This window comes from Kribbella sp. NBC_01484 (assembly GCF_036227145.1).
In the GTDB taxonomy this organism is placed as follows: domain Bacteria; phylum Actinomycetota; class Actinomycetes; order Propionibacteriales; family Kribbellaceae; genus Kribbella.
In genome coordinates this window covers 7,537,917-7,651,974 of sequence record NZ_CP109437.1, presented here as the reverse complement: position 1 = coordinate 7,651,974, position 114,058 = coordinate 7,537,917, and the positions used below count along the sequence as shown (strand labels likewise).

Here is a 114,058-nt window from a genome sequence, read left to right as displayed (position 1 = left end):
CGTCACTTCTGGTGACGTACGGGCGGCATCTGTTGGGGATCGTCGGCGACGTCGTGGACGAAGGCGTCGCCGAGCGGCTGAAGGCACTGTGGGAGCGGGTCCGCAGCCGGTTCGCGGGTGACCAGCAGGCCGAGGGGGCGCTGCAGCGGCTGGCCGAGCAGCCCGACAATGAACGCCGCCAGGCCGCGGTCGAGGACCACCTGGACGAGTTCATGCGGGCGGACCCGGAGTTCATGGCAGCGCTGACCGAGCTGGTGGCGAAGCTCGCGCCGCAGCGGGAGGGCGCCGTCGAGGTGAACGACGCGGGGGTTGTCGCGCTCGGCGGAACGGTGAACATCAGGGGACGCTTCGCCGCCGGCCGGGACATCATCACCGGCGACCAGCGCGGGAAACGACCGAGGTGATGACATGTCCCGCGGTCGTACAGCCCTGCTGATCCTGTCCGGAGTCCTCTTGGCAGCGAATCTCGCCGGGTGTGGAAACGAGACACGCAACAACGCACCCGACGACACCAGCATCACCACCCCGACGCTCCTCGGCGAAACCGAGACATCAGACGCGACCACCTCACCGTCGACGCCACCGAACTCCGGGACAACCGGCCCGGATGGGTCGACCACGCCGAACGATCCGTCCTGGACCCAGTCGACAACTGGTCCCGGCACCGCGACAGGAACCACTGGCGGGACGACGACGAGTGGGACGCTCCCACCGACATACCGACCACCCACGAAAGGCGAGACCACCGGGAGCACGACGCGGCCGCCTACGAAAGGTACGACGAGCGCGCCGCCGACCAAGTCGACAACAGCGGTGAACAGCTGCGGTACGCCGCCCAGCGGGCAGTCGCCCGACGGCAAACTGCCGCAACGGATCGTGTTCCCGAGTCCCGGCAACCACCAATGGCCGGACACGAAGGTGACGCTGCGAGCCTGCGCCACGTCCGGGCTGAAAGTCGTTTATCAGCTCCACGGCGAGGCCTCAGGCGGCGGCTGCTACGTCGTCGATCCGACTTCGACGACATTGCAGTTCCAAGGCCCGGTCGGCAGTTGCGCCATCACAGCCACGCAACCGGGCAACAGCACGTACGCGCCCGCAGCCTCGGTCACCAACACCTGGAAAGTCAGCCCGCTGGTGATGACGTCCGCCTTCGTCGGAGCGTCCGACGTACTGCTGTACGACGCGAGATCTCCGACGGTGACGCTGCACGCGAGGGTCAGCGCGATCCACCCGCTGCCGCAGCTGTCGGCCAGCGTGGGGATCGTCGGCTCCTCACCGATGAGCTGCGAGCCGCCAGGGGTGCGTACAACGATCGGCGGCGACGGAAGCACCGACGTACGGTTCGACGTCCCAGTCAAGCTCATCGCGCCGACCGCGGACGTGAAGAACTGCTACTTGTACGTCAGCGTCCAGGTCAACCAGACGGTGAGTGGAGGACAGCACAGCCGCAACTTCACTGTGCGCGCCAAATGAGCCGGCCCGAGGCTGAAGGCCCGATCGACGACGTGGGGGTTGTTGCGCGCGGCGATGTGACGATGACGGGGGAGTTTGTCGCCGCGCGGGACATCTACTTCAACAACGTCACGTTCGTTTCGCCGGACGGTTCGCCGACCTCGCGGGAACTGGAGCCGGAAGGCCCCGCGGGTCCGTGTCCGTATGCGGGTCTCGATCCGTACGACGAACACACCGCCGAGTTCTTCTACGGCCGTGAACCCGACATCACCGCGGTACTGCGACTCGTCGAGCGCACCTCGCTCGTCGCACTTGTCGGCTCCTCGGGCAGCGGCAAGTCGTCGATCCTGTCCGCCGGCGTCCTACCTGCACTCGCGCAAGGCGTCGTCGCCGGCTCAGCGCAATGGGATGTACTGCGCCTCCGCCCCGGCCAGCAGCCGCTCGATCAACTCGCCGAGCGGATCACCGCCAAACTCCCCGGCACCGACCTGAACGACGTCGCCGCATCCATCCGCGCCGACCCGAAGCAGTTCACCGCGCTCAGCAGCCAACTCAAGTCAGCCACCGGCGTCTTGTGGGTGATCGACCAACTCGAGGAGATCTTCCAACCCGCGGTCGACGCCGACACCCGCGCCGCGTTCCTCGCAGCACTGTCCGCAGCGCAGTCGAGTCCCGGTCTCAAGGTGATCATCGCCCTGCGCTCGGACTTCTACCCGCACCTGGACCAATCACCCGAGTTAGCGATGGCGATCGCGGCAGCGCAGTACCGCCTGGTCAGGCTCGGCGAACACGCGATCCGCGAGGTCGTCGAACGGCCGGCCGAGAAGGTCGGGATGACTGTCGAGCCCGAGCTCGTCGAGCAGATCCTGAAGGACGTCGGCGACGTGGAGAGCGCGCTCCCGCTCCTGTCGTATGCCCTCCAGCAAACGTGGCGCCGCAGTCACGGCCGTCGCCTGACGCTCGCGGCGTACTCGCGCTCCGGCGCCCTCGACGGTGCCATCGACAGAGCCGCCGAGAAGGTGTGGAACTCACTCAGCGCCCAGCAGCAGGCGACCACCCACCGCGTGATGTTGCGCCTGTCGTACCTCGGCGAGGCCGCAGTTCCGGTACGTCGCCAAGCGCATCTCGACGACCTGGTCACTGATATCGACGACCACGCCACCGTGATCGAGGTCGTGAACCAATTGGCGGCCGCGCGCATCCTGACCGTGGATCGCGATCAGGTCGGCGGCTCCACGACCGTCGACATCACCCATGAAGCAGTACTGCGAGCGTGGCGGCTCCTCGCGCGATGGCTCACGGATGATCGCGACACGAAGCGGGCGCAGGAAGATCTCACCGATGGCGCGTTGGCCTGGCAGGAACATGAGAAGGACGCCGGCTACTTGCTGAGCGGTGCGCGGTTGGTTGCGGTGGAGGCGGGTCGGCGTACCGAGGATCTGACGTTCAACGAGTTGGAACTGAGGTATCTGGGGGAGAGCCGGCGCGTGGATCGGCGGCGGAAGTTGCGGTCGCAGTTGTCCGCCGTACTCGCGGTCGGTCTGGTGATCGCGTTGGCTGTCACGTTCGTTGTCGTGCGGCAGCAGCGGCAGATCGCTCGTGAGAAGGTCGTTGCCGATGCGCTGCAATTGGCGGCGCAGTCGCGGTCGGTGGTGGAGCGCCAGCGAGATCTCGGTGCGTTGCTGGCCGTGGCGGCGACCCGGACGAACGACAACACCGTGACGCGCGAAGCGGTGATGGATTCGGTTGCTTCACGCAACGGGCCGGTGGCGTCTCTACTCCCGGCCCCGGTGCAGGCGACGGCACTGGCCCCGGCCTTGACGTCCGGCGGTTCGGCTCTTGTCGGAGCTGTCGACGGCACGATCCACGTGGTCGACCCGGGTGATGGCAGGCAGACGGCTGCGACCATGACCGGCCACCAGAGCAATGTCACCGCGATCGCCTTCGACGGCGATCTCGTGGCGTCCGGCGATGCGACCGGCGTGGTGCTCGTGCACGGCCTCGGTACGACGGAACCGCTTGTGCCCGGCGTCTCAACGTCGGCGGAGGGCGCACGGATTCCTGCAATCGCCGTCGACGAGCGGACCGATCAAGTGTTCGCCGCGACGACCTTCGGGGCGGTCGAACGATGGCAGCGCCGCGACCACTTGTCTCCGATGAGCGCGTTGCCGGGCAGCTCGAACATCATCTCGCTCGCGGTGGACGACGCGTCTGGGCAGATCGCCGCGATCAACAACGAAGGAACGCTACTGCGCTGGCGTCTGAGCGACGGCGTACCGCTGCCTGCCTTGACCGCGCCGGGTGATCTCACCGCCGGCCTGGACATGCGCCTCGCGGTCCTCCGCGGCAGCCGACTGGTTGCCATCGCCAACGGATTCATCGGCGTCTGGGATCTCAAGACCGCGCGCCGACTGGGCTGGACGGCCGCACCTGGTACGACGGCGGTCAGTGCGACCGGCGACCCGGACCTGGTCATGGTGGGCGATTCCAGCGGGGCGATCACGCCATGGCGGCTCGGTACGTCGCTGTCGGCCGTCGGACCGGTCCGTTACGGGTTGACTGGCACTGTCATCTCAGTGGCCGCGAACACCGGACATCTCGTCGGCGTGGACGAGTCCGGCCGGGCTCTGTCTTGGGACCTCTCCGGACGTGGATCGCCGGCCGCGGCGCTGATGGCTGCGCTGGACGGAAACGCCCGAACTGCCGCCGTCAGTGCGGCCGGTGACGTGGCGATCGGCGGCGTCGACGGTACTGTCCGGGTCTTCCGCAACCACCTCGCGATCGCACGGATTCCGCTGTCCTCACAGGTGAATCAGCTCCTCTGGACGCCGCAGTCGTCGATCATCGCCGGTATGGACGACGGTCGCGTGGTGCAGGTCGACCCGAAGTCCCGACGTACCACCATCCTCGCCGCCGATCAAGGGAGACCGGTGGTCGGGCTGAGCGCCAACGCGCACGGGACGGTCGCGGTTGTGTTCGAGGACGGGAAGGTGTGGATGTCCAACCGTTCGGGTCCGCCGGTGTCGGTCGCCGCGTCGGGGACGGCGATCGCGATGGGGCCTGGGGGAGACGTCTTCGCCGTCGCGTCCGGTGGCAGGCAGACGGGGCAGCCGCCGGTGATCACGGTGCGGTCGACCGGCGAGGGTTTCGCGAGCCAACGGGTGCTGAGCGGTCACACGCTCGAGGTGAGCAGCCTCGCATTCAGCCGGGATGGGAAGTACCTGGCGAGCGGCAGCGACGACACGACCATTCGCCTGTGGTTGCTCGAAAAGGGGATCACGACCGCGACGCTGGAGGGGCACACCGACATGGTGCTCGGACTTGCGTTCACGCCCGACGGAAGCGTGCTCGCCTCGGGCAGCCAGGACGGAACGATCCGCCTCTGGGACACCAGCCTGCGGCGCCAGATAGGACAGCCACTCCGGTACGCCGACAACGTGCAATGGCTGTCGCTCGCGCCGACCGCTGACGGCGGGCAGTTCGTGGCGGCCGATGGGGAGTCGGCGATCCTCTGGCCGTTCACGCCCCGAGCCTGGACGACGCGGGCGTGCCACTTCGCCGGGCGGGAGATCACCGCGCAGGAGTGGAGCCGGCTCGGGCATACGGACAAGCCGCCGCGGCTATGTTCCTGACAGTACGAGTTGCAGGTCGACGCCGGTGCCTATGCGGTAAGGATGGGTGGAGCGAGAGCGCCGGCGACGCGGCGGAGGCGGGAGATCGGCGTGGATCAGTCCCGGTGATCGCCTCTTGCGCGGCCTCTCCGGCAGCGAGCAACATCGTCTTCGCGACCGTTGGCGCCGCCTGATTGAGGCCGTCTGGTCGATGATCTCGTCGAGCGGCTGAAGCCTTGCCGGAGCGGAAGTACTCACGCACCGAGCCCGCACTCGTCTCGAGTGCGACGTCCGGAGGATTGCGGCCCGCAGACGCGTCCGAATCGGGACCACGGCGCACCAGCGCTCCCGGCCCCACCGGCCCCCGACCAGTTCGATGCGTTGCGTCTCGGGCGGGATGTAGCGGTCCTCACCGCCCCTGGTGTGGGACGGGAAGAACCGCGCCATGGAGGCGCGGACCCGATCGGCGTACGGGCACGCCATCCAGGCGATCGACCGGACCCGGGGTCGCGCGCGACCCGGACGAGAACACGATCGCCCGGCCGGCGGGCAGGGCGGCGCGGCGAGCTCGGCGAGCTCGGCGATGTCGAGGATCTGTTCACGCTGCAGCTGCCGGTTGACCGAGGTGCACTGTTTGCTGGTCGACGTCGACGAGCGCAGCGTCTCCTTCAGTAAGCCCCGGAGCTCGCCCACTAAGATCGAATGTCGAACAGAACGCGTTCGACGGTGACACCGCGGTCGGCGAGCCAGTCGGCCCTGTCCGCGTTCGTGGTGCGAAGTGGTGTCAACCCCTGCGGGAGATGTGGTCGTAGTGCGAACACAGCCAGCGCCAAGTTGATGGTGGAGACAGATGAGGCGTTGTCGTTCCTCCTCGTAATGAGAAGGTCGTCAGTCCGACGTCGACAGGTGGCCCAACCGGAAGCGCGTGGCGCGCAGGCAGCACCCGGCCGCCGACGCTCGCCGGCTTCACGCCTCGGTGTGGCCGGACACCGCCGGCTGTGATCCGCCAACTAATCCCGCAACGCTTGTCGGCTAACTGATGCGCGACAGGCTGGTGCGCCGACCACCTGACCCGCCGACAACGCAAGTAGCCGCGATCCGCGCTGTCATGCCGATGTTCGCGACCAGCTATTGGCTCGCGGCGGTCAATTGAGCAACCGTCCGCTCGACTTGAGGTGTGAGCAGGCGGCGAGCGATCCGACGTCGCCCATCCCTGCGATGGCCTGGTCGACCAGGGTGCCGTCGCCGGCCATGTCGTCCAGCGCGTCGAGGATGTCGAATGCGCACTTGAACAGTGTTGGAATGACCGCCGATTCGAGATTCGTCGGCCGGGTTGTCCGGCCACCATGGGCAATGGGTCCTCCCATGTACGTCATGCTGCGCTTTCGGAGATGAAGTAGTTCGCCAGAGGGGTGCCGGCGAACTTCTCGCCCAAGAGACGGGCGAACAACAGCAGCGAGCTGCGTGGTCGGTAGCTCGCGACGATGTGCTGGGTCTGTCCGGCGGCGTTGCGGGTCATCAGAGCGACACAGCCGATGGGCTTGCCGTCGACCTGAGCGATGTAGTCCTCAAGCCAGCCGTTGTCGCCGCACGGCCCGGCGAAATGAAACTCCTGGGAAGTGCCGTACAGCGTGCGGATGCCGACCACGATGGTCCGGGCGGCGTCCGCTCCTTGCACGGCGCCGTCCAGCATCGAACCCTCGACGGTGACGTCGTCAGCCAGGTTGTCCAGCCAGGCAGGATAGTAGTCGGCGAGGGCGGGATCGCCGCTCGCCAGGTACCTCGGCGAGCCTTGCTGAGCCAGTGCGTCGCTCTTGATGGACATGGGAGTTCCTCCTTCTTTCAGCGTGGCCGCACTCCGGCAATGGCGGTCGTAACCGGCTGCCGGCAGAGAACTCTCTGAGCGCCGGTCGGTGACCTGTGGAGTGCTGATCCAAACGATCCGCCCATCTGGCGGCCCGTCGCGCCCGTGTACTCCACTGGTCGGCTCAGTTGACCTGCGGGCCAAGGAGCTTGTCGCTCGGCCAGCGCAGGGTGCCGAACGCGCATCGCGACCACGGTGCGCGGATACGTCGCGCCGGTGGCCAACCAATCTTCGAGGCTGGTCGGCGACATCCCCCAACTGTCCGACGTGACCGGCCTCAGCGCCGCAGGGTCGAACGCGCCCTCGACCGCCTGACCCACGCCCGGGTGGTTGCCTTGAGCCACCGTTTTCAGCCTGGTCACCGGCGTCGACGTCGGCCTCCCGCGTCGAGGTGATGGCGACCTACGCGGGAGTGCGGCGGTTGCCGTCGTGAATGACTGCTCAGCTACTTCGTCGACAGATGCGCCCGGCCCGGGCGAGCGCGATCGGGGACGACCCCGTGGACGCCGACCTCGGCGGATGCTCGAGGGTGTCGAGGAGCGGCAGCGGGAGACCCTGACCCCGGATCAGCGCGCTCGACTTCGGCCCGAAGGCCGAGGTGGCGCAGGGGCGGTCGTCGGGCTCGACGCGGCGCCGTTGTCGTCACCGCTGTTGGTGAGTGCTCCAGGACGGCCGTGTCCCGGCAGCGGTGCGAGCTCGGCTATGTGATCATGGGCTCGTGGGCCAGAAGAAGTCGCGACAGTTCGATGAGATCAGCGCCCGTGGTGACGGTGATCCGGAATCCAGCGGCGGTTGGCTGACGTGGCCACGGCTGGTACATGACCGCGAGTGGGTCGACGTCGATGGGAGTGCCTGGCGGATGCGTGGCGGCCCGCTGGATGCCAAGCAGGCCAGACGGCTCATGAAGCGCCCAGACGTCCATATCGTGCGCGCCTACGAGCTCAATGTGGCCGAGGTGCGCGGCGCCGAGCGCGATGCCTTACTGGTACGCGTGGAAGAGTTCTTTGCCGGGAACGCGCCTCCATATAGCGAGTTCGAACTAGGCGACTTCCGCGATCAGAACCACCGGGTCACGCTCATGGTTCAGGAGAGCTGCTGACACCAACGTCCTCATCTGCCGGCGAGAGTGATTCGATGTCATACCGATGAGCGGAGATATGAACCATGGGCCTGAAACACTCCGACGGTGACTGACGAGCGACCGTCCTCCGCGGATCCGGGTTGGACCATCCGGCACTTCTCGCAGTCGAACCCGTCCGGAAGCGGCTCTGGTGACGTAGCAGCGCTGCTGCGCAGGGTCGCCGATACGGAATTTGTCAAGGTGGTTGAGGCCAGCGGGAGTTACGCGGCGGTCTGTTGAACCGTCTTGTTTTGTTGGGTTTCGTGGAGGGGTGGGTTGATCCAGGCTGCGTCGGGCAGGCTGAGAATGGCCGGTGTCGCGGTGGTGGTGAACAGTTCGGGGTTCGCGGTCCGGGCTGCGGCCAGGGCGTGGTGGCGGCGTTGGTCGGTGGCCGCGGCGAGGCCGTAGTGGACGTCGGCGGGGGTGTGCAGCCCGATGCCGGTGTGGTGGTGGTCATGGTTGTAGAACTGGGTGAACTCGTCGATGAAGGTCCGGGCGTGTTGCAGGGATCCGAACCGGTCGGGGAACACCGGCGCGTATTTCAGGGTCTTGAACCACGCCTCGGAGAACGGGTTGTCGTTGGACACGCGGGGTCGTGAGTGAGAGCGGGTGACGCCGAGGTCGGCGAGCAGGGCCGCGACGGTTTTGGAGGTCATTGAGGTGCCCCGGTCGGCGTGCACGACCTGCGGGATCCCGTGGATCGTGAACACCTCGCGCATCATTTCTTCTGCCAGGACAGCGGTTTCGGTGACATGGACGTGCGCGCCGACGATGTAGCGGGAGTAGATGTCGATCATGACGTAGGCGTCGTAGTAGATGCCCTTGGCCGGGCCGGGCAGCTTGGTGATGTCCCAGGTGAACACCTGCCCCGGGCCGGTCGCGATCAGCTCGGGACGGCCCCTGGCCGGATGGCGGGCAAGACGCCGGCGGTCCTTCACCTGCGCGTTCGCGGCGAGGATCCGGTACATCGTGGACACCGAGCACAGATACTGCCCGCGCTCGAGCAGCACGGCATACACCTGCACCGGGGTCCGGTCGATGAACTCGGCGCCGTTCAAAACGGCCAGAACGTGGGCCTGTTCGCCCGGGGTGAGCTGGTTGGCCGGCGCCACCCGGGCTGTCACCAGCCCTGCCGGCGGCGTGGGTCGCCCGGCGGTGGCCCGGGAGATGCCTGTCAGGCTCGCGGCGTCCCGGGTCGTGACGCCGGCCGCGGTCAGCTCCCGGAACGCGCCCATCAGCGCCGCCTGGACGACTGCTCGTCCGGCGCGCTCTCGGAGATGTCCTCCAAGAGCGCGTGTGCTTTTCCCATGATCTCCAACGCCACCTCGGTCCGAGCCAGCCGCCGCTCGGCCTTGGACAGCTGGGCCCGCAACCGAGCGATCTCGGCCTGCTCGGCGCTGAGCCGCCCGGCCCTCGCGCCGGGCTCGCGCTCTTCCAGCACGCCACCGTCGCGCAGCTTGCGCCACTCGGTGATCTGCGACGAGTACAGGCCCTCACGCCGCAGATACCCACCACCCTGGCCGTCTTGGCAGGCCACCTCATACGCCGCCAGATGCCGAAGCTTCTCCGCCGGGGTGAACGTCCGTCGAGGCCTCGGACCACCAGCCCTCGGACCCGATTCACTCATCACACCATCATCGACTACCGGTGCAAGAACAGAACCAGCCATATCTCTCGATCATCCTGAATCTCGCCCTGCAGGAGCGGACTTGCTACGAGCCGCCGGCCTCAACTCACCCTGACACGCAGGGGACCTCCGACGCGACCACCTGACAGGCTCGGGGTCGCTCGTCGTCTAACTGCCGTACATGCCCTTCGTAATTACCTGAGCCATGACGTCAGCGAGCACATCACGACCCACACCGGCAACGGCCTCTGCCCCACGTCGGAGCTTGCCCTTCTTCGCTTCGTCCGGCTCGTTGTCTGCAGCCTCGTTGAGAGCGGAGACGGTGAACCCGGGCAAGGGTCGCCAGGTGGTCCGTGCCCTCTCCGTGCCCCATGCCGTAGCCGTTGATGGTCATCCACGGTGCTGCGGGTTTAGGTTCAGGCGGAAGCCCAGTCTGCGCGGACGGTAAGCCGCACTTCCAAACTGGCAACTACCGAGCATGATCACCGCTTAGGACTGCAATAGCGACGCACGGTTTAGGAAAGCGTTGCTCATCTCATCGGCCGTCAACTTGCGTGTGCGCTGCCTGGTGATCTGCCATCACGAAGTGCCTCAGACAGCACTGGTTGGGGCAGTCTTCACATTCGACGCTGGCTACATCGTCGGGCAGTCCAGTGCGCTTGTGTCGCCTCGCGCACAAGCGATTGCATCCCTATGAAGGTTCGCCGGGGGTGGCCGGCACGTTTCTTGTCGGGGAGGAATTGGCGTGCGCGGAAGGATTTCGTTTTTGGGGGTAGGGTAAGCAAACGTTGGCTTTGCCAGGGTCGGTGATCACCTTTTGAGCGAACCATTGGCGGAGTTTGGCGGAGCACCTCCATTTCCGGCAGTTTCGTCGCTTTCCGCAGCAACATCGCCGGGCGTACGCTGGCACCGACAACATGACCAGGGGAGGGGCATCTCATGACGTCATCAGCGGCGCCACGTCGGATCACTCGAGGTGATGCCACCGCGGTTTTCGAAGCGTTCGGCAATGGGGGCAGAGCTGTTCTGCAGCACTCTCGAGTTGCGCAAGGTGCACCTGCCGATGACTTCGGCACTCGTGGGTCGATCCGCCCGTTCGGTGGATCGCCATGGGACGGTGCGGCCTTCTGCGCTGACGACTGGCACGTGATTCTCATCGCCGACTTCGAGGGAGGCGATCATTCCTTCAGCCACCAGGACGCTGAACGCATCATGCAGGGGCTCACCGTCAGTTTCAGCCTCGACGGCAATCCGCTGGAGACGAGACGCACGGCGATCCGGCGTTTCCTAGATCCAAGCGGATTCGACCTGGACGTCGCCTACTACTTCCAGCAAGGAAGGATCATGGCGCCGGCAGACCTGACCGTCGGTCCTCACCGACTGGAAGTGGACGTTAGCGACTCGGCAGGCCAACAAGACTTTCACGACGCGATCACCTTCACGATCGATGCCTCCGGAACTGGAGCGTGCACAGCTAGCTGATCGTCACGGTGTGAGAGACCGGCAGAGTGGCTGGGCCGCTGTGACCGCAAGGAGGAGGCGTCTCCAGGCAGGCTGGTGTCATCCGCTGGCATGACTACCTGTCTATCGGGGTGACGTCGGCGGTTGGCTGTAGGCCGTCCCAGCCCCATGTCCAGCTCGGCCGGACTACTCACGTCAGTTGCCTGCGGCGTGACTCGCCGCATGGTGAGGTATTCCGACGCCTCGGTTCGCGCGCGTCGCTGGATCGCTGTTCCGTCGCTGTTCCGTGAGACACCGGCAAGCGGTAGCAACTGGTGACAGATAGCGAGACACAAATCCGCAGGTCAGCGCAAGATTCCTACCTATCCGCGCGGAGTCCGTGCCAGCACGGAGCAGATCTACACCATCTTCGAAGGCACCTCCGAAATCCAGCGTCTGGTGATCGCCCGCGCGATCTCTGGGATGCGCATCAGGTAGGCGTTTGCGCAGGTCAGAGACTGATTCCGGGGTCGTCGAGAGACTGGCGAGCATGCAAGAAGCCCAGCCTGTGGAGGCGTTGAAGATGCTGCAGCTTGGCCAGCTCGCCGCGCAGGATGCGGGTGATCCAGCCGAAGTCGCCTGGCTGCACGCCAACGAAGCGTTGGCCTACGCGATGCTCGGTAAGCACGATCATGTCGTCTCGCTCGTGCAGAACACGAAATGGGCCGTGCAGACAAGCACCGTGTCTCCCCGTGGACGACGCTGTACTTCACTCCAGGCGACTACACCGGGCATCAGGCACTGGTGTACACCTCGCTGTCGGCCTACGCGAAGGATGATGCGCAAGCTCACGAGCACGCCGTACGCGCGGTCGCATTCGCGCAGCAAGCGATCGCTGAATCCGGCCCCGACAGATCGCGCCGAAGCCGGACCTTCGATCGGATCATCCTGTCGACGAACCTACTGCGCACGAACGAGCTGGACGTCGGCATCGGCGTGGCTCCTGATGTGATCAATAAAGCGCAGCATCTCCGTAGCGGCCGCGGGCTCAGCCGCCTGGCTGAGATCGGCACCGCAGCATCACAACACCCTGGCAACTCCGACGCAGTGGACTTGTTACACCAGCTCGAATCCGTCCGCACAACCGCGCCGAAGGCACTCACCGCATGACGAACCTGTCCCCAGAGCTCGACCAACGGCTCAAGCACGCGCTCAAGGGCATCTGCCAAGAGGCCGGTCTTCTGCCAGACGAAGCGGAGCTGATCAAGTACACGAACAACGCCGTCTACCGCCTTCCCAGCCAAGGCGTCGTTGTCAGATTCGGAGCCGGTGACCTGGCCAGTCAGCGAGCCGACCACGTCGCGCGAATCGCCGCCTGGCTGGAGCTCCACGACGCGCCGGCCGTGAGACTCGCGCCAGGTCTGATCCAGCCCGTCTTGTTCGAGAACTACTCGGCAACAATCTGGCAGCTCCTCGAAGGTGGCAACCCCGCATGGACCGGCGCCGAGTTGGCGGCGCCCTTGCTCGGCTGGCACAAACTCGAGCCCATGTCCGGCCTAAAGCCCTGGGACCCCTTCAGCAGCGCGCGCAGTCGTCTCGCCATGGCCGACGGCCTCACGGCAGACGACCACGCGTGGCTCACCGAGCAATGGCTCAACATCGAAGCCGACTACCGCGCCCTCGCGCCCGACCTCCAGATGGGCCTGCTCCACGGCGACGCCTACATCGGCAACGTCCTACGAGAATCGACCGGTCGCTTCGTCCTCTGCGACTTCGACGGCACCAGCGTCGGCCCCCTCGCCTACGACCTGGTCGTCGCCGCAGTCAGTGCCCTACGCTTCGGCGCGACCCAAGACCACGAAGCTCTGGCTACCAGCTACGGCCTCGACGTCACCACCCTTCCCTCCTGGCCAACCCTCAGCCGCATCCGAGAGTTGGTCCTCGTGACGAGCGTCATCACCGACCTCCGCAACCGCCCCGACATCGCCAAGGTCCACGCGCATCGGCTGGCCACACTCAGATCGGGCGCCAACGAACTGTGGCACCGATACAAGTAGCTGTCGGCACCGGTCTAGAAGAGAGTCGCGGCTGATCCGTAGCCTGTGCGTCCTTGGAGCGCTCCACTGACTCCTTCGCTGCGTCGCCAGGAGCCCGATGCGCCGACGCTCAGCGGTATCGGTCGAGGAACCTGCTGAGTTCCGCGATGTACCGAGGACGGTTGTCGCGACGCACCGAATGGCCGGTCCCGGCGATGTGCACCGCCCGGAACTCGCCGGCGGCCGCTCGGGCGCAGCGCACCGCGTACTCGGTGGAGATCAGCGAGCCGCGTTCAGTGTCCCCGTGGATCAGCAGTACCGGACACGTTATTGCGGCCAGCAGGTCGGTCAGCGGGGCCGCTTCCTGAAACGGCAGATCGAACAGATGCGGGTTGAGTTGCGCCTTCGACATGGCCCAGGGCTCGAGCTCGTCATCGGGCCAGGCGGGGTCCTCGGATCGGCCCCGCGCGATCCGTGACGGCAGGTCGAGGGCTCGTAGGTCCGCGAGCCAACGCGGCACGGACCACTGTTCGTCCTGTTGGCCAGCGGACGGCGCTCCAGTCGGCGGGTCCTCCAGCACAACCGCCCGGACCTGGTCCGGCCTTGACGCGGCCAGGTAGGCGGCCGACATCGCGCCCATCGAGTGGCCCACCACTACCATCCCGCCGTCACGGGGCTGGCTCGACAGCACGAGGGCAGCATCGTCGCGGTGTGCGGCATAGCGGATAGGTTCCTCTGGTAGCCCGGACTCGCCGTGCCCGCGCGCATCGATCGCGAGCGCCCGAATCCCGGGCATCGCGCGGATCAGTGGCTCCCAGCACTGCGCAGAATCGGAGAAGCCGTGCAGGAAGGCGACCTCGGCCGCCGCCTCATCGGTCCGGTACCACGCCAGGTGGGCCGTTCGGCCTCGCACGCCGAACATGGTTGCGGACAATAGCGCAACACGCGCGCGCCGGCCGATTGACTGAACTCTTCCGAGCGCCACTGCTGTCGCTGGTGGTGGGAGAGTCCTCACAAGAGGTCGGCATCACTATCAGGTGACTCTCAGCTTGTGGTGCCTATCCTCCGAGACCATGCAAACCCGAGTGTTCCGTGCCCCGAAGGTCCCCGCGGTCTTCCTCATGTTCTGGGTAGTCAAGCTGCTGACCACCGGAATCGGCGAGACCGCCTCGGACTACCTCGGCACCGTCAGCATTCCACTCGCCGCCGTCATCGGGATCGGTAGCTTCTTCGCCGCTCTCTACCTGCAACTGAAGGCCCAGACCTACCACCCGGCGCGCTACTGGGTCACGGTGCTCGGCGTCGCTCTCTTCGGCACGATGATCGCCGACGGACCGCACGTCGCGCTCGGCACGCCGTACTGGTTCGACTCCATCGTTTACCTCGTACTGCTTTGCGCCCTTCTGACGTGGTGGCAGCGAAGCGAGGGCACGATCTCGGTGCACTCGATCACCACCGCCCGGCGCGAGCGGTTCTACTGGGGCGTCGTCCTGATCACCTTCGGCCTCGGCACCGCCGTAGGCGACGCGACCGCCATCGACTTCGGCCTCGGCTTCACCTGGTCGATCCTCCTGTTCGCCGTGCTGATCGTAGTGCCGCTCGGCCTGTGGAAACTCGGCCTCAACGTCACTGTCGCCTTCTGGTCATCGTATGTACTGACCCGACCGCTCGGCGCCTCGATCGCCGACTGGCTCGGCAAAGGCACCCACGACGGCGGCGTCGGCTGGGGTATCGGGCCCGTCACCCTCGTCGGGCTGCTGCTCTTCGTAGTGTTCGTCGCCTACCTGACCGTGACCCACAGCGATGTCGACCATGCGGCCATCCACGCCCGTGACTCGACCGTTAGCGAACCCGATCCGGTCCTCGACTCACGGTCCTAGAAATCGTCTAATCGCGATCGCACGCACCAGGGGGAGTTCACCCGGGGGCCGAGGCGGCGCTGAACCTGCTGGGTGGGCTCGACGTGGTGGATCGACATCGGCCCCGCCCTCGCGGGAAGAGTGGCTGTCCAGGGTGGGCAGCCCGCCGGCGCCGTTGACGGCCATTGGCTAGTGGATCATCTGCCCGTCTTGACTCCATCAGTCACCGTCGTGGGCAGGTGGTCAGACGATGCCTACGGCGTCGTACGCGGCCTCGACGGCGGCTACCCGGTCGGCGATGTCGGGCAAGACCTGGTGTCGGTTCGTGATGCTTTCGACGAGCGTCTTCCGGGCGTCGGAGAAGGTCGCATTGTCTGTGAGCTGAAGCAGGATGTAGTAGTACATCTTGGCGATCTCGTCCGGGGGCAGTATCGGCGAACCGTCAGGCATGGTCGTGGTCAGCATCAGGAATGCCGCGCGGTTATGGATGCCGGAGTTGTAGTGGACGCCACCGTTGTCCTGGCCCGTGTACACGTAGTCGTTCATGTGTTGCGGTTGTGAGGGATCTCCAAGACTGGGGTTTGCCAGGTTGCGGAGTAGGCCACCCTTCTGTCCGAGTCCCGGGCCGATGTCCCAGGACCAGGTTGAGGTGTTCTGTCCTCGGTTGGTGCGATTCGCGACAATGACGCCGAGGATGTCGCTGATCGATTCGTTGAGGGCGCCGCTCTCGTCCCGGTAGCGCAGCTTGGCGGTGTGGTCGGTCAGTCCGTGGCACAGTTCGTGGGCGACGACCTCGAGGTGCCTGGCCGTGCTCACCAGCTGCCCGCCCGTGGAGCTTTGTCCATAGACCATCCGGTCGCCGTTCCAGTAGGCCTGGGGGAAATCTGTGGCACCGTTTGACCGGGCGCAGTTGACCACGCTGACCAGGGTCATCTGCCGGCCGTCGATGCTCTGGCGGTGGAGGAGGCTCTCCAGGAAGTCGTGGACGATCTGTGCGTTGACGGTCGCGGTGACCGCGGCTCGGTTCGTGGCGGCCCAGGCGGGTGTGGGGCTTGAAACGGGAGCGCCGAGGCCTGGTGGCGGCAGCCGGAGGTTGTACGGCTGGAGAGCGAAGTCGTGGGTGACGGTGTTTCGGCCCGGGTCCAGCATCTGGAAGTCCTGGCCGGTTTGCGATCCGTCGAAGCGGCAGTCGGATTGATCCTCGCTGTCGCCGGTGCAGACGACGGGCTGGACGAAAGCCGGCGCGACTGCCCTGGACTGCGAGAGCTGCAGCACGATTTCGCCGGCGATCGCGTCGACGTACGCGTCGAACCGTGCGGGCCGATACAGCGGGGACTCCCAGCCGCCGGCGTGCTCGTCGATGGTGTCGGGTCGCCTCGAAATCTCCACGTCAGTGACCCGCCAGCACAGGACGAACCCGCGATCAGGGACGTGGACGAACACCAGATCCGGGACAGTAGGTTGGAAGAGCCAGGGGAATGGAGCGTCGGTGCTATTGGCAACGATGTCGACCGCCAGCCCCGGGTGTACCCGCGGCGGGAACGGTGCGGACTCGGCGAGTTCGGCCTCATCGGCGACTTCGACGTTCAGATGGGCCAGGTCCTGATCTCCGGAAAGCTCCACCATCGCGCGGGCGCCGTGCACCGGCACGCCTCTGAACAGCTGGCGAAAGCGGACGACCGATCCCTCGTCGAAGGGCGACCTGAGTTCTTCCAACAGGGTGAGCGCCGGCACCCAGGCCGGCGAGTCAGAGGCACGGAGCGCGCGGAAGGCACGGCGCTCAGGCTCGGTCTCCAAGGCGCTGTCTAGATAGCGCCGCGCCACCAACTCGTTGTTCAGCCGTCCCGCGCCGGACTCAATTGCCCGGAGGTTCAGCTCGAGCATCCGCGGCCGTGCCTCGGCCAGATCCTCGGCGCCCCGCGACAGGTGGTGAAATCCGTCGGCCATAATTGCCCCCCGATGAGCTGAAGGGTAGTCCTGAGGTCCTTGGGTTGTCATCGGCCGGCTACGCCATTGTCCATCCGGGCGGTCAGGCTGATACTGAAATGCGCGATGCGCGATGCGCGGGGACCCGGGGGGTGTTGACCATGCCGGTCGACCAGGAACAGATCGATCAAGCAAAGCTCGAGCAGACGCTCGCGGAGGCCGCAAAGGCAAAAGCCGACGCGGAGAAGGCGAAAGCGGATGCGCAGAAGGCGGCCGTGGACGCCGCGAAGGCGCAACGCGAAGAAGCGGAGGCGTCCGGCGCTCTCGGCCGCGAGCAGCGGGAAGCCGCGGCCCACAAGGCGATCGCCGAGGCGCAGAAGTCCGACTTCGACACCCAGCAGGCTCGGGTGGCCGCATTGATCCCGGACCTGTCGAAAGCCACCGTGCCCGAGCTAAAGGTTTCCGGCGATCAGTCACTGTTCAGCTCCCGGGTCACCCATAAGGCGCTGGGAAATGCGGCGAAGGCACTCGCGGATGCGGTGGCCGCGTCGTTACCGGCTAAGGGCGCCGGCCGGGTCCTCCTCACCTCGGCCGATGATCTCGCTTCGCTCGACGGTGTCTATGTCGAGGTGGAGCAGGGCCTCAAGATGCTGCACGACGCCGCCGACGCCCTGCTGCCGAATCCGGACGGCATCGCCCCTGCCATTGTCGCAGGGGTGGTGGCGGCGATTCCCGGACTCATCTCGTTCTTCGCTCCGACCCGAAGTGTCTCCAGCCACGCCATGAGTCTGGACGACCCGGTGATCCTTGCCGACGTGGCCGGCCGGCTGGTGGGTGCCCGCGACATCATGCTGGCGGACTTCCGCACTGTGCCTCAAGACGGTGTGGTCAAGCTGGACAGGGAGTTGATGGACAAGCGCGGTCTGCTGCTCGACGAAAAGGCACGAGCGGACTCGGACCAGGCTGAGGCGGAAGCCGAGGCAGCCGTCAAGCAGTCGGCCCTGGACACCGTACTCAGCAAGCATCAACAGGACCCGGAAGAGCCGGCGGCACAGGAGGAGATCGACAACGCGACCAAGGCACGCGACCACGCAGCGGCCCTTCTGGTGCAGAAGACCCGGAACGCCGAGCAGGTGCTGGACGTGATCAAGGGGATTGATGATTTCCGGACCGCTATCCATGTTGTCCCGTCAGGAAGTGCCCGCTCGCCGCTGGTGACCGCGGCGTTGCACGAAGGGCTGCACGGGACCGCAGGCGCCGCGGACCGCTTCGCCGCGGTCCTGTTCGTGAAGGGAGCCGGCGGGTCGATCGACCAACTGACCGACGACCGCAAGGTCCGCAAGGATCGTTTCGACCTACTCGGGACCGCGACGATCGCGTACTGGGTGATAGACCCGCTCGACAGCCTCGTTAAGGCGTCGGGAACCGCGGTCGGGTCGGCCCGAATCCAGGGAACGATCGGCGACACGCTCACCGTGACCAACGACTGATGCTCGCCATCACCAGCGACAATGACAGCCGACCAGTTCGCGCCGACGAGGATACGAAGCCACCCGGCGGACGCAAGTGCTCGTTCACGAATCCATACCCGATAACCAGATCGACCGATCTCGTCAGCCGATTCCGATTCCAACTTTGTGTCCGCCATTTCCCCCACGCTTCGCGGTGATGCCCCTTTATCGCGAGTTGATCGACGGCGGTACATATATTCGCGATCTCCCTCGATAGCAGAGAGTCCAGATGGCTTCTGCCAGCAGAAGCGCGTGCGGCGAGTGCTCCCACCCGCCCCCGGCTGCCGCCGGGGACCTGCGGGCTGTCGCCCGCGAGGGGCTCGCTAGCGCTCGCGTGCGACTGCCCCGTGGTCGCGCCTGCCGGGATAATGAACAATCGCGCCCCCGGCTCGGCTGCCGAACTCGAATGTGCAGCCTGGCGAGTTGTGTCGCCAGCACTGGCTGGGCGTTCGGCACTCGTGTCGACGGCCCGCGAGTTGCTCTGGCAGCGAGGGTCACGCGCCGCTCCGTTCGGATGCGCTCGGTAGGCTGCGTGACGTGACTGGGGCTTTCGAGGGGTGGCCGAGGTCTGCGTTCGATGTGCTGCTGGAGCTTGACGGTGATCCTCCGGCGGATGTGAGGCGGCGATGCCGGCGGGACCGGGAAGACCTGGTTCGCCGACCGATGGTCGAGCTGATGAATGCGGTGGCTGACGCGGATCCGGAGTACGAGGACTTCGCGGTCTGGGGCTACGGCGATGTACTGGTGCAAGCCTGGCAGCGGCAGCACGCGATCGTCCGGCTGGCTCGGAACATCGAACTGGGAATCCGGTTCGATCTGGACGGCCTGGAGGTTGGGTTGGCGTGGTGGTACGGGCCGTCGGTGCAGATCGAGCGGTATCGCGCCGCGGTGGCGGATCCGGGTTCCGGGCCACGCCTGGTTGCCATCATCCGGAGTCTCGAGCGGGACGGTTTCGTGATCACGGGCGACCAGCTGAAGCGACCACTGCGCGGCCATCCCGCCGACCATCCGCGAGCGAAGCTACTGCGACACAGGTCGGTCATCGCAAGCCGACCGCTCGGCTGCGAGGAATGGATTCACACCCGCGCCGTGGCAGATCACGTAGTCGCCGCCTTCTCCCAGCTACGCCCGCTGGCACGCTGGCTCGTCAAGAATGTGTCCGGGCCGCGACTGTGACGCGTTGTGCCGGCTCGACGAAGGTCGCAGGTGACGTCGCGATGGTCCGCCACGCACCGCCCATGGAGCGTTTACGCTCCGGCCGGGCGGCGCCGTGCTGCGTCCTCCCAGACAGGCGCTGAGAGGACGCAGCTTCGGGGCGGGAACGCCGACTCGACGTGGTGAGGTATCGGGTAGCGCTCCCGGTGGAACGGACGCGGGGTGCAGGAGCGCCGCAAGCTCGCCGAGTCCGCTCTGGTCGCACGACGTCCCTACGGCTGCGGGCCACCCGGTACTACGAAGTCGCGGCGCGCTATCGGACCAGGCTCCACGTTGCCGGTATCAACGAATCGCCTTCGCCCGCCAGGAACCCTTTCCTGGTTGGTCGGCCTCGGATGTCATTGCGTCAACGAAGGGGAAGTAACGGTGGTCAACGCGTCGGCGAGCGAGCCGCGCCAGCAGGCGTAGTCGTGGCCGCCGTTGAACTCCGTGTACTTCACTTCGTAGCCCTTGCTGCGCAGGATGGTTCGAAGGTGGCGGTTTGCGACAAGGATGGATGGGCCGTGGTCGGGGGTTTGACCGCGTTCTTGCAGGCCGGCCTCGATGTAGAACCGCACGGGCTGTCGCTCGGACTCGGCATACTGGCGGGTCAGCCACTCGTGTTCGTGATCATCCTCGGGGCTCCACCAGAACGATCCCGACTGCGAGATCACGTTGCCGAAGATATCCGGGCGACTGAGCGCCGCGAACGCGGCGGCCTGACCGCCATGGCTCTGACCGGCGACGATCGTGCGCGCGGGATCGGTGGTGATCCGGTACTGCTCGCGCGCCCAGGGCAGCAGTTCGTCGGTCAGGTACTCCAGGAATGGTCTGCCGCAGGGGAGTTCTCGATTGCGGATTTCCTGGGTCAGGCTGTCGACGAGGACGGCCACCATCGGCGGGATGCGGCCGTCGTCGATGAGGTTGTCCAGGATCGTAGGGAACGGCATCGGGCCGCCTACGACGTCGCCGTCGAACAGCACGAGCAGCGGATACGGCTCGTCGTCGGGTCGGTAACCGAGCGGGGTGTAGACCCAGATGCGGCGCTCGTTGCCGAGGATCTCACTACGGTGCAGATGCTGGACGAGCTCGCCATGGTTGCCGTGGGCACGCGGAGTCAGCCACGGCTGCGCGGGCGCGGCCGGTAGCTCGACCAGTGACACGACAGTCTCGTCAGTGCCGAGGAATTCGTCCTCGGGATAGGAGAACGTTGCCGGGTTGAGTGGATCGGCGAACCAGTGCGCCGTACGTTCGTGCCAATCCTCGGCCTTGGCCGCCGAGCCGTCCACGTCATCGACCGCCAGGCGGTAGGTGCAGCGCAGATCGGCGCGGACCCGGCAGGCGAGGTACCAGACGTCGGTGCCGTCCAAGTGGTGCATCAAGTTGCCCGGTGCCTCCCATCCTGCTGGGCCGCCGAACACCGAGACGCTGCCATTCAACTCGCTCGACCGATAGAGAAAAGTCAGCCAGACATCGCGGTCGTCATCCAGCACGGGCTCCACCATTGGCGCACCCTGCTCGGCGACTTCGGCCCAGAATTCTTCGGTTCCGTCTGGATCAAGTTTCTGCAGACGCGGACTGTCGAGCAGGTCGGACATGCATCACCCCTTCGCCGTCGCCCTACAGTAGGACACCCTCGGGCCAACGACATGTCGAACCGGTGGCGTCACGCGTACCGGAACCGGTGGATTCACGGTCCCATCTGGAAGGGGCCGGGGGCAGCGCGTGGCGGGCAGAACAGACTCGGGCTCCCTACGTCTCGCGATCCGGCAAGCTCCACTTGTCGACCGCCGGGCGCATGCCCCTGTCGCTACGCGACAACGACACCCGGCGCGAAAGGCTCCTAGCCTGCACGCGGACGCACGGCGATTTGCAGATCACCCATGTATTCGTTGCCGGTGACAAGATCACCGGCGTCATCGACAGGTCCGAGGCGAGCCAGGGCGATGCGATGTTTGACCTCGCCAGCTTGACGCTCGGACACGAGGAGCGCCTTGCTGACCTCGTCGCCGGCTACGGCGCGGACGTCGACCTCGAGGTGATCCGCGCGTGGTGGTCGTTGCGAAGCCTGGGGCGGCCCGCTGGCTGGTCGAGCACGGCTTCGACCCAGACTCGCCAGGCTGCGAGTTCGACGTGCTGAGAGCCGCGATGTGAGGCTGCACCACCCGACGGCTCGGGTCAGTCCAGGGCGCCGAGCAGTTCCGCTGAGATCGCCTGTGCCTCGCTGATCAGCAGGGGGACTGCCGCCTTGCCGAGTTCCGGCGTCATCCGGAAGGCCGGCCCGGAGACCGAGATCGCCATCGAGACCGGTACGTCGGGGATCCGTACGGCGTAGCAGACGACACCGATCTCCTGTTCGCCGTTGTCCCTCGCGTAGCCCGTGCGGCGGATCCGGTTCAGTTCGGTGCGGAGCTTCGCCAGGTCGGTGATGCTGTGCTTGGTCGCGGCCGGCATCCCGACCCGACTCATGATGCGGGCAACCTGGTCGTTGGACAGTCCGGCGAGGATCGCCTTGCCGACCCCCGTCGAATGGGTGTGCGCGCGGTGACCGACCTCGGTGAACATCCGCATCGCGTGCGGGGAGGGGGACTGGGCGATGTAGACGACCATGTCGCCTTCCAGCACCGCCAGATTCGCCGACTCGCCGATCTCCCGGGCGAGCGTGTCCAGGTGCGGTTTCACGATCGAGCCGAAGTCGACCCGGCCCGCCAGTCTCGCCATCCTGAGCCCGAGCCCGTAATGGCGGTTCGGCAGCTTGCGGACGTATCCGAGCGCGACCAGCGTCTTCAGGAACCGGTGCGTGGTCGGCGCCGGCACATCGATGGCGGCCGAGAGATCGGTCAGCGACGAATCGCCGCTGTCCGCCAGTAGCTCGAGAAGGTGGAAGGCCCGTTCGACGGATTGGACAAGGTGGTGCTGTCCGAAACCTGGTTGGGGAGTGGAGATTTCCGGCTCCGCCTTGCAGCGGATGGAGCGAAGGGTGTCGTCCCTCTGACCCGTCCACGGCTCGCCAGGGGTTGGCAAGCGCTTGCCAAACTGGCATAGGGTGAGTGGCAGTCGAAGGTTCGTCGAGTCGGGAGGAATACGAGTGACTTCCACGCAGGCTGTCAGGTTCGCCGCGGTCGGGCTTGATCACGCGCACATCTTCGGTCAGATCGCGGGCCTGATCGGGGCTGGTGCGGAGTTCGTCGGGATGGCGACCGACGACCCGTCGGCTGCGATCGCGGCCCGGGTCCGGGAGCGGTATCCGGATGTTGCGGTGGTCGAGAGTCCGGACGAGTTGCTCGGCCGGGACGGGATCGACTTGATCGTGACCGCCGCCGTACCGGATCGGCGGGGACCGATCGCGGTGGCGGCGTTGCGGGCCGGCAAGGACGTGATGACCGACAAGCCTGGCTGTGTGAGTTTGGATCAGTTGGAGGAGATCGAGAAGGCGGTCGGCCAGACCGGGCGGTTCTGGTCGGTGACGTTCTCGGAGCGGTTCGAGGTGCCCAGCGTGATCAAGGCCGGTGAGCTGGTTCGTGAGGGCCGGATCGGGACGGTGGTGCAGACGCTGGGGATCGGGCCGCATCGTGTTGGGGATCGTGGTCACCTCGGTGGTGGGGCGGGTCGCCCGGACTGGTTCTACGACAACAACCGGTACGGCGGGATCCTGACCGACATCGCCTCCCACCAGATCGACCAGTTCCTGTGGTTCACCGGCGCACGGACGGCCGAGATCGTGGCGAGCACGGTGGGGAACTTCGCCAACCCCGACGAGCCTGGTCTGCAGGACTTCGGTGAGATCCTGCTGCGCAGTGACAACGCCCAGGGCTACATCCGGGTCGACTGGTACACGCCGGCCGGTCTGCCCACCTGGGGCGACGGCCGCCTGATGATCCTCGGCACGGACGGCTACATCGAGTTGCGTAAGTACGTCGATATCGCGGGCCGGGACGGTGGTGACCATCTGTTCTTGGTCAACCAGGAAGGCATGCAGTACGTCGACTGCTCGCAGGTGGAGACCACCTACTATGCGGACCTGGTTCGCGACGTACGGGATCGAACCGCCTCGGCCGCGCCGCAGGAGCACACCTTCGAAACCATGCGCCTGGCCCTGACGGCCCAGCAACAGGCGACCGTCCGCGGAGCGGCACGGGGATGAATCGTCGATGGTTCTCAGGAGTTAATCGATTGACGCTGGTGGAGGCGGGCTGATCTGCTGGAGGCGGTGTGCCGGATGAGCCGGCGCGGACCGGAAGGAGGGAAGCCGATGTCTGTCCTGTCCAGCAGCTTCGCTCTGAAAGGTTCTTCGGTTTGGTATTCGCACGTTCGTTCAGCTGTGAGCACTGCGGCGTAGAGGTTTCCCTCGACGCCCCTGGAACTACCCATCGCAACCATTGCCCGAGCTGTCTGTGGTCGCGCCATCTCGACCGCAACGTCCCGGGTGATCGCAAGGCCGATTGCGCCGGCGGCATGGAGCCGATCGCGGTCACGGTCCGTGGCGAGGGCCGTTGGGTCCTCATCCACAGGTGCACCAACTGTGGGCGCCTGCGTCTCAACAAGACTGCCGGTGACGACAACGTCCTACTCCTGATGCGGCTGGCGGCCCTGCCGTTGACCATGCCGTTCATCCCGTTCGCGGCCGAGCCCGAGACCGAGGGCAACGGCTCACATCCCGCCGCCCGCAAGCCGAGGGCCCGCAAAACCAAGGCCTGAGTGAAGCCGTCAGGCCCGTGGCGGCGGCTTGGACGCCGACCACGGGCCCGACGAACGCGGCCAGCCGAATAGTTGCGTTAGGCAATGACACCGACCGTCGCTCGGAGTCTCATCGCCTGCCTGCCTTAGGGGTTCTGCTGTGCAGTGCCTGGCGACGCTGCTATCAGGCTGGCAACCGGTACGGCGCTTTTGCCGGGTTCGACCAGTACGACCGTGCGGGCCGCGGCGTGGGTCAATGCGCTGGTAAAGCTGCCGTCGGCGAACTGGGCCACCGGCCCGCGCGGGGACCGGCCGACCGCGATCGTGCGCGCGTCGACGTCGTCAGCGTGCTGAGCGAGGACCCGACCAGCGGCGGCGTGGTCGCCGACGCTGGTGAGCACCTGACCGGTGGCGGCGATGCCTTGCGCGAACAGCCGGTCGAGGTGGTCCAGGACCGCGGCGTGTGCCTGCTCGGCGTCCTCGGCGTCGATGGCCAGTTCTTCGACAACGGCGGTCTCGAGGACGTGGACGACCTCCAGGGGGCGACCGGCGTCGCGGGCGATCATGGCGGCCGCGTCGACGATCTCGGCGGCGTCGTCGGTGGCGCCGACCGCGACGATGACCGGTCGGTACGCAGCAGTCGGTGTGTCGCCGACGGGATGCAGGCTCGGGCGTACGGTCTCGCCCTCGACCATGCCCTGCTCGGCTGCGGCGACCAGTTTGTGGCCGGAGGCGAGTACGACGATGGCCAGGATGAAGGCGACGCCGCCGAGGTAGAAGGGGACGCTGAGGTTGGTGGCGTCGGCGAGCTTGCCCGCGGCGAACGGCGCGAGGCCGCCGCCGATGAACCGGACGAAGCCGTACGCCGAGGAGGCGACCGGCCGCTCCACCGGCGAGACGAGCATGACCGCCTGGGTGGTCAACGTGTTGTTGATCCCGATGAACGCGCCACTGACGATGACCGCGACGATGACCGCCGCCGGAGTGTTCACGCCGATCGCGATCACGGCCATGACGATGCCGAGGCAGAACAGGTTGACGTAGAGCACCGGCGCGGTGCCGAAGCGCGCCTGCAGCCGCGGTGCGAAGAACACGCTGAAGGCGGCGACCAGTAGGCCCCAACCGGTGAAGACCAGGCCGAGCTTGTGGGCGTTGAGTTCCATGGGGTACGGCGCGTAGCCGAGCATGGTGAAGAATCCCCAGTTGTAGAGCAGCGCCATGATGCCCATGGTCAGCAGGCCGCGGTGCCGCAACGCCTTGAGTGGCGCGGCCAGCGATGTCTTGTGCTCTGGTTTCGGCAGGTTCGGGACGAACGCGACGGTCGCGACGAGGGCGATGAACATCAGCACCGCGACGCCGAAGAACGGCCCGCGCCAGCTGATGCTGCCGAGTTCGCCGCCGAGCAGTGGCCCGACCGCGATGCCGAGGCCGAGCGCGGTCTCGTACAGGATGATCGCCCCGGCGAAGCCGCCGCTGGCCGAGGCCACGATGACGGCGAGGCTGGTCGCGATGAACAGGGCGTTGCCCAGGCCCCAGCCGGCGCGGAACCCGACGATGCCGCCGATGGTGTTCGAGGTGCCGGCGAGCGCGGCGAACGCGACGATCAGGATCAGTCCGACGATCAGCGTGCGCTTGGCGCCGATGCGGCTGGATACCCAGCCGACTACCAGCATCGCGACCGCGGTCACGACCAGGTAGCTGGTGAACAGCAGCGACACCTGGCTCGGCGTGGCGTGCAAGCTGCCGGCCAGCGCGGGCAGGATCGGATCGACGAGCCCGATGCCCATGAACGAGACGACACAGGCGAACGCCACGGCCCAGACGGCACGCGGCTGCTTGAACGGGCTCGGAGCTGTCCCATGGGACGCGGTCATCTGCAGGTTCTCCTCACGGTGGGCGTGTTCAGTCAGTCGGACGCCCGCGACTCGACGAGTCGGGCGAGCGCGGGTAGCGCGGCGGCGATAGCGGCCTGATCCTGCGGATCGAGGCGGTTGAGCAGGTGCTGCAGCGCCTCGGCGCGCTCCGCACGCCGGCGCCTGAGGAGTTCGAGGCCGGCTTCGGTCGCCTCCACCAGCACGGTGCGGCGGTCGTCGCTCTTCGCGGTGCGGCGCACCAGGCCCTCGCGTTCCATCCGGGTGACCAACTGCGTCATCCCCGGCTGGGAGGCGCGCTGGGCGTGAGCCAGCTCCGTCAGCCCGAGTGGCCCGTCACGTCCAAGGCGGTGCAGGGCGGACGACGCTGCCGCGCTGAGGTCGCCGGCGGTCGAGACCTGGCGGATGAACGTCACCAGGTGTTCGAGCACCACGACCAACTCAGTGCCGGAGGCATCCGATTGCATAACCCCATTATGCATAACCTCCTTATGAAAATCACCGCCACCCTGAAAGAGAGACGGAGCTCACTTCCCAGGTCGCACGCCGGGCACTTCCAGCGGGCGACCGACTCAGCCGGGGGGGCGGCGCCAGTCGTTCGACTCGTCGAGGCATCCGGCGCTGTGCCTCACAGCTTCGGCGCTGAGGTTGCTGGAGGCAACTACTCGTTCCGCGGCCGCTCCGCATCGGCTGGGCGCTGGAGCACTGACGAAGGTGCCAACGACTGCCCGGGGCTAGCTTCGGCTGAGGTGCTTGGTGGAGTGCTTGCCGGCGTTCCAGTGCGGCAGGAGAAGCAGTTCGTCTTGCTGCGAGGCCTCATCGTCGCGGCTGCGGAGGTAGCGCCTCGCTCGGTCGGAGGCGACGCGAACCCGGGGGCCTCGACTGCCGTCGGTACGCCGGACAAATGCTCGGCCGTCGCCGTGGTCGAGCCACCGAATGAAGTCCGCTGCCGACGACTCTTCCGGATCGCGCCCGCCGGCGTCCCACCGCACGGCGAAGATGTTCTCGAGGTCCGGGGCCCCGGCCAGCCCGATCGCAGTCACGTACAGGGTCGTGTAGCTCGCCAGGCTGGACATCGAACCGGTCCTTCCGTCGGTCTCGATTGCATCATGTGCCGGAACGGGCGCTCACGGAAGGTCTCGGTGGCAAGTCCAGGGACGCTTGGCCAGTACGTCGTACGAGCGTCTCGGCGTTGATTACTTCGGTGACGAATTCGCGACGCACAGTGGCTGCCGGCAGCGGCGGCTGATCAGCCAACTATCCGTCGGGGGTGAGGCGGTAGGTCTGGCCGACGCACTAGAACGAGTATGTCGCAGTTGCGATTGGCCACCTATCGAGGGATTCCCATGGGAAACAAGATCGTTGTGTTGTCGATTTTCGGGGACGAGGCCGCGGCGGATTCCGCTGCGCAGTCACTCAAAGACTCCGGGCTCGCTAGCCATGATGCGATCGGGGTTCTGGTCCTGAACGAGAAGGGCGAGGTCAAGGCTGAAAAGGTCGGCAAACGCAGCACTGGCAAGGGAGCGGGGATCGGTCTGGCGCTGGCATTGTTCACACCCGTCGGCCTCGCTGTCGGAGTAGTCGGTGGTGGACTTGTCGGTGCGCTGCACCACAAGGGGCTCGGAATGGACAAGGCCGCCCGTGAACGCCTCGGAGCCGCGCTCAGCGATGGCAAGGCCGCCGTCGGAGTGCTGGCGCCGGTCAGTGAAGCGACCGCGGTGTCGGACAAGCTGACAGAGCTGGGCGGTACATCGGAGTCGCACACAGTCACCGACGAGGATCTCGACGAAGCCGACAAGGCCGCGCCTGTCGCGTCCTAGGTGCGCCGCTGGGGCCGGCCGGATAGTTGCGTTGGGCAACTGGGTCAGCGGAAGGCGGGGGACCGCCCTCGAGCGACCGGCGGGCTGCATCGTCGTCGGCGGAGAAGTTCGGCACTTTGCCTTCGGCGTCGTGGTAGCGGTGGAAGACGGGGGTCTGCGAGCCGGACATCGGCGGCACGATCCAGGTCCAGTCGGTAGGGCAGACTGCGGCCTGCCCGCTCCTGCCGCTCGAGGTGGATGAGAGGAATCTGCGGGCGCGGCAGGGCCTATGCCCACGCCGCCATCAGCGGGAGTTCGTCGCGCCAGAACGGGTCGCCGTGTGATCCGGGCCGTTCTGTGATGACGACGTCGGCGTCTGCGTCGCGGAGTGCGTCCGCCCAGCGGGTCGCGTTCTCTTGGAAGAACGGTTCCTCTGTGCCTGCGACGAGGTAGGTGCGCGGTAGCGTGCTCTGCATGTCGCCGGGGGGCTTGTAACCCCCACCGGGCGACGCGGAGAAGATCGCGCCGTAGACGTCCGGATGGCGAAGGCCAATAGCTAGCGCCAGTTCGCCACTCGCTGAGACACCGAACACCGCCGTACGTTCGGCCGGCAGTGCGACGTCGAAACGCGACTGCGTCCACCCGCGGACGTCCTCGACGAAGAACTTCTCATGGGCCGCGAAGCGTTGCGCGTCTACGGGCGGACTGTCGCGGATTCTTGGTGGGCTTGGGTGAGGGCGTTGACCAGCTCGTTGAGGACCTGGTTGCTTGAGCCGAAGGTGAGGCGGACGTGGGTGTCGGGGGCGTGCATGTCGGCGCCGCGGATCGTCGCGATGCCGTGGCGCAGAAGCGTGCGGTCGATGTCGGCCGGCGTCTTGCCGAGGCGAGAGCAGTCGGCGAGCAGGAAGGCGCCGGCGGCGGGTCGCACGGGATCGGGGAGGCCGCTCGCCGCGATGCCGTCGCAGACGAGGTCCCGCTTGGCCTGGTACGTCGAAAGCGCGCGGTCGAGCCAGTCGCGTGGCCCGGTCAGGGTGGCGACCGCGGCCCGTTGTGGAACCACGCCGCAACACACCGCCTCCCATTGGAGGCGGCGCTCGAGCGCGTCGATGATGGCCGGCGGCGCTACGACATAGCCGAGACGCCAGGTCGCGAGTGCGTAGTACTTGCTGAGACTGGTGATGGTGACGATGTGCGGCCAGCGGTCGGCGAAGGCCTCGACGGGTTGGTAGTGGCGACCGTCGTACGTGAAGTGCTGCCAGGAGTCGTCGGAGACGACGAGGAGCCGGTGGCGCGCCGCGATGTCGACCACCGCCGCGATGGTCGCGGCGTCGGGCAGGTAGCCCGTCGGGTTGTTCGGGTTGCACAGGAGGATCGCGCGGCTGCGTGGCGTGATGGCGGCCTCCAGCCTGGCGGGGTCGAGCGCCCAGCCGTCGCCCTCCAGGGACGGGACGTACGCCGGCGTCGCGCCGGATTCGCGGATGAGGCCGTCGAAGAAGAAGGTAGGCGTCGGGACGATGACCTCGTCGCCCGGAGCGAGCATCGTTCGCAGGACGAGGGAGAGGCCGTGCATCGCTCCGTGGGTGATGAGCAGGCGACGGTCGGGATCGACGCGGAGGCCGTGGTCGCGCCTGAGCTCGGCGGCGATCGCCATCCGCAACTCGGGGAGACCACGGCTGTTGCGTGGGTCGGGCTGGTTCATCGCGTCCGCGACCGCCTGCCGTACATGCGCCGGCATGGGAAGCACCGGGGCGCCCACGAGCGGGAGGACCCGCACGCCGTCGTGGGTGCTTCGTGCCGCGCGCTCGCGCGCGCTCATCGCACCCATGGTCGGGAGGTCGCGCACGGGGGGAGTCCAAGATCGCTGCACAAGCAGAGTTTATCCCCTTGAGATATCAAAAAGGAAGATAAACATCTTAGGACATGCCCATTCGCTAGTGCTGCTGTATCAATTCAGCTCGGTGGTACGCTGACGGAGTGCCAGATGCCCATTCTGTGATCCGGGGAACGCCTCACGTTCCCGCGCTCCTGCTGGTCGGTAGCGAAGCGAGCGGCCTCGACCGCACCAGCCAGGCCTATCGGGCGATCAGGCGCCAGATCATCGATCTGACCTTGCCGCCCGGGAGCAGCTTCACCGAAACGTCGCTCGCGCAGCAATGGCGCATCAGCAAGACGCCGGTCCGGGAGGCACTCGCGCGGCTGCGGCGGGACGGACTCGTGAACGCGCTTCCGCGCGCGGGGTACGTCGTCAGCCCGATCACACTCCAGGACACCGATGATCTGTGTGCGGTGCGGACACTGCTGTGCAGCGAGGCCGCCGCTGCCGCCGCAAGCCGAGGCGTCGAGGCGCCGGCGCTCAGGCGGCTCGAAGTCCTGTCCAAGGTGTCTTTCGAGCTCGCCGCGGGCGAAGTGGGACTCGAAGAGTCGCTGCAGGCCGGGATCGAGTTCGAGGCCATCATCGCCAACTACAGCGGCAACAACCGGCTGGCCAAGGCGATCGTGGACCTGCTCGACGAGCTGGAGCGGGTCCTGCGGATGGCCACCTTGATCTCGCCCGACATCGCGAGTCCGCCGGGGGAGCTGCAAGCCATCTTCGAGCGACTGCGCGACCGGGACGCCGACGCCACCCGGGCCGCCTCCCACAAGCGCTGCGAGCGCGTGCGTCAGGACGTCCTCCAGGTCCTGTCGAAGAGCGCCTCGGTCAGCAGGGCCAGCATCGAGATGCCGGTGCCGGCCCGCCCGAAGTAGCTCGCGCGGGCCGGCACCTGCGGCACCCGCGGGGGATCGGGTGCCGGGACGCGGCCTGGAGGGGTCAGACCGCGGTGGGGAAGTGGAGGTGCGGGCCGTCCGTCGTCTCCTCGGGCCAGCGAGTGGTGACGGCCTTCGCGCGGGTGTAGAACGCGATGCCCTCGGGGCCGTGGACGTGATGGTCGCCGAAGAGCGAGTCCTTCCAGCCGCCGAACGAGTAGAACGCCATCGGCACCGGGACCGGGACGTTGACGCCGATCATCCCGACCTGCACGGAGCGCTGGAAGGTGCGCGCCGCCTGGCCGCTCGCGGTGAAGATCGCCGTGCCGTTGGCCCAGGGGTTGCGGTTGACGAGGTCGATCGCCTCCTCGAGCGTGTCCACCCGTACGACGACCAGCACCGGACCGAAGATCTCGTTGCGGTAGACGTCCATCGTGGGTGTGACGTGGTCGAACACGGTCGGGCCGACGAAGAAACCGTTGCCCTGGACATCGAGTTTGCGCCCGTCCACGACGAGGTCGGCGCCCGCGTCGACGCCGAGGCCGATGTAGTCCCTGATCCGCTCGAGCGCCTCGGGTGACACGACCGGACCCATCTCGGCCCCGGCCTCCAGCCCTGGACCGACCTTGACGGCCTGTGCCTTCTTGCCCACCAACTCGACGAGCGGGTCGGCGATGTCGCCGACCGCGACGGCGACGGAGATCGCCATACAGCGCTGGCCCGCGGAGCCGTACGCGGCGGCGATCAGGTGGTCGGCGGCCTGGTCGAGATCGGCGTCCGGCAGTACGACGGCATGGTTCTTGGCGCCACCGAGTGCCTGCACCCGCTTGCCGTTCCGGGTCGCCCGCTCGTGCACGTACTGCGCGATCGGCGTCGAGCCGACGAACGACACCGCGGCGATGTCCGGGTGGTCGAGGATCGCGTCGACCGCGACCTTGTCGCCGTGGACGACGTTGAAGACGCCGTCGGGCAGGCCGGCGTCCACATACAGCTCGGCGAGGAAGTTGGATGCCGACGGATCGCGCTCGGAGGGCTTGAGGACGAACGTGTTGCCGGTCGCGATCGCGATCGGGTGCATCCACAGCGGGACCAGCGCGGGGAAGTTGAACGGCGTGATGCCGGCGCAGACGCCGAGTGGCTGGCGGAAGGAGAACAGGTCGACATCGGTCGAGACCTGGTCGGAGTACTCGCCCTTGAGCAACTGCGGGATCCCGCAGGCGAACTCGACCACCTCCATGCCGCGCAGGACCTCGGCCCGGGCGTCGTCGAGGACCTTGCCGTGCTCGGAGCAGACGATCCGGGCCAGGTCGTCGAGGTACTTCTCAACAAGGTTGCGGAAGGCGAACATCAGCCGCGAGCGGCGCATGACCGAGGTCTCGGCCCAGCCCGGCAGCGCGGCGCGGGCCGCCCGCACCGCGGCGTCGACGTCGGCGGCTTCGGCCAGGTAGACCTCGGCCTGGCGCTCACCGGTCGCGGGGTCCCACACCGGGGCGGTGCGGCTCGACTCGCCGACGGTCTTCCGGCCGCCGATGCGGTGATGAATGGTCTTGATGGTGCTCACTGGTGCTCGCCCTTCTGCTGAGTTCCCAAGGAGTTCTGCGGTTCGCCGTCGGTTCAGACGATGAGATCACCGCCGTTGATGTCGACGGCCGCGCCCGTGATGTAGGCGGCGCGGTCGGAGGCGAGGAAGGCGACGAGCTCGGCGACCTCCCAGGGCAGGCCGACCCGGGGCACCGGGTAGGACGCGGTCGCGCGCTCGAGCGACCCTTCGGGCAACAGGCCGCGCGCCATCGGTGTGTCGATCAGACCCGGGCACACGGCGTTCACCGTGACCCCGACCGGCCCGTAGGCCTTCGCCAGGTGCCGGGTGAGCCCGAGGACGCCGTGCTTCGCGGTGGTGTAGTGCGCGCCGCCGGCGGTGCTGATGGTCTTGCCGGCAGTGGAGGAGAAATTGACGATCCGCCCCCAGCCGCCGTCGCGCATCGCGGGAAGCGCCCGCTGGCAGCACAGGAACGTGCCGTTCACGTTGACCGCGAGCACGCGGCTCCACTCGTCCTCGGTGATGTCCTCGAACGGCGTCGGCGGTGCGATGCCTGCCGCGTTGACCAGGATGTCGAGCCGCGCCTGCTCCGCCAACACCGAGGCGACCGCACGGTCGACCTGGCCGCTGTCCGTGACGTCCACCGCGACCGACCGGACCCGGTCCACCCCCACATCCAGCATCGACGCCAGCTCGGTGCGGCCAGGCGCGGCGAGATCGAAGACTGCGACGGTCGCGCCGCGGCGCGCCAATGCGTGCACGGTCGCGAGGCCCATGCCGCTCGCACCGCCGGTTACGATCGCGACCCGGCCCTCCAGCTCCACACTGTCCGCGCTGGTGGGTGCGCGAAGCCCTTCGTCGGCGCTCATACGCCCGCCATGACGGCGTACGCGCGACCGAAGGCGGCCGCCGCGAGTTCGAGTTGGTTGGTGGTGTGTGACGCCGAGACCTGCACTCTGATCCGCTCCTCGCCCGCGGGCACGACTGGATGTGACAAGGCGAAGGCGAGGACACCATCTCGCCGGAGGGCGGCTGCTACGTCGCGGGCGAGCGAGCCGCCGCGGAGCATCACCGGGATGATGGGGTGCTCACCGGGCAGTACGTCGTACCCGAGATCCTGCAGTGCCGTCCGGAGCCAGGCCGTGTTGGCGGCCAGGCGTTCCCGAAGCTCGGGGTGTCCTCGCGCGATCCGGATCGCTGTCAGTGCCGCGGCGGCCAGGGGCGGTGACATCGCGTTGGTGAAGATGTACGGGCGTGAGACCTGGCGCAGTGTCTCCACGACAGCATGGGACCCGGCGACGAAGCCGCCGGCGCCACCGCCGAGCGCCTTGCCCAGCGTCCCTGTCAGTACGTCGATGCGGCCGTCCAGTCCGTAGTACTCGGCTGTGCCTGCACCGGTGGCGCCAAGTACACCCGTGGCGTGGGAGTCGTCGACCATGAGCGCCGCGTCGTAGTGCTGCGCGAGTTCGGCGAGCTGCGGCAAGGCGGCGATGTCGCCGTCCATGCTGAAGACTCCGTCAGTGACGATGAGCCGGTGGCGGGCATCCGCGCACGCGGCGAGGTTGCGTTCGAGCTCGTCGAGGTCGGCATGGCCGAAGACGTACCGGCGGGCCGACGTCAAGCGGATGCCGTCGATCAGACTGGCGTGGTTCAGCGCGTCACTGAAGACGGCGTCGTCCCGGCCGAGCAGAGCGTCGAAGGTGCCGAGGTTCGCATCGAAGCAGGAGCTGTACAGCACTGCGTCCTCCGCTCCGACCAGGTCCGCGATGGCCGCCTCGAGCTCGCCGTGGATCTCCCGCGTGCCGCACAGTACGCGTCCCGCGGTGACCCCGAGTCCCAGATCGCGCAGCGCCCGCTGCGCCGATTCGAGCACCTCCGGGTCGGCGGCGAGCCCGAGATAGTCGTTGGAGGCGAAGTTCACGAGGATCTCCCCGCCGACGCGCAGGGTCGGTCCTTGGATGCCTGAGGCAACGAGATCGCGGCGCAGCCCGGTGGACTCCCGGCGTACGTCGAGGTCTGTCCGGAGCCGATCCAGCAACGTGGCGTTCACGCGTCCAACCCGTTCCAGTCGGTGGAATCGACGACCTCGAATCCGCGGCTGGGGAAGACCGCGTCCATGAAGAAGTCGTGCATCGCCTGGTCGCCGTCGGCGCACCCGTCCCGCAGTACGGTCACCTGGTAGCCGCGGTCGGCGGCGTCGTAGCACGTCGCGGCCACCATCGCGCTGGTCGCGACGCCGGCGATCACGAGACTGTTGACACCAGCCGCGCGCAGCACCAGGTCAAGATCTGTGCCGGCGAAGGCGCTCGCGCGGCGCTTGAGTACGACGACGTCCCCGTCGGCGACCGGTAGGTCGACCTCGGTTCCGGGCGATCCCTCGTGGAAGGCGTCCCCGGCCTCGTAGAACGATCTCAGCAGGGCACTGTCCGGCGGCACGTCGGTCCCGTTCGCCCGGAAGGCGAAGTGCACGAACACCACGAGAAGGCCGGCCGCACGAGCGCGGGACAGCAGTTCGGTGACGGGTGGGACGACGTGCCGGGCGAACGGATAGTTGCCCGTGATCCCCTTCTGGAGATCGCCGATGATCAGTGCAGTGGTCAAGACCGGCTCCCGTCCAGCCGCTCGATCCGGCGCCCTGTGGTCAGCAGGACAGCCATGGCGGCGAGCATGATGATTGCGATGGTCAGTAGTGCGTAGGAGAAGCTACCGGTCGCATCCGCGATGGCCCCGGTGATGTAGGGACCGACGAATCCGCTGAGGTTGCTGACGGAGTTGATCAGCGCGATCCCGGAGGCGGCGGCCGCGCCGGTCAGACCGATCGCCGGGATCCGCCAGAACTGGGGCATCGCGGAGATGATCCCGGCGACACTCAGGCAGACCGCGAGGACGAACGGGACGCCGCTGCTGGTAAAGGTCGCCAGCACGAGCCCCGCCGCACCACAGGCCAACGGTACGGCCGTCGCCGTGACGGCGGTCTTGCGGCCGGCGAAGTGAGCCCAGGTGAGCAGGGCCACCACGGACACCGCCCACGGGATCGCGGACAGCAGCACGCTGCTGACATCGCCGGCCGGACCGATGCTGTGCGTGATGGACGCGATCATCGTGGGCAGGAAGTACGCCAGCGGATACAGTCCGAACGCGATCGCGAACCACGTCACGGCCATCGCCCAGACCCGGCCGCTGGTCAACGCCTCGCGCAGCCCGGTGAGCGCACCGTTGGCGCGGTGTTCGGCGGCCTCGGCGGCCAGCGTGTTCTCGATGCCGGCCTTCTCCCGGTCGTCGAGCCAGCGTGCGTCGCTCGGGCGGTCCGGCAGGAACGAGAAGATCAGGATGCTGACGACGACGGTCAGCGCGCCCTCGATGAGGAACAGCGCCCGCCAGCCGGTGATACCGAGCACCTGCTCTCCCCACTTGAGCACCGCGGCGGCCAGGGGGGAGCCGATGATCGCCGACGCCGGCGTCATCAGGATGAAGAGCGACAGGGCCCAGGAACGCTGGCGGCGCGGGAACCAGTACGTGATGTAGAGCAGGATTCCGGCGCCCAGGCCGGCTTCGGCGAACCCGAGCAGGAGCCGTGCGACGTACAGCGTGGCCTCCGAGTCGACGGTCGCCGTCGCGGCGGTGACGAGGCCCCAGGTGATCATGATCCGGGCGATCCAGATCCGTGCGCCGAACCGGCGCAGCAGCATGTTGCTCGGCACCTCGACGAGGACGTAGCCGATGAAGAACAGGCCGGCGGCGAGGCCGAGCTGCGACTTGGTGAGGTGCAGGTCCCGCGACATCGGTGCGGCGATGTAGCCGAGGTTCGCGCGGTCGGTGAAGCTCACCACGTACGCGAGGCCGATCAGCGGGGTGATCCGGAGGCTGACTTTGCGCCAGGTCTGAGGTGCGACGGAGGTCTGGGTGGTAGCTGCGGTCGAACTCATCGCAGGTCCAATCGGTGGAAAGGAAGGGTGGGGCTTCAGCGCACCCGGCCGCGCAACCTGGCCGTGGCGCTCGCATCGATGACGCCGTCTTGGCTGACGACGACGCCGTAGTCCCGGGCGGCCCCCGCGTGCGTGACCTTGCCGTCGAGGACGTCTTCGAGGACCCTTTCCGGGGCGCGCTCGAAGGCCGGACCGTGCCCACCGCCGCCGGCGGTCACATGCCGGTGACGGTCTTCTGCTGTCATCACGAAATGCGGTTTGGACGCCAGCACCCGTTCGTCCGGACCGTCAGGGTCGAGGATGTTGAGGGAAGGTGTCCCCGGCGCGCCGCCGGCCAGCCCGTAGGGCAGGAACATCCGCCGGTCCGACCTGATCTGCACGGTGGCCTCGGGTGCCAGCAGCGTCATGTCCCGGAACGTCGCCAGGCCGCCACGCCAGCGACCTGCTCCACCCGAGTCCGGGAGGTAGCCGTACCCGTCGATGCGGAGGTGACCTGAGCGTTCCAGTTCCTCGATCGGGGTGTTCGTCAGGTTGGAGCCCAGCGCGCTGATCCCGTCCACACCGTCCCGATCGGGCCGCGCGCCCCAGGCTCCGGCCAACGGATCCCACAGCACGGTGGAGTCGCCGTCAGCCTCGACGATGCCGATCGCGATCCCGTTGGGCCCACCGTCTCCGGCGGCGGGCACCCGGGTGGGGAAGACCGGGGCGAGCGCCCCGAGCACCGCGTCGACGATCCGGAAGCCCACGAGGCCACGGGCGGCGCGTGCGGCCGGCCGCTGTCCGTTCAGGATCGATGCTTCGGGGATGACGAACGTGAACGGCCGGTAGAAGCCGCTGTTGGCCGGGATGTCCGAGGAGAGGACACCCTGCAGGGCGGCATAGCCGGCGGAGCGGGTGAAGGACTCCGTCGCGTTGAGCGCGGAGTTGACCTGCGGCGCGGAACCAGTGAAGTCGAGCTCGATCCCGGCCTCGGACAGCGTGGCCACCACCCGGATCGGGATCGGGTCCGAACCGAGGCCGTCGTCGTCGATGTGGTCGGTGAACTCGTAGGTGCCCGGGACCGCCTCGGCCAGCGCGGCTCGCAGCAACGTCTCGGAGTAGTCGAGCAACTCGTCGATGAGGGAGACGAGTCGTTCGGTACCGTGGCGTGCCGCGAGCGCGCGCAGGCCTTCGGCCCCGGTGTGGCAGGCCGCCAGTTGCGACTCGAGGTCCCCGCGCAATAGTTCGGGTTCGCGGACGTTGCGCAGGATCAGTTGCAGGAAGGTCTCGTTCAGGACGCCGGCATCGATCAGCCGCGACGGCGGGATCTGCACACCTTCGGCGAAGATGCTGGTCGACTGCACGGCCATCGAACCGGCCGCCCACCCGCCGACGTCGGTGTGGTTGACGACCGTGACCGAGAAGCCCAGCAGGACTTCGCCGGCGAAGACCGGGGCGACCGCGAAGATGTCCGGCAGGTGCATGCCGCCCAGGGACGGGTCGTTCAGCAGGTAGAGATCTCCTGGCCGTATGGCGCCGCCGAACGCGTCGAAGATCGCCTCCATCGCGCCCGGAATCGAACCGAGGTGGAGCGGCAGGGTGTTGGCCTGGGCGATCACCCGGCCCTGGGCGTCGCACAGTGCGGCGGAGAAATCCATGCTGGAGGCAACAAGCTGCGAGTGCGCCGTCCGCAGGATCGTGATCGCCATCTCGTCGGCGAGTCCGGTGACGGCATTGCGGAAGACCTCGAAGGTCACGGCGTCGCGGATCATTCGGGACTCCAGGTGATGACGATGTTGTTGAACCGGTCACGGTGTACTCGCGTACCTGGCGGGACGAGGGTGGTGGCGTCCATGTCCTCGATGATCATCGGACCGTCCACGGGCTCGGTGCCGAGATCGGAGCGCGACACCACCGGCGTACGCACGGTCTCGGCGAACCGGCAGTCGCGGGTCGTGGGCTCGTGAGTCCGGACGACGGGGGAGTCCAGCACGTCGGCGATCGACACATCGGTCAGGAGCCGGCCGCGGACCCGGAGATTGACCAGCTCGACCAGTTCGTCCGAGCCGGCCCTGCCGTACGTGCGTTTGTGCTCGGCATGGAACCGGGCCCGTACCTCGGCGAGCAGGTCGTCGGTGAGGTCGCCGTCGGGCACCCGGATGCGGAGCTCGAAGCGCTGGCCGTGGTAACGCATGTCCAGCAGCCGATCCACGACGGCGCCGGGTCCCAGGTCTGCGCTCACCTTCGTTGCCAGCAGCCCGAACTCCGTGGCGAGTGCGCTCACCTCGGCGAACTCCTCCCGGTACGGCGTGAGCTCGTGGCGTTCGGTGTCGGCGACGAGCAGGCCGAGGCTGCTGAACAGGCCCGGATACACGGGCACGATGACGGTCGAGATCCCCAGCTCCTTGGCCAGGGCGGCGGCATAGAGCGGGCCGGCGCCACCGAAGGCGACCATGGTCGCCTCGCGAGGATCACGGCCACGTTCGCTGGTCACTGCCTTGACCGCGGTCGTCATGCTCGACACAGCCACCTGGTACGCCCCGCGCGCCGTGCCGGGTACGTCGCCACCGAGCTGCTCGGCGACCGGCGACAGCGACTTCACTGCCAGTTCCGGATGAATCGCCACCCGGCCACCGGCGAGGTCGTGCGGGCTGAGATAGCCCAGCGTCACGTTGGCGTCGGTCAGAGTCGGCAGCTCACCGCCCTGGCCATAGCAGGCCGGGCCGGGCCGCGACCCGGCGCTGGCCGGTCCGACATGGAGCGCGCCGGCGGCGTCGACGGAGATGATGCTGCCGCCGCCGGAGCCGACCTCGGCGATGTCGATCGATGGCGCCCGCACCGGATACCCGGCGCCGGAACTGATGCCACGGGCAATATTCATCCCGCCGCCGACCTCGTAGTCGGCCGACACGAACGGTTCACCGTGCTCGATCAGGGACGCCTTCGCCGTGGTCCCGCCCATGTCGAACGCGACCACTGTCGACAATCCGATCAGCTGCGCGAGCTTCTGTACGGCGGTGACCCCGGCCGCCGGCCCGGACTCGATGATCTGCACCGGCCGGTGAGCGACGGACGCCGCATCGAGCAGTCCTCCGCTGGACTGCATCACCATCAGCGGGGCGCTCACCTTCACGGCTCGCAGCCCCTCCTCCAGCCGGGTGAGGTAACCGTGCACCGCGGGACCGACGTACGCGTTGACCGTCGCGGTGCTCGTGCGCTCGAATTCGTGCGGCTGCGGGGACACATCGACCGATGCTGTGACATAGACACCGGGCAGCTCGGCCCGCAGCAGTTCGGCGACTCGACGCTCCTCGTCCGGGCGGACGTAGGAGTTGATCAGGCAGAGGGCGACTGCTTCGATGCCGTCCGCTCGCAACCGCGCGGCCAACGTACGGACCTCCTCGTCATCGGCCGGTGGCTCGAGACGCCCGTCGGCCGTGATGCGCTGGTCGAGTTCGTACCGATGCCGGCGTCGTGCGAGCGGTACGGGCTTGGACCACGACAGGTCGTACAGCACCGGCCGTCGCAGGCGCCCGATCTCCAGTACGTCGCGGAAACCGCGCGTCGTCACCACCGCGGTGCGGACACCGTTCATCGCCAGGATCGCATTGGTGGCCACGGTTGTCCCGTGCAGCATGCCGACCACGGACTCCGGCTCGGCGGAGGCCGACGAGAGTACGCCGATGGTCGCCGCCACGACGCCGGAGCCGAAGTCGGGAGGGGTGGACGGGACCTTGATCGGCACCACCTCGCCCGCTGGGCCCAGTGCGATGACATCGGTGAACGTGCCGCCGATGTCGGCGCCGACTCGCCAGCCGGGCGTGCGCGGATCGGGACTGGGAGGCACTGGGATCTCCTTCGCTCGGCGACCGGTTGAAATCACAGTAGGAGCGAGTTGAGATATCAGCAAGACCTAGTTGCTGTTTTTCTTCAGACGTGTGATAGACGCTGCACGCCCTGGTCCGATCGCGGCTCTTGCGGGAACCGTTGCGTACCACCATAGTGTATCTGCATACATCAGTGCGCCGATGCGGGCACTGCGCACCACCGGATCACCGAAGACGAAGCTAGATGGTCACCGACGCGGAGGTGCACAGTGGCTGGCGGACGATGGCTTGCGCGGGGTGCGATGGCGATGGCCGCCGTCGTCGCACTGGCCGGATGTGGACTCACCCATCTCGACGACCTGGACTTCCGCGTCGACGACCGGCTCGACTTCGTGAGCCCCGGAGCCCGGTCCACCGTGCAGGCCCCGGTCACCGTCGCGTGGACGATGAAGGACTTCCGGATCGCGGCGCCGGACAGCGAGCCACCGTCGCGCGACGCCGGCTACTTCGCGGTCTTCGTCGATCAGTCGCCGATCGAGCCCCGCCACACGCTGGCCGACGTCGCCGACGGCGACACCCTGTGCGAAGGGCGGCCGGGCTGCCCGGACAAGGCCTACCTCGTCGATCACGACGTCTACCCGACGACGGCGACGTCACTCGAGCTCCCGGTGATCTCCGACATCCCCGGCAGCGAGGAGGAGTTGCAATTGCACACCATCACGATCGTGCTCATGGACACCTCGGGCCATCGCATCGGCGAATCGGCCTGGCAACTCGACCTCCGGGCGCGGAAGGTCGGTGCCTGAATGGCCGACTCGAGGAACTCGCGGGCGGCCGAGGAGGCCGTGCTCGCGGAAGTCGAGCAGACCAGTACGGCGTTGCGCGACAAGGCCCGCGCCACGCTGGGCGTCACCGGCGACACGGACACCGAGAGCTTCCGGACCCTGGTGCGGGAGCATGGCCTGAGCTACTACCCGGTCATCGCACTCGGACTGTTGCTGGCGGCGGTCTCCTTCCAGAGCTATGCGTTCACGGTCCTGACGCCGGAGATCAGCGGCTCGCTGGGCATCTCGATCGCCGCCCTCGCTGGTGCGCGGGCGCTGTACCAACTCGCGATCGCGATCGCGCCGCTGCCGATCGCGGGCCTGTCGCAGGCGCGCGCCTGGCGGGCGATGATCTGCGTCGGCACCGGGATCGTGTGGAGCGTCATCACGTTGACGACCGGCTTCGTGACCTCGTTGGTCAGCCTCATCGCCATCCTGTGTCTCGACGGCCTTGCCACCGGGTCGGCGTACGCGCTGCATGCGCCGCTGATCGTCGACAGTTACCCGCCGTCGACGCGGGTCCGCGCGTTGTCGGCGTACAGCGCGATCGGGACCTTCGGCCAGGCGCTCGTGCCGCTGCTGGTAGGTCTGCTCGCCTCGATCTTCGGCCTGACCTGGCGTGGTGTCTTCCTGGCGCTGGGGTGTGCGTCGATCGCGATGGCCCTGGCTGCCATCGGGTTGCGCGACCCGGGCTTCGGGAAGTGGGACACTGAGCGGTTGCGCGCCGAGGTGCGTGAAGAACACGATGAGGCGGCAACGACCGGGCTGTCCGCCGACGACGTCGCGCTCGGCTTCTGGGAGATCTGCCGCCGGGTCCTGCTCATCCCGACGAACCGGCGGGTGTATGCCGGATTCGCCGTGTACGGCGTACTCACGGTCCCGCTCGGGACCTTCATCTCGGTGTTCCTGGACTACCGGTGGAACCTCGGTCCGGGGCAGCGCGGTCTGTTCTTCTCAGCCTTCTTCGGGATCGGTGTCGTCGCGCTGGTCGTCTACGGCGGCCGCGGCGAGAAGCAGTTCCGGCAGTCGCCGGCGCGGGTACTGCGGTCCGCCGGTCTGCTCCTGGCCGTGGCGGTGGTCTTCATCGCGTTGGGCGGGGTGATGCCGGTGCTGGTCCTGATGCTGATCTGCTTCGGCATCGCCGGTGGCTGTATCGGGCTGCTGCACCCGATGCTCGGCATCTCGATGCTGTCGATCGTGCCGGCGCAGATGCGGCCGCACGCACAGGCGCTCGCCGGGATCTTCGTCGCGATCGGCGGCTCGGTCGGCGCCCTGCTGCTCGGTGGCGTCCAGGACCAGTACGGCGTCGGCGGCACGATGGTCGCCATCGCGATCCCCGGGGTGATCGGTGCGTTCATCATCGCCAGTGCGGGACGGTTCATCGAGGCCGACCTCGACCGGATGATCGACGAGGTGGTCGAGGAGGAGGAGATCCGCCGGATCAGGCGCAGCGGTGGGCGCTTGCCGATGCTGGCCTGTCGCGGCGTCGACTTCTCCTACGGCCAGTTGCAGGTCCTCTTCGACACGAACTTCACCATCGACGACGGGGAGATGGTCGCTCTGCTCGGTGTCAACGGTGCCGGCAAGTCGACGCTGCTCAAGGTGATCTCCGGCGTCTGCCTGCCGAGCGCGGGCAGCGTGCGGTACCGCGGGCAGGAGATCACGTATCTCGACGCGGAGCGGCGGATGCGGCTGGGTATCACCCAGATCCCCGGTGGCCGCGCGGTCTTCGGGCCGATGACGGTCGTCGAGAACCTCCGCAGCTACGGCTACACGATGGCCAAGGAGCGGGGATCGGCCGGGCGCGCGATCGAGTCCTGCTTCGAGGCGTTCCCGCGGCTCTACGAACGCCGCAACTCGCTCGCATCGACGTTGTCGGGTGGTGAGCAACAGATGCTCGGGCTGTCCAAGGCGTTGATGCTGCGTCCGAAGCTGCTGCTGATCGACGAACTCTCGCTCGGCCTGGCGCCGGTGATCGTCGGTCAGCTCCTGGAGATGGTTCGCCGGATCAACGCCGACGGTACGGCGGTGGTGCTGGTCGAGCAGTCCGTGAACATTGCGCTGAACCTCGTTGACCACGCCTATTTCATGGAGAAGGGCGAGATGCGTTTCGACGGCCGTGCCGATGACCTGCTGGCTCGTGACGACCTGCTGCGCGCGGTCTTCCTCCAGGGTGCGGGAGCGGCGCGATGAAGGCGCGGAAGCCGCTCCTCCACCTCGCGGCCTTCGTGGTCGCGGTCGTCGTGGCGAAGATCGTCTCCGCGATCCTGGCCGGCCACGACATCATCAAGGCCGAGACACCGATGCCGGTCATCCTGCTCGGCACGATCGTCGGCATGACGTACGGTCTGCTGGCGGTCGGCATCGTGCTGGTCTTCCGGAGCAACCGCATCATCAACTTCGCGCACGGCCAGATCGGCGCGTTCGGGGCGGCGTTCTTCGGTGTCGCCGCGGTGAAGTGGCACATCCCGTACTGGATCGCGTTCGTGCTGGCGGCGATCGTGTCCGCGGTGACGGCGGCCGGCGCCGAGGCCGGCGTCGTACGACGGCTCCGTAACGCGCCGCGGATCGTGTCCATCGTCGCGACACTGGGCGTCGGCCAGTTCCTGGTCGTCTTCGCGTCGCTGATCAACTCCACCGCGTCCGGGCCGTTGTATCCGCAGCCGACGTGGCTGCCGGTCTTCAACGTCGGCCAGTTGCGCGTGACGCCGGCGTACTCCGGGATGCTGTTCCTGTCGCCGTTGTTCGTTCTCGCGATCGCGTTGTTCCTCAAGCGATCGCGGTTCGGCCTGGCGATCCGCGCGGCGGCGGCCAACCCGGAAGCCGCGCGGATGTCCGGCATCTTCGCGAGCCGGATGTCGACGCTGGCGTGGGCGATCGCCGGTGCGCTCGCGGCGTTCACCGCGATCCTCACCGCGCCGACCCAGGGCTTCGTCGGCGCGGACAGCTTCGGTCCCGCGTTGCTGCTGCGCGCGTTGACAGCCGCTGTCATCGGCCGGATGCAGAGCCTGCCGATCGCACTGGTCAGCGGCATCGGTCTGGGCATCCTCGAGCAGATCCTGTTGTGGAACTATCCGCAGTCGGGCCTGGTCGAGGTGGCGATGTTCGTGATCATCCTGGTGGCCCTGCTGGTGCAGCGCCGGCGTACCGGCCGCGACGAGGAGAAGGGCAGTTGGGCCGCGGTGCAGGGCCTGCGCCCGATCCCGGACCGGCTGCAGAGGCTGTGGACAGTGCGTGCGCTGGGCCCGGTCTTCGCCGTCGTGACGATCGCGGTACTCGCGCTGATGCCAGTGTTCATCTCCAACGGTCAGTCGGTGACGCTGACCGGCATCATCGCCTTCGCGATCGTCGGCCTGTCGATCAGTGTCCTGACCGGCCTCGGTGGACAGTTGACGCTCGGCCAGTTCGCCGTCGCCGCGATCGGCGCCGTCGTCTCCTACAAGGTGGCGACCAGCGCCGGTGGTTTCCCGCTCGCACTGCTGCTGGCCGGTCTGGCGGCCGGGCTCGTCTCGGTCGTCATCGGCCTGCCCGCGTTGCGCATCCGCGGTCTGATGCTCACCGTGACGACCCTCGGCTTCGCGCTCGCCACTCCCATCTGGCTGCTCGCGCAGCCGTGGATGCTCGGCGATGGCAAGGATCCCGGCAAGCCGGTCGGCTGGCCGCTCAAGGGTCCGCTCGACACCGGCCGCGAGTACTACTACTGCGCGCTGGTGCTGTTCACGGTGGCCCTGGTGCTGGTGTGGAACATCCGGCGCAGTGGCTTCAGCCGCCTGCTCGTCGCGATCCGCGACAACGAGGACAACGCACGCGCGTTCGCCGTACGGGCGAGTCTCGTCAAGCTCCAGGGTTACATGGTCGCCGGGTTCATCGCGGGCATCGGCGGCGCGACGTACGGTCATTCGCTGTCCACCATCAGCGCCGGATCCTTCCCGGCGTCCGCCAGTATCGACGTGGTCGTCATGACGGTGCTCGGTGGCGTGTCCACGCTCGGTGGTCCGCTGCTCGGTGCGGCCTGGGTCCTCGGCCTGCCACTGCTGGACATCGGCAACATCGGGCTGGCGGCAACGAAGTTCGGGGCGCTGCTCCTGGTGCTGTGGAAGCCCGGCGGTCTGATCCAGGTCGTCGCGCCGATCCGGGACTGGATCGTGAAGTTCATCGCCCGCCGGCACGGCATCGATCCCGACCCGCTGTACGCCGGCGAGGATGCGGGGGAGACCGGCGCGACCGCTCAGGGGGTCCGGATCAGCGACCTGCGCGTCAGCGAACCGGACACCGCTGCCTCGAAGCGGGCGGTTGTCCCGGCGGGCACGCCACTGCTCGAAGCGCGCGACCTGCGCAAGAGCTTCGGCGGCGTGCATGCCGTGCGCGGTGTGTCGTTCGAGGTCGCTGCCGGCGAGACGGTCGGACTGATCGGGCCGAACGGGGCCGGCAAGACGACGACGTTCGAGTTGCTCGGCGGCTTCACGAAACCGGAGACCGGCCAGGTGTTCTTCAACGGTGAGGACATCAGCAACGCAGGCCCGGAGGGACGCGCGCGGCGCGGTCTGATCCGGTCGTTCCAGGATGCCGCGCTGTTCCCGACGATGACCGTGAAACAGACCGTGATGCTGTCACTCGAGCGAGTCCGGCCGACCAGCTTCGTGATGTCGACGCTCGGGGTGACCCTGGGCGAGCGGACGAAGGAGCGCCAGGCCCGCGCACTCATCTCCGCGATGGGCCTCGACCACTACCGGGACAAGGCGATCCAGGAACTGTCGACCGGCACCCGCCGGATCACCGAGATCGCCTGCCTGGTGGCGTTGCAGCCCTTGTGCCTGTTGCTCGACGAACCGTCCAGCGGTGTCGCCCAGCGCGAGACCGAGGCGCTGGGTCACCTGCTCGCCGAGCTGAAGAGCGAGCTCGACCTGACGCTCGTGATCATCGAGCACGACATCCCTTTGATCATGGGGATCTCGGACCGGATCATCGCGATGGCCGACGGCAACATCATCGCCGAAGGTACGCCGGATGTGGTGCGGACCGACCCGCAGGTCGTCGACGCCTATCTCGGCGGCAGCATCACCGCGATCGAACGTTCGGACGTGCGACTGGCCGCGGCCGACCGATGAGGGTGCGCGGGTCTACTCGGTCGGTACGGCGTCCAGCAACGCTTCCATCCGGGCCCGGATCGGGGCGGCGTTGTCCGCGGCCGTGAGGATGTACGGGCGGTCGCGAAGGATCGCGTCGACGACGAGCTCGCCCACGACGGACGGCTGGACGCCCTGATCGCGCACGATGTCCTGGGCCTGGTCCAGGATCGCCGCGATCTTGGCCGAGTGTGCCGGCGCATCCGCCGGACGCAGGCGTCTGGCGTTCTCCACACCGTCGGTGGCGACCGGTCCGGGGCACAGCACACTCACCCCGACGTCGTGCGGAGCCAACTCCACGCGCAACGATTCGCTCAGGCCGACGACCGCGAACTTCGAAGCATGGTAGAGAAATCCCGACCGGTACAGGAACGAGTGACTGTCGACGAAGAGACCGGCCGCCGAGGCGGTGTTGACGATGTGGCCGCCGAGCCTGCGCCGGATCATCCGCGGCACGAAGGCCTGGACGCCGTTGTAGACGCCGTTCGCGTTCACGCCCATCACGTAGTCCCACATCGTGTGGTCCATCCGCGACGGCGTGACCGAATCGAGGACGCCGGCGTTGTTGACGACGATGCTCACCGGGCCGAGCTCCGCCTCCACGGTGTCGGCGATCTCGCCGTACCGCTGCCGATCGCGGACGTCGAGCCGGTAGCAGCGCGCGCTCGTCACCGCCGACAACTCGGCCTCGGCCTGTTCGAGGGCCGGACCGTCGAGGTCGGCCACCGCCACCGCGACCCCGCGGTCGGCGAGCGAGCGCGCGACGGCCAGCCCGATGCCGCGTGCTCCGCCGGTGATGAAGGCCGTGCGCCCTGCGAGGGAATCCATGGTCTCCTCCTGATTCGCAGCTTCTCGCGGCGCGGATTGCTCGCGAGGCCTTGCGTTCACCCCAGGCGTATCAGCATAGTGTATGTACGTACGACATCGCGTACACCGACCTGAAGGAGTTGCGCCCATGCGGATCCGTAGCGGTCTCCCCGGGGCTCTCCTCGTCCTCGCACTCGTGCTTTCAGGGTGTGGAGGCAACGATTCGGCCGGGGCCACGAAGGCCACCCCTTCCGCCTCGGCCGGCGGCAAGAGCGAGGGCGCCTGCACGCTGCTGACGCCGGCCGAGCTGGAGGCGAAGTTCGGCACCGCCTTCGGCGACGGCGTGCCGACCCACCAGGAGACCGGTGCCGACCTGTGCGTCTGGACGAGCACGAATGCCTCGCCGGCCAAGACGTTCTCGATCACCGTGCTGCGCCAGGACAGCCTCGGCGGCGCGCTCAAATCCAGCGGCCAGACCGTGGCGCAACTGTTCGAGCAGACCAAGGCGGCGTACCCGAAGTCCGTGTCCGTCAACCTCGGCGACCAGGCGTACGCGTCGCCCAGCGAGGTGCAGGTGCTGGACGGCGACACCTGGTACTCGTTCTCCGCGTTCCTCGGCACCGGAAGCGGCGCGATCGACATTCTGAAGGACCTGGCCGCCCGAGTGGTCGGCTGACCCCGCCGTGCGCGAGTCCGGCGTTGAGATGAAGGAGTCAGGATCCATGATGCGTATTCGGAACGCCGCGCTCGCGGTGTGCGGCGTTGTCCTCCTCGCCGCGTGTGGCGGGGTGCAAGGCAGCAGTGCAGGTCCGCAGGGCGGGGGCTCCGGCTTCACGCCGACGACCTCCGGACCGATCCAGGTCGGGGTGCTGATCACCGACACCCGGGCCGAGACCGCACGGAACGGGGTCGGGATCGTGAGCCCGTACCGCGATGCGGCCCACGCCATGATCGATGCGATCAACGCCCGCGGCGGTGTCAAGGACCGGAAGCTGGAGATCGTCGACGAAGCCATCGACTTCAGCAGTCCCAACCACGACACGGCGTTCGAGGCGATCTGCCAGCGGTTCACCAAGGACAAGAACGTGCAGGCCGTGGTCTACGACGGCCTGATCTACAACGACAGCTTCAACGGCTGCCTGTCGAAGGCGGGCGTGCCGATCGTGTTCATGGGCCAGACGGGGTCGCCGGTGGGTGACGAGACCGACCTCAAGAACTACCCGGGCGTGATCGCCGCCAACGCCGTGAGCGTCGACGACCGGGTCAAGAGCATCATGAACAAGGCCATCGCGGCCAAGTACCTGCCGTCGGGCAGCAAGATCGGCGTGGTCATCGAGGACTGCCCCTACAACGATCGCGTGTACGACGCGACCCTCAAGCCGATCGCTGACAAGGCCGGCATCGAGCTCGTCAAGGCCGGCGTCAAGTGCGCGCACGGGTACGCCGACAACGGGCCGACCCTCGCCTTGATCCAGTCGCTCGCCCTGAAGTTCAAGTCCGAGGACATCGACAGCGTCATGTTCCTGACGATGTACGAGAACGGACTGGTCTACTACTTCGCCCAAGGGGCCCACACGCAGAAGTGGTCACCGCAGTACCTGCTCTTCCACTCGCAGGGCGGCGCCGGGAGCATGAAGATCTACCCGGTCGACCAGCTGACCAACATGCGCGGTTTCGGCGGCTTCCCCGATCTCGACGTGACCCAGCCGCCGGCGCCGTCCGCGGCCCAGGCCAAGGTGCGCAACGACTGCCTGACGGACGCCCGCACGGCTGGCCTGGCCGTGCAGAAGATCACCGATCAGATCACCGTCTTCCAGGCCTGCGACGCGGTCCGGCTGCTGGAGCAGGGCCTGATCAACAGCGGTGGCCTGGGCGGGACCGAGAAGCTCGTACCCGGGATCGAGAAGATCGGCACGAGCTTCGTCAGCGCCCTCACTCTGAACGGTGCCACCAAGTTCGGGCCCGGCCACCACACCGGCATGGAACTCACGGCCGTCTCCAGCTACGACCCGGGCTGCAAGTGCTTCACCTACGCGACTCCGCCGGCGCCGATCGGGTGACGCCCACGACGACCGGACTGCCGGCACAACTCTCGAAAGGCGGAGTACCACGATGACCACGACGAGCGACGTAGCAATGCACGGACACGTCGAGGAGGGCTGGGGGAAGGTCGCGGACGAGTTCCGGGCGAACTTCGAGGGAACCCCCGGCGAGGTGGGCGCAGCCTGCTGCGTCTATGTGGGCGGCCGCCCGGTCGTCGACGTCTGGGGCGGCCTGGCCGACAGTGCGACGAACCGGCCGTGGAGCGAGGACACCATCGCGATCGTCGCGTCGACGACGAAGGGCGCCACCGCGATCTGTGCGCACATGCTGGCGCAACGCGGTGAGCTCGACCTGGACGCGCCGGTGGTCGACTACTGGCCCGAGTTCGGTGCTAACGGCAAGGATCAGATCCCGGTGCGGTGGCTGCTGTCGCACCAAGCCGGCCTGCCGGTGATCGATACGCCGTTGACGCTGGAGGAGGCGTACGCCTGGGATCCCGTGATTCGTGCGCTCGAGGCGCAGAAGCCGCTGTGGGAGCCGGGGACAGAGCACGTCTACCACAGCATCACGTTCGGCTACCTGGTCGGCGAGCTCGTACGCCGGATCTCCCGCAAGTCACCCGGCACGTTCTTCGCCGACGAGGTGGCCGGCCCGCTCGGGCTGAATGCCTGGATCGGGTTGCCCGAGGAGCAGGAGGAGAAGGCGGCCCGGATCGAGTACACCGGACCGGTGACCCTGGAGGACCTGACCGCCGGGTTGATCGAGCACACCGGGCTCGACGCCGACACGGTCACCAGGTGGATCCAGGCCGTCTGGGGCGAGGGCTCGGTCCAGGCTCGCGCCGGCGTGCTCGGCGGCGCGTTCGAGTACAAGGACGACCTCAACGCTCAGCGTGCCTACCGAGCGGCGGAGATCCCGGCCGGGAACATGCTCACGGACGCCCGGTCGATGGCACGGATGTACGCCGCCACGGTGGGCGACGTCGACGGCGTACGACTGCTTGATCCGGCCACTCTCGGGCGGGCGATCGAGGTCCAGACCGACAAGACCCGGATGCACTCGCTACCGGCGGATCTGGACGTGCCGGCCAACCGCTCCTTCTACATGTCGCACGGGTTCTGGCGCTCTTGCCCGCCGCTGCCGATGGCCGGGCCGAACTCGTTCGGCCACCCGGGCTCCGGCGGATCGGTCGCCTTCGGCGACCCCGATGCCGAGCTCGGCTTCGGCTATGTCATGAACCTCTGGTCCTACCAGGCCGGCGAACGGCGGGCACGCAACCTGACCGATGCCGTCCGGGCGTGCCTCGGATGACGGGAGACCTCGCATGACGGAACTTCAGGAGACGGTGCAAGAACTGGTCGTACGGCACGGGATCCCGGGCGCTGTGGTGGGTGTCCTCGAAGGCGGCCGGATCGAGGCGGCGGCCGCCGGCATCGCGAATCTGAACAGCGGCGTGGAGATGACGCCGGACACGCTGTTCCTGACCGGCTCGATCACCAAGGTCTGGACCACGACGCTGCTCATGTCGCTCGTCGACCAGGGGCTGGTCGACCTCGAGGCACCGGTCAAGCGCTACCTGCCGGGCTTCGCGCTCGGCGAGCCCGGCGTCGCGGATGCCCTGCTCGTGCGTCACCTCGTCACGCACTCGTCCGGCATCGATGCGGCGATCTTCCTCGCCGACGTGGGCGACGGCGACGAAGCGATCGCGAACTTCGTCGACCTGCTGAGCGACAAGGGCCAGTTGTTCGAGCCGGGGGAGTACTTCTCCTACAACAACGCCGGCTTCGTGCTGGCCGGCCGGATCATCGAGGTCGTCACCGGCGAGGGCTTCTCGGACGCGATGCGGCACCGCTTGTTCGCGCCACTGGGTCTGGAACGCAGCATGTTCACGGCCAAGGAGGCGATCCTGCACCGGATGGCGATCGGGCACTATCCAGGTGAAGGCGGCTATGTGCCGACGAAGCGGTTCCTCCTGCCCGAGTGCCTCGGCCCGGCGGGTACGACGTTCATCACCACGGTCCAGGACACGCTGACGTTCGTCCAGACCCATCTGCCGAAGGGGCCGCGCTTCCTCACCGACGAATCGGTCGACCGGATGGCCGCGCATCACCTCGACTTCCCGGTCCCCGCCACCGGCTCGTGCGGGCTCAGTTGGCTACGCAAGCGGCACGGGTCGCGCGTCGTACTCACGCACGGCGGCGGTTCGTACGGCGGCGTCGCGATGGTCGCCGTCGTTCCCGACCAGGGCACCGCGTACATCGCGTTCGCGAACGGCGGAGCCGGTTCGATGCCGTTCCATCAGGAGCTCGCCGAGGCGATCCTGGAGAAGCGGTTCGGCCTGCCGCCGCAGGACTCGCCCGACCTGTCCGGACCTGCTGCCGACCCGTCCCGGTACCACGGCGTGTACCGGAGCTGGGGTGGCGAGATCCGGATCACCGACGACGGTGACGCGCTGTCCTGCCTGCCGAGGTGGACCGAGGAGATTCTGCAGCGAGACCGGCCCGGGTTCCCCGTCGTCCGGCTCCGGCCGGCCGGCCCACAGGCCCTGGTCCTGGCCGATCACGCCGGCCAACCGCCGTTCGCCTACGGCATCGGCGACGACGGTGCGGGTCACCCGAAGTACCTGTTCGTGATGGACCAACTCACCCGCCGCATCGGCGACAGCTGAGATCACTACTGCACACGAGGCTCTGGAGGATATTGATGACGGAACAGTTCGGCACGTTCGACTTCGGGTTGGACGAGGCCCAGGAGGAGCGTGCCGCGCGGCTGCACCGCGAGTGCGTCATCGTCGACGTCCTGTTCCAGGGCCCGGTCGGGTACCGGGTGTTCGACGACGAGATGAACAAGGAGCTGCAAGCACGGCTGAAGGAGACCCACGACACCCTGGGGACTTTCTCCTATGGTCTCGAGGCGCCGATCCGGCGTGCGTTCGCGGGCCGGATGGACGAGGTGAAGGACCACTGGGATGCCAGCGGCATCACCTGTGGGAACCGGCAGGTCGAGATGTCGGACGTCCGCCACATCCGCGAGCGCAGCTTCGCGTTCGTGCAGAAGCAGTTCGACTACTTTCCCTGGCTGACCAAGGCCCTGACCGCCGGTGACATCCGTCGTGCGCACGAGACCGGCACTCATGCCGGTCTGATGAGTTCACAGGTCATGCTGGGTCCGTGGCGCGATCTCGACGCGCTGGCCTGGGCACATGACTCCGGGCTGCGGATGTGCCAGCTCACCTACAACAACATGACGGCGGTCGGCGTCGGCTCCACCGAGCGCACGGACGCGGGGCTGTCGGCGTTCGGCGTGGACAGCGTCAAGGCGATGAATGAGCTCGGCATCATCGTCGACACCGGTCACGTCGGCCGGATGACCACGCTCGACGCCTGCGAGGTGTCCGAGGCGCCGGTCGTCGCCTCTCACACCGCGGCGCAAGGTGTGTTCAACCACGCGCGTGGCAAGAGCGACGAAGAGTTGCGGGCCCTCGCCGCCACCGGAGGTCTGATCGGCATCGTGACCGTCCCGTTCTTCCTGGGCGCCGGACCCTCCGTCACCATCAACGCGATGCTCGACCATGTCGAGTACGTCGCCGACGTCGCCGGCGTGGACCACGTCGCCATCGGTACCGACTGGCCGATGCAGCTGCCCCAGTGGATGCTCAGCGATCTCCTCCAGCCGATTTTCGCCGAGACCGGCTTCCGGCCGGAGGACAAGCTGGTCGCGACGCAGCAGCTGGCCGGGTTCGACGACTACCGGGACTTCCCGAACATCACCCGCGGCCTGGTCGGACGTGGCTGGTCGGACGAGGACATCGCCAAGGTGCTCGGCGAGAACTTCGTGCGCGTGATGGGGGCGGTCTGCGGCTGAATGACCAAGCGACTGCTCGCCTACGCGACCTACCTGCCCCACTACCGACTCACCCGCAGCGCTGTCAACGCTGCCCTCACAGGCACCCCTCGCGGCTCCGGGGCACGGACAGTGGCCGGATACGACGAGGATGCGGTGTCCATGTCCGTGGCGGCCATCCGTGCACTCGGCGCAGGGGTCGGCGAGGCCGATCACCTGTACTTCGCGACCACCAACTCGCCGCTGCTGGACAAGTCCTGCTCGCTCATCGTGCACGCCGCGAGTGGGATGCACGGTCGAGCCTTCGCGCTGGACCTGACCGGGCTGCGGTCGGGCCTCGGCGCTCTCAAGGCTGCCTCCGAGTCCGGGGGCGTGGCGGCAGCCGCGGATCTGCGGACCGGCAGGCCGGGATCCGCTGAGGAGGCCGACGGCGGTGACGGAGCCGCCGCCTTCCTCTTCGGTGACAGTGACGGTGACGACGCGATCGCCGAGGTCCTCGGATCGGCGTCCGTGCCGAAAGAGGTCATGGATGCGTGGCGGACGCCCGGCACCAGCTACGCGCTGATCGGCGAGGACCGCTTTGTCGACCACGTGCTGGCACAGGCCGTTCAGGAGGTCGTGACAGAGATCGGCACACGCTCTGGGCGTACCGAGACGCCGACCACGTCCGTGGTGTCCACGCTGAACCGGCGTCACGCGAGCTCGCTGAGGGCTTCGATCGGTTCCGAAGGTGGCTCAGAGGCGCAGGATGCCCACCGCGAGAACACGGGGTACTGCGGAGCGGCGGACCTAGGTCTGCTGCTGGCGAGCGCTCTCGACACGGCCAAGGCCGGCGACACGATCCTGGTGGTTTCGGCCGGCGGGGGAGCCGATGCGCTGCTCCTCCGGGTGCTGAAGGACGGCCCGTTCGCCGGTGATCGGAGGCCGGACAGTGCGGGAAGAGAGATCGGGTATCACCAGTACCTCACGTGGCGAGGCCTGGTCGCGCGAGAACCTGCTCGTCGTCCCGAACGGCCCTCGGTCGCTCCGCCACCGGCGTACCGCAACAGCGGATGGAAGTTCGGCCTGACGGGCTCGCAGTGTCTGGAGTGCGGGAAGGTCTACCTGCCGCCCGCGCGGGTGTGCGCCTGCGGAGCGGTTGATCAGACCAAGCCGTTCAGCATCGCTGATCTCACCGGGACGATCGTGACGCAGACGACCGACGGGGTGTCCGACAGCCCAGCGCCCCCGGCACTGGCAGCGCTGATCGACTTCGGTACGACCGGACGTCTCCTGCTCGAGCTCACCGACGCGTCACCGGCCGATGTCGCGGACGGCGCCGAGGTCGAGATGACCTTCCGGCGTACGTACGCCGTTGACGACGTACCCAACTACTTCTGGAAGGCCCGGCCCAAGGACAGGAGCCCGCAGTGACCGGAAGCATGCGCGACCGCATCGCGATCGTCGGGATGGGGTGCACCAGGTTCGGTGAACTCTGGGACAAGTCGGCCGACGACCTGCTGATCGAGGCCGCGCTCGATGCGATCGCGTCCGTCCCCGGCCTGCGCAAGAACGACGTCGAGGCCTACTGGTACTCGACCGTGGCCTCGGGCCACGCCGGACTCCCGCTGGCCAAGGCGCTGAAGGTCGAGCGCCCGGTGACGCGAGTGGAGAACTTCTGCGCGAGTGGCTCCGACGCCTTCCGCAACGCCGCCTTCGCGGTGGCGGCAGGGGTGTACGACGTGGCGATGGCCATCGGCGTGGAGAAGATCAAGGACAGCGGGTACTCCGGCCTGACGCTGAACGTGCCACCAAGCGACAACACCGCCACCGAGGTCAGCAACCCGGCCGCCTATGCGATGCTGCCGGCGGCGTACAGCCGGGCGTACGGCGTGGACCCGGGTGACGTCCGCCGGGCGCTCACTCACATCGCGTGGCGCAATCACGCCAACGGAGCCAGGAACCCGGAGCGCGCTCAGTACACCTCTGTCGTGCCGAAGGAGAAGATCGAGAAGGCACCCAGGATCGCCGGCGACCTCAGCGTGTTCGACTGCTCGGGGGTCTCCGACGGCGCCGCCGCGGCGATCATCGTGCGTGCCGAGGATGCGCTCCAGTACACCGACAAGCCGATCTACCTCAAGGGCATGTCCCTGCATGCCGGGATGAGCAATGGCGCCGCGACCGCGGGCGTGCAGCACGCGTCCTTCCCGGAGGTGGTGCAGTGCGCGGCCTCGGCGTACGCCGACGCCGGGATCACCGATCCCCGCGAGCAGATCTCGCTGGCGGAGGTGCACGACTGCTTCACCCCGACCGAGATGATCCTGATGGAGGACCTCGGCTTCTCGGAGCGTGGCCGGGCCTGGCGGGACGTCCTCGACGGCGACTTCGATCTCGACGGTGCGCTGGCGGTGAATCCCGACGGCGGCCTCAAGTCGTTCGGCCATCCGGTCGGCGCGAGTGGCCTGCGGATGATCTTCGAGCTGTGGCTGCAGTTGCGCGGCGAGGCCGGCCTGCGGCAGGTGGCGTCGCCACGGCTCGGCCTCGCGCACAACATGGGTGGACTTCCCGGCGAGTTCATCTCGTTCGTCGGTATCTTCGGCAACGAGCCGGGCTGAGCCCGCCGGCCGGCGGGCTCAGCCTCAGGCTGCTCGTTCGTCCTTCGCGACCACGCCGTTCTGCAGCACGAGGACGACACTGTCCGGATCGGCGAACAGCTTCGGGTCGTCCAGCGGGTTCCCTGCGAACGCGACGATGTCCGCCCGCTTCCCGACCTCGAGGGTGCCGATCTCGCTGTCGAGTCCGAGCAGGCCGGCGTTGACCCGGGTGGCCGCGATCAACGCCTCCATGGGCGATTCGGCCGCGGCGCGCAGGGTGAGCTCCGCACCCCGACCGGTCTGGTCGGGGCCGATGACGTCGGACCCGAGTCCGACCCGGACGCCGGCGGCCTTGGCCGCGAGGAGTCCGTCGACCATGGCCGCGCGCACCCGCACCGCTCGCTCGGCGAAATGGCTGGGCAGGCCGAGCCCGTCGACATTCGTGATCAGCGCCTCGACGGCGGCGAGCGTGGGCACGAGGGAGACCTGGCGCTCGGCCATCAGCGCGGCGGTCTCCTCGTCGATGCCGGTGCCGTGCTCGACGCACCGCACGCCGGCCAGGACGGCGTTGCGGATGCCCTCGACGTTGTGGGCGTGGACAGTCACGTAGGTGCCCCGGGCCGAGGCCTCGGCGACGGCTACCGCGATCTCCGCGGAGCTGAACTGGGTGTCGGTGAGGTTGTCGTGGTTGGAGATCACGCCGCCGGTTACGCAGAGCTTGAGGAACTGAGCGCCGCGCCGGAACGACTCGCGCGCGTTCCTGCGCATCTCGTCCGGCCCGTCCGAGAGCATCGCCATCGTCCGCAGACCGGGAATCTCCTGGCCCCGCCAGACTTCGGTGGGCTCCCATTCGGGAGCGTAGTGGCCATGTCCGCCCGTCTGGCAGTGGATCGGGCCGCACTGCACGATCCTGGGTCCCGGGATCTTGCCTGAGGCAACGACATTGGCGATGCCGGCGTCGATGCCGCCGCAGTCCCGGACCGAGGTGAAACCCGCGCGCAGCGTCTGGGCACAGTTGGCGAACATGTCGGCGGCGAGCTCCGCCACGGACATGCCGTACCCGATGCTCTGCAGCAGCGGGCTGGACAGGCCGAGGTGCACGTGTGCATCGATCAGGCCCGGGGTCAGCGTGAGGCCGGTGCAGTCGACGACTTCGGCCTCGCGCGGTGCGGACCCGCCGATCTGGGCGATCCTCCCGTCGTCGACCAGGATTCCCGCCGGTTCGGGGTCGTGTCCGGTCGCTGTGATGACGGTGGCGCCGTGGAGCCAGTGAGTGGATGTCATGGGCAGGGTGCTCCTTCGGCGGTGCGGCGTACGGATTCCTGACGGTCGAACCATTCGCTTACGTACACACATACACTATGCTGATACGCAAAGAGCGGTGCAAGAGGTATCCAGGCAGGACCGGACAGGAGGAAGGCCGTGGCGACACAGCCCAAGGTGCAGAAGTCAGCGCGGTTGGCGCGCGGGGCGCTCGACCGGGAGACGGTGGTCGCCGCAGCGCTCGAGATCGCGGACCGCGACGGTCTCAGCGGCGTCACGATGGCCCGGGTGGCGGAGGCGCTGGGCGGCAGCCCGATGTCGCTCTACCGGCACTTGAGCGACAAGCAGGAGCTGCTCGACGCCGTGGCCGATCTCGCGGTGTCCGAGATCCCGGCCATTCCCCAGGACGGGCGGTCCTGGCGGGTGCGCCTCGAAGAGTTCGCGCTCGACTCGCGGACGTGCGCGTTGCGCCATCCGGCGCTGATCGAGATCGTCCTCGAGACCTACGTCCGCGGTCCGAGCGCGGCCGCCGTCGGGCTCGACATGATCGCGATGCTGCACGAGGCCGGGTTCGACGAGGACTCGTCGATCCGCGGGTTCATGGCCCTGCGGAACCACATCATCGGCGCCATGGCCTGGGAGGTCTCGCGCTTCCGCCGCGGCAGCGAGGAGTTCGCCCGCGAGGTGGACGTCAACTTCGTGCACGAGGACACGCCGGAGGACTCGCCGATGCGGCGGCTGAGCGAAGTGGTCTCCGAGGACCCGGAGGCGCAATACATGTTCGGGGTCAGGGCCATCCTCGACGGTTTCGAGGCGGAGCTGCGGCGGATCCGGCGACGGGCCGGGCAGCGGTGATCGCGGAGACGAGTGACCTCTACCGCCGGCCGACCTTCGTCGACCTGGTCTCGCGCTCGCTCCAGCGGTATCCGGACCGGATCGCCTTCGTCACGCCGAGCGGTGAGACGTCGTACGACGAGTTGCGACGGATGATCGCCCGGATCGCGGCCGCCCTGCAGGACGGCGGGGTGGAGTCCGGAGACGGCCTGGCCCTGCTCTCGCCGAACCGGCCCGAGGCCTTTGCCGCGCTGATCGCCGCTCAGTCGCTGGGTGCGCACTACACACCGCTGCATCCGATGGGATCGATGGCGGACCACGTCACGGTGTGCGCCGACGCGGGCATCACCGCGATCATCGCCGACGAGCCGCAGTACGCCGAGCATGCGGCGGCTCTTGCGGCACAGTTGGAGACACGCCCGCAGGTCTTCCTGCTCGGCGGGGATTCGCCGTCCGACGTCCTGGTGGCCCGTGGCTCCGACGGGGACATTCCCACGCTGGCACGCGAATCCGACCTCGCCCTGCTCGGGTACACCGGCGGGACGACCGGGCGGCCCAAGGGAGTGATGCTCTCCCATCGTTCGCTGGTCACCCACCTCTTTCTCACCATCGCGCATTGGCAACTGCCGACCGACCTACGGTTCCTTGGCTCGACGCCGTTGACCCATGCGCTCCTCGGCATGGTGCCACCGGTGTTCCATCAGGGCGGCACCGTCGTCCTCACCAGGGGCTTCGATCCGGCCGAGTTCTGCGAGCTCGTGCAGACCCACCGGATCACTGCGACCTTCCTCGTTCCGAGCATGATCTACGTGCTGCTCGACTACGTCGCCGAGCACTCGGTCGACCTGTCCAGCCTGCAGACGATCCTGTACGGCGCGGCGCCGATGGCACCCGACCGGCTCGAGCAGGCCCTCGACGTGTTCGGGCCCGTGTTCGTCCAGTTCTACGGTCAGAGCGAGGCGCCGAACACGGTCACCACGCTCTCGAAAGAAGACCATGACCTGGCCCGACCCGAGCGGCTCGCCTCCTGCGGCAAACCGCACCCGGCGTTGGACGTCGCCGTGCTGGACGACGACGACCAGCCCTGCGCCGGCGGTGAACTGGGGGAGGTCTGCGTCCGCGGGCCGCTCCTCATGGACGGATACTGGCAGCAGCCGGAGGTGACCGCGGAGACGCTGCGCAACGGGTGGCTGCACACCGGTGACGTCGGCCGCTTCGACGAGGACAACTTCCTGTATCTCACCGACCGCAAGAAGGACATGCTGATCACCGGCGGGTTCAACGTCTACCCGCGCGATGTCGAGGACGCGCTGGTGACGCATCCGGAGGTCGCGGCCGCGGCCGTGATCGGTGTCCCCGATCCGAAGTGGGGCGAGGCGGTGACGGCCTTCGTGGTCAGAACCCCCGATGCGACCGCGACGCCGGCCGAGCTCATCGCTCTCGTCCGTGAGCTCAAGGGACCGGTGCACGCCCCGAAGCGGCTGGAGTTCGTGGACGCCGTACCGCTCACCCCGCTGGGCAAGGTCGACAAGAAGCAACTGCGGGCACGGTTCTGGGCCGAGCACGACCGGGCCGTGAACTGAACCCCCTTTCCCTGAAGGAGAACCGATGAGCACCGAAACCGCCGGGCGGCCCGTCGATGCCGGCACCCCGCCCGAGCACGAGGGACGGCCGCGCTGGATGGACGACGAGGCCGTCGCGCTGGGCGCGGTCGCCCGCCGCTTCTTCTCCGACGAGGTGGTCCCGCACTTCGAGCGCTTCGACCAGCAGAAGCATGTGGACCGCGAGGTGTGGCGGAAGGCCGGTGCGCTGGGCCTGATGTGCTGCGAAGTCCCCGCGGAGTTCGGTGGGGGCGGCGGTACGTTCGCCCACGATGCCGTCGTGTTCAGCGAGCAGGCGCGCTGCGGCGACACCGGGTTCGGCAACATGGTGCACAGCGGGGTGGTCGCTCACTTCCTGGCGGCGTACGGCACCGACGAGCAACGAGCGCGCTGGCTGCCGGGGATGGCGACCGGTGAAGTGATCGGCTCCGTCGCGATGAGCGAACCCGACGCCGGCAGCGACCTCAAGAACATCAAGTCCCGGGCCGTCCGCACCGGTGACCACTACGTGCTCAACGGGTCCAAGACGTTCATCAGCAACGGCGGGCAGTGCGATCTCGTCATCGTCGTCGCCAAGACCGATCCCGCGGCCGGACGCGACGGGATCTCCCTGCTCGTCCTGGAGACGGCCGACGCACCGGGGTTCCGGCGGGGACGTGTCCTGGACAAGCTCGGCCAGCGCGCCCTGGACACTGCGGAGCTGTTCTTCGACGACGTGGCGGTGCCGGCCGGGAACCTGCTCGGGGACGAAGGTGCGGGCTTCCGCATCCTGATGAGCGAGCTGCCCCGCGAGCGGCTCGTCATCGGCGTCGCAGCAGTAGCGGCCATGGAGCGCGCGCTGGAAGAGACGATCGCGTACACCAAGACCCGCCACGTCTACGGTGCGCCCTTGTTCGCCATGCAGCACGTCAAGCTCGAGCTCGCCGAGCTGGCCACCGTGGTCCGGACCTCGCGTGTCTTCCTGGACGACTGCATCGAGCGGTTCATCGCCGGCACCCGCGATCGCACGACCGCGTCGATGGCGAAATGGTGGCTGACCCAGAACCAGTGCGACGTCATGGACCGCTGCCTGCAGCTGTTCGGTGGCTACGGCTACATGCGCGAGTACCTCATCTCCCGTCTGTATGCCGACGCACGGGCCCAGAAGATCTACGGCGGAACCAACGAGGTCATGAAGGACCTCATCTCCCGATCGCTTTGAGCAGGAGTTGCGTATGACAGATCCGCACTGGCTGCACGACGACGCCGTGGTCGTCGACACGCACAACGACCTGATCGTCCTGGTGGACCATTTCGACCGCAGGGACCAGCCTGATCACTTCGCCCGGTTCTGGCTGCCGGAGCTGCGGGCCGGCGGCGTCGACGTACAGGTCCTGCCCATCTGTATCGAAGAGCAGTTCCAGTCCGAAGGAGCGCTGCGCCGGACGCTGCTGCTCGTCGAACGGATCCACCAGCTCGCCGCGGAGCACAGCGACGACGTGGCGTTGTGCCTGACCGGCGCGGACATCGACGCCGCCACCTCGTCCGGACGGATCGCCCTGGTGATCGCGCTCGAGGGGGCCCATGGTGTCGGGCAGGACCCGGAGCTGGTGCGCACCATGGCGCGGGTCGGCGTCCGGGTGGTCTCGATGGCGCACTTCGGCCGGACCTTCCTGGCCGACGGAAGCGGGCTCGACGAGACCTCGCGCGGCCGCCTGACTCCGGAGGGCATCACCGCGCTCCGCGAGATGGAGGAGCTCGGCATCGTCTTCGACATCAGCCATCTCGGGATCGCCGGTGTCGAGGACGTCCTCTCGCTGGCGACCCGGCCGTTCCTGGCGACGCACTCGGCCTGTCTCGGCATCACCGACATCCACCGCAATCTCGGCGACGAACAGCTCAAGGCCATCGCCGAGCTCGGCGGAGTCGTCGGAGTCGCGGCGGCCATCCCGTTCTTCATCGATGCCGACGCTCCGACGGCCGATCGCGTCGTCGACCACATCGAGCACATCATCGGGGTCGCCGGCATCGATCACGTCGGCCTGGGACCGGACTTCATCGACGACTACTACCAGAACGTGTACGGCGGCTGGCTCGGCGAGTGGGCGCTGCCGACCGGCGACCTGGCCTACCGGCCCGCCGAGATCTCCCGCCCGTCGGACCTGCCGAAGATCACCGAGGCGATGGTGCGCCGCGGGTTCGAGGAGCAAGACATTCGCAAGGTACTCGGCGAGAACGTGCTGCGCGTTCTCCGTGACGTGATGGGACGCCCGGCCAGATGACCGTGTCAGCTGATCTCCAGTTCGCGTTGCGGAGCAAGGACGTCCGGACGCCGGCCGAGTTCGCCGTGACCGACATCCGGCTCGAAACGGTGCAGGTGCCGATGCGGGACGGCATCCGGCTCGCCACCGATCTCTACCTGCCCCCGCGGCTGCCCGCTCCGGTGATCGCGGTGCGTACGCCGTACGGACGCGACGGCGACGCTCTCGTGGCCCCCTTCATCTCGTTCGCACGCCGGGGCTATGTCGTGGCAGTACAGGACCTTCGCGGTACGGGTGACAGTGAACCCGACGACCACGACTTCTACATGTTCGAGCCGCAGGACGGCTACGACTTCGTCGAGTGGGTCAGCGCGCAGGACTGGTGCGACGGGTTCATCGGCTCCCTCGGTGGCTCCTACGTCGGTCAGGTGCAGTGGCCGATGGCACGGCATCCGAAGATGACCACGATCGTTCCCGAGGTCAGCGGGATCGGGGTCGGTACCAAGACCGCGTCCCTCCACATGGTGGTCAATGCGCTCGCGCACACGATCGGCCACGGCGAGGAGAAGACCGAGGTGCCGCACTGGCAGCTCGAGCCGATGATGCTGGACGAGACCTTGTCGACGGGCTTCTTCAACGAGCCTTTCGTCAGTCCGATGCCGACCGAGCTGGCGGAGTCGTTCCCCGCGATCAAGGACCTTTCTCCGGTCGAGGCGCAGGCCTGGTTGTGGGCGCACTACTGCTCGCTGACCTGTGCGGAACGGGCCGAGTTCGTCCGTGGTATCACGGGGTCGGCCCACGTCACCATCGTCGATGCCGAGAACATCGGGCCGCTCTTCGGTCAGGGCATCTCGCTCGACCGGCATACGTTGCCTTCGGTGGACCCCTCGCGGCAGGTCGCCGAGTTCCAGGCGATCCCGCTGCTGCGCACCGGTTGGTACGACTGGTTCATCAACGACGCGCTGGCCACCTTCGAGCTGCTGCGCAAGCACGCCCCCGAACCGCTGCGCTCCAAAGCCCGGATCATCATCACTCCCTCCTCCCACAACTCGATGGGCTACAAGGAGCGGATGGGGGAGCACCCGGAGCTGCAGCACAACCACTGGTCCAACGTCGACTTCACGCTGCGCTGGTACCAAACCGTGCGGGACGACGCGGTCGACGAGTGGCCGCGCGTCATCTACTACCTGATGGGCGCGAACGAGTGGCGGAGCGCGGACGACTGGCCGCTGCCCGAAGCCGTCGACACCCCTTTCTATCTCGGGGCCGACGGGATGCTCAGCAACACGCCTCCGCCGGAGCAGCAGGCAGCGGACGAGTACGTCTACGACCCGCTCGACCCGACCCCGACCGTGGGCGGCAGCATCGTCTCCTGGGTCTATCCGCCCGGGAGCGTGGATGTGAGCGCGGTCCAGCAGCGCGGCGACGTCCTCACGTACTCGACGGAGCCGCTGGAGCACGACGTCGATGTCGTGGGCAAACTTCGCGCGGTGCTCTACGCGAGCTCGTCCGCGGTGGACACCGACTTCGCCGTACGGCTGAGTGACGTCGGGCCGGACGGGCGGGCGGTCCAGCTGCAGAACGGTCTGCTGCGGGCGAGGTACCGCGACCTCGATCGAGGTGCCGAGCCGCTCGTGCCCGGTGTGATCTACCCGCTGGAGATCGACATGTGGGTGGTTGCGAACCGGTTCAAGGCCGGCCATCGGATCCGGATCGACGTCAGTTCCGCGGACTTCCCGCGGTTCGACCGGAACACCAACCTGGGCGGCGCGCCGGGCGATCCAGTGCCTGCGACCCAGACCATCTACCGGGATGCGTCACATCCCTCCCACGTCATCCTGCCCGTCTGCCCGGCCAGCTGATCGGAGCAGTAGATGTCCTACGAGTTTCTGTGCACCGAAGACCGTGGCGCGACCACCGTCGTGACACTCAACCGGCCACCCGTCAACGCGGTGAACCTCAGCATGTACGAGGAGATCCGCGACCTCTTCGGCCGGTTCGACGAGACGCTGCCCGGTGCGAAGGCGGTGGTGATCACCAGCGCCGGCAAGCACTTCTGCGCGGGGAACGAGCTCGAGGAGTTCCTCACTCTGACCGAGCTCAACTCCGCGGGGCGGATGCGGCTGGTCCGCGATGCCTTCGCCTCGATCTACGACTGTCCGGTACCGGTGGTCGGCGCCGTCCGTGGAGTGGCGCTCGGGACCGGTCTGGCGATCGCCGCGTCGTGCGACGTCGTCGTGGCTGGTGAGAGCGCCCGGTTCGGTACGCCGGAAGTGAGCGTTGGTGTGATGGGTGGAGCTGCGCACCTGGCCCGCCTGATTCCCCAACCGATCGTGCGAGCCATGTACTTCACGGCCGAGCCGTGGCCGGCGGCGGATCTCGTCGGGTTCGGGTCCGTGCTGCGGGTCGTGGCGGACGACGACGTACTCGACAGCGCGCTCGAACTGACCGAGAAGATGACGCGGCACAGCCTGGCCGCGCTTCGCCATGCCAAGGAGGCCTTGAACACGGTCGAGTTCATGGACCTGAAGGCCGGCTACGAGTTCGAGCAACGGATGACCGGGCGACTCGCCGCCGAGGCCGACGCCAAGGAGGCGATCGCCGCGGTCCGCGAGAACCGGGCGCCGGTCTACAGCGACCGGTTGGGACGGTCGTGAGTACGGCGACCGGACTCATCGACTCGTTGTGGGTGTACCCGGTCAAGGGTGCTGTGGGCGTGGCGGTCGACGAGGTCGACGTCCTACCTGGCACCGGCGTGCTGCACGACCGTTCACTGGCGATCGCGCGCGGCGATCAGCCGGTGCCGCCCCGGACGAAGTGGCTGGCACGATCGGCCTTCAAGCAAGTGGCACGCGATCCCGACATGACACAGGTGACGGTGACGATGCTCGGGTCCGGCGCGGTCGAGCTCTGCCACCGTGCTCACTCAGCCGGGCCGTCGGTGCGTTCGGATCACTCCCAAGAGGACCAGGAAGCCGTCCTGCGCCGCTGGTTCGGCGAACCAGGGCTGCGCCTTGTCCGCGCGGATGCGGCGGCCTTGTGGGACCTGTCCGATGCCGAACTCTCGCTGATCAACCTTGCCTCGGTCCGCGCCCTCGAGCGGCTCACCGGATGCACGCTCGATCCCCGGCGATTCCGCGCCAACGTCTACCTCGACGGCCTGCCCGCATTCGCCGAGCTGTCGTGGGTCGGCCGACGCGTCCGGCTCGGCGACTGCGAGGTCGAGGTGATCCGGCCCACCGCCCGCTGCCGCGCGACGTCCGCGAACCCGGCCACCGGAGCGCGGGACCTCGAGTTCCCCTCCCTGCTCGCCCGAGCCGTCGGCCACCCGAACCTCGGCGTGTACGCGCGTGTTGTGAAGCCCGCTCGGCTTCGCGCCGGCGCGACGGTGGTCACCGGTAGCCGGCCGGATCCGGCTCGGCTCGTCGACGGGCTGCGGGAACGCCGCGAGGTGCCGCAGGCGTGGCCGCGGGAGGCGCAGGTTCTCGAGACGGTTCGCGAGGACGCCCGGACGATCAGCTTGTGGCTCCGCGACCCCTTCGGTCTGCCGGTGGCGGCCGGCCAGCACATCCGCGTGCATCTGCCCACCGCGAACGACGGCCTGACCTGGCGCGCCTACAGCGTCTCCGGACGGCAGGACGACCGGATTCGGATCTCGGTGCGGCTGCGCGGCGAGGTCTCGAAGCGCCTCGCGTTGCTGTCCGGCGGAGACCGCCTGCTCGTCTCAGGTCCGTTCGGAGTCCCGGCGCTCTCCCGAGAGCAGCGGCCGTTGTACCTGGTCAGTGCCGGCATCGGCATCACGCCCGTGGCTGCGGCGTTGCAGCAGCTGGTGGCGGCTGCCGACCGGCGCCCGGTCTCCGTGCTGCACGTCGACGCCAGTCAGCCGAGTGCGACGCTGTGGCCCGAGGTGGTCGAGCACGCTCGGCTGTCCGGCGGGACGGCCGCGCTCTTCGAGACCCGTCCCTCGAACGCAGCCGCACGACGTCCCACCGCGCGCGACCTCCTCGAGCACCTGCCCAACGAAGGCCATGTCGACGCAGAGGCACTGGTGTGCGGCTCGACCGAGTTCGTGACCATGGCGTCCACAGCCCTCCAAGCAGCGGGAGTGGACCGGGATCAGATCCATGCCGACCCATTCGTCTCGCCGGCGACCGATCCGCCGGTCCGACGGCCCGCACCGGGTCCCGGCCCGTACTCGGTGACCTACCTGCCCGAGGGCACCGCGGCGACGTGGACGGACGCTGATGGCACGCTGCTCGAGCTGGCCGAGCAACATGGGGTGCCCGTGCTCTCCGCCTGCCGGTCCGGCGCCTGCGGCAGCTGCACGCTCGACCTCGTGCGCGGCGAAGTCTTGTACCTGATCGAGCCGGCACTCCCACCGGGTTCGCGGGCGGTTCTGGCCTGCTCCGCGGTGCCGACCGGGAGTGTGGTGCTACGGCGGCGAACGCTCGCCGACGACGTGTCGTAGGTCAGTCCACGACTACGGAGCCGCCCAGGTAAGGACGGCTCAGGCGGGTCAGGACGTCGTGGAAGGCGTCCATGAACGCCGTACGGACGTTGTTCCGTTCGAGGGCGGCGACCCCACGGACCGTCGACTCACCCGGCGTGCCGACCTCTCGGCGTACGGCGAGAGTGTCGCCGTCCCGCTTGATCAGGAGCTCGGCCGTGCCGGCCATCGTCTCGAGAAACATGTCTCTCGCGGTTTCGAAGTCAAGACCGTGGCAGACCGCGGCATCGATCGCTGCCTCGGCAAGGACGGCGATGAGCGCGGGCATCACCCCGGCCGTCGCCGTGGCGAGATCCATCTGGCGCTCGGGCAGAACCACGACCGTTCCGAGCCTGGAGAGAAGGTCGACGGCGGGCTCACCGCCTTCGGCCACGGCCACCACGCCTCTGCGGACCTCGACCGGCGTGTTGGGCATCGTCCGTACGACGGTGGCGCCGGGGTAGGCGTCCTGGAGTTGAGCGATGGTGGTCGGGCCCATCATCGAGATGACCAGCTTTCCCGTGGCGTCGATACCTTCGGCGATCGCCGCCAGTTGGTCGGGACGATGCCCCAGGAAGATGGTGTCCGAACGCCGGAAGAGGTCGGCGTTGGAGGGCATGACCTCTCCGCCCAACTCGGCCACCAGGGCCGCCGCTCGCCCGGAACCGTTGTCTGTCGCGTAGATCGGCTCACCGAGCCCGCGCGCGATCGCACCGGCCATGTTTCCTGCACCAACGAAGCCGAGCATGGGGAATCCTCTGTCAGGCGGAACGAATCGGTCACTGGAACCATAGGTCGCCCGAGCCGCTGTCGACTCCGACAGATGCCGAGCAAGCGGCCGCACACTTGCGACCGCTGTCGTTGGCATTCGTGGGTCGGGATGTCGATGATCGATGCAGGGACGACGCTGCTGCGAGGGTCGTCCGTCACGCGACCCAGATCGCCGTACGACGATCGTGAGGAAGGCCGCCCAGATGTCGAGAAGTGATGCGATTGCGGGGCCCGCGAGTCCGCGGGTCCGGGTTCGGCGCCGTCCCGCCCGAGCCTCCTACGACCTCGACAGGGTCCACGAGATCCTGGACGAATCTCTCATGTGTCATGTCGGCGTCGTCGTCGACGACCAGCCGTACGTGTTGCCCACGCTTCATGTGAGGGTCGGCGATTCGCTGCTCATCCACGGCTCACGCCGGAACCGGATGTTCAACCTCATCGCCGACGGCGCGCCGGTCTGTGTGGAGGCCACGGTTCTCGACGGCCTTGCGATGGGGCGCTCTGTTCTGCAGAACTCGGTGAACTATCGGTCGGTCGTAGTCCTGGGTACAGGTACGGCGGTGGAGGATCCCGAGGCCAAGCTGGAGCGAATGCTGGCGCTCGTCGAGAAGTTCATCCCGGGCCGGTTGCCGGACCTGCGACCCTTGACGGACGCCGAGCTGGCCAGTGTCCTGCTGGTGTCCATCCCACTCGACGAATGCTCCGTCAAGGTGCGCACCGGCGACGGCGACGACGCCGTAGCGGATCGCGCCCTGCCGGTCTGGGCGGGTGAGCTCCCGCTGCGCGTCGTACCTGGTCAGGCGGTCCCGGACGAGCACGTGCCGGCCGGAACGGCCGTCCCCGAGTACCTGCGGTCGTGGGGCCTGGGGCGAACGGGCGTGTGACACGCCGCCACGGTTGACGGCGGGGAGTCCGATGCGACGCCGCCCCGCGGACGATATCGTCAGCGGTATGACGTCAGAGCTCCAACGGTTGGTTGATGCTCTCGGCCACAAGATTCAGCGCAACGTGACGATCGACGATGCCCGGATGCGCCAGCTGGCCTTCTCCTCTCATGAGTACGGTCCGGTCGACCGGCTCCGCCGGCAGTCGATCTTCCAGCAACGCGATGTGCGCCCCGAGGTCCTGGCCTGGACGCAGGCGGCCGGGGCACGGACCGCGGTGAAACCGTTCCGGCCCCCGCTCGATCCGCAAATCGGTTGCACCGAGCAACGACTGGTGGTCCCCATCCGGCGGCAGGGCGCGCTGCTCGGGTACGTCTGGATCGTCGAGGGCGGGACCGGGCTCACCGATACCGAGCTCGAGACGGTTCTGAAGACGATCGACCCGTTGGCCGTCGCCTTGTATCGAGACCAACTGGAAGAGGAGTTCAGCAGGAGCAAGGCCCGCGAACTCGCCCAGGAGCTGATGGTGGCCGGTGACGCGGCCGCCCGTCGGCACGCCGCCGGCGAGCTCGTGGACGCCGGCTACTTCGTGGCGTCCGAGCCGGTGTGCGTCGTGCTGGTCACGCTCGATGCCGACGGTCGTGGACTGTCGGACAGTGAGCGAGACGTGCTGGGTGGTTGGCTCGATCGCACGGGGCGCCGACTGAGCGATCGCCGGCACGTCTGCCTGGTTCGGCGCGAGCATGGGCTCCTGCTGCTGTCGGACAAGGATCCGATGTTCGGCGGCAAGGAGAAGGTCTCGCTGGCGCGCGATCTGGTGTCGAGCATCCTGGCGGATCTGCCCGACAGAGATCCGTACGCCGGAATCGGTAGCGTGGCCGCCGATCTGGCCGACGCGCACAGCTCGTACGAGATGGCACAACGAGCAGTGCGCGTGGCGCGCAGCATGGGCGGCCCGGATCGCGTGGTGTCCCACGAAGAGCTCGGCGTCTATGGACTGCTCACCAGGATCCCGGATCGTGAACTCGACGAGACATGCCTGCCGCCCGGCCTCCTCCGGTTGATCCGATCAGGTCCGAAAGGGGCCCAACTGGTCGACACCCTCGAGGCGTTCCTGGAGAACGCGGGAGACGTACAAACGACGGCGGAGCAACTGTTCGTGCATCGCACCACCCTGTACTACCGACTCCAACGCATCGAGGAACTGACCGGCGCGCGACTCTCGGACGGGGAAGACCGCCTCATGTACCACCTGGGCCTGAAGATCGCGCGGCTGATCGGTGTCAGACATCCTCGTGGCGATGATCCAGAGGCTTGATTACACCATCTCGACAACGCCGCTGAGCACGATGTTCAGCCCGTCGGTCGTGCTGTCGGCTCCCACCGCGATCGAGTGCGCCTCGAAGGAATAGCCGAAGGGACTTTCGTGCACGAGGTGCGATCCCGGACTGACGTCGCCGTCTTCGACGGCGAGGACGTAGCGAACGCAGGTCCCGGTTCCACAAGGACCACGGTTGAGCACCGAGTCACCCCAGATGACGGCGCTGCGGGTCGACGATCCGGCCACCGGTTCGGTGATGAGCAGCATGTCCGGCGCTTGCTGCTCGCTCGACGTACTGGCGCGCCGACGGAGCCGGCGCAATAGGTCGCTCCCTGTCACTGTGAGCTCATCGAGCGAGGGCTGATCGAACCGGATACCGAGGTCGTCGGCGCTGACGGCCGCGAAGCGGTTGCCGCCGGCCGTGACTGACCTGATCCGAAGGAACTCGTCCTCGTATTCGACCTGCTGAACCACCGATGCGGGCGCCACTGCCGGCATCTGGATCGCGATCCGCCCGGACCCGAGGTTGCTCCCCACGATCTGACCGCCCGACGTCTCGAACGTGACGGAGGGGTACACGTCCGGATTGGTGCACGCGTACGTCGCGAACAGCGTCGCCTCGCCACATCCACCGAGCGGCCCTGCCGCGGCGACGAATCGCAGCCCGTAGTCGACGATGCTCGTCGATGGCGCGACCACCACCGCGACAATCGCTGACGGGTCACTTCCTCGCGTCTCGAAGTAGTCGACGCGGATCAGTTCCAGCCACCCTGCGAGCTCGGCGGTGTCATCATTCTCCGGGAGAGTCAAGTCGTAGCAGGCGACGGGCTGTCCCTCGCTGGTGCCCTCGGCAACGAATTTGGCACTGGTCAACTCGGTCACGCACCGAGTCTGGGCCGGTGCAACCTGACCCGCGACCTACAGAACGAGGAGAGCGGGTCGCCGGCTTGCGACGAATGGAGAATGCTTCACCGCGGGCGGACGAATAGCGTGGTCAGCTGGGCAACCGCCGGTTCCCGTGTTCGGTGGCGATTCGAGATGGAGACGTCGGGATGCTGGTACTGACCGCCGCGGACGTACGCAGGGCGTTTCCCCTGAGCGACGCCGTCGACTTGATGCGCTCGACGATGGTGGCGCATGGCAGGGGAGAGGTGTTTCAGCCTGCTCGGGTCGTGCTTCAGCCGCCGGCCCTCGAAGGGTCCGTGTGGCTCAAGCCCGCATCGGTTCAGGGGGATGCGGGCGGTCTCGGGGTCAAGGTGCTCACCATCTTTCCTGGGAACCAGCACCGCGGCCTGGAGGTGATTCAGGCATTCGTTGCGCTCCTCGATCCCGTGACGGGCGTGCTGCTGGCGCTTCTCGAGGGCGGTGTGGTGACGGAGCTCCGGACGGCAGCCACCTCGGCTGCCGCAACCGATCTGCTGGCCACCCCGGGCGCAGGCGATCTCGCCATCATCGGCGCGGGAGTCCAGGCGCGGAGCCATCTGCTGGCGATGGCCGAGGTCCGCGAACTCCGACGGACTCGCCTGTGGAACCGTACCGAGGAACGGGCGCTCGAGTTCGTCCGGTGGGCTGAATCTCACGACTTCGGTGTCGAGGTGTGCCGCACCGTGCAGTCTGCTGTGGACGGAGCGGACCTGATCTGCTCCGTGACATCGTCCACGGACCCCTTGATCGACGGAGACTGGATCTCACCGGGAACCCACCTCAACGCCGTCGGCGCCTTTCACCGGGACGGTCGCGAACTCTGCTCCAACCTGGTTCGCACTGCCGCTGTCTTCGCCGTCGACAGCCGCGAAGGTGCCTTCGCCAATGCCGGCGACATGCTGATCCCGCTCGCCGAAGGCGCACTGGCCGAGTCGTTCGACCCTCCCGAGCTCGGCGAGTTGCTCGTCGGTGCCCGGGCCGGGCGGACGGCCAAGGACCAGATCACCGTGTTCGAGTCGCTGGGACTGGCGATCCAGGACGTCGCGGCGGCGGCATCGATCGTCGCGCGCGCGCAGCGCGAGGGCGTCGGCATCGTCATCGACTTCTCGTGAGAAGCAGACGACCGTGACCAAAGAGGTGACCGTGGTTGGCGGCGGGGCCATCGGCCTCGCCACTGCCTACTACCTCGCGCAGGCGGGCGCGGCGGTCCAGGTGATCGAGGCCCGTCGAACCGGGAGCGGAGCGTCGTGGGGCAACAGCGGCTGGATCGCGCCCTCGTTCGCTGGTCCGATACCCGCGAAGGGTCTGGTCAGCTACACGACGAAGTCGCTCCTGGACCCTGCATCGCCGATCTACTTCGCCCTGCGAGCGGACCGCGACTTCGCCCGCTGGTCCTGGATGTTCTGGCGGCACTGCAACGACGGAGCCTTCCAGCGCGGAATGCATGCGACGGCCAAGCTGGGCGAAAGCACCCATGCCCTGTACTCCGAGCTCACCGCGCGCGGAATCGACTTCGGAATCCAGCGTGCGGGGATTCTGATGGTCGCCCTGAACGCCGCGTCGCTCGAGGGTGATCTCGACCGCCTGAGGGTCTTGTCCGCCTACGGGTACCCGCTGCCCGACGCAGTCCTGACCGGAGACGAGCTTCACGAGGCTGAACCGTTCCTCTCCGACGATGTAGCCGCCGGGTTCGTCGTCGAGGGCGAGGCGCACGTCGACCCGGCGCGGATAGCCGGCGGATTCGCGGACGGCCTCGTCCAGGTCGGGGGAGAGATCCTCGAGAGCACCGAGGTGATCGGGATCGACCACCGCAATGGGCGAGTGACCGCTTTGCACTCTTCGTCGGGAAGAATGGAAGTCGACGACCTGGTGCTCGCTGCCGGGGCCTGGACCGAACCGCTGGCGCGGATGCTCGGTGTCAAGCTCTTGATGCAAGCCGGCAAGGGCTACAGCTTCTCTGTCCGTCCCCGGACTCAGCCGCTGCGGCCCGTCCATTTCGGTGAGTCCAAGGTGGTCGTCACGCCGTTCTCCGACGGCAAGGTGCGCGTTTCCGGAACGATGGAACTGAGCGGCCTCAATCTGAACCTGGACCGGCGCCGCCTCCGCGCCATCCAGGTCGGGGCGCGCAAGTACATGGCGGAGTGGCCCGACGGCACCGTCGACGACGAGTGGGTCGGGATGCGGCCGCTCGCCGCCGACGGCCTGCCGATCCTGGGACGCCTGCCGGGTTTCGAGAACGTCTACCTGGCCACCGGGCACTCGATGTCCGGCATCACCCTGGCCCCGGCGACTGGTTTCTTCCTGTCCGAACTCATCATGACCGGCCAGGCGGCCGACCTGCTGAAGCCTTTCGCACCCGAACGCATCACGCGTCGCTGAAATGTTCGTTGAGAAGCTTGCCGGCCAAGTCCGGGGCGCCGATCGACCTCACCGAGCTGACGCCGTGTCAGTGCGGTGACTGCTCGGCGTCAGGGCGGCTGGCGATCGTGGTCGCCAGGAAGACCGAACAACTCTCGAAAGGGCGGTAACAGCAGCATGAACACACCGAACGTGCACGGACACGTTGAGGACGGCTGGGGGAAGGTCGCGGACGCGTTCCGCGCCAACTTCGAGGGAAACCCCGGCGAGGCGGGCGCGTCGTGCTGCGTCTACGCGGGGGGTCGCCCGGTCGTCGACCTGTGGGGCGGCTTCGCCGACAGCGCGTCCAAGCGGCCGTGGAACGAGGACACCATCGCCCAGGTCGCCTCCACGACGAAGGGTGCCACCGCGATCTGCGCGCACCTGCTGGCGCAGCGCGGCGAGCTGGACCTCGACGCCCCGGTGGTCAAGTACTGGCCGGAGTTCGGGGCAGCGGGCAAGGACCAGATCCCGGTGCGCTGGCTGCTGTCGCACCAGGTCGGTCTGCCGGTCATCGATGGACCGTTGACGCTCGAGGAGGCGTACGCCTGGGACCCGGTGATTCGTGCGCTCGAGGCGCAGAAGCCGTTGTGGCAGCCGGGCACGGAGCACGTCTACCACGCCATGACCTTCGGCTACCTGGTCGGTGAGGTCGTGCGCCGGATCTCGGGCAAGTCGCTCGGCACGTTCTTCGCCGACGAGGTGGCCGGTCCGCTCGGTCTGCAGGCCTGGATCGGGTTGCCCGAGGAGCAGGAAGAGAAGGTGGCCACGATCGAGTACGCCGCTCCGTTCACCCTGGAGGAGATGACCGAAGGGATCATCGAGACCACCGGGCTGGACGCGGACACGGTCAACGCCTGGATGACCTCGGTGTGGGGCGAGGGCTCGGTCCAGGCCGCCGCCGGCACTCTCGGCGGCGCGTTCGACCCGACCTCCGACTACTTCACCAAACGTGCCTGGCGGGCGGCCGAGGTTCCGGCCGCGAACATGGTCGCCGACGCGCGGTCGGTGGCCCGGATGTACGCCGCCACGGTGAGCGACGTCGACGGCATCCGGCTGCTGGAGCCGGCCACGGTCGAGCGGGCGATCGAGGTCCAGACCGACAAGACGCGGATGTACGGGCTCCCGCCGGGCCTGGACATCCCGGCCGACCGCTCCTTCTACATGTCGCTCGGATTCTGGCGGTCCTGCCCGCCGCAGCCGATGCTCGGGCCGAAGTCGTTCGGCCACCCGGGCTCCGGCGGATCGATCGGCTTCGCGGACCCCGACGCCGGGGTCGGCTTCGGCTACGTGATGAACCTCTGGTCGTTCCGCATCGGCGAGCCGCGCGCGTCGAGCCTGGCCGCCGCGGTCAAGGCCTGCCTCGCCTGAGGGACTCGCCCGGTAGGAGGTGCGCGCCGCACCTCCGGCCGGGCGTGATCCGTAAACGACTAACAGGTACAGGGCGGTAGTTGTAATGTGTTTTCAGTGAAGGAACTCACCTTCCGCGGGAAGGATCGGTACCGCCAGCTTTCCCGAATGCCCCTTGTGGTGCTGGCTTTCGGGCTGATCGTCGGAGGATCTTCCGTCGTCTTTCGACTCGGCAACCCCGCGGTCACCTGCTGGATGATGGGCGCGGGAGCCGCATTCGTCAGCCTCGGCAGCTTCATCGCGCTCCGGAGCTGGACCAGGGTCGGGGCGGCCGGAATCACCGTCTGCCACGGCTTCGGGCGGCGTGGTCGTACCTATCCGTGGCAGGAGATCCGGTGGGTCGACATCCGCGAGACCACCAATAACCACGGGACGTTCCGGGTGGTCCGAATCGCCCTCGCGGACGGGCGGCGTCGCTCGCTGCCCGCGCTTCGGCACAGCAGCATGGACCCCTACTTCTACTTCCACCGGGATTTCGCGCGGATCGTCAGGTGGTGGGAGCGCAGCACGGATCCAGCCGCACGCTTCGTACCGCCGGACACATCACTCAGCCGGCGCGCACCCACGGTACTCGGCATGATCCTGGTCCTGCTCATAGCGCTCGGCGTCCTACTCGTCACCAATCAGGCCTAGCGGTCTCATGGCCGCCGGGCTTCGGCAGCAGCCGGAGCCTCGTCCGGGGTGTGAGGTTTGGCGACGGTGTGCGATGCTGTGCCGACTATGAGTGAGGTGGCACGGCGGTACGTCGCGCGGCCGGTGGCGCCGCGGACTGCGGAGTCATTGGCTGGGAGCGTCCTGCTCCAGCTGAATACGGTGACCGACGCGCTGGTGCGAACCATCTACGAGCAGAACCCTGCCTACCGTGAGGTGAACTCGGTTCCGCCGGATGATCTGTGGCAGTCATGTCATGACAATGTCGCCCGGGTTGTGCAGATGGTCGCCGACACGGACCGCTGCCTGGGCCGGTCCGCGACCGACGACTACTTCGACGCGGCGCGGGCGACGGGACGGCGCCGGGCCGAGCAGCGGATGCCGCTGGACGACGTGCTCCGCTCGTTCCGGCTCGGCGGGCGGCTGGTCTGGGAGGCGCTGATCGACGAGGCCCGTGCGCAGGGCGTGGTCGACTCCGATGCGCTGCTGGATGTCGCGAGCAAGGTCTGGGAGGTCGTCGACAGCACGTCCTCGCAGGTCGCGGCCGCCTACCACGCCGCGGAACGTCAGCTCGTCCGTGCCGACGAGCGACGCAGATCGACGCTCTGGCAAGGCTTGCTACATGGCCGAGGGAAGGACCGGGCGTTCGTCCAGGAGGCGGCAACGGTTCTCGACATCCCGGTGAACGGCCGCTATGCGGTGGTGGCGATCGACAACCTGGTCGACGACGACTGCACGACCGCTTCGCTCAAACGGCGGCTGGCCGGCGTCCGGGTCGGCTCGGCGTGGCAGGTGCGGGCGCACACCGTCGTCGGATTGCTTGCCCTGGGCACGGAAGTTCCGGACACAGTACTCCGGTCGCTGCGCGCCGCCGTACGCGCGCCTGCCGGCGTGTCGGGCGTGGTATCCGGGCTTGCCAACGTCGGCGTCGCATACCGCCAGGCGACGCTGGCCCGGCGAACTCTGCCGGTTGGCGAGATCGGGGTCGCCTCGCTGACCGAGCGGCTACCAGAAGCCTTGCTGCTCAGTGCCCCGGAGCTGGCCGAACAACTCGTGCAGACGTGGCTGGTACCGCTCATGGAGGTGCCCGCGTCCGAGCGGGAACTACTGCTCGACACCCTCGAGAGGTGGGTGGCGGCAGGCGGTTCCGTTCGCGGTACGGCGGAGTTGGCGCACTGCCACCGCAACACGGTGATCAACCGGCTCCACCGGATCCAGCAGATCACCGGACGCGACCTGACCGACGCCGCCTACCACCTGGACCTTGGCCTCGCGCTCCGTGCCATCAGGCTGTTTCCGCCGCAGAGCAGCTGATCCCGCCGCTGTGCGTTGTGCACAGTCAGGCTGGGCCAAACGTAGGCGTTCTGGCCATGCCGCGGCGGCTTCCGCGCTGTCAGACTGCGTTCCCAGCATTGTCGAACACGGAGGAATCTTCATGGCCGGACACCGTCGGTCGCCGGACGAGTCAACAGAGCAGCGCGGCCGGCTGGGGCGCCGTCGGGTCCTCGGGTACCTCCTCGCCGCGCCGACCCTCGCGGTCGGGGTGAGCTGGATCGCCAACACCTCCGACCCCCGGCCGGCGGATGCCGCGGTTCCCTCACTGCCGCAGCCCGAGGACATCTTCGACCTCGGCGATCTGCAGAACCTCGCGGCCGCGCCCACGTCCGGCCTGATCTCGGTCGAACTGAAGACCGACGGCACCGCGTTCTTCGCCGTACCCCGGGCAGAGGTCGGCCAGGGCGTGACCACGTCGATCGCGATGATGGTCGCCGAGGAGCTGGACCTGCCGATGGACCAGATCACCATCGGGCTCGCCGACGCGCGGCCGGAGTTGCTGATGAATCAGCTGACCGGCGGTTCGAACTCGATGCGCAGCATGTACATCCCGGTCCGCACGGCCGCCGCGATCGCTCGGCAACGACTGGTGGAAACGGCCGCCGCGCAGTGGGGTGTGGCCGCAGGCAAGCTGACCACTCGCGATGGTGTGGTGAGTGGGCCGAGCGGACGGACGGCGACGTACGGGTCGTTGGCCAAGGCCGCGGCCAGTTCCCGGACGATCACGGTGTCCGCCGAGCTCAAACCCCAGTCCGAGTTCACCATCCTCGGGCGCCCGCACAACCGCGTCGACGCTCTCGACATCGTCACCGGCCGCAAGCAGTTCGGGCTGGACCTGGAGGTCCCGAATGCCAAGCCGACCATGGTGGCCCGGCCACCGACGATCAACGGCACGGTGAAGGCGGTCAACAATCTCGCCGCCGTACGCGCGATGCCCGGCATCACCGACGTCGTCGCCATCACCCACGGCGTGGCGATCCGGGGCGAGACGTTCGGTCAGTGCATCGACGCCATCCAGGTGGTCGACGCGACCTGGGGCCCGGGGACGGTGGACAACGAGTCCGATGCGACTGTGCTGGCGAAGCTGCGCGCGGCTCAGCTGCCGATGGCCGTGCCGCCGCTGCTGTCGAGCACGATCGACGCCGAGTTCGTCTTCGCCTTCGCCAGCAACAGCCCGCTCGAACCGGACTGCGCGATTGCGGACGTTCGCCCGGACAGCGCGGAGATCTGGGCCAGCCTCAAGGTGCCGATCGTCGCCCAGGAGGACATCGCCAAACGGCTCGGCCTGCCGATCGACGCGGTGAAGGTGCACGTGATCCAGGGCGGTGGCTCGTTCGGCCGGCACCTGTTCCACGATGTGGCCGCCGAGGCGGCGGAGATCTCACAGAAGATGGGCAAGCCGGTCAGATTGTCCTGGTCGCGCACGGACAACTTCCGGCAGGGACGCGTCCACCCGATGTGTACATCGCGCGTCCGGGTCAACTACCTGGCCGGCAACGTGCTCAGCTACGAGCAGCGGCACACCAGTGTGCAGACCGAATTCGGTCACGGACTCGGCGAGATGATCACCTCGACCGCGGCACACCTGCCGGTCGGCGGCAATCTCTCGTTCGCTGAGACGATCTTCGCGCTCAGCCAGTCCTCGCCGTACAACTTCGGCGTCACCACGCAGTTGCTGAACGAGATCCCGTTGAAGTTCAACACCGGCAGCATGCGCAACATCTACTCGCCGAACGTGGTGTGTGCCGAGGAACTCGTGGTCGATCGGCTCGCCGCGAAGCTGGGCCAGGACCCGGTCCGGTTCCGGCGCAACTTCCTCAAGGACGAGCGCTTGCTGGTGGTGCTGAACAAGGCCGCCGAGGTCGGCGACTGGGGCAAGACGATGCCGAAAGGCATGGCGCAGGGTGTCGGACTGCACGCGGAGTATCGCGGCGCGGTCGCGACCCTGGTCGAGATCGACTGCCGGCCGAAGACGGTGAACAGGCCCATTCCAGACGGTGTGAGCGGCCCGCGAGTGACGAAGGCGCTGATCGTGGTCGATCCAGGCTTCTGCATCAACCCCCGCGGGCTGGAAGCCCAGATGATCGGTGGCCTGCAGGACGCCATCGCGCTGGCGCTGACGTCGAGCCTGCACATCAAGAACGGCATGCCTCTCGAGGGCAGTTGGGACAACTACTTCTACACCCGGCAGTGGAACACGCCGCAGGACGTCCAGGTGATCATCATGCCGAACACCAGTGACAATCCCAGCGGCGCCGGCGAGCTGGCGGTGGCACCGGCCTTCGCCGCGATCGCGTGTGCCTACGCCCGCGCGACCGGGACCATGCCGACGTACTTCCCGATCAACCACGGCACGCTCGGCTTCGAGCCGCTGCCGCTGGAGCCGTCCACCCCGCAGTCACCGACCGACGGTCTCGACCACACCTTCTGAGGAAGCCATGGCAACGCACACTTTCAAGCTCAACGGCAAGCAGATCAGCGTCGAGGCCGAGGGCAACGTTCGTCTCCTGTGGGTTCTGCGCGACCTGCTCGGCGTCACCGGCCCGAAGTACGGATGCGCGCTCGAGGTCTGCAAGTCCTGCACCTCGCACATCAACGGCAAGGCGTTCAACCCGTGCTCCGTGCAGGTCAAGGACATCGAGCCGGCCGACGAGATCACGACCATCGAGGGTCTGCCGGCGACCGTCGGCAAGGACCTGCACCCGATGCAGCAGGCCTGGCTCGACCATGACGTCGCCCAGTGCGGCTACTGCCAGCCCGGCCAGATCATGGCGGCCGTGGCCAAGGTCAAGCAGGCCCGCGTTGAGGGCCACGAGATCACGGACGCGGACCTGGACGAGCTGCGCAACATCTGCCGGTGTGGCACCTACTCCCGGATCCGCGACGCCGTCAAGGCCGGCGCCGAGAACATGTGAGGCGACGTGCGTGACCTGCTCCCGCACCTCCGGCAGTGGTACGCCGATGGCGCGCCGTTCGCCGTGGCCACCGTGATCGACACGTTCCGCTCGGCGCCTCGCCAACCGGGCGCGGCGATGGCGGTGTCCGGCGACGGCCTTGTGGTAGGCAGCGTGTCCGGCGGCTGTGTTGAAGGCGACGTGTACGAGGTGGCTCGTGAGGTCATCAAGACCGGCCTACCGACTGTGCGGCGGTACGGCGTCTCCGACGATGATGTCTTCGCTGTGGGTCTGACCTGTGGGGGAGTGATCGAGGTCTTGGTGCAGCCGGTCGACCTGGCCGCGTTCACCGAGTTCGATGCGATTGCCGACGCGGTCGACTCAGGTCGGCCGGTCGCTGTCGCGACCGTGGTCACGACCGGAGAGCGCCTGGGGCAGCGGTTGATCGTCTGGCCGGACGGAGTCACTGGCAGTCTCGGTGACTCGGGCCTGGACGCCGCCGTCGTCGAGGACGCCGTGGCCATGCTCGACCAGGGGGCCACCGCGATCCGGTACTACGGCGCGCAGGGGGAGTGTCAGCGTGCCGAGATCGCAGTGTTCGTCCAGGCGTTCACGCCCCCGCCGCGGATGTTCGTGTTCGGCGCGATCGATTTCGCGGCCGCGGTGGCTCGGGCCGGCAAGTTTCTCGGCTACCACGTGACGGTGTGTGACGCGCGCAGAGTGTTCGCCACTCGGCAGCGCTTCCCCGAGGCGGACGAGGTGGTGGTGTGCTGGCCCCACCGTTTCCTCGCGGAGGCGCTCGAACAGGGCGTGGTGGATCGGCGCAGCGTGTTGTGTGTGCTGACCCACGACCCGAAGTTCGACGTGCCGTTGCTGGAAGTGGCGTTGCGCACCGACGCCGGCTACATCGGCGCGATGGGATCGCGCCGTACTCACGAGGATCGGCTGTCCCGGTTGCGAGCGGCGGGTGTGACCGACGCGGAGCTCGCCCGGCTGTCGTCACCCACCGGTTTGGATCTGGGCGCGCGGACCCCTGAGGAGACCGCGATCTCCATCGCGGCGGAGATCATCGCAGCGCGATCCTCGGCCAGCGGACAGCGCCTGTCGACGACTACGGGACGGATCCACGGCGAACCCGCGGGATGGGCCGCAGGCGTGGCGTAGACGATCAGGAGTACGCCGCTGTGGGAGCAGGAAGGCTGGTCAGGAAGTCGAGCAGCAGGGCGTTCACCTGGCCGGGTGCGTCGAGTTGTGCCCAGTGGCCGATGCCGTTGATCCGTTCGTACCGCCATGGGGCGTCGATGAAAGCTGCGGTGTCGGTCAGCGCCTTTTCGGTGATGGCAAGATCTTCGCTGCTCCAGATCCCCATGGTCGGTGCCTGGATGCGCGGGAGCTCGGTCGAAGGCCGGATCAGCGATTCCGGTGGCAGGATCGCCCGGTACACGGCGAGACTCGCGCTGAGGGCCTCGGGGTCGCGGAGGTGCGCGATGACGGAGTCGATGTCCGGGTGCCGGCTCCAGTTGCGCAGGTTGGCGAAGTCGTCGGCCGCGAGCCAGCGTTCGGCGATGCCCGGGAACTGGAACAGCAGCATGTACCACGACTTCTCGCGTTGTTCCCAGCCTGCGGCGGCGAACGCGGCCGGGTGGCCGACCGACAGGCAGGTCAGGCTGGCGACCCGTTCGGGCGACAGTGCCGCGAGTACGGCGCCGATCGCACCACCCCAGTCGTGGCCGACGACGTGGGCCGGGCCTGTCCCGAGGACGTCGAGGAGACCGATCAGGTCGCTGACCATCTGCATCATTCCGTAGCTCGCGACGCTGCGGGGTTTGTCGGACTGACCGAACCCGCGGAGGTCTGGCGCGATGGTTCGGTAGCCGGCCTCGCCGAGCCCGGTGATCTGGTGGCGCCAGACCTCGTGGCAGTCGGGCCAGCCGTGGAGCAGGAGGACGGGCTCCCCGTCGCCGACGTCCGCTACCTCGAGGATTGTTCCGTTGATGTCCAAGCGCATGGCGAACTCCTTCAGTGGCGTCAGCGTGGGGTGGCGATCGTGGCGAGGAGTTCTGCGCGGTCGGGGCCAGGGGTTGGGTACTGGGGGGCGTTTGCGCCGAGCGTGAGGACCTTGGCGACCATGCCGGGTGCTGCCAGTGCCTCCGGGGGAGTGCAGAGCATCGACGCGACGGACACGTAGGCACGCAGTACGTCGGGATCTTGGGGCGCCGCCGCGTACAGCGCTTTGGTCATCGCCCAGCTCGCGTCGGATGTCTGGTAGGTCTCGCCGGCCACATCGGCGGCGATCTCGTTCAGGCGGTGCCGATCGAAGGCGAGGGTCATCCGGTACAGCGGGGTGACAGTGCTCTCGGTGATCTCGTCGAACCGGCGTACGAGCTTCTCCGGCTGGTCCGGGCCGACGTCGCGGAGCAGATCGCGGAGTACGCAGGCGTGCAGCATCCCGATCGACGCGCCGCGCCCGAGCGACGGGTTGGTGCACGCCCACGCGTCGCCGATCGCGACGAGCCCGGTGACCACCGGCTCGCCGTCGACAACGTACCGGTGGTAGCGGTCCTCGATACCGGAGATCACCTGGACGTCGGTGATCGGGTCGGCCTCGCCCCACTGGGCGGCGGTCGGGTAGAGCTTCAGCGCGGCCTGCCAGGCAGAGGCGTCGCGCAACCCGCGCAACTGCTTGTCCCGGGCGGAGGTGGTGAACCCGACGCCCCACGTGTTGTTGTCCGCGGGAAGGGTCAGGACCGACAGGCTGTCGAAGTGCTGGAGCAGTGGGCCAAGGACCGTGGGACGGGACCCGTCGGTCGAACGGAAGTGGCGGGCGTAGTACACGAATCCCGAATCCTCTCGCTCCTCGTGGGGGCGGCGGCCGCCGGAGGACTCGATCATCGCGCCGACCGGCGACCGCCGGCCGGTGGCGTCGACGACGAGATCGGCACGGAGTACTGCGCCGCCGTCGATCACGACACCGGTCACGTGTGGTGCCGCTGCGATGATTGCGGGCCCGGTGAGCAATCCGGTGACCTTGACACCGCGGCGGATCGAGACAGCGGGGGTCCGCTGCGCGACGGTTGCGGCTGCTGCCTCCAGGACCGGGCGCCGGGCGGTCACCGTCTCGAACCGCTCGTCGCCGTCGCGCCGGCCGCCGGTCACGGTGGCGGGCAGTTGGTCGAACACGTTCAGGCGGGAGCCGCCGAAGGCGATCAACTGATCCAGCACGGCCGGCAGTTCGCGCTGCATCAGCGTTCGCCAGCGCGGCAGCATGAAGTGCAACTGGCGGAACTGGTTGACGCCTGGTCGTTGCCACTCGAGCCAGACGTTCTCGGCATCGTTGCCGGGCGGGGCCTCGTCGCGTTCCAGGATCGTGACGCTGTGGCCGTCGCGGGCCAGGAGCATCGCGGTGACCAGGCCGTTCAGGCCGGCGCCCAGTACGAGGATTTCCGCCATGTCGCACCTCCGGAGCTGTCTCAGTGCGGGCAGCGTGCGGCATCGACCTGCTCACCTTCCAGACCAATCACTGTCCAATCGCTGTCCGAACGCCGTACGAGCTGTCCGTCCGTCTTGACCGCCGGCCGGGCGAGGGGCAGGTTGGACTGAGGGTGCTCGGAGTGCCGGAGGGGGTGGCGCATGACGAGCCGTGGCAAGTCGACGCCGGCGGCAGAGCTCGGTGCGATCACGGTTGCCGATCGGCTTCGGCAGGCGCGGCGCCGCCGGTTCGTGGGGCGGACCGGTGAACTCGAGCTGTTCCGGACAGCGTTGGCGCCGGGCGAGTCCGGCTTCGCTGTGTTGTTCGTTCACGGTCCGGGTGGGATCGGGAAGACCACCTTGCTCGGCGCTCTCGCCGAGGCCGCCGAGGAGGCGAATGCCACGGCGGTGCGGCTGGACGCCCGGACGATCGAGCCGTCGCCGCCCGCGTTCTACGCCGCACTCGGCGCGGCTCTCGGCGTACCGGACCGAGCAGCACCACTGGAGAGCCTCGCCGCGCGCCCGCGCCCGATTCTCTTCATCGACACCTACGAGCAGTTGATGCCGCTGGACAACTGGCTGCGGGAGGAGTTCCTGCCGGCGCTTCCCGCGGACGCGCTGGTCGTGGCGGCCGGGCGGACGCCGCCGTCGCCGCAGTGGGCCAGCGATCCCGGCTGGGGCGAGCTGCTGCGAGTGGTTGCCCTGCGCAACCTGCAACCCGACGACGCGCGCGCCTACCTGCGCGCCGCGGGTGTGCCTGAGGATTTGCATGGACGGGTGCTCGAGATGACGCACGGTCATCCGCTCGCACTGTCCCTGTTGGTGGACGTCGTCGAGCAGCACCGAGGTGGTCTCGCGCCGGGTCTGTCCCTTCAGGAGACGCCGGACGTGGTTCGGGTCCTGCTCGAGCACTTCGTCGAGTGGGTCCCGAGCCCACGGCACCGGGAGGCGTTGGAGGCCTGCGCGCACGCCCGGTTCACCACGGAAGACCTGCTGCGCACTGCGCTCGGCGGCGACGACGCGCATGAGTTGTTCGGCTGGCTGCGTGGTCTGTCGTTCATCGAGGAGGACCAGTACGGCGTGTTCCCGCACGATGTGGCGCGGGATGTCCTCGACGCGGACCTGCGCTGGCGGGACCGTGCGTCGTACGCCGACCTGCACCGGCGGGTACGGCGGCACCTGGTGGAACAGGCCCGTCGTACGACGGGACTGGAACAGCACCGGTGGTCCGCCGACATCATCTTCCAGCACCGCAACAACCCGCTGATGCGGAGCTTCTGGGACTGGGAGACGTTCGGCCAGGCGTTCCCGGACGAGCTCCGCGACGAGGACCGGGCTCCGATCCTCGCAATGACCAGGCGGCACCAGGGGGCCGAGCAGGCCGAGCTTGTGGCGCACTGGGTGGAGCATCCGGCGGCGAAGTTCGTGGCCTTCCGGGCCGGTGCCGGTGACCCGATCGGCTACGCCGGGGAGATCAACCTGGAGCAGGCGGGCGAATCCGCCCTCGCCGCCGATCCCGCCGCCGCGGCGATCTGGGAGTACGCACAGCGACACGGCCCGCCGCGGCCGGGCGAGACCGTCTACGCGGCCAGGTTCTTCATGGATCGCGAGGCCTACCAGAAGCCGTCGGCGTCGAACAACGTGATCACCGCACGGCATGTCCAGCACGTGCTCACCAGTCCGGGACTGTCCTGGGACTTCATTGCGTGTTTCGAGGACGCGGCATTCTGGGAGCCCTTCTTCGCTTACATCGATTACCACCGGGCCCACGAGGCGGAGTACGACATCGGCGGTCACCACTACGCCGTGTACGCCCACGACTTCCGGCGGCTGGGGCCGTTGGACTGGCTGGAGCTGATGGCCGATCGGGAGATCGGCGCCCCTGCCGGACCGCCAACCGGCGCCGACCCGGAGCTGGTGCTCTCGCAGCCCGAATTCGCCCACGCGGTCCGTGCCGCCCTGCGGTCGCTGCACCGGCCGGACCGGCTCGCCGGCAGTCCGCTCCTGCGCTCCAGGCTGGTCCGCGACCATGGCGACTCATCCGCCGACACGCTTCGTGCCCTCGTCCTCGAGGCTGCCGAGTCACTCCGGGCCGACCCGCGTGACGAGAGACCCTTCCGGGCTGTCGACCGCACCTTCCTCCGGCCCGCCGCCACCCAGGAACGCGCCGCAGAGGTGCTCGGCCTGCCGTTCACCACCTACCGCCGCCAGCTCGCCCGGGGCGTCGACCGCATCATCGACTGGCTGTGGGCGCGCGAAGTCCATGGCCCGTAGGGGCGCACCGCCCGGAGCTCACCGAGCCGCCCTGGAAGTTGCTATGGGCAAATACCAGACTCACACGTGCAGGGTGGGGCGGTAGGTGAGCTCTTGGGTGCGGCCGTCGAGGGTCCGGCTCTCGAGCAGTTCGAGGTCGAAGTCCGCGGCGCCCTGGAAGATCGGCTGCACCCCGGTCTGACCGGCGATCACCGGGAAGAGCGTTACCTGGATGCGGTCGACCAGGCCGGCGGCCATCAGCGCGCGGTTCAGGGACAGGCTGCCGTGGGAGCGCAGCGGCACGTCGGACTCCTCCTTGAGCCGGGTGACGACGTCGACGGCGTCACCGCTCACGACGGTCGCGTCCGGCCAGTCGAGGGGTCCTTCGAGTGTCGTCGACACCACCGTTGCCGGCAGGCTTCTCATCCGGGTGACCCAAGGGTCGCGGACCTCGGACTCCGCGGTGCTCGAGGCCAGCATCTGCGCGAAGGCCCGATACGTGGTGGCTCCGAAGATCATCCGCTGCTCCGCGCCGTACACGGCAAGGCGATGCTCGAGCAACTCGGGGCCTTGCTTGCCCCAGTAGCCGCCCCAGTCGCCGCCGTCGTACGAGCCGAAGCCGTCGAGGCTGGAGAAGATGTCGAAGGTGTAGGTCGCGGTCATGATGTCCTCCTTGCGTACGGCGGCGCCCTCGCGGCGGCCGCTCACCCCTGCTACGAAGACAGCGGCCCCGATCCGACACCGCCTCCCTTCTCAGGAGCTCGCGACCAGGTGGTTTCCGTAACCGAGGGTTACATTTGAGGCGTGGTGACCGAGGCTGGGCGTGAACGGACCCCACAACTGAAGGAGATGGATGACTATGAGCGCTACCGGTAGCTCGGACGATCCCTGGGTTCTCAAGACACCACCCGGTACGTCGGAGTACACCATGCACCGCGACGACACCGCGGAACCGGCGGAGCTCGTGTGCCGGGTCGGTTCGACGAAGCTGCGGTATCTGGCCCGCTGTCTCGACGACGTCCCCGCGATGCTCAAGGCACACGGTGATTGGATGGAGTTGGGCAGCGCGGACGAGGGCAAGCCGGCGAAGGACGGCACGCTGGAGGCTTGGGCGCGCTCGGCCGACAACCCTGTCGGCGGCTGGTACGGCCTCCGCAACGGATACCGGGGCCGCTTCGCGATGTACATCCCACCACTGCTGGAACTGCTCGGCCTGGTCGAACTCGAACACAACCCGCGCAACAACCGCATCCGCGTCCCCTGACGGGTGCTGTACCTGGATCGGCCTTCGGTTCACGGGTCTCGCCAAGGAACGTCGAGGTCGTTACCGCGCTTGCCTTCCGCCCGGGGCAATTTCAGGGGCGAACCTCGCAACTGGCCCCTTCTACCCACCGCATTCCCGGGGTGAAGGGACCAGATCAGGGGTGAACCCCGCACCTGGCCGCCGGATCCGGCTTCGGGGTGGTGGTCGCTCCGGGCGGTCGCGCGGTGGCCTGAGCACCAAGATCCATCTCGTCGCGGACACCCGCTGCCGGCCGGTGGCGACGGTGACCACCTGTCTACCAAGGCACCATCGACGTGGCCTCGATCAGGATCTGGCTCCGAGACCCCGCTCAGTCACCGGACCCGCTGCCTAGTTCCAGAGACTGAAGCGTCCCGTGAGTGCGGTCACGGCGTCGAGGCCGCCGTACACGACGACGCCCAGATAGCGGATGTCGTGCTCCGCGGTCGCAGCGACGGCGTCAGTGAGCTCGTCGTCATGGCCGGTGGTGAGCATCTGCTCGGGATAGTCGGCCCAGAACACGTCATCGCGCTCCCTAGCCTCCGCGACGAGGCGGCGAAGCCGGTTCTGCTTCACCTTCGTCACGATCACCGGATACCTCGAAATGCCGGTGTGAGCCGAGCCGGAGATGGAGATGCCGCCCGCCGACCACCCACCGGCCCGCCATAGGCCGTCATCCACCTGCCAGGCGCCCGCTCATCCAACCACGCAGATTCGCGGGACATGCTTTGGCCTCTGATGAGGGCTGGTGGAGTCATGGTTGTCATGGCGCACGCTCAGCTCTTGGGCGGCTCGGGTGCGAGGAGCTTCGCCATCAACGCGATGAACTGACGGCGTTGCGTGGCGGTCAGGGGTTCGAGGACTTGCTCCTGGATGTCGTCGATGACCTCGTCGAGTTCCAGGAGTTGGGCGACTCCCGCCGGGGTGATGGTGACGATGTTGCGGCGCTTGTGCCCGGGGTCGACGGACCGCTCGACGAGTCGGCGTGACTCGAGCTCGGTGAGGGCCGCCGTGACGTCGCTGCGATCGATCCCGGTCCCGCGGCCCAGCTCGGCCTGGCTCGCGGGTCCCCACTCCTCGAGCGCGGCCAGCAGGCGGTAGTGGTAGCTGCGAAGTCCGCGGCCGTGCGACTCGAACCCGGCGGCGAGGAGACCCGACGAGCGCGCGAAGGTCCGGCTGATGAGCCAGGTCGGACGATCCTGGACGCGGGCGGGAGTACGGCTCGGCGGGTGATCCATCGGCATGAGCCGACGATATCAGTTGTTGGCGCGGCCAACACTTGCTATGTTGGCAACACCAACACTCAATCTCACCGGGGAGACCGGCTCATGGACGCATCAAGCGCCAGCATTCTGATCATCGGCAGGAGCCCGAGCGTGATTCTCGAGGCCGCCGGCATCCTGCGGGACAAGGGCTTCCACGCGGACGCGACCAACCAGTTCGACGAGGTGCTGACGGCGTACGACACCACGCAGTTCGACGTCGTCGTGTTCGGCGGGATGGTTCCGCCCGCCACCAAGCGGTACCTCAGGGAGGAGATCTCCAAGGGCAACGGTCACGTCACCTTCGTACAGGGTCTCGGCGGCATCGCAGGCCTTGTCGCGACCCAGGTCGAGGGCGCGGTGTCGACCGCCCAAGACGACAATGACGTGGCCTATGACACGACTCGGCGGACGGTGCGGCTCACCCTGAAGGAGCCGTCCCGAGTGGTCGTCGAGGCTTGGTGGGCCACGTCGTTCACGCCACCCGAACCGACGAGCACGTCGATGCGCGTAGTCGACTCCCACTTCGATGCGGGTGAGCACCTCATCCCGCTCCCCGCCGACGTGCCGACCGTCGCGTCGTTCGTCACCGTGTCCGCCGGGCCGGCCGTTCGCGCCTTCACGGTCGGCGCGATGCCGGAGGCAGTACGCCGCATGGTCCCAACCGGCGACCCGACCGAGCCGCCCGCCCTCCCGCCGGTCCAAGCGATAGCGACCCACACCAACTGACCTGGTTATGAACCCAGCAACCGGTGGGTGGCGGTCCGGGCGCAGACCTGGGCGCTGCCGAAGGTCTGGATCCAGCCGGCGAAGGCGGAGTAGTCCGTGCCAGGCACGCCCATGTCGACGACGATCAGGTCGGGGTGCTGGGTCTGCAACTCGCCGATGAGTTTCTCCTGCCAGTCGAAGCGGTGCGCGCCCCTGACCAGCAGTACTACTTGGCTGTCCGCGCCGTACTCCGACCGGAACTCGCCGACGCCGGCCCGAGCCATCCCGGGTCCGTTGTAGGTCTGCCCCGACAAACCGATGCTCTCGACAACCTTCCCGGCGTCGCGCAGCAGTTGCTCGACACCCCAGCCCGCCGAGCCGGCGGCGGGGGAGTGGGTCGGTTCCAGCCGGATGATCAGTACGGCGTTGCTCCGCAGTACGGGGTCCCCGTGAGTCACCGCGACCTGGTCCGCAAGCCGCTCACCGAGCGCGTTGTCCCGCAGTGCGACATCCGCCTTGGGCCGGGTCCCCAGCCGAGCCAGTCGCTCGTTGGCGATCCGCAACCGCTCCACCGGCAACCGTCCACCCTCGACAGCCTCGACCAGAGCGGCGGCCGCCACGTCCACGTCGTCGAGGAACGCCCACGCTCCAAGGCAGAGCGCGTCAGCCCCGGCCTCGATCGCACGTACGGCGGCCTCCGGCAACGGCGCCACATCGGCGATCCCGTACATCTCCAGGGCGTCGGTGATCAGCACCCCGTCGTACCCGAGCTCTCCGCGGAGGATGTCGGTGAGGAGCACCTTGCTGATCGTCGACGGTACGTCGTCCACCTGCGGCACCAGATCGTGCGACACCATGATGCTGTCGACGCCGGCCGCGATCGCGGCCCGGAATGGATTGAGATAGTTGTCCAGCAGCTCAGCGCGGGAGACGTCGACGAGTGGGGTCGCGAGGTGCGCATCCGTACCGCTGAGACCGTGGCCCGGGTAGTGCTTGGCGCAGGCGCTGACGCCGGCTGCCTGCAGGCCTTTCACCCAGGCGGCGGTGTGCCGGCTGACCAGGTCGCGGTCGGAGCCGAAGCAGCGGATTCCGTTCGGGCTCATCGGGTTGACGGCGGTGTCGATCGCCGGGGCCAGGTCCTAGTCGATCCCTGCCTCGACCAGTGACAGGCCGATCTGGAAGGCTGCCTGGCGGGTCAGCTCGAGGTCGTCCAGCTCGCCGAGCGCCCGGTTGCCGGGCATCGAGAATCCGCCGTGGTTCTCCAGCCGGGTGACGTCGCCGCCTTCCTCGTCGATCGACAGCAGCACGTGGTCACGCAGCCCGTGCAGCTCCGCAGCCAGCCGCTGGAACTGGTCGCCGTCGACGATGTCCTTGCCGAAGATCACGAAGCCGCCGAGGCCGGCCTCGATCCGCGGTCCCACCCAGTTCGGCAGCTTGGGCCGGCCGAGCGCGGGGAACAGTACGCCGTACGCGAGCCGGTCGAGCTCTGAGTTCACAAACATCCTCCAGTGGCTCATCCCTCGCCGGCGCCGCTGGTGACACCATCATGACGGGCTCTCCGTCTGCTCGGCGGCGACTTCACGGGTTGGACGAGTGACGAGGATGACTACGCTGACGACGAGAACCCAAACGGGAAACACCAGTTGGGTCCACTTGTGTTCACCGGCTGCCACAATCAGCGTCAGTGCGACGAGACATCCGAGGATCACCAGCCACCGGGGGAAGGCTGAAGTGCGCAGACCCGCGGTAGTCACCGAGAGGGTGAACACTGCGGCCATGCGCATGGCGTAGACAGAAATGAGCCCCTGTGTGCTGGTGCGGCCGAACGCCCAGAGGTCGGCGTTGATGTCCGGTCCCGCGAGCATTGCCGTCATGCTGGACGCATTGACGGCGCCAATGAAGAGCATGGCCAGGAAGAGGAGCCCACTGCCCAGGAAGACGGTGGAGAACAGCCGGTCCTCGACGTCGCCGAGCTGATCACGAATGACGCCGATGAACCACAGAAAGGCGATTCCGGCAAACGGCACGAGCTGGAGGCTGATCCCGATCAGCCTCCGGCGCGCTGCGTCGGATTGGAGCGACTGAAGGCTGTCCGCGGACAGTGCGAGGCGGACCATCGTCAACGCTGCCAGGAGCAGGATCGCAAACACGATGCCTGCGACGGCTGCTGACCGTCGACTTCGCCAGAATCGTGCCTCCAGCCTCGGTGCGTCGGCGTTCACATCGTCACTGCCTGTGCAGCCGGCTGAGAGGCTTGCCGAAGCCCCTCAAGCCACGCGAACCCACGTGATCGAACCATGTGCCCCTCCCCGTTCGTCAAGCTACGCCGAAGCGGCATCCACAGGCAACGGACCCCCGAATTGCTGCGCTCGCTGGGTGAGGTTTCAGGCGATCGGTGCCGGGTGGTCCAGGGTACGGCGTCGGTGGAGGCTGTGCCGGGACCAGACGATGATCGAGGCGAAGAAGAGGAGTGAGAAGCCGACCAGCAGTGGCCATGCGAGTGGCTTCGAGGAGTCGAGTTGGTCGTGCGCCCGGAGGGTGGCGAGCAGGATGGAGCCGACCATCAGGATCTCGACCTCGAGCATTCGCCGTAGCGTCGACCAGCGGGGGTCGCTCCAGATGCCGATTCCGGCGCCGCCCAGGCAGCACACGGCTGCCAGGGTGCGGCAGGACAGCGGGGTGAGGGTCCATGGCCACACGTCCAGGAAGGTCGAGGGCGAGATGAACATGGCGGCCCCTTGGATCAGCGCGAGTACGCCGATGGCTGTGACGGCGGCACGCACAGCTGGAGCGACCAGGTCACCGCTCGCGGGGTCGGCGTACCTCCGATTCGCGAGCCATGCACCGAGAACGAGGAGCGGGGCGGTGAAGTAGAGGGCGGACCAGATCCAGAAGGCGGGGCTGTCATGGGTGAACTTGTTCCACTGCAGCACCGTCGCGACACCGAGGAGCGTCGCGAACAGCGTGACTGACAAGAAGCCGGGGGAGAGGACGTGCCATCGTCGCTCGACCGCTGCCCGGACGAAGAAGTAGGCGCCGCCGAGGTATGCCGACGCGAGGACCATGGCGGTCATGGTCGGGTGCAGCGGCCACGCCCACAGCCGCGCGGTGTGCTGAGGGAACAGGTACAGAATCACGAATCCCGCGACCAGGAACGGCACGATGCACAGCGACACGACCCGTGTGTACACCAGCACACGGTCGTCGGCGGTTGGTCCAGCACTCGTCTTCATCAGCGCCCTCGTCCTCGACGATCGACCGGGCGGTCACGCGCGTCAAGGGGGATGAGCGGGCACGTGAGCGACCGGTAACGTCGAGCAGAGGCGGCGGGGTCAGTGGATTTCGGATTCTTCTGGGACCACTACCTGGTCGATCATCTGCTGGATCTGGGCGGCTGGGAGGGCTACTGCCCTGGCCCAGTAGTAGATGACGAGACCGGCCTTACCAGCTGTGGTTCAGCTTGGCGCGGGAATATTCGCCGACGGGTTGCGGATACGGTGAGGGCCGAAATGCGTGCTGCTAGAAGACCTTTGCCCAGTCGTTTCTCATGCTGACGACGGTCCAGCCGGCCGCGGAGGCGCGGTCGAGGGCTTGCTCGGCGCCGGACGTGTACTCGAACTCCCGGTCGGCGTCGTCATGAAGCACCAGCAGCCGCAGGAAGGGCTTGTCGCCATGCTGGGTGTACTCGAGCATCGGGACGTCGCCGTTGGAGTTGCCGCCGGCGAGCACCGGTCGTCGTCCGGTCCGCGACCAGATCCGCACCGGCTTCTCCGGCCCGTCGTCGAGGTAGTCGGCTGCAGCCACACGCATGATCGTGCCACCGTGCTCGTCCGGCTTGTAGGTGAGCGCAGTACTGCTGCCGATCACCCGCTCGCTCGGTACGGCGTACACCTCGTCGGTGATCGGTCGCATGAAGTCGCGGCCGCCGCCGGAGACGATGTAGTTCGAAAAGCCGTTGTCGGCCAGGTAGGCGAGCAGTTCGACCATCGGCGCGTAGGCGCATTCGAGGTAGCCGCGATCGAGGGTGGGATGGCGAGCGGCGCGCAGGAACTCCTCTGCCTTCGCGGCGAACGTCTCGACGCTGATTCCTCCGTACGCCGCCAGCACGCCGGCTGCCACGGTTGCGACGTTGGTGTCGTCGCCCGCGTAGTGCTCATCCATCACCTTGCTGAACCAGCCGTAGTCCCGTTCGCGGGCGGCTTTCCACGGCTGGCGCTCCCGCAGGTCGGGGTCCGCCTCCGCCATCTCGACGAGGCGACGCAGAAAGAAGTCGAGCTGGATCGGCATCGGCTTCTCGCACCACAACGTGCCGTCGTTGTCGAAGACCGCCACCCGGTCCGCCATCGCCAATCCCGGTCCGGAGCCGTCGCCGCGGGCCCGCCGTACGAAGTCGACGATGGCGTCCTTGCTCCGGCTCTCGTTCCAGCTCGGCAACGGATCAGGCATCCCCGGCCTCCTCTCGTACGAGGGTCAAGGATCGCCGGGGCCACATCAGGAGGACCTCACCCCGGCTGGGTGATTCCCCCTCAACCGGCCGAGCATCATCCGCGCGGGGTGAGGTCCCGGACGGCTGCGGCGGCGACGATCGAATCGCCGACGTGCAGCCGACACTCGAGGAGGCACAGCATGTCTGACCCGGACGCCGCGCTGTCAGCTGGTCCAGAACGCAGCGTGCCTGAGGAGGCACCCACCGCGAAGCGGTCGTCCAAGGGGCGGTCGGCCGCGGTGATCATCTGCGTGGTGCTGGCGGCCCTGCTGACGACACCGGCGGCGATCGCGTACTGGGGACAACGCACGCTGAACGACGCTACCCGCTACGTGAACACCGTCGGCCCGCTGGTGAACTCGCCAGAGGTGCAGGACGCCATCGCGACAAAGGTCACCGACACGATCCAGAAAGAGGTCGACGTCGAGGCACTCCTCAACCAGGTGTTCTCCGGCGTCATCACCGACCGGCCCCGGCTGCAGCGACTGGTTGGTCCGCTCGCCGCTGCGATCAACAGTTTCATCGACCGACAGGTCCGGGAGTTCCTCGCCTCGGACCAGTTCGCCGACCTCTGGATCGCGGCCAACACGCGGGCGCAGCAGTCCCTCCAGCGGATATTGAAGGGGGATCAATCCGGCGCTGTTCAGCTGCAGGGTGATCAGGTCGTCCTTGACCTCTCCGACGTCATCGACCAGGTCAAGCAACGCCTGGTCGACCGGGGACTCACGATCCTGCAGAACGTGCCGATCCCCAACGTCGACAAGCAGATCGTGTTGATGGAAGCGCCGCAACTGAAGCAGATCCGGACGATCTACGCGTTCGCGAACCCGCTGGCACAGTGGCTGATCGTGCTGGTCGCGGCTCTGTATCTGGCCGCTCTGGTGCTCGCGCGCCGGCGTCCGCGGATGACGGTGATCATCGGGGCACTACTGGCGGCGAACGCGCTGCTGCTCGCGCTGGCGCTGTCCGTCGGGCGGCAGCTGTTCATCGACGCGTTGGCCGGTACGACGTTCGGTCCGGCGAGCAGGGTCTTCTACGACCAGTTGCTCTCCTACCTCGATCGCGGCCGGCAAGTGTTCTTCTGGCTGGGTCTGAGCCTCGTGGTCATCGGCTGGTTCGCGGGATCCAACCGGTACGGCACCGCCGTTCGCGGTAGCGTGAACGGCGGTCTGGAAGGCATCGGGGGAGCTTTGGCCGACAGCCCGGTCGGTGGCGCCGGCCGATGGGTCGCGGCCAACGTCCGGTGGTTGCGCGTCGTCGTCGCCCTGCTGGGTGTCGTCGTCCTGCTCTGGGGCAACAACATCTCGCTGTCGCGCCTGTTCTGGTCACTCGCTCTGGTGGTCGGGTTGCTGGCTGTTCTGCAGGTCCTGGTCGGCGCCGGCCGGACACCAGTCGCCTCCGGCCCTGTCGCGCCGCCGGGAGCCGTACCCGGAACCGCGAAGTAGCCGGGCTGTGGCAGCGGCGGCCGGCAGGCGTACATGAACATCGTCTGGGCCGCTCTGATCACGGCCCTCGCGACCGCGGTCACCGTCACGGCGATGCTCCTCGTGCGCAGGCGGGCGCCGGAGGGCAGCTACTTCACCGACGGTGACCGCGCCTCCGGCGTCTTCGGCGTGCTCGCCACCGGGTTCTCGGTACTCCTCGGTTTCATCATCTTCTTGTCGTTCACCTCGTACGACCAGTCCCGGGCCGGCGCCGAGGCCGAGGCGACGATCGTGGCGCAGCAGGTTGAGACGGCGCAGTTCATGCCCGGCAAGACCGCGTCGGAGCTCACCGGCGAACTGGTCTGCTACGCGCGGACCGTCGCCGGGCCGGAGTGGGATGCCCAGGACACCGGTTCGCTCGGGAACTCCATCAACCCGTGGGGTGTGGCGATGTTCCAGACGATCCGGGCTGTCAACCCGGTAACGCCGACCGAGCAGTCGGCGTACGACCGGTGGATGGATCAGACAACCCAACGGGAGCAGGCGCGCATCGACCGGGTGCACGGGGCGGAGGGCATCATCCCGACGCCCTTGTGGCTGGTCCTGTCGGTGATCTCGGTGGTGATCTTCGTGTACCTGTTGTTCTTCGCCGACCGGGCCGAGGGCGCGGTGACACAGGGCGTTCTGATGGGCAGCGTCACGGTGGTCATCACACTTCTGCTGCTCCTGCTCGTGTTCTTCGACCATCCGCACGGAGCGGGTGTGGGCAGGTTGCAGCCGACCGCGATGGTGCGAACCATCGGCCTGATCGACACCCAGCTCAAGGTGGTCGGGCTCGACGTGACACCTCCGTGTGACGAGCATGGCAACCGCCGCTGAGGAGAAGCCGAGCCGTGGCCGCACCGCGCAGGAGGTGCTGGTCACCGTCCTGCTGGTGGTCGCTGCCCTGGGGACCTCGTGGAGCAGTTACCAGGCCACGCGGTGGAACGGCGAGCAGGCCAAGGCGGCCTCCCGTACGAACGCGATCAGGATCGACGCTGCCCGGGCCCAAGGCCTGTCCCAGGCCCAGAGCCAGGTCGACGTCGCCACGTTCATCGCCTGGGCGGATGCGGATCGCCGCGGTGAGGCTGCCGTCGCCGCCTTCTACGCCCACCGGTTCCGCGCGGAGTTCCGGCCCGCGTTCGACGCCTGGATGGCGACCCGCCCGTTGACGAACCCGGATGCGCCGCCGTCGCCCTTCGCCATGCCGCAGTACCAGCTCGCATCGCGGCAGGAGGCCGCACGGCTCGACGCGGCCGCCGAGGCTTCCGCGGCCGAGGTACGACGGGACATCCAGATCGCCGGCAACTACGTGCTCACCGTCGTCCTGTACGCCGTGGTCCTGTTCTTCGCCGGGATGAGCACCAAGATCGCCAACCAGCGGCTGCGATGGATCCTGGCCGGGGCCGGCTGTCTCGTCCTGGTCGGCGCCATCGCGTGGATCGCGACCTTTCCGATCAGCTTCCACGTCTGAGCAGGGTCGCACAGTCGTCCGCTGCGGATGATGCCGGACATGACGTGGTTCGCCAGCCTGGTGTCACTCCGCGGTGGCGGAGCGGTCCGATTACGCAACGCGTAGCGGCGAGAGACCAGGGGAGTGAACCACAGTGGCACAAGGTGCAGCGGCATCGCATTACGACGCGGCGGGCGAGGAACACGAGGTCAGCGGCTGGGCGGTCGGGTTCGTCCTGTTCGCCGGCCTGATGATGATCATGTCCGGAGGCTTCCAGATCTTCTCCGGTCTGGTGGCACTGTTCGAGAACGAGTTCTACGTGGCCACCCGCAATTACATGTTCCAGTTCGACGCGACCGCGTGGGGCTGGATCCACCTGATCGGTGGTCTGCTGGTGCTGCTGGCCGGTTTCGCGGTCATCGCGGGCCAGACCTGGGCCCGGGTGGTCGGCATCATCCTGGCCATCCTGAGCGCACTGGCGAACTTCGCCTTCATCCCGTACTACCCGTTCTGGGCACTGACCGTCATCGCGATCGACGTCTTCGTCATCTGGGCGCTGGCCGCGCACGGGCGCGATGTCGCTGCCTGACGGCACCCGCAGAAAGCGCACTGTCCTCGGGTGGCTGACGATCGCGATGGTCGCAGCCGCCTGCGGTGCGCCGACCTCCGCCCCGCCGGAGGGGGCCACCACCGAGACACCGCCGACGTCGACGGATCAGACCCTCCCGGCGGTCGACCGGGAGGCGATGAAGGAGGACCAGGACACCGCGGTCAAGGCGGTGGACTCGTTCTGGCACCGCCACTTCACCCAGCAGTCCGGACAGCCGTACCAGAGTCCTCGTGTCGCCGGGGCCTACATCGGTACGCATGGACCGCCGTGCGGAGGCGAACCGGAATCCGTGCCGTTCAACGCCGTCTACTGCCGGCCCGGTGACTTCGTGGCCTGGGACGACGATCTGATGGCGGCCGGCTACAGCCAGATCGGCGATGCGTGGGTGTACCTGATCATCGCCCACGAGTGGGGCCACGCCATCCAGGCGAGGCTGCGCAGCGACCGGGTCTCGGTCGCGGCCGAACTCCAGGCGGACTGCCTGGCCGGGGCCACGCTGCAAGGAGCAGCCGACGACGGCCTGATCACGATCGAGCCCGGCGACAGCGAGGAGATCGCCAAAACCCTCGCCGCGGTCGCCGACGACTATCCCTGGACCAAGGAGAGCGATCACGGGAACGCCGAGCAGCGGACCTCCGCGTTCAACACCGGCGCGGAAGGCGGCGTCGGGGCGTGCATCTGAGTCGTTGACTCAGCTCGCCCGGCGCCGGGCGTCCTCGACGTACGGAAATGGGTTACCGGAGGCCCGTGCTCCGGAGGCGAGCCAGGCCGTGAGCCCCTCCGGAGATCGCCGCTGGAGTTCGTCAAGGTACTTCTGCCGCTGGTCGACGATGGCCAGGCGTATCGCCGCCGAAGGGGCGGTCTCCAGCAGGCGGAAACTCCGGCGCCAGGCCAGGCACAAGGCCTGATCGTCGAGGGAGCCGAGCTCTCGCGCCGCGTCGCCGGCGGGACCGTCCGCGGATGGCGTCGCGGAGACGGCAGGTGTTGCCGGCTCCGGCTGACGGGCGGGAGGATCCCCCTTGGCGTGCCTTCCCGGGAACTTCGTTGTCAGAGCTGGCGTCGTCACTGCGAGTGCCACCACTACCAAGACGCCGGCGAACTTGAAGACCGCGATCAGCCCCACGGCGGCCGGCGTGATCAGCGCGCCGGCGAAGGTGACCCGAAGGATCCTGGGCACCTCGCTCTTCCCGTCCGCTCCCCACATGGACGACGCGACGACGGCGGTCGACATCCCGACCACGACCGCGCTGATGATGGTTCCGCCCACCCCCCAGCTGGCGATCGCGCAGATGAGCCCGACTGTGGTGGCCACGTAGATACAGCACGTCCGGACACTCTGACCCTTGCTGCGGGGAGCGCCGGAATCACGCCCCCCGGCGCCTGATGACCGCGTCGTCTCACTCACGTTGTCAGTTCCTTTGCCCCGGTTCTCGACTCCCCATCGAGTTCATTCAGACCAAAGCATGCCTCTCGCCGGCAGGTCCGCGCCTCCTCCGTCCGGGGTGAAACGGGGGCCGGCACAGCTACTGCCGGGCCAGGTGGGCCCGCAACTCGAGCTCGGGATCGTGGATGAGCTCGCCGCTGAGGTCGATGACGGCCTTGTGGATGGTGCCGGTGAACTTGAACGGGCTGATGTAGTCCGGGGTCACCGCGGAGCCGGGGTTGGCGCCGCAGGTGAGTGCACCGGGATTGAGGACGAACGGCGTCGTCACGGCCGCATCGGCGCTGGCCACCAGGTTTCCGTCGACGTACAACTGCAGGTGACCGGGCGCACCCTTTCCGTTGGGCAGGTCGGGTTTTCCCGTCGGCTCGAACTCGAAGCGGAGCTTGTGCTCGCCGGGCGCGACCGGGTCGGGTGACGACACCTCGAAAAGGCTCCTGCCGACGTAGTTGTGGACGTAGTGCAGCCGCTGATCCTTCATGTACAGCGAGTAGCCGCCGGCCGCGGTGCCTTGACAGAGGAGAACTCCTTCGGCGCCGCCGTCGGGGATCTCGACGAAGGCCGTGATGCTGTGCGGCCGGTTCAGGACGCGCGGGCCCGCGAAGAACGGGACCGGCTGGGTGTTCGGCCAGATCGTGTACTGATCGCGCGGAGGCGCGATCGACGGCTTGTCTGCGATCAGGCGTGCCAACCCACTCCCGTCGATCGGCAGGACGCCATGCTTCCCGGCCTCGGCGTACCAGGTGGAGATCAACGCGATCAGCCGATCGCGTTCGCCGGCGGCGAGGTTGTGGGTCTCCGCGGGGTCCTCCGCCACGTGATAGAGCTCCCAGCCCGCGCTGTCGAGCTGAGACAATCTCGCCGCACTGATCGGCTGACCGAAGCCGACACCCGCCTCGGCGAACGACGGGCCGGGCCACGGGCAGACCGCGCGCCACCCGTCGTGGTCGATGGCACGGTGGCCGAGCATCTCGAAGTACTGGGTGTGATGTTTGCTGGGCGCCGCTGCGTCGTCGAGGGCGTGCGCGAAGCTGACGCCGTGCAGCGGCGACTGCGTGACTCCGCGGATCGTCGGCGGCGGCTGGGTGCCGAGTAGGTCCAGGACAGTCGGCACCATGTCGATGAGGTGGGCGTACTGGTGGCGGATCTCGCCCTTCGCCTGCACGCCGGCCGGCCACGAGAGAATGAAGGGGTCGCAGGATCCGCCCCGGTAGGTCTCCCGCTTCCAGCGCCGGAACGGGGTGTTGCCCGCCCAGGTCCAGCCCCAGGGATAGTGGTTGACGTGCTTCGGGCCGCCGATCTCGTCGATGACCTTGAGGCTGTCCTCGAGTGACTCCGGAGCGTTGTTGAAGAACTGCGCCTCGTTCGTGGTTCCGGTCGGGCCGCCCTCGGCACTCGCCCCGTTGTCCGAGATCACCATCACGATCGTGTTGTCCAGCTCGCCCTGTTCACGCAGGAAGTCGAGCAGCCGGCCGAGATGGTGGTCGGTGTGGCTGAGGAAGCCCGCGAACACCTCCATCATCCGGCTGAACAGCCTGCGCGCCTCGGGTGGTTGCGACGGCCAGTCCGGTACGTCGGGGTCGTGCCGGGACAGCTCCGCGTCGGCGGGCATGATGCCGAGTTCCTTCTGCCGGGCGAAGACCTTCTCCCGATAGGCGTCCCAGCCCTCGTCGAAAGCACCCGCGTACTTGTCGGCCCACTCCTTCGGCACATGGTGTGGCGCGTGAGTGGCCCCGAAGCAGAGGTGCAGGTAGAACGGCTTGCCAGGGTCGATCTGCTTGGCGTCGGCGATGAACTCGATCGACCGGTCGACCAGATCCTCGGTGAGGTGGTATCCCTCCTCCGGCGTGCGCGGCGGCTCGATCTGGTGGTTGTCGTACACGAGGTCGGGATACCACTGACTCGTGTCGCCCCCGAGGAAGCCGTAGAAGCGCTCGAACCCGCGACCGAGCGGCCAGCGGGTGTAGGGCCCCGTCGCTGTCTCCTGATTGCTCGGGGTCAGGTGCCACTTGCCGATCATGAACGTGCTGTAGCCCTGCTCCACCAGCATCTCCGACAGCATCCCGTTCTCGAACGGGATGACCCCGTTGTAGCCAGGGAAGCCGGTCGCAAGTTCGGTGATGGCGGCCATGCCGTTGCTGTGGTGGTTCCGCCCGGTGACGATGCAGGACCGGCTCGGCGAACACAGCGCCGTGGTGTGCATGTTCGTGAACCGCAGCCCGGCGGCGGCCAGCGCGTCGAAGTTCGGTGTCTCGATCGGACTCCCGTAGCAGCCCAGGTGACCGAAACCCGTGTCGTCCAGCACCACGAACACCACGTTCGGGCTGCCGGCCTTCGCCCGGGTGATGGCCGGCCATGCCGGACTCGACTCGTCGGTTGTCCGTCCCACCACACCGGTGAACGGAGTCCCGGACGGATACTCCTCGATCGCCACGACAGCCCCCTTTCGCTTGAAAACGCAGTACGGGGCGGACTCTCCAGCCGACGATGCCAGCCTGCTGACCGTTCGAAACCCTCTCTGCAGGATGAGGTGGGGGTGGGCGGCAGCTGTCAGCGTGGGGAGAATCCGAGCTCCACGCGATTCGGCAGGGCGGAGGCGGGGCGGTGACAGAGGGCACGTCCGCGGTGCTCGCGCTCCTCGTCCTTGCCTGGGCAGTGACCTCGGATCTCCTGGCCCGCCTGAACATCACCGGTCCGCTGGTGTTCGCCATCTCCGGCTACGTCTTGGGGAATCCTGACTGGGGTCCGCTTTCGGTGGATGTCGAGGCTCCGTCTGTCCATCGGATCGCGGAGCTGTCGCTGGCACTCCTGCTGTTCTCGGACGCTGCCAGGGTCAACCTCTCGAGGCTGAAGGCAGATGCTCGCCTGCCCGGCCGGCTGCTGGCGGTCGGCCTTCCCCTCTCCGTGATCCTGGGCTCTCTGTTCGCCGCGTGGTTCTTCGCCGATTTCACCTGGGCACTCGCCGGCTTCGTGGGCGCAACACTCGCTCCCACAGACGCTGCGCTCAGCGCGCAGGTGATCAACGACAGCCGGATCCCTATGCGGCTGCGTCGCGCACTCAATGTGGAGAGTGGACTCAACGACGGCATCGTCACGCCGGTCGTCACGTTCACGCTGGCCGTCGCTGCCGGCGAACTCGGGATCGGGAGTCACGACAGCGGCTCCGACCACGGCGGCGGTGCGCTGCTCGAACTCGGCATCGGTCTCATCATCGGCCTGGCGGTCGGAACAGCGAGCGCCAGACTCATCATGGTTGCCTCCCGACGGCACTGGATGAGCAAGGGGGCAGGACGGCTCGCAACACTCGCCGCCGCACTCGGCAGCTTCGAACTCGCTGTCACGCTCAGCGGCAACGGGTTCATCGCGGCGTTCGTGGCCGGCATCGCCTTCGGAGCGGCACTTTCCGCGGATGATGCCGGCGCGGCCAACGCCGTCGAGCTACCGGAACGTCTCGGTGAGGTCCTGGCACTCGCCGTCTGGTTCCTCTTCGGAGCGGCGCTGGTGCCGATCGCCGTGCACAACTTCGACCTCACGCTGCTCGCGTACGCCGTACTGAGTCTGACTGTGGTCCGCATGGTTCCGGTCGCGTTGGCTCTGCTCGGAGCCGGGCTGGATCGCAGCACCGTCCTGTTCGTGGGATGGTTCGGGCCGCGCGGCCTGGCCTCGGTCGTGTTCGCGCTGCTGGCGGTCGAGCAGCTCGGCGAAGCCTCGGTGGTCGAGCACGCCGTCGCAGTCATCGCGCTGACCGTGCTGTTGAGTGTGGCGCTGCACGGTGTCACGGCCGGTCCGTTCGGCAGCCGCTACGTCCACGTCGAGCGGGCGGCCGGCGATCCGGGCTCGGCCCCCCGATCACGACGCTCCGCCCACCACTAGCGGACGACGTGCAGCGGCCGTTCGCATCGGCCGGCCAGGATGGGGTGCCGGGTCACGCCTGAGCGGTGCCCGGGTAGCCGGGAGCCGCGCGGCGTTGGGTCCAGCCGGAGCCCCAGTGCACGACGTCGAGGATGGCGGCCAGGACGATCCAGAACCAGTCGCCGCCACTCAGGCCGCCGCCCGTGTAGAGGATGACGTACATGAGCGTCGCGAAGGGCAGGAAGATGATGCCGAGCAGCGGCCAGATCCACGTGTCGAAGGCGGAGTCGACCAGGTTGGGGCGCGCTACCCACACGATGAACAGAGCCAGGCGCGGAAAGACCCCGGCAAGCAGAGCGAAGAAGCACCCCATGGTCATTCCTCTCGCGCGCGCCTGATCGCCGCAGTGCGGCGATGGTGGACTTGGATCGTTGCGTGCGGGCCGACGGCGAGCCTCATCCCGGCGGGGTGAATTGATCCGGGTGTGCTGCAGCTAGTCCGCCCGGGGTGAGGTGTTCCGGCCGGGACCGGAGGCATCGTCGGGGCGACATGTACCTCGGACCGCGTGCGGTCGCCCGATCAGGAGGAGAAACCCGTGGGATCTGACAGCAACGCTCCCGTCGACCTGTACATCGCCGCTTACATGGACGCGGACGCGGCGCGAGGCGATTGGGATGCGATCAAGCAAGCCGCGTCGGACGACGTGATCAAGGTCGACGGGCTCGTCCTTGTGAGCCGCGATGCCGACGGCAAGATCAACGTCGACGACGATTTCCACACGGCCCGCAAAGGCGCCAAATGGGGCGCGGTCGGTGGCGCGGTGATCGGCCTCATCTTCCCACCCAGCCTGCTGGCCGGCGCGGCGGTCGGTGCGGGCGCGGGGCTGGGCATCGGTGCTCTCAAGTCCCACCGGGAGAAGGCGGCGATCAAGGCCGACGTCGAAGACGCCTTGCCGCCGAACAGTTCGGGCATCGTGGCGCTGTTCGAGGAAGTGTGGGTGGCCGACGTCGACAAGGCGCTGTCGCATGCGGACAAGGTCACCAAGAACGAGGTCGACGCGGACAGTGCGACGGAGGTCAAGGAGGCGGCCGGCAAGTAGTCCGGGGGAGAAGCGATGCCGCGAATCGGCGGACGCCGATCGATCGTCGCCGCGCTGGTGACCGTTGCCCTGCTCGTCGTACCGATGGCTTGCAGTGACAACTCGACGCAGGGTCAGTCAAGTCCGTCAGTGACGGTAGCTCCGCCGACGACGAGTGCGCCCACGGCGGATTGCGCTGCCGCGTCCGCACTGAAGTCCTCGCTGGCGGACCTGGCGAATGTGAAGCCCCTGCAGGACGGTCTCACCGCGCTGACCACCGCGATTGCCAACGTCAAGAGCAGCCTGGGTGTCGCGGTAGCCGCGGCATCAGCTGCTCTGCAGCCGGCCGTCCAGAGTGTCAAGGCGGCGTTCTCACAGTTGGAGACCGCGACGAGTGGCCTGAACGCGGACAACCTCAGGCAGAAGGCGCCGCAGATCAACTCGGCACTCCAGCAAGTCGGCAGCGCGGCCACATCGTTCGCCACAACGCTGACACAGAGCTGTCCGGCAGGCTGATCGCCGGCTGTCACCAGGCTCATCCGTGGTGGGGGAGGCGCACCCGGGGTGGCGCGAGCCAGCATTCAGATGCGAGCCGCCGCCGATTCCGCGGCGGCCGACGCTACGAGAGGAGATACCACGATGGCTGCGAAAGGTGGCGCGGTGATGGCCGGCTCGGTCGTGTTCGCCGGATCGCTGCTCCTGGTGGTCGGATTGGTCAACATCTTCCAGGGATTCATCGCGCTGTTCTCGGACGAGCGCCTGGTCGTGACGCGGAACAAGTTCGTCATTGTGGACGTGACCGGCTGGGGATGGTTCCTGATTATCTCCGGGCTGATCATGATGGCCGTCGGGGTCGGCCTGCTCGCGGTGCAGACATGGGCCAGGATCGCGGGCATCGTCGTCGTCGGCCTGCACGCGGTGACGCAGATCGCCTGGATCGGTGCCTACCCGGTCTGGTCCTTGCTGATGATCGCCCTGGACGTCGTCATCCTGTTCGCGCTCACCGTCCGGTGGTCCGACGTACGAGACCGGCTCGGAGACACCGGCGTGGAGGCCTGGGGCGGCGAGCCGGCACCCGACATGTCGGCCACCGAGCGGACTACGCCTCCGCTCCAGCGTTGAGAGCCGCAGATCCCGGGTCGGCGCGATAGGCGCGGAAGGTGTCGGCGACGGTCCGGTAGATGTTGCCCTCGCCGATGTCGGCCAAGGTCCCGTACGAGCGGAGCGTGGCCAGCAGCTGGGTGTCCGGCGAGACGAGCACGAAACGGGCGTGGTGAGCCTGGCAGTAGTTGACGAGGTTCGCCAGGGTCACCCCGGCCGAGTAGTCGATGTCGTCGATCGCGCCGCAGTCCAGCGCTACCCAGCGGACCGGATCTGGAGCGTTGGCGATGATCAGCTCCAGATGGTCGGCGAAGCGGTTGGCGTTGGCGTAGAAGAGCTCCGCGTCGTAGCGGAAGACCACCAGCCCGGGCAGGCTCTGGACGCCTGGCCGGGCCGCCAGGTACGTCGGCTCGCCGGCCTGGTCCTGACCGATCACGTAGTCGCCCGGTTTGTACTGCCGCCGGATGATGTCGAGCATCGAGAGGACGATGGCGAGGACGATTCCCTGCTCGACGCCGACGGCGAAGACGGTGACCGTGGTGATCACCGCGACCACGAACTCGTTCCTGCGCCGGATCCACAGCCGCTGCAGGCCGGGGATGTCGATCAGGCTGACGCCGATGAGGAAGACGATCCCGCCGAGCACCGCCTTGGGCATGTCCACCAGCAGCCCGGTGAAGAAGAGCGTGAACAGCAGTACGACGGCCGACATCGTCATGTTGGCGAGCTGGGTGCGCCCTTTCTGCTCGTCGAGGATCTGCGTCTTGGTCGGGCTGCCGTTGACCACGAAGGTGCCGCTGAGCCCGGCGGCGAGGTTGGCGCCGCTGAGCCCCACGATGTCCCGGTTGATGTCGACCGCGTCGCCGTGCCGGAACGCGAAGCTGCGGGAGGTGGCGGCGCTCTGGGCGATGATGAGCACGAAGCACGACAACGCGGTCGGCAGCACCTTGGTCACGTCCGACCAGGAGATGCCCGACGGCAGGCCGATCGGTGGGAAGCCGCCCTGGACGGCGCCGACCACGGCGACGCCGTGCGCCTGTGCATCGGTCAGCGCGGAGATGGCGGTCAGCAGTACGACGGCGACGATGGCACCCGGGACGACCGGGATGAAACGCTTGAAGATCAGGATGATCGCGATCGTGCTCAGCCCGAAGGCGAGCGTGGCGAGCTGGATCGAGGACAGCGAGCTGATCCAGTGCCACTGCTGTTCGAACCAGTCTCCCTTGCCCTTCGAGATGCCGAGCAGGTCCGGAATCTGGCCGGACAGCACCTGGATGCCGACGCCGGTGAGAAACCCGATCAGCACGGACGTGCTCAGGAAGTCTCCGATGAAGCCCAGCCGCAGCAGCCGCGCCACGATCAGCAGACCACCGCAGACCAGCGCCGTGAGGCTGGCGAGCGCAAGCCACTCGGGCGATCCGGGTGTGACACCGGCGATGCCCAGACCGGTCAGACCCGCGGCGAGCACCGCGGCGGTGGCCGAGTCCGCCCCCACCACGAGTAGCCGCGAGGAGCCCAGCAGCGCGAAGAGCAGGGTCGGGAAGATGACGGTGTAGAGGCCGGTGACGATCGGCGTGCCGGCGATGGACGTGTAGCCCATCACCTCGGGGATCGCCACCGCCGACAGGGTCAGGCCGGCGATGACGTCGCGCGCCAGCCAGGGCCGCTGGTATCCACGCAGCGACTCTGGGATCAGCCTCATGTCGTCCTGCGGTGGTCAGACGTTCTGGATGGCTTCGATTCGGTTCGAGCTGATGGCTTTGGTGAAGTCTGCGAAGTCCTGGTCGTTCTGGGCTGCGTAGCGTTCGGAGAAGTCGGTGATCGACTTGTCGAAGGCATCGTTGTCGCCCAGGTAGGCAGCGATGGACACCGCGTCACCCGATCGTGCGTGAGCACGGGCCAGGGTCCATCCGCACGTGCGGGCGTAGAAGGTCATCACCGCGGGCAACATCATCTCCACGAGCGCTGAGCCCTTCATGTCGCGCAGCTGGCGCCAGTAGAAGTAGCGGTCGGCCTGAACCCCTTTGGACCAGCCGAGGAAGATGTCGCTGCTGGCCTGCATCAATCGCTGGCCCTGGACCACCCGCTCGCCCGGCTGCCTGAACGCACTCTTGCGCAACGTTCCTTCGAGAACCGACCTGGTCGCCTCCTTGACCTGGAGGAACAGCGGATCGCCGCGGTCACGGCCCTGCAGCAGGACGACGAACGCTCGCGTTCCGACGCTGCCGACGCCGACGACCTTCCGGGCCCAGTCGATGATCTCGAAGCGCTCGAGCAGTTGCCGAACGTCGGGCCGAAGGGTGGAGCGGTAGTCCCGGAACAAGTCGAGGACGACGTCCTCGAGAACTCCGGGCTCGAGTCCGTACGTCGCGTGGAGCTCGCGCGCGGGGACGATCACCGGCGGGACGCTGGCGATGCGATAGCGGCCGTCGACCTCCTCGCCGAGCTTGGACAGCGCCTGATTGCTGTTGCGGGAGTGGGCCTTCAGCGCATTCTTCATAAAGCGCTTGTGGGCCTCTTTCACCTGCTTCGGCGTCATCTCGTCCATGCCGTCCGCGCCGGCGGTCTTGTTCTTGCCCTTACCCTTCTTGGATCCCTTGCCCTTACTGTCGACTTCGGCCAGGAGGGCATTCACCGACTGGTTGATCTCGTCCTCGGAAATGTGGGCATACCACACGTCGAGGGTTTTCTGAGTGGCGAACTCGGCCATCGTCTCCCGGTAGGAGGTGACACAGGCCTTCGTGATCGAACGACCGTCCGCCTCCGAGTACCCGTTGTTCTGTGCCGCCACCATGAAACTCGCGGCCAGCCGTTTGACGTCGTACTCGAACGGGCCGGGGAGGGTCTCGTCGAAGTCGTTGATGTCGAACACCAGATTTCGCTCCGGCGAGGCGAAGACGCCGAAGTTCGACAGATGGGCGTCCCCACACAACTGGACCTCGAGGCCGGACGTGGGTGTCTCGGCAAGGTCCACGGCCATGATCTTGGCCGCACCGCGGTAGAACGTGAACGGCGAGGCCATCATCCGGCCATGCCGTACCGGGACCAGATCGGCATCACGCCGCAGGTTCTGCTCCTCGATGAGTGCCACCGGATCCGGCCGGTCCGCGGCGGGCATCCACCCTGCGTGACTGTCCGGCATCGCTCGGGTGCGAGCCTCGAGACCGCGCGCATACCGCTCGTCCAGAGTCAGATGTTGAACCTTCGTCGCCATGATCGGCCGCCTTTCTCTCCGTTGCCGACAATTCAGCAGGACTCGGGTCGCCGCATCACCCCTGAGGGACGATCAGGCTCTGCCTGCCGGAACGTCATCGTGGCCCGGCGGGCCCGGCCCACGGTGAACTCCTCGGTGAATCCTCGTCGGATGTGGAACTTCTACTCGCGCATCAGCATCAGAGCGGCCTCGCGTTCAAGATCCAGGTACGGGTCGCCGCTGACGTCGACTGCCACCCGGTTGATCGTGCCGCCGGTGAAGGTGTGGGGCGGCTCGCCCGGGTAGTCGTCGGTGATCGGCTCACCGTTGTGCCTGCCGACGTACAGACCTGAACCTGCGATGGCGAAGGCACCGAGCTGAGTCTTGATGTGTCCCTCACCGACCTTCTCGTCCCCGTAGTAGAGCGAGAGTGTGCCGGTTGCGGCGTCGGGGTCCATCCCTTCCTTGTCGAACGAGGCCGACAGGATCAGGTTCTCGCCGGTCGGGATGTCTTTCGTCGCGACGATCTGCTGCTCGAGCGCGCCGACGAAACTGTTCACGTAGTGCAGCCGGTTGTTCTTCACGTACAGCGCGTGGCCACCGAACCTGGCGCCCATCGCGAACAGCACGCCTTCGGCTCCTGGTGCCGGGATGTCGACCAGGGCGCCGATCGAGAACGAGCGGTTGCGGGTGTTGACCGCCTGCCACTCCGAGACCGCGGCGGTGTCGGGGTAGTAGACGTACCGATCCTTCGGTGCGCTCAGCTGGGGCCGGGGGGTACCGAGGATCTCCAGTGGTGAGCGGTCGTCGAGCGGGAAGGCGTCGTTCGCCCCCGCCTCCGCGAACCAGATGTTCACCAGTTCGCGCAGCTTCTCCGGCTGCTCCGCCGCGAGATTCTTGATCTCCGACCGGTCGACCTCGACGTGGTAAAGCTCCCATTCGTCGGCGTTGAAGTGCGCCCAGCCCGACACGGTCGGGTGGGTGGTGACCGCCTTCCAGCCCTCGTGATAGATCGAGCGGGACCCCAGCATCGAGTAGAACTGTGTCCTCCGCCCGGAGTCGGCCGACGCGTCGTCGACGCTGGCCCGCATGCTGATCCCGTCGATGGGGCTCTGGGTGTGTCCCTTGATCGTCTCCGGGGCGTCGACGCCGAGGACGTCGAGGATGGTCGGGACGATGTCGATCGCGTGGTGGTACTGGTGATGGATCTCGCCGCGGGCTGTCGCACCCGCCGGCCACGAGATGATGCAGGGGTCCGCCGTACCGCCGTTGAACTCGTAGCGCTTCCACATCTTGAACGGCGTGTTGAACGCCATCGCCCAGCCGTTGGGGTAGTGGTTGTAGGTCTTCGTGCCACCCAGGTCGTCCAGCTTGGCGAGGTTCTCCGCGAGGTCGTCGTCGATCCCGTTGGCGAACTTCATTTCGTTGACCGAACCGTTCGGGCCGCCTTCGCCGCTCGCACCGTTGTCGGACACGACGACGATCATGGTGTTGTCCAGCTGGTCGGTCTGCTCCAGGTAGGTGAGCAACCGGCCGATGTGGTGGTCGGCGTGCGCGAGGAATCCGGCGTACACCTCGGCCATCCGGGCGAACAGACGCCGCTCGTCGGCGTTCAGTGTGTCCCACGGACGGGTGTAGTCCAGCGTCGGGAACGGCAAATGGTCCGGGCCGCTGCGAGTCTCGGGTGTGCCGATCGGATTCAGTGCGGGCAGTTCGGTGTCGGCCGGCACCACACCGAGCTTCTTCTGGCGGGCCAGGGTCTCCTCCCGCATCGCCTCGTACCCCTGGTCGAAGCGCCCGGCGAACTTGTCGATCCAGTCCTTCGGCGCGTGGTGGGGCGCGTGGCAGGCGCCGGGTGCGTAGTACAGCAGGAATGGCTTCTCCGGAGCGATCGCCTTGGCGTCCCTGATGAACTCGATCGCCTTGTCGGTGAGGTCGTCGGTCAGGTGGTAGCCCTCCTCGGGCGAGCGCGGCTGATCGACCGGGTGGTTGTCATAGACCAGGTCGGGGTACCACTGGTTCGTCTCGGCCCCGAGGAACCCGTACCAGCGTTCGAAGCCGCGGCCGCTCGGCCAGTTCCGGCGCGTCGCCGCGAGGTTCATCTCGTCGGTGGGGCACAGGTGCCATTTGCCCACCATGTACGTGTTCCAGCCGCGCTCGCCGAGGATCTCCGGCAGCATCCCGTTCTCCGGTGGGATCGTGCCGCTGGCGTTCGGGAATCCGATCGCTGCCTCGGTGATGCAGGCCATGCTGTTGCGCGTGTGGTTACGGCCGGTGAGCAGACACGACCGGGTCGGCGAGCACAGCGCCGTCGTGTGCCACTGGGTGAAGCGCACCCCGCGCGAGGCGATCGCGTCGATGTTGGGCGTCTCGATCGGGCCGCCGTAGCAGCTCATTGCCGAGAAGCCGACGTCGTCCAGCACGATGTAGACGACGTTCGGCGCACCGTCCGGGGCCTTCGCCGGCTCGAACGGCGTCCAATCCGCTACGGAGTCGCGGATATCGACATTGATCGTTCCTCGGAACGGCACAGGCATAACGTCCCCTCCTCATCGATTGCTGACAGCAGTCGGCCTCAAGACAGCCTCGATCGAGCCCGAATTCGAGTCGCCACCCGCCGCGGATGAACCGGTATCCCCACGTGGCAAACGGGCGGGTAGATCATCCGGGCTGTGGGATGCCCTCGAGGGTCGGGGCCGGACAGGATGGCCGTGGTGTCGGGGCTCGGCGCTGAACCGGAGATTCTGAGGGCTGGCCGATGGGGTGGAATTCGTGAGGCGGCGGATTGCGGCGGTGGTCGCGTTGGTGGTGGGGGCGGCGACGCTGGTATTCGGTGTCGTGAACGCCGTGACTGAGTTTCCGCGCGGCCTCATCTTCCTGGCGTGCGTGGTGATTGCGGTCGTAGCGGCTTGTTACGGCGTACTGCGGCGAGGAATCGCGCGCACGGCTGGGTTGTACGTGGCCGGTCTGGCGCTTGTCGGTGCGCTGCTCGTCATTGTCCTGGGTGGGGATTTCGGCCGCGACCTTCTGCTCATCGTGGGACTGCTGGTCACTCTGGCAGCCACCCGTGTCAGCTTCACCTCCCGCGTGGACCTTCCGTCCGCGCCGGCACCGCAGCATCCGGTGCTGTTCTACAACCCGAAATCCGGTGGCGGGAAGGCAGAACGCTTCGCAGTCGCCAAGGAAGCGCGTGACCGCGGGATCGAGCCGATCGAGCTGAAGCGCGGGGACGATCTCGAGACCCTGGTCCGCGGCGCGGTCGCGCGGGGCGCGGACGGACTCGCGATGGCCGGTGGGGACGGCTCACAGGCGGTCGTCGCCGCGGTCGCCGCCGAACTCTCGCTGCCCTACGCGTGCGTGCCGGCCGGCACCCGCAACCACTTCGCGCTCGACCTCGGGGTCGACCGTGACGACGTGGTCGGTGCGCTGGACGCCTTCGTCAACGGGGGCGAGCGCTTGGTGGATCTCGCCGAGGTCAACGGGCGGGTGTTCGTCAACAACGTGTCGCTCGGCGTGTACGCCGAAGCCGTCCAGCGCACCGGCTACCGTGCGGCCAAGATCCGGACTCTGCTCGACACCGTGCCCGACGCCCTCGGCGCCGGTGGCAGCGACCTCGATATGCGCTGGGCGGGGCCGGAAGGGCAGGAGCACCGCGGGGGAGCCGCCGTGCTCGTCTCGAACAACCGCTACCGGCTCGGTCGTGCGGTCGGTTCCGGCACCCGCCCGCGCATCGACGACGGTCTGCTCGGCATCACCGTCATGGGCGCGCCCGCGGATGAAGGTCAACGCCGCCTTCAGCGTCCTATGCGCGAGTGGACGACTCCGTCCTTCCAGGTCGATGCCGATCGGCCCCTGCCGGCCGGCGTCGACGGCGAGGCGCTCATCTTCGACGCGCCGCTGCGCTTTCAGATCCGGCCCGGAGTTCTCCGGGTCCGGATCGCGCCCCAGCACCCGGGCGCATCGCCGTCGGCGATGCTTCCCGAGGGCCTCCGCGACGGCCTGGCCGCGCTGGTGCGCATCGCTCTGGGCCGCGACCGGCACTCGGCAAGCTCAACCCCTGGGAGGCCGTAATGGATCTGATCGAGATCCACGAGAAGGAGCCGATGAGCCGGGAGGCCGCCGCGGCCCGATTGCGCGCTCTGGCCGACAGCCTCACCAAGGAGAACGATGTCGAGTTCGACCGAGGCGGCCTGCGCGTCAGGGTGCACGTCCCGGACGAGGTGTTCCTGAAGCTCGAGTTCGAGCTCGGGGACGACGGGAGTGAGCTCGAGGTCGAGCTCACATGGTGACGGAAACCGTTGCGTGATCGGCTCATCGCACCGGCTCTCTGCCTACGACCGCGCGCTGTACCGGTCGGTGGCAGAACTGTCGACGCCCGTGCTGGACGAGCCGCTACGACGGGTGTCCGACTTCGCCAACTTCTCCAAGCCATGGTTCCTGGTGGCCGGCGCCCTTGCGCTGTTCGGCGGCCCGCAAGGCCGGCGGGCCGCGGTCGCGGGGCTCGGGGCGATCGGGGCGGCGTCCTTGCTGGTGAACCAGCCACTCAAGAAGATGGTCGGTGAACGCCACCGGCCCGACCGGGTCGGCCTCGGCGTCCCCGTGCAGCGCTGGGTGCGCATGCCCTCGTCGGGATCCTTTCCGTCCGGACACTCCGCGTCCGCGGCGGCCTTCGCCGTCGCCGTCGGGGAGGTCCTGCCCACGCTTCGGCCGGCACTGCGCGGGGCGGCGGCGGTCGTTGCGTTCTCCCGGGTGTACACGGGCGTGCACTACCCGAGTGACGTTCTGGTCGGCGCGACCGTCGGGGCGCTGTTCGGACGCCTGGCCGGACGGCTGGCGCTCCGCGGCGGCCCACCAAAGCCAGCCGAAGACAAGGAGCACACGTCATGACAGTTCAACCCACCCAAGGCGGTGCGAACGCGATCGTCGCCAGCCGGCTGTGGGCCGGAGGCGCTGCCACGGCCATCATCGCCGCACTGATCGCGGTGGTCGGCATACTGCTTGCGCGCGGCGTCTTCGACGTACCCGTCCTCGCACCCGAAGGCGAGGGCACCTGGGGAGACGCCGACACCCTGAAGTACGCGGTGTACTGCGCTGTCGCGGCGCTGGTGGCCACCGGCCTGCTGCATCTGTTGCTGCTGTCCACGCCGCGGCCCCTGCAGTTCTTCCATTGGATCATCGGGCTGGCCACGATCGCCGCGGCACTCCTCCCGTTCGTGGCCAACGGCACGACGTCATCGAAGATTGCGACGGGGTTGATCAACCTCATCGTCGGGATCGCCATCGGCACCCTGCTGACCGGAGCGGCGCGGTCGGCCATGCGGGACCGCCGCACCACTTACTGATCGGAGTTCGGCGGTCGACGCCGCACTGCCCAGCTCTCCGCCTCCCGCAAGGCTTGCGTCGTCGATTCCCCGACCACTTCGGTGGCCTCGAAGACGCCGACCGGTTCGGACGCCCCCGTCCGGTCGGTACGACGCAGCAGCTTGGCGACGGCGTGGTCGACCCCGCTGAGATACAACCGGCCGCCGACGGCGTCGAGGGCGGTGGCGTAGTCCTCCACGACCTTGACGAACGTCGCACCAACGGCTGTCCGGCCGCGCATCCGCAGTACGACGGTTGGTACTTCGGCGCCGGCCGGGTCGGGCAGTTCGGCCTGGAGAGTGCGGGAGCCGGCGTACAGCAGGCTCCCGTACACGTCGAGGACGGTCGCCCGATAGCTGGGCAGCCTCGCGGGCGCCGGGTGTTCGCTCCACCGGCCGTCGCCGATGAGCGTCAGCTGGACGACCTTGAGGTCCGACGCCTCCTGGTTGAGCTGCAGCAGCAGCGAGAGGGACACGCCGATGCCGACCGCGGCGGCGATCGGCAGGAACAGGGTTGCGCAGAAGGTCGTGACGACCGCGATCTCCGACGTCGGGCCGGTCCGCAGGATCGACACCAGCTCGCGCGGCCGCAGCGACTTGGCCGCCGCATAGATGAGCACGGCCGCCAGTGTCGGCATGGCGACCAGCCCGATCACCTGGGAGAAGGCTGCGAGGATCGCGATCATCCACAGGCCTGAACAGATCGCCGCCCACCTGGTGCGGCCGCCGACCGTCTGGTTCAGGGAGGTCTGGCCCACCGAACCGCCGACCGGGAATGCCGCGAGGAATCTGTCCGGTGTCCTTCACGAGGGTCACCTGGTCGGCGCCGGCGAGTGCTAGGCCGGCGGTTGGGACGGCGAGCGCCACCAACGCGCTCACCCTCGCCAGCGGGGTGCGGGACAGGCCGATGAGGATCGCGAGCGCGGCGAGGCCCGCGAGCAGCGATGCGAGGTCGATCTGCCCGGGGTGGAAGATGTCTATGGCCCTCGTGAGCGCGACGTCGCCCGTGGCGTTCGCGCCGGCAAGGCTGGGCAGCTGACTGAGGATGATGTTGACCGAGATCCCAGTGAGGAAGCCGGTCATCACCGAGTGTGACACGAAGCGGGTGTAGCGCCCCAAGCGGGCGAAGCCCGCCAGGATCATCACCAGGCCGGCGATGATCGTCAACAGCAGCAGGGCTTGCGGCCGGTCCGCGGGGTCCACGCCTTCCAGGGCCGATCCGGCGGCCAGGGCCCCGGCCGTGGTCGTGGTGATCACCATCAGCTGGCTGCTCGTCGCGAATCCGCCCGCGACCGGACCGGCGAAGCTCGCGTAGAGGCCATGGATCGGGTTCACGCCGATGAGTGCCGCGGACGCCATCCCGTTGGGAACGCTGCTGATCGCGCCCGGCAGCCCGGCGATCACGTCGGCGCGCAGGTTCCGTCCCTCGGGACGGATCGATCGCAGCCACCGCAGCAGCGGGCGCGCGGTCACGCGGTGACCGGCCACGCGCGTCTCCCTCCGCGATCGAGGGTCTGATGGCTGCGAGCCTAGGGGCTGAGCGGCGGCGGCATCTCACCCTGGATGGACGATGCGGTGCGGCGGATCGGCGGGCATCGTCATCACCGTGGGGGCGAATGACCAGAAAGGGGTGGCACCATGACGCACGGCGAATACGGTCCGATGGACGACCTGGAAGTGGAGCAGGATGTCTCGAGCGGGGCGGTGGGCGGCGTCGCGTTCGCCGCGACCTTGACGGCGATGATCGGATCGTTCTCGATCGTGGCGGGGCTCGCCGCGATTCTCGACGATAACTACATGGTCAACAACCGGCGCTACGCCTTCCACCTCTCCGTCCCCGCGTGGGGGTGGATCCACCTGGTGCTGGGCATCGCACTCGTCGTGGTCGGGATCGGGCTTTTCATGAACAAGGCGTGGGCAGGGTTGGTCGCGATCATCTTCGCCGGGCTGACCGCCCTCGACTACTTCTTCTTCATTCCTGTCCAGCCGGTCTGGTCGATCGTGGTGATCGCGCTCTGCGTGTGGGTCATCTGGTCCGTGACGCACGCTCGAGAAAGCCAGGTCTGACCCGGTCGGCGTCAAGGTCTGCGGGCCGCCGTCGCTTGCCTCCGTCCCCAGTGCGCGCGGCGGCTGAGGGCGCGGACGAAGAATTCGCCCAGCTGATAGCGCGGGTCGGGCACGGTGGGGATCGACGCGGGGGAGCCGAAGGCCACGTCCTCGATGGTGAGCCGGGAGCCTCGACTCAGCGCATCGTGATAACCGACGAGTCGCCCGTCCACCCGAAGGTAGGTCTTGCCGCTGGTGTGCCAGTCGAATCTCAGTTCCGCGAAGTGCGTGCTGGGGTTCGGCAGCTGCCCGATGTCGTGCCAGGCTCGGTGCAGCCGGACCCGGACCAAGGCCTGGAAGCTGGTCAGCGGTTCGAGGCTCAGATCGAACTCGTCCCCGAGGCGAAGGATCCGCACCGACGAGCTCACGGTCCGGCCGGGGTGCTTGAACTGCAATTGGCAGCTCACTCCGATCACATCCACCAGGGGAGTGTCGAGGACATAGTGGAGGCTGCGGCCGGGTGCGATCAGGACGGTGCCCTCGGACGGACTCAGTGGGAGCGAGCTGGGCGACAAGCTGCCCGGCAGGCCGTGAAGCGACCGGATGTTGTGGTCCGGGAACTCGCGCAGCAACACTGAGCGCCACATGTCGATCCCCTATCCGGCCTGCTCGGCCGTGAGATCGGCAGGTGGGAGATCGGCCGGTTCCGCGGTCGGGGCGTCCTCCGGGAGCGGGGCACCGGAGATCAGGCCGCCGAGCCAGCGGGTGGAG

Annotated in this window: 104 protein-coding genes and 2 pseudogenes (2 of these 106 only partly in view); 61 read left to right on the top strand and 45 right to left on the bottom strand. The window is 67.8% G+C overall.

Translation table 11 applies throughout. The features are described from left to right. The 3 genes in view from OG555_RS36940 to OG555_RS36930 are tightly spaced (at most 4 nt apart) and all read left to right on the top strand, a layout consistent with a single transcriptional unit that may run on beyond the window. On the top strand, positions 1-404 hold the 3' portion of the coding sequence (locus OG555_RS36940; RefSeq protein ID WP_329477747.1) for a hypothetical protein. The gene continues 28 nt to the left of window position 1, outside the view; the window shows 404 of its 432 coding nt (coding positions 29-432); the start codon falls outside the window, past its left edge; it ends in the stop codon at positions 402-404. 4 nt (positions 405-408) lie between these two features. Beyond that, positions 409-1,473, top strand: coding sequence for a hypothetical protein (locus OG555_RS36935; RefSeq protein ID WP_329477745.1), 1,065 nt, complete (start codon positions 409-411; stop codon positions 1,471-1,473). After that, the gene (locus OG555_RS36930) at positions 1,470-5,084 is read left to right on the top strand and encodes a WD40 repeat domain-containing protein (protein WP_329477743.1); all 3,615 of its coding nucleotides are present in this window, start codon (positions 1,470-1,472) and stop codon (positions 5,082-5,084) included. Before OG555_RS36935 ends, OG555_RS36930 begins: the two co-directional genes overlap by 4 nt. Positions 5,085-6,208: 1,124 nt before the next feature. On the opposite strand, the gene OG555_RS36925 is transcribed toward OG555_RS36930, so the two are convergent. Beyond that, the gene (locus OG555_RS36925; RefSeq protein ID WP_329477741.1) at positions 6,209-6,430 is read right to left on the bottom strand and encodes a hypothetical protein; all 222 of its coding nucleotides are present in this window, start codon (positions 6,428-6,430) and stop codon (positions 6,209-6,211) included. Positions 6,431-6,435: 5 nt separating this feature from the next. After that, the gene (locus OG555_RS36920) at positions 6,436-6,888 is read right to left on the bottom strand and encodes a hypothetical protein (RefSeq protein WP_329477739.1); all 453 of its coding nucleotides are present in this window, start codon (positions 6,886-6,888) and stop codon (positions 6,436-6,438) included. 757 nt (positions 6,889-7,645) lie between these two features. Between OG555_RS36920 and OG555_RS36915 the strand changes: the two genes are divergently transcribed. Next, positions 7,646-8,026 (top strand): hypothetical protein, encoded by a 381-nt coding sequence (locus OG555_RS36915; RefSeq protein ID WP_329477737.1) that lies wholly within the window; start codon positions 7,646-7,648, stop codon positions 8,024-8,026. 242 nt (positions 8,027-8,268) lie between these two features. On the opposite strand, the gene OG555_RS36910 is transcribed toward OG555_RS36915, so the two are convergent. Beyond that, positions 8,269-9,674 (bottom strand): IS3 family transposase gene (locus tag OG555_RS36910; RefSeq protein ID WP_442914459.1). Its coding sequence is split into 2 segments (ribosomal slippage): positions 8,269-9,314 and positions 9,314-9,674, totalling 1,407 coding nucleotides; the frame shifts between segments, so codons are not numbered across the junction. A gap of 939 nt (positions 9,675-10,613) precedes the next feature. On the opposite strand from OG555_RS36910, the gene OG555_RS36905 reads away from it, so the two are divergent. Further along, a complete protein-coding gene (locus OG555_RS36905; RefSeq protein WP_329477735.1) occupies positions 10,614-11,156 on the top strand; it encodes a hypothetical protein in 543 nt (180 codons plus the stop codon). Between the two features lie 469 nt (positions 11,157-11,625). Here the strand turns inward: OG555_RS36905 and OG555_RS36900 are convergent, their stop codons facing one another. Next, a complete protein-coding gene (locus OG555_RS36900) occupies positions 11,626-11,808 on the bottom strand; it encodes a hypothetical protein (RefSeq protein ID WP_329477733.1) in 183 nt (60 codons plus the stop codon). A gap of 26 nt (positions 11,809-11,834) precedes the next feature. Between OG555_RS36900 and OG555_RS36895 the strand changes: the two genes are divergently transcribed. Further along, the gene (locus OG555_RS36895; protein ID WP_329477731.1) at positions 11,835-12,284 is read left to right on the top strand and encodes a hypothetical protein; all 450 of its coding nucleotides are present in this window, start codon (positions 11,835-11,837) and stop codon (positions 12,282-12,284) included. Next, positions 12,281-13,171, top strand: coding sequence for an aminoglycoside phosphotransferase family protein (locus OG555_RS36890; protein WP_329477729.1), 891 nt, complete (start codon positions 12,281-12,283; stop codon positions 13,169-13,171). The genes OG555_RS36895 and OG555_RS36890 overlap by 4 nt, the downstream gene beginning before the upstream one ends. Before the next feature lie 109 nt (positions 13,172-13,280). On the opposite strand, the gene OG555_RS36885 is transcribed toward OG555_RS36890, so the two are convergent. Beyond that, positions 13,281-14,072: an alpha/beta fold hydrolase gene (locus OG555_RS36885; RefSeq protein ID WP_329477727.1), complete on the bottom strand. Its 792-nt coding sequence runs from the start codon at positions 14,070-14,072 to the stop codon at positions 13,281-13,283. 151 nt (positions 14,073-14,223) lie between these two features. Here OG555_RS36885 and OG555_RS36880 point away from each other — a divergent pair, with 151 nt between their 5' ends. Continuing rightward, the gene (locus tag OG555_RS36880; RefSeq protein ID WP_329477726.1) at positions 14,224-15,030 is read left to right on the top strand and encodes a COG4705 family protein; all 807 of its coding nucleotides are present in this window, start codon (positions 14,224-14,226) and stop codon (positions 15,028-15,030) included. Between the two features lie 222 nt (positions 15,031-15,252). On the opposite strand, the gene OG555_RS36875 is transcribed toward OG555_RS36880, so the two are convergent. Beyond that, positions 15,253-16,956, bottom strand: a complete 1,704-nt coding sequence (locus OG555_RS36875; protein ID WP_329477725.1) for a M4 family metallopeptidase — start codon at positions 16,954-16,956, stop codon at positions 15,253-15,255. Positions 16,957-17,000: 44 nt separating this feature from the next. On the opposite strand from OG555_RS36875, the gene OG555_RS36870 reads away from it, so the two are divergent. Next, the gene (locus OG555_RS36870) at positions 17,001-18,425 is read left to right on the top strand and encodes a hypothetical protein (RefSeq protein ID WP_329477722.1); all 1,425 of its coding nucleotides are present in this window, start codon (positions 17,001-17,003) and stop codon (positions 18,423-18,425) included. Positions 18,426-19,121: 696 nt separating this feature from the next. Then, positions 19,122-19,622 (top strand): DUF2461 family protein, encoded by a 501-nt coding sequence (locus OG555_RS36865; RefSeq protein ID WP_329477720.1) that lies wholly within the window; start codon positions 19,122-19,124, stop codon positions 19,620-19,622. Between the two features lie 377 nt (positions 19,623-19,999). Here OG555_RS36865 and fes read toward each other — a convergent pair whose 3' ends face one another. After that, a complete protein-coding gene (fes, locus tag OG555_RS36860; RefSeq protein WP_329477718.1) occupies positions 20,000-21,238 on the bottom strand; it encodes an enterochelin esterase in 1,239 nt (412 codons plus the stop codon). Positions 21,239-21,438: 200 nt separating this feature from the next. On the opposite strand from fes, the gene OG555_RS36855 reads away from it, so the two are divergent. Continuing rightward, positions 21,439-21,780 carry a phosphotransferase gene (locus OG555_RS36855; protein ID WP_329477716.1) on the top strand — a complete coding sequence of 114 codons (342 nt, stop codon included), beginning with the start codon at positions 21,439-21,441 and terminating at the stop codon, positions 21,778-21,780. A 38-nt stretch (positions 21,781-21,818) separates the two neighbouring features. Here the strand turns inward: OG555_RS36855 and OG555_RS36850 are convergent, their stop codons facing one another. After that, complete coding sequence (locus tag OG555_RS36850; RefSeq protein ID WP_329477714.1) at positions 21,819-22,664, bottom strand: IclR family transcriptional regulator; 846 nt, start codon at positions 22,662-22,664, stop codon at positions 21,819-21,821. Positions 22,665-22,728: 64 nt separating this feature from the next. On the opposite strand from OG555_RS36850, the gene OG555_RS36845 reads away from it, so the two are divergent. Together OG555_RS36845 and OG555_RS36840 are read left to right on the top strand one after the other, a co-directional pair. Beyond that, on the top strand, positions 22,729-23,784 hold the full coding sequence (locus OG555_RS36845) for a Gfo/Idh/MocA family protein (protein ID WP_329477713.1): 1,056 nt from the start codon (positions 22,729-22,731) through the stop codon (positions 23,782-23,784). Between the two features lie 68 nt (positions 23,785-23,852). Then, positions 23,853-24,338 carry an RNHCP domain-containing protein gene (locus OG555_RS36840; protein ID WP_329477711.1) on the top strand — a complete coding sequence of 162 codons (486 nt, stop codon included), beginning with the start codon at positions 23,853-23,855 and terminating at the stop codon, positions 24,336-24,338. A gap of 125 nt (positions 24,339-24,463) precedes the next feature. Here OG555_RS36840 and OG555_RS36835 read toward each other — a convergent pair whose 3' ends face one another. The 3 genes from OG555_RS36835 to OG555_RS36825 form a co-directional block, all read right to left on the bottom strand. After that, positions 24,464-26,191 carry an MFS transporter gene (locus OG555_RS36835; protein ID WP_329477709.1) on the bottom strand — a complete coding sequence of 576 codons (1,728 nt, stop codon included), beginning with the start codon at positions 26,189-26,191 and terminating at the stop codon, positions 24,464-24,466. A 32-nt stretch (positions 26,192-26,223) separates the two neighbouring features. Then, complete coding sequence (locus OG555_RS36830) at positions 26,224-26,655, bottom strand: MarR family winged helix-turn-helix transcriptional regulator (protein ID WP_329477707.1); 432 nt, start codon at positions 26,653-26,655, stop codon at positions 26,224-26,226. 267 nt (positions 26,656-26,922) lie between these two features. Next, positions 26,923-27,264 carry a hypothetical protein gene (locus tag OG555_RS36825; RefSeq protein WP_329477705.1) on the bottom strand — a complete coding sequence of 114 codons (342 nt, stop codon included), beginning with the start codon at positions 27,262-27,264 and terminating at the stop codon, positions 26,923-26,925. A 231-nt stretch (positions 27,265-27,495) separates the two neighbouring features. Between OG555_RS36825 and OG555_RS36820 the strand changes: the two genes are divergently transcribed. Further along, positions 27,496-28,008, top strand: coding sequence for a DUF1269 domain-containing protein (locus OG555_RS36820; protein ID WP_329477703.1), 513 nt, complete (start codon positions 27,496-27,498; stop codon positions 28,006-28,008). Here the strand turns inward: OG555_RS36820 and OG555_RS36815 are convergent. The 3 genes from OG555_RS36815 to OG555_RS36805 all read right to left on the bottom strand — a co-directional run bounded on the left by OG555_RS36815 (position 27,956) and on the right by OG555_RS36805 (position 29,803). Beyond that, the gene (locus OG555_RS36815) at positions 27,956-28,177 is read right to left on the bottom strand and encodes a hypothetical protein (RefSeq protein WP_329477701.1); all 222 of its coding nucleotides are present in this window, start codon (positions 28,175-28,177) and stop codon (positions 27,956-27,958) included. The two genes, OG555_RS36820 and OG555_RS36815, sit on opposite strands and share 53 nt — an antisense overlap. A gap of 97 nt (positions 28,178-28,274) precedes the next feature. After that, positions 28,275-28,703, bottom strand: coding sequence for an alpha/beta hydrolase-fold protein (locus tag OG555_RS36810; RefSeq protein ID WP_329484921.1), 429 nt, complete (start codon positions 28,701-28,703; stop codon positions 28,275-28,277). Next, on the bottom strand, positions 28,682-29,803 hold the full coding sequence (locus OG555_RS36805; RefSeq protein ID WP_329477699.1) for a pyridoxal phosphate-dependent aminotransferase: 1,122 nt from the start codon (positions 29,801-29,803) through the stop codon (positions 28,682-28,684). Before OG555_RS36805 ends, OG555_RS36810 begins: the two co-directional genes overlap by 22 nt. Before the next feature lie 158 nt (positions 29,804-29,961). On the opposite strand from OG555_RS36805, the gene OG555_RS36800 reads away from it, so the two are divergent. Further along, positions 29,962-30,732: a GntR family transcriptional regulator gene (locus tag OG555_RS36800; protein ID WP_329477697.1), complete on the top strand. Its 771-nt coding sequence runs from the start codon at positions 29,962-29,964 to the stop codon at positions 30,730-30,732. Positions 30,733-30,796: 64 nt separating this feature from the next. On the opposite strand, the gene OG555_RS36795 is transcribed toward OG555_RS36800, so the two are convergent. From OG555_RS36795 to OG555_RS36765, 7 genes are read right to left on the bottom strand one after another with little or no spacing between them, the layout of a single operon-like run. Beyond that, positions 30,797-32,293, bottom strand: coding sequence for a CoA-acylating methylmalonate-semialdehyde dehydrogenase (locus tag OG555_RS36795; protein WP_329477695.1), 1,497 nt, complete (start codon positions 32,291-32,293; stop codon positions 30,797-30,799). A 53-nt stretch (positions 32,294-32,346) separates the two neighbouring features. Continuing rightward, on the bottom strand, positions 32,347-33,141 hold the full coding sequence (locus OG555_RS36790; RefSeq protein WP_329477693.1) for an SDR family NAD(P)-dependent oxidoreductase: 795 nt from the start codon (positions 33,139-33,141) through the stop codon (positions 32,347-32,349). Then, positions 33,138-34,322: a glycine C-acetyltransferase gene (locus OG555_RS36785; RefSeq protein WP_329477691.1), complete on the bottom strand. Its 1,185-nt coding sequence runs from the start codon at positions 34,320-34,322 to the stop codon at positions 33,138-33,140. The genes OG555_RS36790 and OG555_RS36785 overlap by 4 nt, the downstream gene beginning before the upstream one ends. Continuing rightward, positions 34,319-34,873 carry a cysteine hydrolase family protein gene (locus OG555_RS36780; protein ID WP_329477689.1) on the bottom strand — a complete coding sequence of 185 codons (555 nt, stop codon included), beginning with the start codon at positions 34,871-34,873 and terminating at the stop codon, positions 34,319-34,321. The genes OG555_RS36785 and OG555_RS36780 overlap by 4 nt, the downstream gene beginning before the upstream one ends. Further along, entirely contained in the window at positions 34,870-36,198 is a 1,329-nt protein-coding gene (locus OG555_RS36775) for an MFS transporter (RefSeq protein WP_329477687.1), read from the bottom strand. Before OG555_RS36775 ends, OG555_RS36780 begins: the two co-directional genes overlap by 4 nt. A gap of 35 nt (positions 36,199-36,233) precedes the next feature. Next, the gene (locus tag OG555_RS36770; protein WP_329477685.1) at positions 36,234-37,949 is read right to left on the bottom strand and encodes a hydantoinase B/oxoprolinase family protein; all 1,716 of its coding nucleotides are present in this window, start codon (positions 37,947-37,949) and stop codon (positions 36,234-36,236) included. After that, the gene (locus OG555_RS36765) at positions 37,946-40,024 is read right to left on the bottom strand and encodes a hydantoinase/oxoprolinase family protein (protein ID WP_329477683.1); all 2,079 of its coding nucleotides are present in this window, start codon (positions 40,022-40,024) and stop codon (positions 37,946-37,948) included. The genes OG555_RS36770 and OG555_RS36765 overlap by 4 nt, the downstream gene beginning before the upstream one ends. A 249-nt stretch (positions 40,025-40,273) precedes the next feature. Between OG555_RS36765 and OG555_RS36760 the strand changes: the two genes are divergently transcribed. The 3 genes from OG555_RS36760 to OG555_RS36750 are packed head-to-tail and all read left to right on the top strand — an operon-like array spanning position 40,274 to position 45,936. Then, positions 40,274-40,810 (top strand): hypothetical protein, encoded by a 537-nt coding sequence (locus OG555_RS36760; RefSeq protein WP_329477681.1) that lies wholly within the window; start codon positions 40,274-40,276, stop codon positions 40,808-40,810. Continuing rightward, complete coding sequence (locus OG555_RS36755) at positions 40,811-43,021, top strand: ATP-binding protein (protein ID WP_329477679.1); 2,211 nt, start codon at positions 40,811-40,813, stop codon at positions 43,019-43,021. Then, positions 43,018-45,936, top strand: a complete 2,919-nt coding sequence (locus OG555_RS36750) for an ABC transporter permease subunit (protein WP_329477677.1) — start codon at positions 43,018-43,020, stop codon at positions 45,934-45,936. The genes OG555_RS36755 and OG555_RS36750 overlap by 4 nt, the downstream gene beginning before the upstream one ends. A 12-nt stretch (positions 45,937-45,948) precedes the next feature. Here the strand turns inward: OG555_RS36750 and OG555_RS36745 are convergent, their stop codons facing one another. Further along, positions 45,949-46,782 (bottom strand): SDR family oxidoreductase, encoded by an 834-nt coding sequence (locus OG555_RS36745; RefSeq protein ID WP_329477675.1) that lies wholly within the window; start codon positions 46,780-46,782, stop codon positions 45,949-45,951. Positions 46,783-46,909: 127 nt separating this feature from the next. Here OG555_RS36745 and OG555_RS36740 point away from each other — a divergent pair, with 127 nt between their 5' ends. Genes OG555_RS36740 through OG555_RS36710 form a run of 7 tightly spaced genes read left to right on the top strand, consistent with a single transcriptional unit; the run spans position 46,910 to position 55,241 of the window. Next, on the top strand, positions 46,910-47,437 hold the full coding sequence (locus OG555_RS36740; protein WP_329477673.1) for a hypothetical protein: 528 nt from the start codon (positions 46,910-46,912) through the stop codon (positions 47,435-47,437). Between the two features lie 46 nt (positions 47,438-47,483). Further along, positions 47,484-48,821, top strand: coding sequence for an ABC transporter substrate-binding protein (locus tag OG555_RS36735; protein ID WP_329477672.1), 1,338 nt, complete (start codon positions 47,484-47,486; stop codon positions 48,819-48,821). Positions 48,822-48,873: 52 nt separating this feature from the next. After that, positions 48,874-50,115, top strand: coding sequence for a serine hydrolase domain-containing protein (locus OG555_RS36730; RefSeq protein ID WP_329477670.1), 1,242 nt, complete (start codon positions 48,874-48,876; stop codon positions 50,113-50,115). A 13-nt stretch (positions 50,116-50,128) separates the two neighbouring features. Next, entirely contained in the window at positions 50,129-51,472 is a 1,344-nt protein-coding gene (locus tag OG555_RS36725; RefSeq protein WP_329477668.1) for a serine hydrolase domain-containing protein, read from the top strand. 35 nt (positions 51,473-51,507) lie between these two features. Next, on the top strand, positions 51,508-52,668 hold the full coding sequence (locus OG555_RS36720; RefSeq protein ID WP_329477666.1) for a dipeptidase: 1,161 nt from the start codon (positions 51,508-51,510) through the stop codon (positions 52,666-52,668). Beyond that, positions 52,669-54,060, top strand: a complete 1,392-nt coding sequence (locus OG555_RS36715; protein WP_329477664.1) for a hypothetical protein — start codon at positions 52,669-52,671, stop codon at positions 54,058-54,060. Beyond that, positions 54,057-55,241 carry an acetyl-CoA acetyltransferase gene (locus OG555_RS36710; protein WP_329477662.1) on the top strand — a complete coding sequence of 395 codons (1,185 nt, stop codon included), beginning with the start codon at positions 54,057-54,059 and terminating at the stop codon, positions 55,239-55,241. Before OG555_RS36715 ends, OG555_RS36710 begins: the two co-directional genes overlap by 4 nt. A 24-nt stretch (positions 55,242-55,265) precedes the next feature. Here the strand turns inward: OG555_RS36710 and OG555_RS36705 are convergent, their stop codons facing one another. Then, on the bottom strand, positions 55,266-56,504 hold the full coding sequence (locus tag OG555_RS36705) for a metal-dependent hydrolase family protein (protein WP_329477660.1): 1,239 nt from the start codon (positions 56,502-56,504) through the stop codon (positions 55,266-55,268). 138 nt (positions 56,505-56,642) lie between these two features. Here OG555_RS36705 and OG555_RS36700 point away from each other — a divergent pair, with 138 nt between their 5' ends. From OG555_RS36700 to OG555_RS36670, 7 genes are read left to right on the top strand one after another with little or no spacing between them, the layout of a single operon-like run. Beyond that, the gene (locus tag OG555_RS36700) at positions 56,643-57,338 is read left to right on the top strand and encodes a TetR/AcrR family transcriptional regulator (protein ID WP_329477658.1); all 696 of its coding nucleotides are present in this window, start codon (positions 56,643-56,645) and stop codon (positions 57,336-57,338) included. Next, complete coding sequence (locus OG555_RS36695; RefSeq protein WP_329477656.1) at positions 57,335-58,900, top strand: AMP-binding protein; 1,566 nt, start codon at positions 57,335-57,337, stop codon at positions 58,898-58,900. Before OG555_RS36700 ends, OG555_RS36695 begins: the two co-directional genes overlap by 4 nt. 25 nt (positions 58,901-58,925) lie before the next feature. After that, entirely contained in the window at positions 58,926-60,119 is a 1,194-nt protein-coding gene (locus OG555_RS36690; RefSeq protein WP_329477654.1) for an acyl-CoA dehydrogenase family protein, read from the top strand. 13 nt (positions 60,120-60,132) lie between these two features. Continuing rightward, entirely contained in the window at positions 60,133-61,179 is a 1,047-nt protein-coding gene (locus OG555_RS36685; RefSeq protein WP_329477652.1) for a dipeptidase, read from the top strand. Next, complete coding sequence (locus OG555_RS36680; RefSeq protein WP_329477650.1) at positions 61,176-63,020, top strand: CocE/NonD family hydrolase; 1,845 nt, start codon at positions 61,176-61,178, stop codon at positions 63,018-63,020. The genes OG555_RS36685 and OG555_RS36680 overlap by 4 nt, the downstream gene beginning before the upstream one ends. Before the next feature lie 12 nt (positions 63,021-63,032). Then, entirely contained in the window at positions 63,033-63,815 is a 783-nt protein-coding gene (locus tag OG555_RS36675; protein WP_329477648.1) for an enoyl-CoA hydratase-related protein, read from the top strand. Next, entirely contained in the window at positions 63,812-65,626 is a 1,815-nt protein-coding gene (locus OG555_RS36670) for an MOSC domain-containing protein (RefSeq protein WP_329477646.1), read from the top strand. Before OG555_RS36675 ends, OG555_RS36670 begins: the two co-directional genes overlap by 4 nt. Before the next feature lies 1 nt (position 65,627). On the opposite strand, the gene OG555_RS36665 is transcribed toward OG555_RS36670, so the two are convergent. After that, positions 65,628-66,392: a pyrroline-5-carboxylate reductase family protein gene (locus tag OG555_RS36665; protein WP_329477643.1), complete on the bottom strand. Its 765-nt coding sequence runs from the start codon at positions 66,390-66,392 to the stop codon at positions 65,628-65,630. Positions 66,393-66,618: 226 nt separating this feature from the next. On the opposite strand from OG555_RS36665, the gene OG555_RS36660 reads away from it, so the two are divergent. Further along, positions 66,619-67,299: a pyridoxamine 5'-phosphate oxidase family protein gene (locus OG555_RS36660; protein ID WP_329477641.1), complete on the top strand. Its 681-nt coding sequence runs from the start codon at positions 66,619-66,621 to the stop codon at positions 67,297-67,299. A gap of 67 nt (positions 67,300-67,366) precedes the next feature. After that, entirely contained in the window at positions 67,367-68,617 is a 1,251-nt protein-coding gene (locus tag OG555_RS36655; RefSeq protein WP_329477639.1) for a PucR family transcriptional regulator, read from the top strand. Here OG555_RS36655 and OG555_RS36650 read toward each other — a convergent pair whose 3' ends face one another. Continuing rightward, a complete protein-coding gene (locus OG555_RS36650) occupies positions 68,618-69,502 on the bottom strand; it encodes a proline racemase family protein (protein WP_329477636.1) in 885 nt (294 codons plus the stop codon). A gap of 170 nt (positions 69,503-69,672) precedes the next feature. Here OG555_RS36650 and OG555_RS36645 point away from each other — a divergent pair, with 170 nt between their 5' ends. The 8 genes from OG555_RS36645 to OG555_RS36610 all read left to right on the top strand — a co-directional run bounded on the left by OG555_RS36645 (position 69,673) and on the right by OG555_RS36610 (position 79,395). Further along, positions 69,673-70,656, top strand: a complete 984-nt coding sequence (locus OG555_RS36645; protein ID WP_329477634.1) for an ornithine cyclodeaminase family protein — start codon at positions 69,673-69,675, stop codon at positions 70,654-70,656. Between the two features lie 13 nt (positions 70,657-70,669). Next, positions 70,670-71,923 carry an NAD(P)/FAD-dependent oxidoreductase gene (locus tag OG555_RS36640; RefSeq protein ID WP_329477632.1) on the top strand — a complete coding sequence of 418 codons (1,254 nt, stop codon included), beginning with the start codon at positions 70,670-70,672 and terminating at the stop codon, positions 71,921-71,923. Positions 71,924-72,079: 156 nt separating this feature from the next. Next, the gene (locus OG555_RS36635) at positions 72,080-73,312 is read left to right on the top strand and encodes a serine hydrolase domain-containing protein (protein ID WP_329477630.1); all 1,233 of its coding nucleotides are present in this window, start codon (positions 72,080-72,082) and stop codon (positions 73,310-73,312) included. Between the two features lie 147 nt (positions 73,313-73,459). Continuing rightward, positions 73,460-73,984, top strand: coding sequence for a PH domain-containing protein (locus OG555_RS36630; protein ID WP_329477628.1), 525 nt, complete (start codon positions 73,460-73,462; stop codon positions 73,982-73,984). A gap of 87 nt (positions 73,985-74,071) precedes the next feature. Beyond that, the gene (locus OG555_RS36625; RefSeq protein ID WP_329477626.1) at positions 74,072-75,316 is read left to right on the top strand and encodes a PucR family transcriptional regulator; all 1,245 of its coding nucleotides are present in this window, start codon (positions 74,072-74,074) and stop codon (positions 75,314-75,316) included. Between the two features lie 121 nt (positions 75,317-75,437). Next, positions 75,438-77,768, top strand: a complete 2,331-nt coding sequence (locus tag OG555_RS36620; protein WP_329477624.1) for a molybdopterin cofactor-binding domain-containing protein — start codon at positions 75,438-75,440, stop codon at positions 77,766-77,768. Positions 77,769-77,775: 7 nt separating this feature from the next. Beyond that, positions 77,776-78,252 (top strand): (2Fe-2S)-binding protein, encoded by a 477-nt coding sequence (locus OG555_RS36615; RefSeq protein ID WP_329477622.1) that lies wholly within the window; start codon positions 77,776-77,778, stop codon positions 78,250-78,252. 6 nt (positions 78,253-78,258) lie between these two features. Continuing rightward, on the top strand, positions 78,259-79,395 hold the full coding sequence (locus OG555_RS36610; protein ID WP_329477620.1) for an XdhC/CoxI family protein: 1,137 nt from the start codon (positions 78,259-78,261) through the stop codon (positions 79,393-79,395). Between the two features lie 4 nt (positions 79,396-79,399). Here the strand turns inward: OG555_RS36610 and OG555_RS36605 are convergent, their stop codons facing one another. Both OG555_RS36605 and OG555_RS36600 read right to left on the bottom strand, forming a co-directional pair. Continuing rightward, positions 79,400-80,239, bottom strand: a complete 840-nt coding sequence (locus OG555_RS36605) for an alpha/beta fold hydrolase (RefSeq protein WP_329477618.1) — start codon at positions 80,237-80,239, stop codon at positions 79,400-79,402. A 20-nt stretch (positions 80,240-80,259) separates the two neighbouring features. Next, positions 80,260-81,681, bottom strand: a complete 1,422-nt coding sequence (locus tag OG555_RS36600; RefSeq protein ID WP_329477616.1) for an FAD-dependent oxidoreductase — start codon at positions 81,679-81,681, stop codon at positions 80,260-80,262. A gap of 180 nt (positions 81,682-81,861) precedes the next feature. Here OG555_RS36600 and OG555_RS36595 point away from each other — a divergent pair, with 180 nt between their 5' ends. Beyond that, complete coding sequence (locus OG555_RS36595) at positions 81,862-83,973, top strand: AAA family ATPase (protein ID WP_329477614.1); 2,112 nt, start codon at positions 81,862-81,864, stop codon at positions 83,971-83,973. Between the two features lie 60 nt (positions 83,974-84,033). Here OG555_RS36595 and OG555_RS36590 read toward each other — a convergent pair whose 3' ends face one another. Further along, positions 84,034-84,615, bottom strand: coding sequence for a dihydrofolate reductase family protein (locus tag OG555_RS36590; RefSeq protein ID WP_329477612.1), 582 nt, complete (start codon positions 84,613-84,615; stop codon positions 84,034-84,036). Between the two features lie 196 nt (positions 84,616-84,811). On the opposite strand from OG555_RS36590, the gene OG555_RS36585 reads away from it, so the two are divergent. Next, positions 84,812-85,216, top strand: coding sequence for a DUF6855 family protein (locus tag OG555_RS36585; RefSeq protein WP_329477610.1), 405 nt, complete (start codon positions 84,812-84,814; stop codon positions 85,214-85,216). A gap of 208 nt (positions 85,217-85,424) precedes the next feature. Further along, positions 85,425-85,508, top strand: a pseudogene (locus tag OG555_RS36580) (IS5/IS1182 family transposase); the annotation flags it as partial. 77 nt (positions 85,509-85,585) lie between these two features. On the opposite strand, the gene OG555_RS36575 reads toward OG555_RS36580, so the two are convergent. Both OG555_RS36575 and OG555_RS36570 read right to left on the bottom strand, forming a co-directional pair. Beyond that, positions 85,586-85,819, bottom strand: a complete 234-nt coding sequence (locus tag OG555_RS36575) for a DUF2000 family protein (RefSeq protein ID WP_329477608.1) — start codon at positions 85,817-85,819, stop codon at positions 85,586-85,588. 191 nt (positions 85,820-86,010) lie between these two features. Next, positions 86,011-86,478: a MarR family winged helix-turn-helix transcriptional regulator gene (locus tag OG555_RS36570; protein ID WP_329477605.1), complete on the bottom strand. Its 468-nt coding sequence runs from the start codon at positions 86,476-86,478 to the stop codon at positions 86,011-86,013. A gap of 84 nt (positions 86,479-86,562) precedes the next feature. Here OG555_RS36570 and OG555_RS36565 point away from each other — a divergent pair, with 84 nt between their 5' ends. Continuing rightward, a complete protein-coding gene (locus OG555_RS36565) occupies positions 86,563-87,225 on the top strand; it encodes a hypothetical protein (RefSeq protein ID WP_329477603.1) in 663 nt (220 codons plus the stop codon). A gap of 5 nt (positions 87,226-87,230) precedes the next feature. On the opposite strand, the gene OG555_RS36560 is transcribed toward OG555_RS36565, so the two are convergent. The 5 genes from OG555_RS36560 to OG555_RS36540 all read right to left on the bottom strand — a co-directional run bounded on the left by OG555_RS36560 (position 87,231) and on the right by OG555_RS36540 (position 91,650). Further along, positions 87,231-88,307 (bottom strand): glycoside hydrolase family 3 N-terminal domain-containing protein, encoded by a 1,077-nt coding sequence (locus tag OG555_RS36560; protein WP_329477601.1) that lies wholly within the window; start codon positions 88,305-88,307, stop codon positions 87,231-87,233. A gap of 36 nt (positions 88,308-88,343) precedes the next feature. Then, complete coding sequence (locus tag OG555_RS36555; protein WP_329477599.1) at positions 88,344-88,700, bottom strand: hypothetical protein; 357 nt, start codon at positions 88,698-88,700, stop codon at positions 88,344-88,346. Between the two features lie 48 nt (positions 88,701-88,748). Beyond that, positions 88,749-89,426 carry a hypothetical protein gene (locus tag OG555_RS36550; protein WP_329477597.1) on the bottom strand — a complete coding sequence of 226 codons (678 nt, stop codon included), beginning with the start codon at positions 89,424-89,426 and terminating at the stop codon, positions 88,749-88,751. Between the two features lie 162 nt (positions 89,427-89,588). Further along, positions 89,589-90,437 carry a hypothetical protein gene (locus OG555_RS36545; RefSeq protein ID WP_329477595.1) on the bottom strand — a complete coding sequence of 283 codons (849 nt, stop codon included), beginning with the start codon at positions 90,435-90,437 and terminating at the stop codon, positions 89,589-89,591. Between the two features lie 286 nt (positions 90,438-90,723). Next, complete coding sequence (locus tag OG555_RS36540; RefSeq protein WP_329477593.1) at positions 90,724-91,650, bottom strand: HAD family hydrolase; 927 nt, start codon at positions 91,648-91,650, stop codon at positions 90,724-90,726. 180 nt (positions 91,651-91,830) lie between these two features. On the opposite strand from OG555_RS36540, the gene OG555_RS36535 reads away from it, so the two are divergent. From OG555_RS36535 to OG555_RS36515, 5 genes are all read left to right on the top strand, one after another. Beyond that, positions 91,831-93,135: a hypothetical protein gene (locus tag OG555_RS36535; RefSeq protein ID WP_329477591.1), complete on the top strand. Its 1,305-nt coding sequence runs from the start codon at positions 91,831-91,833 to the stop codon at positions 93,133-93,135. A 33-nt stretch (positions 93,136-93,168) separates the two neighbouring features. Next, positions 93,169-93,993 carry a bestrophin-like domain gene (locus OG555_RS36530; protein ID WP_329477589.1) on the top strand — a complete coding sequence of 275 codons (825 nt, stop codon included), beginning with the start codon at positions 93,169-93,171 and terminating at the stop codon, positions 93,991-93,993. Beyond that, a complete protein-coding gene (locus OG555_RS36525; RefSeq protein WP_329477587.1) occupies positions 93,977-94,627 on the top strand; it encodes a hypothetical protein in 651 nt (216 codons plus the stop codon). Before OG555_RS36530 ends, OG555_RS36525 begins: the two co-directional genes overlap by 17 nt. A gap of 133 nt (positions 94,628-94,760) precedes the next feature. Next, complete coding sequence (locus OG555_RS36520) at positions 94,761-95,195, top strand: DUF7144 family membrane protein (RefSeq protein ID WP_329477585.1); 435 nt, start codon at positions 94,761-94,763, stop codon at positions 95,193-95,195. Continuing rightward, on the top strand, positions 95,182-95,898 hold the full coding sequence (locus OG555_RS36515) for a neutral zinc metallopeptidase (RefSeq protein WP_329477583.1): 717 nt from the start codon (positions 95,182-95,184) through the stop codon (positions 95,896-95,898). Before OG555_RS36520 ends, OG555_RS36515 begins: the two co-directional genes overlap by 14 nt. 9 nt (positions 95,899-95,907) lie before the next feature. On the opposite strand, the gene OG555_RS36510 is transcribed toward OG555_RS36515, so the two are convergent. Further along, positions 95,908-96,528, bottom strand: a complete 621-nt coding sequence (locus OG555_RS36510; RefSeq protein WP_329477581.1) for a hypothetical protein — start codon at positions 96,526-96,528, stop codon at positions 95,908-95,910. A 211-nt stretch (positions 96,529-96,739) separates the two neighbouring features. Beyond that, entirely contained in the window at positions 96,740-99,091 is a 2,352-nt protein-coding gene (locus tag OG555_RS36505; protein WP_329477579.1) for an arylsulfatase, read from the bottom strand. 170 nt (positions 99,092-99,261) lie between these two features. Here OG555_RS36505 and OG555_RS36500 point away from each other — a divergent pair, with 170 nt between their 5' ends. Continuing rightward, positions 99,262-100,530 (top strand): cation:proton antiporter, encoded by a 1,269-nt coding sequence (locus OG555_RS36500; RefSeq protein ID WP_329477578.1) that lies wholly within the window; start codon positions 99,262-99,264, stop codon positions 100,528-100,530. A gap of 52 nt (positions 100,531-100,582) precedes the next feature. Here OG555_RS36500 and OG555_RS36495 read toward each other — a convergent pair whose 3' ends face one another. Then, complete coding sequence (locus tag OG555_RS36495; protein ID WP_329477577.1) at positions 100,583-100,882, bottom strand: hypothetical protein; 300 nt, start codon at positions 100,880-100,882, stop codon at positions 100,583-100,585. A gap of 222 nt (positions 100,883-101,104) precedes the next feature. Between OG555_RS36495 and OG555_RS36490 the strand changes: the two genes are divergently transcribed. From OG555_RS36490 to OG555_RS36480, 3 genes are all read left to right on the top strand, one after another. Next, positions 101,105-101,608, top strand: coding sequence for a DUF1269 domain-containing protein (locus tag OG555_RS36490; RefSeq protein ID WP_329477576.1), 504 nt, complete (start codon positions 101,105-101,107; stop codon positions 101,606-101,608). A 15-nt stretch (positions 101,609-101,623) separates the two neighbouring features. Further along, entirely contained in the window at positions 101,624-102,103 is a 480-nt protein-coding gene (locus OG555_RS36485) for a hypothetical protein (protein ID WP_329477575.1), read from the top strand. Between the two features lie 123 nt (positions 102,104-102,226). Beyond that, positions 102,227-102,709 (top strand): DUF7144 family membrane protein, encoded by a 483-nt coding sequence (locus OG555_RS36480; RefSeq protein ID WP_329477574.1) that lies wholly within the window; start codon positions 102,227-102,229, stop codon positions 102,707-102,709. Here OG555_RS36480 and OG555_RS36475 read toward each other — a convergent pair. The 3 genes from OG555_RS36475 to OG555_RS36465 form a co-directional block, all read right to left on the bottom strand. Further along, positions 102,687-104,390, bottom strand: a complete 1,704-nt coding sequence (locus OG555_RS36475; protein WP_329477573.1) for a SulP family inorganic anion transporter — start codon at positions 104,388-104,390, stop codon at positions 102,687-102,689. The two genes, OG555_RS36480 and OG555_RS36475, sit on opposite strands and share 23 nt — an antisense overlap. A gap of 15 nt (positions 104,391-104,405) precedes the next feature. Then, positions 104,406-105,902: a DUF2252 domain-containing protein gene (locus OG555_RS36470; RefSeq protein WP_329477571.1), complete on the bottom strand. Its 1,497-nt coding sequence runs from the start codon at positions 105,900-105,902 to the stop codon at positions 104,406-104,408. Positions 105,903-106,063: 161 nt separating this feature from the next. Continuing rightward, positions 106,064-108,418: an arylsulfatase gene (locus tag OG555_RS36465; RefSeq protein WP_329477569.1), complete on the bottom strand. Its 2,355-nt coding sequence runs from the start codon at positions 108,416-108,418 to the stop codon at positions 106,064-106,066. 235 nt (positions 108,419-108,653) lie between these two features. On the opposite strand from OG555_RS36465, the gene OG555_RS36460 reads away from it, so the two are divergent. Genes OG555_RS36460 through OG555_RS36445 form a run of 4 tightly spaced genes read left to right on the top strand, consistent with a single transcriptional unit; the run spans position 108,654 to position 111,223 of the window. Further along, positions 108,654-109,952 carry a diacylglycerol/lipid kinase family protein gene (locus tag OG555_RS36460; protein WP_329477567.1) on the top strand — a complete coding sequence of 433 codons (1,299 nt, stop codon included), beginning with the start codon at positions 108,654-108,656 and terminating at the stop codon, positions 109,950-109,952. Then, complete coding sequence (locus tag OG555_RS36455) at positions 109,952-110,170, top strand: amphi-Trp domain-containing protein (protein ID WP_328521065.1); 219 nt, start codon at positions 109,952-109,954, stop codon at positions 110,168-110,170. Before OG555_RS36460 ends, OG555_RS36455 begins: the two co-directional genes overlap by 1 nt. A 13-nt stretch (positions 110,171-110,183) precedes the next feature. Beyond that, positions 110,184-110,768, top strand: coding sequence for a phosphatase PAP2 family protein (locus OG555_RS36450; RefSeq protein ID WP_329477564.1), 585 nt, complete (start codon positions 110,184-110,186; stop codon positions 110,766-110,768). Beyond that, positions 110,765-111,223 (top strand): DUF6069 family protein, encoded by a 459-nt coding sequence (locus OG555_RS36445; protein WP_329477562.1) that lies wholly within the window; start codon positions 110,765-110,767, stop codon positions 111,221-111,223. The genes OG555_RS36450 and OG555_RS36445 overlap by 4 nt, the downstream gene beginning before the upstream one ends. Here OG555_RS36445 and OG555_RS36440 read toward each other — a convergent pair. Further along, positions 111,217-111,999 carry an STAS domain-containing protein gene (locus tag OG555_RS36440; RefSeq protein ID WP_329477560.1) on the bottom strand — a complete coding sequence of 261 codons (783 nt, stop codon included), beginning with the start codon at positions 111,997-111,999 and terminating at the stop codon, positions 111,217-111,219. The genes OG555_RS36445 and OG555_RS36440 overlap by 7 nt on opposite strands. A 90-nt stretch (positions 112,000-112,089) precedes the next feature. After that, a pseudogene (locus OG555_RS43005) lies at positions 112,090-112,600 on the bottom strand (SulP family inorganic anion transporter); the annotation flags it as partial. On the opposite strand from OG555_RS43005, the gene OG555_RS36435 reads away from it, so the two are divergent. Both OG555_RS36435 and OG555_RS36430 read left to right on the top strand, forming a co-directional pair. Beyond that, on the top strand, positions 112,581-112,721 hold the full coding sequence (locus tag OG555_RS36435; protein ID WP_329477558.1) for a hypothetical protein: 141 nt from the start codon (positions 112,581-112,583) through the stop codon (positions 112,719-112,721). The pseudogene OG555_RS43005 and the gene OG555_RS36435 overlap by 20 nt on opposite strands. 158 nt (positions 112,722-112,879) lie before the next feature. After that, positions 112,880-113,308, top strand: coding sequence for a DUF7144 family membrane protein (locus OG555_RS36430; RefSeq protein WP_329477556.1), 429 nt, complete (start codon positions 112,880-112,882; stop codon positions 113,306-113,308). Positions 113,309-113,319: 11 nt separating this feature from the next. Here the strand turns inward: OG555_RS36430 and OG555_RS36425 are convergent, their stop codons facing one another. After that, on the bottom strand, positions 113,320-113,934 hold the full coding sequence (locus OG555_RS36425) for a hypothetical protein (protein ID WP_329477554.1): 615 nt from the start codon (positions 113,932-113,934) through the stop codon (positions 113,320-113,322). Positions 113,935-113,943: 9 nt separating this feature from the next. Continuing rightward, positions 113,944-114,058: the 3' end of an AI-2E family transporter gene (locus OG555_RS36420; protein WP_329477552.1), read on the bottom strand. The gene runs 1,046 nt beyond the window's last position; only the last 115 of its 1,161 coding nucleotides appear in the window; its start codon lies off the right edge, out of view — the gene reads right to left on this strand; the stop codon is at positions 113,944-113,946.

What these genes read in the sequence shown, in the direction of transcription:
- OG555_RS36935 (WP_329477745.1), top strand. Translation starts at nt 409, where the DNA reads ATGTCCCGCGGTCGTACAGCCCTGCTGATCCTGTCCGGAGTCCTCTTG.
- OG555_RS36930 (WP_329477743.1), top strand. Translation starts at nt 1,470, where the DNA reads ATGAGCCGGCCCGAGGCTGAAGGCCCGATCGACGACGTGGGGGTTGTT.
- OG555_RS36925 (WP_329477741.1), bottom strand. Translation starts at nt 6,430, where the DNA reads ATGGGAGGACCCATTGCCCATGGTGGCCGGACAACCCGGCCGACGAAT.
- OG555_RS36920 (WP_329477739.1), bottom strand. Translation starts at nt 6,888, where the DNA reads ATGTCCATCAAGAGCGACGCACTGGCTCAGCAAGGCTCGCCGAGGTAC.
- OG555_RS36905 (WP_329477735.1), top strand. Translation starts at nt 10,614, where the DNA reads ATGACGTCATCAGCGGCGCCACGTCGGATCACTCGAGGTGATGCCACC.
- OG555_RS36900 (WP_329477733.1), bottom strand. Translation starts at nt 11,808, where the DNA reads ATGATCGTGCTTACCGAGCATCGCGTAGGCCAACGCTTCGTTGGCGTG.
- OG555_RS36895 (WP_329477731.1), top strand. Translation starts at nt 11,835, where the DNA reads ATGGGCCGTGCAGACAAGCACCGTGTCTCCCCGTGGACGACGCTGTAC.
- OG555_RS36890 (WP_329477729.1), top strand. Translation starts at nt 12,281, where the DNA reads ATGACGAACCTGTCCCCAGAGCTCGACCAACGGCTCAAGCACGCGCTC.
- OG555_RS36885 (WP_329477727.1), bottom strand. Translation starts at nt 14,072, where the DNA reads ATGTTCGGCGTGCGAGGCCGAACGGCCCACCTGGCGTGGTACCGGACC.
- OG555_RS36880 (WP_329477726.1), top strand. Translation starts at nt 14,224, where the DNA reads ATGCAAACCCGAGTGTTCCGTGCCCCGAAGGTCCCCGCGGTCTTCCTC.
- OG555_RS36875 (WP_329477725.1), bottom strand. Translation starts at nt 16,956, where the DNA reads ATGGCCGACGGATTTCACCACCTGTCGCGGGGCGCCGAGGATCTGGCC.
- OG555_RS36865 (WP_329477720.1), top strand. Translation starts at nt 19,122, where the DNA reads ATGAATGCGGTGGCTGACGCGGATCCGGAGTACGAGGACTTCGCGGTC.
- fes (WP_329477718.1), bottom strand. Translation starts at nt 21,238, where the DNA reads ATGTCCGACCTGCTCGACAGTCCGCGTCTGCAGAAACTTGATCCAGAC.
- OG555_RS36855 (WP_329477716.1), top strand. Translation starts at nt 21,439, where the DNA reads ATGCCCCTGTCGCTACGCGACAACGACACCCGGCGCGAAAGGCTCCTA.
- OG555_RS36835 (WP_329477709.1), bottom strand. Translation starts at nt 26,191, where the DNA reads ATGACCGCGTCCCATGGGACAGCTCCGAGCCCGTTCAAGCAGCCGCGT.
- OG555_RS36830 (WP_329477707.1), bottom strand. Translation starts at nt 26,655, where the DNA reads ATGCAATCGGATGCCTCCGGCACTGAGTTGGTCGTGGTGCTCGAACAC.
- OG555_RS36825 (WP_329477705.1), bottom strand. Translation starts at nt 27,264, where the DNA reads ATGTCCAGCCTGGCGAGCTACACGACCCTGTACGTGACTGCGATCGGG.
- OG555_RS36820 (WP_329477703.1), top strand. Translation starts at nt 27,496, where the DNA reads ATGTCGCAGTTGCGATTGGCCACCTATCGAGGGATTCCCATGGGAAAC.
- OG555_RS36815 (WP_329477701.1), bottom strand. Translation starts at nt 28,177, where the DNA reads ATGTCCGGCTCGCAGACCCCCGTCTTCCACCGCTACCACGACGCCGAA.
- OG555_RS36805 (WP_329477699.1), bottom strand. Translation starts at nt 29,803, where the DNA reads ATGAGCGCGCGCGAGCGCGCGGCACGAAGCACCCACGACGGCGTGCGG.
- OG555_RS36790 (WP_329477693.1), bottom strand. Translation starts at nt 33,141, where the DNA reads ATGAGCGCCGACGAAGGGCTTCGCGCACCCACCAGCGCGGACAGTGTG.
- OG555_RS36775 (WP_329477687.1), bottom strand. Translation starts at nt 36,198, where the DNA reads ATGAGTTCGACCGCAGCTACCACCCAGACCTCCGTCGCACCTCAGACC.
- OG555_RS36770 (WP_329477685.1), bottom strand. Translation starts at nt 37,949, where the DNA reads ATGATCCGCGACGCCGTGACCTTCGAGGTCTTCCGCAATGCCGTCACC.
- OG555_RS36755 (WP_329477679.1), top strand. Translation starts at nt 40,811, where the DNA reads ATGGCCGACTCGAGGAACTCGCGGGCGGCCGAGGAGGCCGTGCTCGCG.
- OG555_RS36750 (WP_329477677.1), top strand. Translation starts at nt 43,018, where the DNA reads ATGAAGGCGCGGAAGCCGCTCCTCCACCTCGCGGCCTTCGTGGTCGCG.
- OG555_RS36745 (WP_329477675.1), bottom strand. Translation starts at nt 46,782, where the DNA reads ATGGATTCCCTCGCAGGGCGCACGGCCTTCATCACCGGCGGAGCACGC.
- OG555_RS36740 (WP_329477673.1), top strand. Translation starts at nt 46,910, where the DNA reads ATGCGGATCCGTAGCGGTCTCCCCGGGGCTCTCCTCGTCCTCGCACTC.
- OG555_RS36735 (WP_329477672.1), top strand. Translation starts at nt 47,484, where the DNA reads ATGATGCGTATTCGGAACGCCGCGCTCGCGGTGTGCGGCGTTGTCCTC.
- OG555_RS36730 (WP_329477670.1), top strand. Translation starts at nt 48,874, where the DNA reads ATGACCACGACGAGCGACGTAGCAATGCACGGACACGTCGAGGAGGGC.
- OG555_RS36725 (WP_329477668.1), top strand. Translation starts at nt 50,129, where the DNA reads ATGACGGAACTTCAGGAGACGGTGCAAGAACTGGTCGTACGGCACGGG.
- OG555_RS36720 (WP_329477666.1), top strand. Translation starts at nt 51,508, where the DNA reads ATGACGGAACAGTTCGGCACGTTCGACTTCGGGTTGGACGAGGCCCAG.
- OG555_RS36715 (WP_329477664.1), top strand. Translation starts at nt 52,669, where the DNA reads ATGACCAAGCGACTGCTCGCCTACGCGACCTACCTGCCCCACTACCGA.
- OG555_RS36705 (WP_329477660.1), bottom strand. Translation starts at nt 56,504, where the DNA reads ATGACATCCACTCACTGGCTCCACGGCGCCACCGTCATCACAGCGACC.
- OG555_RS36690 (WP_329477654.1), top strand. Translation starts at nt 58,926, where the DNA reads ATGAGCACCGAAACCGCCGGGCGGCCCGTCGATGCCGGCACCCCGCCC.
- OG555_RS36685 (WP_329477652.1), top strand. Translation starts at nt 60,133, where the DNA reads ATGACAGATCCGCACTGGCTGCACGACGACGCCGTGGTCGTCGACACG.
- OG555_RS36680 (WP_329477650.1), top strand. Translation starts at nt 61,176, where the DNA reads ATGACCGTGTCAGCTGATCTCCAGTTCGCGTTGCGGAGCAAGGACGTC.
- OG555_RS36675 (WP_329477648.1), top strand. Translation starts at nt 63,033, where the DNA reads ATGTCCTACGAGTTTCTGTGCACCGAAGACCGTGGCGCGACCACCGTC.
- OG555_RS36665 (WP_329477643.1), bottom strand. Translation starts at nt 66,392, where the DNA reads ATGCTCGGCTTCGTTGGTGCAGGAAACATGGCCGGTGCGATCGCGCGC.
- OG555_RS36660 (WP_329477641.1), top strand. Translation starts at nt 66,619, where the DNA reads ATGTCGAGAAGTGATGCGATTGCGGGGCCCGCGAGTCCGCGGGTCCGG.
- OG555_RS36655 (WP_329477639.1), top strand. Translation starts at nt 67,367, where the DNA reads ATGACGTCAGAGCTCCAACGGTTGGTTGATGCTCTCGGCCACAAGATT.
- OG555_RS36645 (WP_329477634.1), top strand. Translation starts at nt 69,673, where the DNA reads ATGCTGGTACTGACCGCCGCGGACGTACGCAGGGCGTTTCCCCTGAGC.
- OG555_RS36635 (WP_329477630.1), top strand. Translation starts at nt 72,080, where the DNA reads ATGAACACACCGAACGTGCACGGACACGTTGAGGACGGCTGGGGGAAG.
- OG555_RS36630 (WP_329477628.1), top strand. Translation starts at nt 73,460, where the DNA reads ATGCCCCTTGTGGTGCTGGCTTTCGGGCTGATCGTCGGAGGATCTTCC.
- OG555_RS36625 (WP_329477626.1), top strand. Translation starts at nt 74,072, where the DNA reads ATGAGTGAGGTGGCACGGCGGTACGTCGCGCGGCCGGTGGCGCCGCGG.
- OG555_RS36620 (WP_329477624.1), top strand. Translation starts at nt 75,438, where the DNA reads ATGGCCGGACACCGTCGGTCGCCGGACGAGTCAACAGAGCAGCGCGGC.
- OG555_RS36615 (WP_329477622.1), top strand. Translation starts at nt 77,776, where the DNA reads ATGGCAACGCACACTTTCAAGCTCAACGGCAAGCAGATCAGCGTCGAG.
- OG555_RS36605 (WP_329477618.1), bottom strand. Translation starts at nt 80,239, where the DNA reads ATGCGCTTGGACATCAACGGAACAATCCTCGAGGTAGCGGACGTCGGC.
- OG555_RS36600 (WP_329477616.1), bottom strand. Translation starts at nt 81,681, where the DNA reads ATGGCGGAAATCCTCGTACTGGGCGCCGGCCTGAACGGCCTGGTCACC.
- OG555_RS36595 (WP_329477614.1), top strand. Translation starts at nt 81,862, where the DNA reads ATGACGAGCCGTGGCAAGTCGACGCCGGCGGCAGAGCTCGGTGCGATC.
- OG555_RS36590 (WP_329477612.1), bottom strand. Translation starts at nt 84,615, where the DNA reads ATGACCGCGACCTACACCTTCGACATCTTCTCCAGCCTCGACGGCTTC.
- OG555_RS36585 (WP_329477610.1), top strand. Translation starts at nt 84,812, where the DNA reads ATGAGCGCTACCGGTAGCTCGGACGATCCCTGGGTTCTCAAGACACCA.
- OG555_RS36570 (WP_329477605.1), bottom strand. Translation starts at nt 86,478, where the DNA reads ATGCCGATGGATCACCCGCCGAGCCGTACTCCCGCCCGCGTCCAGGAT.
- OG555_RS36565 (WP_329477603.1), top strand. Translation starts at nt 86,563, where the DNA reads ATGGACGCATCAAGCGCCAGCATTCTGATCATCGGCAGGAGCCCGAGC.
- OG555_RS36560 (WP_329477601.1), bottom strand. Translation starts at nt 88,307, where the DNA reads ATGAGCCCGAACGGAATCCGCTGCTTCGGCTCCGACCGCGACCTGGTC.
- OG555_RS36545 (WP_329477595.1), bottom strand. Translation starts at nt 90,437, where the DNA reads ATGAAGACGAGTGCTGGACCAACCGCCGACGACCGTGTGCTGGTGTAC.
- OG555_RS36540 (WP_329477593.1), bottom strand. Translation starts at nt 91,650, where the DNA reads ATGCCTGATCCGTTGCCGAGCTGGAACGAGAGCCGGAGCAAGGACGCC.
- OG555_RS36535 (WP_329477591.1), top strand. Translation starts at nt 91,831, where the DNA reads ATGTCTGACCCGGACGCCGCGCTGTCAGCTGGTCCAGAACGCAGCGTG.
- OG555_RS36530 (WP_329477589.1), top strand. Translation starts at nt 93,169, where the DNA reads ATGAACATCGTCTGGGCCGCTCTGATCACGGCCCTCGCGACCGCGGTC.
- OG555_RS36525 (WP_329477587.1), top strand. Translation starts at nt 93,977, where the DNA reads ATGGCAACCGCCGCTGAGGAGAAGCCGAGCCGTGGCCGCACCGCGCAG.
- OG555_RS36515 (WP_329477583.1), top strand. Translation starts at nt 95,182, where the DNA reads ATGTCGCTGCCTGACGGCACCCGCAGAAAGCGCACTGTCCTCGGGTGG.
- OG555_RS36495 (WP_329477577.1), bottom strand. Translation starts at nt 100,882, where the DNA reads ATGGGGTGCTTCTTCGCTCTGCTTGCCGGGGTCTTTCCGCGCCTGGCT.
- OG555_RS36485 (WP_329477575.1), top strand. Translation starts at nt 101,624, where the DNA reads ATGCCGCGAATCGGCGGACGCCGATCGATCGTCGCCGCGCTGGTGACC.
- OG555_RS36480 (WP_329477574.1), top strand. Translation starts at nt 102,227, where the DNA reads ATGGCTGCGAAAGGTGGCGCGGTGATGGCCGGCTCGGTCGTGTTCGCC.
- OG555_RS36475 (WP_329477573.1), bottom strand. Translation starts at nt 104,390, where the DNA reads ATGAGGCTGATCCCAGAGTCGCTGCGTGGATACCAGCGGCCCTGGCTG.
- OG555_RS36470 (WP_329477571.1), bottom strand. Translation starts at nt 105,902, where the DNA reads ATGGCGACGAAGGTTCAACATCTGACTCTGGACGAGCGGTATGCGCGC.
- OG555_RS36465 (WP_329477569.1), bottom strand. Translation starts at nt 108,418, where the DNA reads ATGCCTGTGCCGTTCCGAGGAACGATCAATGTCGATATCCGCGACTCC.
- OG555_RS36455 (WP_328521065.1), top strand. Translation starts at nt 109,952, where the DNA reads ATGGATCTGATCGAGATCCACGAGAAGGAGCCGATGAGCCGGGAGGCC.
- OG555_RS36445 (WP_329477562.1), top strand. Translation starts at nt 110,765, where the DNA reads ATGACAGTTCAACCCACCCAAGGCGGTGCGAACGCGATCGTCGCCAGC.
- OG555_RS36435 (WP_329477558.1), top strand. Translation starts at nt 112,581, where the DNA reads ATGAGTGCCGCGGACGCCATCCCGTTGGGAACGCTGCTGATCGCGCCC.
- OG555_RS36430 (WP_329477556.1), top strand. Translation starts at nt 112,880, where the DNA reads ATGACGCACGGCGAATACGGTCCGATGGACGACCTGGAAGTGGAGCAG.
- OG555_RS36425 (WP_329477554.1), bottom strand. Translation starts at nt 113,934, where the DNA reads ATGTGGCGCTCAGTGTTGCTGCGCGAGTTCCCGGACCACAACATCCGG.